General features: G+C 72.8%; 81 protein-coding genes and 4 pseudogenes. 29 read left to right on the forward strand and 56 right to left on the reverse strand.

All coding sequences use genetic code 11. The features are described 5' to 3' along the window. Positions 1-62: 62 nt before the first annotated feature. The 6 genes and pseudogenes from AB0L21_RS29530 to AB0L21_RS29555 all read right to left on the reverse strand — a co-directional run bounded on the left by AB0L21_RS29530 (position 63) and on the right by AB0L21_RS29555 (position 5,767). A complete protein-coding gene (locus AB0L21_RS29530; protein ID WP_365702793.1) occupies positions 63-557 on the reverse strand; it encodes a DUF6328 family protein in 495 nt (164 codons plus the stop codon). A gap of 53 nt (positions 558-610) precedes the next feature. Next, positions 611-1,594, reverse strand: a complete 984-nt coding sequence (locus AB0L21_RS29535; protein ID WP_365787491.1) for an aldo/keto reductase — start codon at positions 1,592-1,594, stop codon at positions 611-613. A gap of 151 nt (positions 1,595-1,745) precedes the next feature. Beyond that, on the reverse strand, positions 1,746-2,375 hold the full coding sequence (locus AB0L21_RS29540) for a TetR family transcriptional regulator (RefSeq protein WP_365787493.1): 630 nt from the start codon (positions 2,373-2,375) through the stop codon (positions 1,746-1,748). Beyond that, positions 2,372-3,844, reverse strand: coding sequence for an MDR family MFS transporter (locus AB0L21_RS29545; RefSeq protein ID WP_365787495.1), 1,473 nt, complete (start codon positions 3,842-3,844; stop codon positions 2,372-2,374). The genes AB0L21_RS29540 and AB0L21_RS29545 overlap by 4 nt, the downstream gene beginning before the upstream one ends. Before the next feature lie 147 nt (positions 3,845-3,991). Further along, positions 3,992-4,525: pseudogene (locus AB0L21_RS29550) on the reverse strand (lipase family protein); the annotation flags it as partial. Positions 4,526-4,564: 39 nt separating this feature from the next. Next, a complete protein-coding gene (locus AB0L21_RS29555; RefSeq protein ID WP_365702872.1) occupies positions 4,565-5,767 on the reverse strand; it encodes an FAD-dependent monooxygenase in 1,203 nt (400 codons plus the stop codon). 333 nt (positions 5,768-6,100) lie between these two features. On the opposite strand from AB0L21_RS29555, the gene AB0L21_RS29560 reads away from it, so the two are divergent. Then, positions 6,101-6,478, forward strand: a complete 378-nt coding sequence (locus tag AB0L21_RS29560; protein ID WP_365702785.1) for a tyrosinase cofactor — start codon at positions 6,101-6,103, stop codon at positions 6,476-6,478. Positions 6,479-6,513: 35 nt separating this feature from the next. Beyond that, positions 6,514-7,335 (forward strand): tyrosinase family protein, encoded by an 822-nt coding sequence (locus AB0L21_RS29565; protein ID WP_365702783.1) that lies wholly within the window; start codon positions 6,514-6,516, stop codon positions 7,333-7,335. On the opposite strand, the gene AB0L21_RS29570 is transcribed toward AB0L21_RS29565, so the two are convergent. Together AB0L21_RS29570 and AB0L21_RS29575 are read right to left on the reverse strand one after the other, a co-directional pair. Then, positions 7,336-8,058, reverse strand: a complete 723-nt coding sequence (locus tag AB0L21_RS29570) for a ribonuclease H (protein ID WP_365702781.1) — start codon at positions 8,056-8,058, stop codon at positions 7,336-7,338. A gap of 34 nt (positions 8,059-8,092) precedes the next feature. Continuing rightward, a complete protein-coding gene (locus AB0L21_RS29575; RefSeq protein WP_365702779.1) occupies positions 8,093-8,887 on the reverse strand; it encodes a VOC family protein in 795 nt (264 codons plus the stop codon). 118 nt (positions 8,888-9,005) lie between these two features. Here AB0L21_RS29575 and AB0L21_RS29580 point away from each other — a divergent pair, with 118 nt between their 5' ends. Then, positions 9,006-9,920 carry an aminoglycoside phosphotransferase family protein gene (locus AB0L21_RS29580; protein ID WP_365702777.1) on the forward strand — a complete coding sequence of 305 codons (915 nt, stop codon included), beginning with the start codon at positions 9,006-9,008 and terminating at the stop codon, positions 9,918-9,920. A gap of 22 nt (positions 9,921-9,942) precedes the next feature. On the opposite strand, the gene AB0L21_RS29585 is transcribed toward AB0L21_RS29580, so the two are convergent. Further along, on the reverse strand, positions 9,943-10,425 hold the full coding sequence (locus AB0L21_RS29585) for a VOC family protein (protein WP_365702775.1): 483 nt from the start codon (positions 10,423-10,425) through the stop codon (positions 9,943-9,945). 144 nt (positions 10,426-10,569) lie between these two features. Here AB0L21_RS29585 and AB0L21_RS29590 point away from each other — a divergent pair. Further along, positions 10,570-10,701, forward strand: a pseudogene (locus AB0L21_RS29590) (epoxide hydrolase); the annotation flags it as partial. Positions 10,702-10,739: 38 nt separating this feature from the next. Here AB0L21_RS29590 and AB0L21_RS29595 read toward each other — a convergent pair. Beyond that, the gene (locus AB0L21_RS29595; RefSeq protein WP_365702773.1) at positions 10,740-11,153 is read right to left on the reverse strand and encodes a helix-turn-helix transcriptional regulator; all 414 of its coding nucleotides are present in this window, start codon (positions 11,151-11,153) and stop codon (positions 10,740-10,742) included. Positions 11,154-11,417: 264 nt separating this feature from the next. Here AB0L21_RS29595 and AB0L21_RS29600 point away from each other — a divergent pair, with 264 nt between their 5' ends. Beyond that, positions 11,418-12,308 carry an RNA polymerase sigma factor SigF gene (locus AB0L21_RS29600; protein ID WP_365702870.1) on the forward strand — a complete coding sequence of 297 codons (891 nt, stop codon included), beginning with the start codon at positions 11,418-11,420 and terminating at the stop codon, positions 12,306-12,308. A 54-nt stretch (positions 12,309-12,362) separates the two neighbouring features. Here the strand turns inward: AB0L21_RS29600 and AB0L21_RS29605 are convergent, their stop codons facing one another. From AB0L21_RS29605 to AB0L21_RS29615, 3 genes and pseudogenes are all read right to left on the reverse strand, one after another. Next, the gene (locus AB0L21_RS29605) at positions 12,363-12,842 is read right to left on the reverse strand and encodes an ATP-binding protein (RefSeq protein ID WP_365702771.1); all 480 of its coding nucleotides are present in this window, start codon (positions 12,840-12,842) and stop codon (positions 12,363-12,365) included. Between the two features lie 670 nt (positions 12,843-13,512). Beyond that, positions 13,513-13,844 (reverse strand): annotated as a pseudogene (locus AB0L21_RS29610) (hypothetical protein); the annotation flags it as partial. Between the two features lie 135 nt (positions 13,845-13,979). Further along, positions 13,980-14,390 carry a hypothetical protein gene (locus AB0L21_RS29615; protein WP_365702769.1) on the reverse strand — a complete coding sequence of 137 codons (411 nt, stop codon included), beginning with the start codon at positions 14,388-14,390 and terminating at the stop codon, positions 13,980-13,982. A 347-nt stretch (positions 14,391-14,737) separates the two neighbouring features. On the opposite strand from AB0L21_RS29615, the gene AB0L21_RS29620 reads away from it, so the two are divergent. Beyond that, complete coding sequence (locus tag AB0L21_RS29620; RefSeq protein WP_365702767.1) at positions 14,738-15,121, forward strand: nuclear transport factor 2 family protein; 384 nt, start codon at positions 14,738-14,740, stop codon at positions 15,119-15,121. Positions 15,122-15,220: 99 nt separating this feature from the next. Here AB0L21_RS29620 and mgrA read toward each other — a convergent pair whose 3' ends face one another. Continuing rightward, a complete protein-coding gene (gene mgrA, locus AB0L21_RS29625; protein WP_365787497.1) occupies positions 15,221-16,213 on the reverse strand; it encodes an L-glyceraldehyde 3-phosphate reductase in 993 nt (330 codons plus the stop codon). Between the two features lie 111 nt (positions 16,214-16,324). On the opposite strand from mgrA, the gene AB0L21_RS29630 reads away from it, so the two are divergent. Both AB0L21_RS29630 and AB0L21_RS29635 read left to right on the forward strand, forming a co-directional pair. After that, positions 16,325-17,233, forward strand: a complete 909-nt coding sequence (locus AB0L21_RS29630) for a LysR substrate-binding domain-containing protein (RefSeq protein WP_365702765.1) — start codon at positions 16,325-16,327, stop codon at positions 17,231-17,233. A gap of 159 nt (positions 17,234-17,392) precedes the next feature. Further along, entirely contained in the window at positions 17,393-17,908 is a 516-nt protein-coding gene (locus AB0L21_RS29635; protein WP_365702763.1) for a DUF664 domain-containing protein, read from the forward strand. Here the strand turns inward: AB0L21_RS29635 and AB0L21_RS29640 are convergent. From AB0L21_RS29640 to AB0L21_RS29680, 9 genes are all read right to left on the reverse strand, one after another. After that, complete coding sequence (locus AB0L21_RS29640; RefSeq protein WP_365702761.1) at positions 17,890-18,969, reverse strand: adenosine deaminase; 1,080 nt, start codon at positions 18,967-18,969, stop codon at positions 17,890-17,892. The two genes, AB0L21_RS29635 and AB0L21_RS29640, sit on opposite strands and share 19 nt — an antisense overlap. 47 nt (positions 18,970-19,016) lie before the next feature. After that, complete coding sequence (locus tag AB0L21_RS29645) at positions 19,017-19,406, reverse strand: VOC family protein (RefSeq protein ID WP_365702759.1); 390 nt, start codon at positions 19,404-19,406, stop codon at positions 19,017-19,019. Between the two features lie 675 nt (positions 19,407-20,081). Beyond that, positions 20,082-21,005: a M48 family metalloprotease gene (locus AB0L21_RS29650; protein WP_365787499.1), complete on the reverse strand. Its 924-nt coding sequence runs from the start codon at positions 21,003-21,005 to the stop codon at positions 20,082-20,084. Then, a complete protein-coding gene (locus tag AB0L21_RS29655) occupies positions 21,002-21,382 on the reverse strand; it encodes a BlaI/MecI/CopY family transcriptional regulator (RefSeq protein ID WP_132790437.1) in 381 nt (126 codons plus the stop codon). Before AB0L21_RS29655 ends, AB0L21_RS29650 begins: the two co-directional genes overlap by 4 nt. 269 nt (positions 21,383-21,651) lie before the next feature. Further along, positions 21,652-22,557, reverse strand: a complete 906-nt coding sequence (locus AB0L21_RS29660; protein ID WP_365787501.1) for an aldo/keto reductase — start codon at positions 22,555-22,557, stop codon at positions 21,652-21,654. Between the two features lie 44 nt (positions 22,558-22,601). Next, the gene (locus AB0L21_RS29665; protein ID WP_365787503.1) at positions 22,602-23,312 is read right to left on the reverse strand and encodes a chitinase; all 711 of its coding nucleotides are present in this window, start codon (positions 23,310-23,312) and stop codon (positions 22,602-22,604) included. A 223-nt stretch (positions 23,313-23,535) separates the two neighbouring features. After that, a complete protein-coding gene (locus tag AB0L21_RS29670; RefSeq protein ID WP_365787505.1) occupies positions 23,536-24,858 on the reverse strand; it encodes an aldehyde dehydrogenase family protein in 1,323 nt (440 codons plus the stop codon). 160 nt (positions 24,859-25,018) lie between these two features. Continuing rightward, positions 25,019-26,236: an RNA polymerase sigma factor gene (locus tag AB0L21_RS29675; RefSeq protein ID WP_365787507.1), complete on the reverse strand. Its 1,218-nt coding sequence runs from the start codon at positions 26,234-26,236 to the stop codon at positions 25,019-25,021. A 16-nt stretch (positions 26,237-26,252) separates the two neighbouring features. After that, positions 26,253-26,603, reverse strand: a complete 351-nt coding sequence (locus tag AB0L21_RS29680; protein ID WP_365702747.1) for a YciI family protein — start codon at positions 26,601-26,603, stop codon at positions 26,253-26,255. Between the two features lie 202 nt (positions 26,604-26,805). On the opposite strand from AB0L21_RS29680, the gene AB0L21_RS29685 reads away from it, so the two are divergent. Further along, a complete protein-coding gene (locus AB0L21_RS29685) occupies positions 26,806-28,290 on the forward strand; it encodes an acyl-CoA dehydrogenase family protein (protein WP_365787509.1) in 1,485 nt (494 codons plus the stop codon). 366 nt (positions 28,291-28,656) lie between these two features. Here AB0L21_RS29685 and AB0L21_RS29690 read toward each other — a convergent pair whose 3' ends face one another. The 4 genes from AB0L21_RS29690 to AB0L21_RS29705 all read right to left on the reverse strand — a co-directional run bounded on the left by AB0L21_RS29690 (position 28,657) and on the right by AB0L21_RS29705 (position 31,235). Continuing rightward, positions 28,657-29,796: an LLM class flavin-dependent oxidoreductase gene (locus tag AB0L21_RS29690; protein ID WP_365787511.1), complete on the reverse strand. Its 1,140-nt coding sequence runs from the start codon at positions 29,794-29,796 to the stop codon at positions 28,657-28,659. Between the two features lie 116 nt (positions 29,797-29,912). After that, a complete protein-coding gene (gene ssuE, locus AB0L21_RS29695) occupies positions 29,913-30,467 on the reverse strand; it encodes an NADPH-dependent FMN reductase (RefSeq protein ID WP_365787513.1) in 555 nt (184 codons plus the stop codon). 378 nt (positions 30,468-30,845) lie between these two features. After that, positions 30,846-30,998 carry a putative leader peptide gene (locus AB0L21_RS29700; protein ID WP_365787515.1) on the reverse strand — a complete coding sequence of 51 codons (153 nt, stop codon included), beginning with the start codon at positions 30,996-30,998 and terminating at the stop codon, positions 30,846-30,848. 60 nt (positions 30,999-31,058) lie between these two features. Beyond that, positions 31,059-31,235, reverse strand: coding sequence for a hypothetical protein (locus tag AB0L21_RS29705; protein ID WP_365702739.1), 177 nt, complete (start codon positions 31,233-31,235; stop codon positions 31,059-31,061). 293 nt (positions 31,236-31,528) lie between these two features. On the opposite strand from AB0L21_RS29705, the pseudogene AB0L21_RS29710 reads away from it, so the two are divergent. Together AB0L21_RS29710 and AB0L21_RS29715 are read left to right on the forward strand one after the other, a co-directional pair. Further along, positions 31,529-32,110: pseudogene (locus AB0L21_RS29710) on the forward strand (hypothetical protein); the annotation flags it as partial. Between the two features lie 157 nt (positions 32,111-32,267). Beyond that, entirely contained in the window at positions 32,268-32,702 is a 435-nt protein-coding gene (locus tag AB0L21_RS29715; protein ID WP_365702737.1) for an SPW repeat protein, read from the forward strand. A 150-nt stretch (positions 32,703-32,852) separates the two neighbouring features. Here the strand turns inward: AB0L21_RS29715 and AB0L21_RS29720 are convergent, their stop codons facing one another. The 3 genes from AB0L21_RS29720 to AB0L21_RS29730 form a co-directional block, all read right to left on the reverse strand. Continuing rightward, on the reverse strand, positions 32,853-33,620 hold the full coding sequence (locus tag AB0L21_RS29720) for a metalloregulator ArsR/SmtB family transcription factor (RefSeq protein ID WP_365702864.1): 768 nt from the start codon (positions 33,618-33,620) through the stop codon (positions 32,853-32,855). Positions 33,621-33,703: 83 nt separating this feature from the next. Further along, positions 33,704-34,216, reverse strand: a complete 513-nt coding sequence (locus tag AB0L21_RS29725; protein ID WP_365702735.1) for a GNAT family N-acetyltransferase — start codon at positions 34,214-34,216, stop codon at positions 33,704-33,706. Positions 34,217-34,285: 69 nt separating this feature from the next. Then, entirely contained in the window at positions 34,286-35,743 is a 1,458-nt protein-coding gene (locus tag AB0L21_RS29730) for an APC family permease (RefSeq protein WP_365787517.1), read from the reverse strand. A 116-nt stretch (positions 35,744-35,859) separates the two neighbouring features. On the opposite strand from AB0L21_RS29730, the gene AB0L21_RS29735 reads away from it, so the two are divergent. Further along, on the forward strand, positions 35,860-37,044 hold the full coding sequence (locus AB0L21_RS29735) for an ROK family protein (protein ID WP_365787519.1): 1,185 nt from the start codon (positions 35,860-35,862) through the stop codon (positions 37,042-37,044). Positions 37,045-37,150: 106 nt separating this feature from the next. Beyond that, entirely contained in the window at positions 37,151-39,865 is a 2,715-nt protein-coding gene (locus AB0L21_RS29740; RefSeq protein ID WP_365787521.1) for a sugar-binding domain-containing protein, read from the forward strand. Between the two features lie 43 nt (positions 39,866-39,908). Here the strand turns inward: AB0L21_RS29740 and AB0L21_RS29745 are convergent, their stop codons facing one another. Further along, entirely contained in the window at positions 39,909-41,354 is a 1,446-nt protein-coding gene (locus AB0L21_RS29745) for a hydrolase (RefSeq protein WP_365787523.1), read from the reverse strand. A 228-nt stretch (positions 41,355-41,582) separates the two neighbouring features. Here AB0L21_RS29745 and AB0L21_RS29750 point away from each other — a divergent pair, with 228 nt between their 5' ends. Then, positions 41,583-41,849 (forward strand): GlsB/YeaQ/YmgE family stress response membrane protein, encoded by a 267-nt coding sequence (locus AB0L21_RS29750; RefSeq protein WP_365787525.1) that lies wholly within the window; start codon positions 41,583-41,585, stop codon positions 41,847-41,849. A 1-nt stretch (position 41,850) separates the two neighbouring features. Here AB0L21_RS29750 and AB0L21_RS29755 read toward each other — a convergent pair whose 3' ends face one another. Beyond that, positions 41,851-42,627: a GNAT family N-acetyltransferase gene (locus AB0L21_RS29755; protein ID WP_365702723.1), complete on the reverse strand. Its 777-nt coding sequence runs from the start codon at positions 42,625-42,627 to the stop codon at positions 41,851-41,853. A gap of 73 nt (positions 42,628-42,700) precedes the next feature. After that, positions 42,701-42,937: a hypothetical protein gene (locus AB0L21_RS29760; protein WP_365787527.1), complete on the reverse strand. Its 237-nt coding sequence runs from the start codon at positions 42,935-42,937 to the stop codon at positions 42,701-42,703. A 593-nt stretch (positions 42,938-43,530) separates the two neighbouring features. On the opposite strand from AB0L21_RS29760, the gene AB0L21_RS29765 reads away from it, so the two are divergent. Next, positions 43,531-44,022, forward strand: coding sequence for a nucleoside deaminase (locus tag AB0L21_RS29765; protein WP_365787529.1), 492 nt, complete (start codon positions 43,531-43,533; stop codon positions 44,020-44,022). 3 nt (positions 44,023-44,025) lie between these two features. Here AB0L21_RS29765 and AB0L21_RS29770 read toward each other — a convergent pair whose 3' ends face one another. Then, on the reverse strand, positions 44,026-44,880 hold the full coding sequence (locus AB0L21_RS29770; RefSeq protein WP_365787531.1) for a GNAT family N-acetyltransferase: 855 nt from the start codon (positions 44,878-44,880) through the stop codon (positions 44,026-44,028). 413 nt (positions 44,881-45,293) lie between these two features. Continuing rightward, positions 45,294-45,995: a chaplin gene (locus tag AB0L21_RS29775; RefSeq protein WP_365787533.1), complete on the reverse strand. Its 702-nt coding sequence runs from the start codon at positions 45,993-45,995 to the stop codon at positions 45,294-45,296. Positions 45,996-46,279: 284 nt separating this feature from the next. On the opposite strand from AB0L21_RS29775, the gene AB0L21_RS29780 reads away from it, so the two are divergent. Further along, a complete protein-coding gene (locus AB0L21_RS29780) occupies positions 46,280-47,884 on the forward strand; it encodes an alpha/beta hydrolase (RefSeq protein ID WP_365787535.1) in 1,605 nt (534 codons plus the stop codon). A gap of 178 nt (positions 47,885-48,062) precedes the next feature. Next, positions 48,063-48,620 (forward strand): DUF4232 domain-containing protein, encoded by a 558-nt coding sequence (locus AB0L21_RS29785; RefSeq protein WP_365702711.1) that lies wholly within the window; start codon positions 48,063-48,065, stop codon positions 48,618-48,620. Here the strand turns inward: AB0L21_RS29785 and asnB are convergent. Together asnB and AB0L21_RS29795 are read right to left on the reverse strand one after the other, a co-directional pair. Next, positions 48,593-50,434, reverse strand: a complete 1,842-nt coding sequence (gene asnB, locus AB0L21_RS29790; protein ID WP_365787537.1) for an asparagine synthase (glutamine-hydrolyzing) — start codon at positions 50,432-50,434, stop codon at positions 48,593-48,595. The genes AB0L21_RS29785 and asnB overlap by 28 nt on opposite strands. Before the next feature lie 287 nt (positions 50,435-50,721). Continuing rightward, positions 50,722-51,501 (reverse strand): alpha/beta fold hydrolase, encoded by a 780-nt coding sequence (locus tag AB0L21_RS29795; protein ID WP_365787539.1) that lies wholly within the window; start codon positions 51,499-51,501, stop codon positions 50,722-50,724. A gap of 165 nt (positions 51,502-51,666) precedes the next feature. Here AB0L21_RS29795 and AB0L21_RS29800 point away from each other — a divergent pair, with 165 nt between their 5' ends. Beyond that, positions 51,667-52,761: a chemotaxis protein gene (locus AB0L21_RS29800; protein ID WP_365702703.1), complete on the forward strand. Its 1,095-nt coding sequence runs from the start codon at positions 51,667-51,669 to the stop codon at positions 52,759-52,761. Between the two features lie 66 nt (positions 52,762-52,827). Continuing rightward, positions 52,828-53,853, forward strand: a complete 1,026-nt coding sequence (locus AB0L21_RS29805) for a Gfo/Idh/MocA family oxidoreductase (RefSeq protein WP_365787540.1) — start codon at positions 52,828-52,830, stop codon at positions 53,851-53,853. A 71-nt stretch (positions 53,854-53,924) separates the two neighbouring features. Here the strand turns inward: AB0L21_RS29805 and AB0L21_RS29810 are convergent, their stop codons facing one another. Next, the gene (locus tag AB0L21_RS29810; RefSeq protein WP_365702699.1) at positions 53,925-54,338 is read right to left on the reverse strand and encodes an SsgA family sporulation/cell division regulator; all 414 of its coding nucleotides are present in this window, start codon (positions 54,336-54,338) and stop codon (positions 53,925-53,927) included. Between the two features lie 347 nt (positions 54,339-54,685). On the opposite strand from AB0L21_RS29810, the gene AB0L21_RS29815 reads away from it, so the two are divergent. Continuing rightward, on the forward strand, positions 54,686-56,116 hold the full coding sequence (locus tag AB0L21_RS29815; RefSeq protein WP_365787542.1) for a SpoIIE family protein phosphatase: 1,431 nt from the start codon (positions 54,686-54,688) through the stop codon (positions 56,114-56,116). Positions 56,117-56,162: 46 nt separating this feature from the next. Here the strand turns inward: AB0L21_RS29815 and AB0L21_RS29820 are convergent, their stop codons facing one another. Beyond that, complete coding sequence (locus AB0L21_RS29820; RefSeq protein WP_365787544.1) at positions 56,163-57,659, reverse strand: hypothetical protein; 1,497 nt, start codon at positions 57,657-57,659, stop codon at positions 56,163-56,165. Between the two features lie 344 nt (positions 57,660-58,003). Between AB0L21_RS29820 and AB0L21_RS29825 the strand changes: the two genes are divergently transcribed. Together AB0L21_RS29825 and AB0L21_RS29830 are read left to right on the forward strand one after the other, a co-directional pair. Beyond that, on the forward strand, positions 58,004-59,149 hold the full coding sequence (locus tag AB0L21_RS29825) for an aminoglycoside phosphotransferase family protein (protein WP_365702692.1): 1,146 nt from the start codon (positions 58,004-58,006) through the stop codon (positions 59,147-59,149). A gap of 264 nt (positions 59,150-59,413) precedes the next feature. Further along, on the forward strand, positions 59,414-61,384 hold the full coding sequence (locus AB0L21_RS29830; RefSeq protein ID WP_365787546.1) for an N-acetylmuramoyl-L-alanine amidase: 1,971 nt from the start codon (positions 59,414-59,416) through the stop codon (positions 61,382-61,384). A 34-nt stretch (positions 61,385-61,418) separates the two neighbouring features. Here the strand turns inward: AB0L21_RS29830 and AB0L21_RS29835 are convergent, their stop codons facing one another. The 9 genes from AB0L21_RS29835 to AB0L21_RS29875 all read right to left on the reverse strand — a co-directional run bounded on the left by AB0L21_RS29835 (position 61,419) and on the right by AB0L21_RS29875 (position 70,596). Next, complete coding sequence (locus tag AB0L21_RS29835) at positions 61,419-61,916, reverse strand: hypothetical protein (RefSeq protein ID WP_365702687.1); 498 nt, start codon at positions 61,914-61,916, stop codon at positions 61,419-61,421. Between the two features lie 58 nt (positions 61,917-61,974). Beyond that, the gene (locus AB0L21_RS29840) at positions 61,975-63,441 is read right to left on the reverse strand and encodes a 3-hydroxybutyrate oligomer hydrolase family protein (protein ID WP_365702685.1); all 1,467 of its coding nucleotides are present in this window, start codon (positions 63,439-63,441) and stop codon (positions 61,975-61,977) included. A gap of 140 nt (positions 63,442-63,581) precedes the next feature. Further along, positions 63,582-64,838 carry a PHB depolymerase family esterase gene (locus AB0L21_RS29845; protein WP_365787548.1) on the reverse strand — a complete coding sequence of 419 codons (1,257 nt, stop codon included), beginning with the start codon at positions 64,836-64,838 and terminating at the stop codon, positions 63,582-63,584. A gap of 302 nt (positions 64,839-65,140) precedes the next feature. After that, complete coding sequence (locus AB0L21_RS29850; RefSeq protein WP_365787550.1) at positions 65,141-66,043, reverse strand: universal stress protein; 903 nt, start codon at positions 66,041-66,043, stop codon at positions 65,141-65,143. Between the two features lie 116 nt (positions 66,044-66,159). Continuing rightward, complete coding sequence (locus tag AB0L21_RS29855; RefSeq protein ID WP_365702678.1) at positions 66,160-66,402, reverse strand: DUF397 domain-containing protein; 243 nt, start codon at positions 66,400-66,402, stop codon at positions 66,160-66,162. Between the two features lie 116 nt (positions 66,403-66,518). After that, entirely contained in the window at positions 66,519-67,685 is a 1,167-nt protein-coding gene (locus tag AB0L21_RS29860) for a thiolase domain-containing protein (RefSeq protein ID WP_365702676.1), read from the reverse strand. Beyond that, the gene (locus AB0L21_RS29865; protein WP_365787552.1) at positions 67,682-68,752 is read right to left on the reverse strand and encodes a thiolase domain-containing protein; all 1,071 of its coding nucleotides are present in this window, start codon (positions 68,750-68,752) and stop codon (positions 67,682-67,684) included. The genes AB0L21_RS29860 and AB0L21_RS29865 overlap by 4 nt, the downstream gene beginning before the upstream one ends. After that, a complete protein-coding gene (locus AB0L21_RS29870) occupies positions 68,749-69,690 on the reverse strand; it encodes an OB-fold domain-containing protein (protein WP_365787554.1) in 942 nt (313 codons plus the stop codon). Before AB0L21_RS29870 ends, AB0L21_RS29865 begins: the two co-directional genes overlap by 4 nt. A gap of 105 nt (positions 69,691-69,795) precedes the next feature. After that, positions 69,796-70,596, reverse strand: a complete 801-nt coding sequence (locus tag AB0L21_RS29875) for a crotonase/enoyl-CoA hydratase family protein (RefSeq protein WP_365787555.1) — start codon at positions 70,594-70,596, stop codon at positions 69,796-69,798. Between the two features lie 189 nt (positions 70,597-70,785). Here AB0L21_RS29875 and AB0L21_RS29880 point away from each other — a divergent pair, with 189 nt between their 5' ends. Together AB0L21_RS29880 and AB0L21_RS29885 are read left to right on the forward strand one after the other, a co-directional pair. Further along, entirely contained in the window at positions 70,786-72,405 is a 1,620-nt protein-coding gene (locus tag AB0L21_RS29880; RefSeq protein WP_365787556.1) for an acyl-CoA synthetase, read from the forward strand. A 263-nt stretch (positions 72,406-72,668) separates the two neighbouring features. Next, positions 72,669-74,321: a sulfatase gene (locus AB0L21_RS29885; protein ID WP_365787558.1), complete on the forward strand. Its 1,653-nt coding sequence runs from the start codon at positions 72,669-72,671 to the stop codon at positions 74,319-74,321. Here the strand turns inward: AB0L21_RS29885 and AB0L21_RS29890 are convergent. Further along, positions 74,290-75,126 carry an alpha/beta hydrolase gene (locus tag AB0L21_RS29890; protein WP_365787560.1) on the reverse strand — a complete coding sequence of 279 codons (837 nt, stop codon included), beginning with the start codon at positions 75,124-75,126 and terminating at the stop codon, positions 74,290-74,292. The genes AB0L21_RS29885 and AB0L21_RS29890 overlap by 32 nt on opposite strands. A 174-nt stretch (positions 75,127-75,300) precedes the next feature. Between AB0L21_RS29890 and paaK the strand changes: the two genes are divergently transcribed. The 3 genes from paaK (at position 75,301) to AB0L21_RS29905 (ending at position 78,110) form a co-directional block, all read left to right on the forward strand. Further along, positions 75,301-76,605, forward strand: coding sequence for a phenylacetate--CoA ligase PaaK (gene paaK, locus AB0L21_RS29895; RefSeq protein WP_365787562.1), 1,305 nt, complete (start codon positions 75,301-75,303; stop codon positions 76,603-76,605). Between the two features lie 173 nt (positions 76,606-76,778). Continuing rightward, on the forward strand, positions 76,779-77,111 hold the full coding sequence (locus tag AB0L21_RS29900; RefSeq protein ID WP_365787564.1) for a metalloregulator ArsR/SmtB family transcription factor: 333 nt from the start codon (positions 76,779-76,781) through the stop codon (positions 77,109-77,111). 117 nt (positions 77,112-77,228) lie between these two features. Next, positions 77,229-78,110, forward strand: coding sequence for a TIGR03620 family F420-dependent LLM class oxidoreductase (locus AB0L21_RS29905; protein WP_365702660.1), 882 nt, complete (start codon positions 77,229-77,231; stop codon positions 78,108-78,110). Positions 78,111-78,196: 86 nt separating this feature from the next. Here the strand turns inward: AB0L21_RS29905 and AB0L21_RS29910 are convergent, their stop codons facing one another. The 3 genes from AB0L21_RS29910 to AB0L21_RS29920 form a co-directional block, all read right to left on the reverse strand. After that, on the reverse strand, positions 78,197-79,693 hold the full coding sequence (locus AB0L21_RS29910) for an acyl-CoA synthetase (RefSeq protein ID WP_365787566.1): 1,497 nt from the start codon (positions 79,691-79,693) through the stop codon (positions 78,197-78,199). A gap of 201 nt (positions 79,694-79,894) precedes the next feature. Next, positions 79,895-81,454: an acyl-CoA synthetase gene (locus tag AB0L21_RS29915; RefSeq protein ID WP_365702656.1), complete on the reverse strand. Its 1,560-nt coding sequence runs from the start codon at positions 81,452-81,454 to the stop codon at positions 79,895-79,897. Next, complete coding sequence (locus AB0L21_RS29920) at positions 81,451-82,563, reverse strand: nitronate monooxygenase family protein (RefSeq protein WP_365787568.1); 1,113 nt, start codon at positions 82,561-82,563, stop codon at positions 81,451-81,453. The genes AB0L21_RS29915 and AB0L21_RS29920 overlap by 4 nt, the downstream gene beginning before the upstream one ends. A 164-nt stretch (positions 82,564-82,727) precedes the next feature. Between AB0L21_RS29920 and AB0L21_RS29925 the strand changes: the two genes are divergently transcribed. Then, positions 82,728-84,515 (forward strand): serine hydrolase, encoded by a 1,788-nt coding sequence (locus AB0L21_RS29925; RefSeq protein WP_365787569.1) that lies wholly within the window; start codon positions 82,728-82,730, stop codon positions 84,513-84,515. 16 nt (positions 84,516-84,531) lie between these two features. On the opposite strand, the gene AB0L21_RS29930 is transcribed toward AB0L21_RS29925, so the two are convergent. The 4 genes from AB0L21_RS29930 to AB0L21_RS29945 all read right to left on the reverse strand — a co-directional run bounded on the left by AB0L21_RS29930 (position 84,532) and on the right by AB0L21_RS29945 (position 88,789). Further along, positions 84,532-86,094: an NAD(P)/FAD-dependent oxidoreductase gene (locus AB0L21_RS29930; RefSeq protein ID WP_365787571.1), complete on the reverse strand. Its 1,563-nt coding sequence runs from the start codon at positions 86,092-86,094 to the stop codon at positions 84,532-84,534. A gap of 52 nt (positions 86,095-86,146) precedes the next feature. Next, a complete protein-coding gene (locus AB0L21_RS29935; protein WP_365702862.1) occupies positions 86,147-86,944 on the reverse strand; it encodes an oxygenase MpaB family protein in 798 nt (265 codons plus the stop codon). A gap of 180 nt (positions 86,945-87,124) precedes the next feature. Further along, the gene (locus AB0L21_RS29940; protein ID WP_365787573.1) at positions 87,125-88,303 is read right to left on the reverse strand and encodes an acyl-CoA dehydrogenase family protein; all 1,179 of its coding nucleotides are present in this window, start codon (positions 88,301-88,303) and stop codon (positions 87,125-87,127) included. 114 nt (positions 88,304-88,417) lie between these two features. After that, a complete protein-coding gene (locus AB0L21_RS29945) occupies positions 88,418-88,789 on the reverse strand; it encodes a ferredoxin (protein ID WP_365787575.1) in 372 nt (123 codons plus the stop codon). 131 nt (positions 88,790-88,920) lie between these two features. Between AB0L21_RS29945 and AB0L21_RS29950 the strand changes: the two genes are divergently transcribed. After that, complete coding sequence (locus AB0L21_RS29950) at positions 88,921-89,286, forward strand: DUF6479 family protein (protein ID WP_365702642.1); 366 nt, start codon at positions 88,921-88,923, stop codon at positions 89,284-89,286. Positions 89,287-89,420 lie beyond the last annotated feature (134 nt).

Below are 89,420 nucleotides of genomic sequence, written 5' to 3' on the forward strand. Positions count from 1 at the left end.
GCGTGTCTAAAAACGCCCTTGCGCCGCGCTCCGGGCGGACGACGGGAGTTTGACGACAGGACCTAGCGGTCCCTCCGGGAGGTGTGCCGTCGGCGGGCCCACAGCGGCAGGCCGTACCAGCACAGCAGGTACCAGGCGACGACGGCCGCCACCAGGTAGGGCACATAGCTGTCGTGGGTGGCCACCCGGAGGATCAGCAGCAGGGACGACGTCATCGTGGCGAGCAGCAGCACCAGGCCGACGAAGGTCATCCGGGACGCGAGCCGGACCGCCTGCGGCTTGACCCGGCGGCCGGAGACCAGGCGGTGCAGGGACACCGGTCCGATGAGGGCGCCGGTCGCGCAGGCGCCCAGGACGACCGTCACGATGTAGATGGCCTGGTCGGTGGTGGTGAGCTGTACGTACTTCGGCTGGAAGACGACGGTCAGCAGGAAACCGAACAGGATCTGCACTCCCGTCTGGGCGACCCGGACCTCCTGGATGAGCTCGCCCCACATCCGGTCGGCCCGCTCCTCCTCGGTCTCGTTCCGGCCCCTGCGCTGTCCTGCCTCCGTCATGCGGTTGCGTGTAACCGCCCCGCCGTCGCTTCAAACGGTCCGCGTGCCCGCGGCTACCAGCGGTGCTCGACCTGGTCCTTGATCCGGCGTTCGTACAGCTCGCGGATCGCGGTGAACGTCTCCGGCGGCAGCGGCGGCAGCTTGGCCGCGGCGGCGTTGGCGCGGGCCTGCCCGGGGTTGCGGGCGCCCGGGATCACCGTGGTCACGCCGTCCTGCTCGATGATCCAGCGCAGCGCCAGCTGGGCCGGGGTGTACCCCTCCGGGGCGAGCGCGGCGAACTCGGCGGCGGCCTCGACGCCCGTCTCGTAGTCGACGCCGGAGAAGGTCTCGCCCTGGTCGAAGGCCTCGCCGTGCCGGTTGTAGGTGCGGTGGTCGTTGGCCGCGAACACCGTGTCCTTCGTGTACTTGCCCGACAGCAGCCCGGAGGCGAGCGGCACGCGCGCGATGATGCCGACGCCGGCCGCGCGGGCGGCGGGCAGCACCTCGTACAGGGGCTTCATCCGGAACGGGTTGAGGATGATCTGCACGCTCGCCACGTTCGGCCGGGCGATGGCGGTGAGCGCCTCCGCGCAGGTCTCCACGCTCACGCCGTAGGCGGCGATCCGCTCCTCCTCGACCAGGGTGTCCAGGGCGTCGAACACCGCGTCCGAGGAGTAGACCGGGGTGGGCGGGCAGTGCAGCTGCACCAGGTCGACGCGGTCGACGCCGAGGTTGCGGCGCGAGCGGTCGTTCCAGGCGCGGAAGTTGTCCAGGACGTAGTTCTCCGGGATCTGTTCGACCCGGCGGCCCATCTTGGTGGCCACCAGCACGTGCAGATCGGGCCGGCCGCGCAGGAACGAGGCGATGGTGGCCTCGCTGCGCCCGTCGCCGTACACGTCGGCCGTGTCGAAGAAGGTCACCCCGGCCTCGGCCGCCACCTCCAGGACGGACAGCGCCTCCTTGTCGTCCACGTCGCCCCAGTCGGCGCCCAGCTGCCACGTGCCGAGTCCGACCACCGATGCCCACTGACCCGACCTGCCGATTACGCGTTCGTCCATGGCGTCAGTCTGTCATCCGGTGCGGGGTCCCGCGTCGGCGGCCGTCCCGGTGCCGGCCGCCGCCGACCCAGCGGTGGCCTCGGCGGAACTCCCCGGGGCTTGCGACGAGATGAACCTCTGCCGCACGGCCTGCCGCGACCGCTCGGCGAGATCACCGTCGAGGGTCCGCCCCGGCCGGGTCCTGCCGGCCGGCACCGGGTGTCAGCTGCGTCTGCACGGCGGGCCCGTAGCGGTCGGCGAGGGCGTCGGCGTCGGTGTCGCACACGTGGGGGCCGCGGGCGATGCCGTACATGACGCCGAGGCCGACCAGGGCGGCGACGGCGAGTTCGGCGCGCAGGCCCGCGTCGGGGCCGGTGAGCCGGGCGGCGAGGCGTTCGGTGACCTGGGCGCGGAAGTTGGCGCGCAGGACGTCGCCGTGGTCGCCGTGCAGCGGGGCGAAGGCGATGCGCAGCAGCGGGTCGGCGCCGCGCTCGCGCTGGCTGGACACGACGTGCCGGACCATGTGCCGGCCGAGTGCGTCCAGTGGCGCGTCCAGCAGGGCGTCGGCGTCGGTGTCGAAGGACATCACGCGGGCGAACAGGGCGTCCTTGTTGCCGAAGTACTTCAGGATCAGCGGCGGGCTCACCCCGGCACGCTCGGCGACGGCCTTGAGGGTGATGTCGGCGTGCGCGTGCCGGGCCAGGAGGTGGCGGGCGGCCTTCAGGATGGCGGCCTTGGTGGCCTCGGCGTCCCGGCGTGCGGGGGCGGACGCCTGACCGGGTGGCGTGGTCATGGTCCTCATGCTCCCTCCATCGCCTCGTCGCGGGCGCCCGGGGTGCCGCTCGGAGCCCGCCGGGTGCCTGGCGTGGGGCCGTCGCCGGGGATGGACAGCGCCGCCGCGCAGGCCGCGAGGGCGACGGTACCCGCCAGGGCGAAGGCGAGCTGGTAGCCGTGGAGGCTGGGCACGGGGACGCCGCCGAGGGGGCTGCTGTGGTGGACGAGGACGGCGGCGACGGCCGCGCTGGAGACGGCCTGGCCGATGGTCCGCATGAGGACGTTGACGCCGTTGGCGGAGGCGGTCTGGGCGGCCGGTACGGTGCGCAGGATGAGGGTCGGCAGCGCGGAGTAGGCGAGCGTGGTGCCGGTCGCCACCACGGTGGCGCCCAGGACGATCATCCACAGGTCGCGGCTGTCGGCGATGCGCAGCGCGTACCCGCAGGCGATGAGGGCGGCGCCCAGCGCGAGCGTGATCCGGGGGCCGCGCGCGGCGGAGATGCGCGCCGACAGCGGGGAGAACAGCAGCATGGTGACGCCGCCGGGCAGCAGGCAGAGCCCGGTGGCGACGATGGACAGCCCGAGGCCGTACCCGGTGGCCTTCGGTGCCTGCACCAGCTGGGCGGTGACCAGGGAGTTGGCGTAGAAGGCGAACCCGGTCAGCAGGGCCGCGACATGGGACAGGCCCACCCGCGGCCGGGTGACCAGCCGCAGGTCGACCAGCGGCCGTGCGGTGCGCAGCTGCTGCCGGCACCACAGGGCGAGCACGACGACCGCCCCGAGGAACAGTCCGAGGACCCGTGCGCTCCCCCAGCCCCAGGTGCCGCCCTGGGAGACGCCGAGCAGCAGGCAGACCAGCCCGGCGGCGAGGCCGAGGGCGCCGGGGACGTCGAACCGGCCGGGTTCCCGCAGCGGTGACTCCTTCACCGCCCACCAGGTCGCCGTGACGCCCGCCGCGCCGAGGGCGCTGGTCAGCCAGAACATGGTGTGCCAGTCGGCGTACTGCACGACCAGCGCGGCGAGCGGCAGGCCGAGCGCGGCGCCGACGCCGACGGTGGCACTCATCAGCGCCACCGCCGAACCCCGCCGCTCCGGCGGGAGTTCGTCGCGCAGGATGCTGATGGACAGCGGGACCACGGAAGCGGCGGCGCCCTGGAGCGCGCGGGCGGCGATGAGCACGCCGATGTCGGAGGAGAGCGCGCACATCACGGAGCCGACGGTCATCAGGCCGAGCGCGGCGGTGAGCACCCGGCGCTTGCCGTACATGTCGCCGGCCCGGCCGAGGACGGGGGTGAGGACGGCGCCGGAGAGCAGGGTCGCGGTGACCGTCCAGGAGACGGTGGCGGCCGACGCGCCGGTGAGCCGGGGCAGGTCGGGCAGGAGCGGGACGACCACGGTCTGCATGACCGCCATGAGGATGCCACCGGACGCCAGGACCGGAATGGTCAGCCGGTCACGCAGCCGGGACGACGGGGATGTCGGTGCCGGCTGGTCCATCGGCGCTCCTGCGGGCGGCACGGTGACGAGGTGAATACTCATTCACCTTATCCAGTGAATGGGAATTCACCAACGTTTCCTGCTCCGAACGGGGAGGCCGCGACGACCGGATGCGGGAAGGCCGCGGCTCAGGCCAGGTTCTGCTCCCTGGGCGACGATGTCGTCGTTGTTGGCGAAGCGGTACATCCGGCCGCCGAATCCCTCGTGGAACGCCTCGGCCGGCAGCCGGTCGCAGGTGCGGGGCCGGCCGTAGGCGCAGACGCCGTCCGCGGCCAGGTGCGGCTCCTCCAGGTAGAGGCGGGCGCCGGCCGGCATCGCGAGCGCTCCGCCGAGGCTGTGCCCGGTGAAGTGGACGGCCTGGCCGTCGGTGCGCGGCTCGGTGAGGGTGTCGTGGACCGCCGGGTGGACCGATGCGAGGGCCTCGGCGAAGCCGTGGTGGACGTGGCCGTGGCCGCCGGGCCCGGGCCGGGGCGGGGTGGTGGCGTCGGAGAGCCAGTCCTTGATCCGGCCGGGCTCGGTGCCGCGGAACGCGGTGACGATCATCCGGTCACTCGCCAGGGTGCGGGCCTGGGCGTCCTGGAGCGGGAAGGGCGGGGTGAACCGGGTGTGGTGGTGCCGCACCTCCTCGAAGCCCCACTGGGCGGCCTGTTCCCGGTAGGCCAGGCCGGCCGCGCGGGCCAGCCGGTAGGCGCGCCTCCTCGGGAGGGCGGGAGGCAGTGGCTAGCCCCGGCGGGCCGTGGCCCGGGCGTGCAGGGCGCGGGCGGCGCGCGGGCCGAGCCAGCGCTTGAGCCGGCGCAGAGCCTCCAGCCGTCCGGCCGCCTTGTCCAGGCCGTAGTACAGCTGCGGCGGGACGTACGGCAGCAATGGCGAGTGGCGCTGGCCGAGCAGGGCGAACATCCGGTGCGGAGGGAGGTGGATGTAGCGGGGCAGGTTCTCGTACCACTGGGCGCTGTGGCGGGCCGCGCTCTGCACGGACAGCAGCTCGGCCTGGCGCCGGCGCTGATAGGCGGCGAGGGCGTCGGGCAGGGCGGTGTGTTCACGCAGGGCGCCGGCGAGACACATGGCGTCCTCCAGGGCGAGGGTGGTGCCGGCGCCGATGGAGTAGTGGGTGGTGTGGGCCGCGTCGCCGAGCAGGACCAGGTTGCCGTCGTGCCAGGTCTCGTTGGTGAGGGTGCGGAAGGTCAGCCAGGAGGCGCCGGAGCGGGCGGTCAGGGGGTGGCCGTCGAGGACACCGGCGAAGAGTTTCTCCAGCAGGGCGAGGCTCTCGCCCTCGTCGGCCCGGTCCAGGCCGAGGCCGGTGAAGGTCTCCGGGGAGCACTCGACGACACAGGTGCTGTGGTCGCCGCTGTAGCCGTAGCCGTAGGCCCAGATCCAGCCGTGCGCGGTCTCGGTGAAGGCGAAGGTGAAGGCGTCGAAGACCTTGCTGGTGCCGAGCCAGATGTAGGGGTTGCGGCCCACGGTGATCCGGGTGCCGAAGTGGCCGGCCCGGCGGGTGCGCAGGGCGCTGTGCACGCCGTCGGCCGCGACGACGAGGTCGGCGTCGGCGGGCGGGTCGGTGAGTTCGCTCTCGTACTCCAGGCGGACGCCCAGGGCGCCTGCCCGGCCGGCGAGCAGGTCGAGCAGGCGGTGGCGGCCGATGCCGAAGCCCTCGTCGCCGTGGTGCCGGGTCGTCAGGTCCCGTACGTGGGCGACGCCGTCGCTCCAGCGGACGGAGTGCTCCTCGATCGCCCGCGCCGAAGCGGGGTCGTGGGCCTGGAGCTTGTCGAGGAGGCCGCGCCAGTACGTCACGCCCCAGCCGTAGGTGGAGCCCTGCGGGCTGCGTTCGTGGACGGTGATGTCATGGGAGGGGTCCTGCCGTTTGAGCAGGATGGCGAGGTACAGACCTGCGGGCCCGCCTCCGACACAGACGACCTTCACGCGCACACCCCTGACAGTCACCGGACGTAGTCGATCGGAACCGGAGGGTAGCAGGGTGAGGGCATGCCCGATCGCGTCAGTCTGGCGTGGTGAGCCGCGCCACTCGGACGGACGGCAGCCGCAAAGGATCACCGGAGATCCGGTCGGCCCGGCAAGGAATTCCCCGTTCCGGGGCGGATCGGGACACCGCCACACCAAGATCATCCTAGTTCAACACTGTACGACATGTAACTGATTGTCCGGATCACAGCCAACCGGTTCCGACCGATTTCTTCCGCTCCCTGACGTCCCGATAGGCATGCGTCGTCACCCACCGGACCACTCCTCAGGAGGACCCGCATGCCCGACATCACCCGGCGCCGCGCCCTCACCGTGGCAGCCGCCGTCGCCGCGGCGGCCTCGGCCGCCACCCTCGCCGCACCCGCCGCGACGGCCGCCGGCCACCACGCGCCCGCCACGCCCGACTCCTTCGACGAGGTCTACAAGGGCCGCCGGATACAGGGCCGTCCGGCGAGCGGCGGCGGACACCACCACGAACACGGCGGCGACTACGCGGTGTTCGTCGACGGCGTGCGGCTGCACGTGATGCGCAACGCCGACGGCAGCTGGATCAGCGTCGTCAGCCACTACGCCCCGGTGGCCACCCCTCGTGCCGCCGCCCGTGCCGCGGTGGACGAGCTGCAAGGCGCGCCACTGCTGCCGTTCCCCGCCAACTGACCGCCCCCGCAAGGACCTCCGGAGCACCGCGCACCATGACCGTACGCAAGAACCAGGCCACCCTGACCGCCGACGAGAAGCGCCGGTTCGTCGCCGCCGTCCTCGAACTCAAGCACAGCGGGCGCTACGACGAGTTCGTCCGCACGCACAACGAGTTCATCATGGCGGACACCGACAGCGGCGAGCGGACCGGCCACCGCTCCCCCTCCTTCCTGCCATGGCACCGCAGATTCCTGCTCGACTTCGAGCAGGCGCTGCAGTCCGTGGACTCCTCGGTCGCCCTGCCCTACTGGGACTGGAGCAGCGACCGCACGGTGCGGGCCTCGCTGTGGGCGCCGGACTTCCTCGGCGGCACCGGGCGCGGCACCGACGGCCGGGTGATGGACGGCCCGTTCGCCGCGTCCACCGGCAACTGGCCGATCAACGTACGGGTCGACGGCCGTACGTTCCTGCGCCGTTCCCTCGGCACGAGCGTGCGGGAACTGCCGACGCGTGCCGAGGTGGAGTCGGTGCTGTCGATCGCGACGTACGACATGGCGCCGTACAACAGCGCCTCGGACGGCTTCCGCAACCACCTGGAGGGCTGGCGCGGGGTCAACCTGCACAACCGCGTCCACGTGTGGGTCGGCGGGCAGATGGCCACCGGGGTCTCCCCCAACGACCCGGTGTTCTGGCTGCACCACGCCTATGTCGACAAGCTGTGGTCCGAGTGGCAGCGGCGGCACCCGGGCGCCGCCTATGTGCCGACGGGCGGCACACCGGACGTGGTGGACCTGAACGACACGATGAAGCCGTGGAACACCGTGCGCCCGGCGGACCTGCTGGACCACACCCGGTACTACACGTTCGACGCCTGATCAGGCCTCGGCGGTGCGGCACTCCGGGTGGCCCCAGCCCTGCGCGTTCTTGGCGATCTTCTCGCCGGCCGCGTAGGACCGGCCGCACGGGCAGCGGCCGGGGAACTTCGCCTTGATGGTGCGGGCGGACGCGGCGCCGCCGGTGCGTGGGGACGCGGCGCCGCCGGTGCGGCGGGGCGCCTTCCCGCGCGCCGCCCCGGCCCCCGCCGGGGTGTCGGGCGACGGCGGGGGCTCCGGCGAGCCGAGCGCGCTGCCGGCCGCTTCCTGGACGGAGGCCGCCTGGCTGGCGGCGCGGTCGGCGAAGTCGTTCAGCGGGTCGCCGTCGACCTGGTGGGCGGGGACGTAGCGGAACTCGACGGACCGGCCGCCGAGCAGTTCGTCGATGCGGACCACCAGGTCCTGGTTGGCGACGGGCTTGCCGGCGGCGGTCTTCCAGCCGTTGCGCTTCCAGCCGGGCAGCCAGGTGGTGACGGCCTTCATCGCGTACTGGGAGTCCATCCGGATCTCCAGCGGCACGTCCGCGTCGACGGCCGTGAGCAGCCGCTCCAGGGCCGTCAGTTCGGCGACGTTGTTGGTGGCCCGGCCGAGCGGGCCCGCCGCCCAGCGGGCGGGGGTCCGCTCGTCGTCGTCCGAGACCACCCACGCCCATCCGGCCGGTCCGGGGTTTCCCTTCGAAGCCCCGTCGCACGCGGCCACCACACGTTCACGCATGTGCCCGATCATGCCATGGCCGTGCGGAGCGCTGTTCCGGGACCGGTCAGACGTCCTTGACCTTCGGCATCTCGCCCTCGGTGGTGGTGATGTCGATCACCGAGAAGTTCGCGCCCTGCGGGTCGCTGAGCGCCGCGAACCGGCCGAAGGGGCTGCTCATGGGCCCGAAGCGGAGGATCCCGCCGAGCTTGACGGCCCGGTCGACGGCCGCGTCGCAGTCGTCGACGGTGAAGTAGACGTTGATGTACGACGGCACCTCGGGCGGGAAGTCGTCGGTCATCCGCATCCGGCCGAGGACGGTGTCCTCGCCGACGTCGAACATCCGGAAGTCCACCGCGTCGTCCTCGATCTCCTTCATCCGGTACGGGAAGACCGCGGAGAGGAAGGCGTCCGCCTGCTCCGGCTCCCTGGTGAAGACCTCGGCCCAGCAGTAGGCGCCGGGCGTGGCCGTGGCCTCGAACCCCTCGTGGGTGCCCGCCTGCCACACGCCGAACACGGCTCCGCTGGGCTCCCGGGCCAGACACATCGTGCCGAACTCACCGACCTGCATCGGCTCCATCAGCACCTCGCCGCCGTTCTCGCGGATCTTCTCCGCGGTGGCCGCGGCGTCCGGCGAGGCGAAGTACAGGCACCACTGCGACTGCCCCTCCTGACCGGGCATGGGCGGGACGACCGCCGCGACGGCCTTGCCGTCCACGTAGGCCTGGGTGTAGTTGCCGTACTCCGACGACGACTCGCCGAAGGTCCAGCCGAGGACGTCGCCGTAGAACCGCTTGGCTCCCTCGACGTCACTGAACATCGCATCGGCCCAACAGGGCGTTCCTTCGGGTTGCACGGCCATGCTGGCGGCCCTCCTGAGGTGATGTGTCCGTTTGTTCACGCTAGCCATCCGGGGTCCGGCCCGCGCGCCGAGCCGGACCCCGGAATTCGGTCGACAGCGAGGCCCGCGCTCCGCTGTGATGAGCCCGGTGAACACGGTCAGGATGCGTGAGGGCGAGGTCGGCACCGACCCGCCGCTGGTCGGCCGGCTGATCGCCCGGCAGTTTCCCGGGTGGGCGGCGCTGCCCGTGCGGCGCCTGGACTCCTCCGGCACGGAGAACGCCATGTTCCGCCTGGGCACCGGCCTGGTGGTACGGCTCCCCCGGCACCCCGGCGCCGTCGCCGACGTGGCGCACGAGCAGCGCTGGCTGCCCCGTCTCGGCCCGCTGCTGCCGGTGGCCACGCCGGAGCCGGCCGGGCTCGGCACGCCCGACGAGGGCTTCCCGTGGCCGTGGTCGGTGTACCGCTGGCTGGACGGACGGAACCCGGTCGCCGGTGCCGTCGCGGAGCCGGAGCGCCTGGCCGAGCGGCTCGGGGCGTTCGTGGCGGCGCTGCGGCGGATCGACCCGCACGACGGGCCGCCCGGCTCCCGGGGTGTGCCGCTCGCCACCCGGGACGAGCCGACCCGGGCCGCGCTGGCGCGGCTCACCGGTCTCACCGACCGGATCGACACGGCGGCCGTGACGGCCCTGTGGGAGGAGGCGCTGCGGGCCCCGGCCCACTCCGGTCCGCCGGCCTGGGCGCACGGGGATCTCTCCCCGGGGAACGTGCTGGTCGACGGGGACCGGCTGAGCGCGGTCATCGACTTCGGCTGTGCCGGCGTCGGCGACCCGGCCGTGGACCTGATCGTGGCCTGGAACCTGCTGCCCGCGTCCGCCCGGGACACCTTCCGCGAGGCTGTCGGCGCCGACGACGCGGAGTGGGCGCGGGGGCGGGGCTGGGCGCTGTCGATCTCGCTGATCCAGCTGCCGTACTACTGGCGCACCAACCCGGCCCTGGCGGAGAACTCCCGGCATGTGATCGCCGAGATCCTCTCCGAGGCCGGGCGACGGTGACGGCGGTCGGCCGGACATCCCGCTACTCGCCCGCGTACGCCCTCTCCAGCGCGGCGGCGTCCAGCTTGCCCATGCCCATCATGGCCTGGGTGGCGCGCACCGCCTTCTCCGGGTCCGGGTCGGCGATCATGTCGAGCAGCGGGGCGTAGACGACCTGCCAGGAGACGCCGTACCTGTCCTTGAGCCAGCCGCAGGGTCCGCCCTCGCCGCCGTTCTCGGTGAGCTTCGTCCAGTAGTGGTCGATCTCCTCCTGGCCGGAGCAGAGGATCTGGAAGGAGATCGCCTCGTTGAAGGTGAACTCGGGGCCGCCGTTGAGAGCGACGAACTTCTGGCCGTTGGCCGTGAACTCCGCGGTCAGCACCGCGCCGGCCGGTCCGGGCCCGCCCTCCGGCCAGCGGACGACGCGCCCGATGGCGGCGTCCTTGAAGACGGACACGTAGTAGTGCGCGGCCTGCTCCGCGTGGCCGTCGAACCAGAGACACGTGGTGAATCCGGCGGTGGTCATGAGCGCCTCCTGGGCGTGAACGTGGCTGTGGAACCGGGCGTGGAACGCCGTCACGCAGGGGGACCGCTCCCCGGCGCGGAACTCATCGGTCCGCCCGCCTCATCATCCGGACGGGTGAGGGAACTCCCCTCCGGCATCCGCCGGCGGCACGAGGCGGAGCGCACCGAGGACCCGGTGCGCTGGACGGAGTTCGACCGGGGCGGCCACTGCGCGGCCATGGAGGAGCCGGACCTGCTGGTGGACGACGTCCGGGCGTCCTTCCGGCAGCTGCGGGAGAAGTGCCCCAGGGGCAGCGGGTCAGGCGGGCGAACCGGTCAGGCGGCCAGGCAGAGCCCCTGGTACGGCCGGCTCGGCGCGGCGACGGGCCGATGAAGTGCGGTGGCGGGCCGGTCGCGCTCGGCCGTGCGCCGGGCCAGCTCGCCGTGCGCCAGCGACAGCAGGTCGCCGAGGCCCAGGCCGAGGGCGTGGGCCGCGGCGGCCAGCACCTCGGACGAGGCCTCCTTGCGGCCCCGCTCGACCTCCGACAGATACGGCAGCGAGATCCGGGCCGCGTCGGCCACGTCCTTGAGCGTGCGCTCCTGCGCCTGCCGCTCCCGGCGCAGCACCTCCCCGACCAGATCCCGCCACAGGGGCTCCCGGGGGGCGGGCTCGCCGTCCGGCACGTCCGGGCGGACGGGCGCCGGCCGCAGGGGGACCACTCGGGCTTCCTCGCTCAGCGGGTTGCTCATCCCGTCAGCCTAGGAGCGGTACGGTGCGGGACAAGGGCGCGGCGTTCCGCCCTCAGGGAAACCCGGGCCGGAACGGCCGTTTCGCGCCACCGTGGCGCGACGGACGCATGCGCGCCGTCACCGGGGGTACCCGGGCCGTGAGCGGCTCCGCGGCAGGAATAACCCGCCGCACATCGGGTACCCGCAGGGCACGCGACCTGTGTCCGGGGCCGACCGAGCCGCCGTACAGGGAGACGTCGAACCGTGACTTTCGTGGGAGAGGTAATGAACACCGCCGCCGGGATCCGGTCGGAAGCAGAGGTCGTCGAGCAGACCGAGCAGGACAGGACGGGCGAGGGATCACTGCCTGGCATCGCGGACCCCGCGTCCGTCGCCCCGCGGGACGCACGGGAGCTGTCCCGCCAGTTCTTCCGCCGGCTGACCGAGCTGGAGGAGGGGACGCACGAGTACCAGTACGCGCGCAACACGCTCATCGAGATGAACATGTCGCTGGTGCGGTTCGCGGCCGGGCGGTTCCGGGGCCGCGGCGACGACATGGAGGACATCGTCCAGACCGGCATGATCGGCCTGATCAAGGCCATCGACCGGTTCGACCTGGCACGCGAGGTCGAGTTCACCTCCTTCGCGCTGCCGTACATCGTCGGCGAGATCAAGCGGTTCTTCCGGGACACCACCTGGGCCGTCCATGTGCCGCGCCGGCTCCAGGAGCTGCGGGTGGAGCTGGCCAAGGCGCGTGAGGAGCTGTCCAGCCGGCTGGACCGGGACCCGACGGTCGCCGAACTGGCCACGCTGATGAACATCTCCGAGGACGAGGTGGTCGAGGCCCAGATCGCCTCGAACGGCTACAACTCCGCCTCCCTGGACGCCGCGCTCACCGGCGACGGCCCCGAGGACGGCGAGGCCGTGCTCGCCGACTTCATCGGTGTGGAGGAGGAGGGGCTGCGGCTCGTCGAGGACTTCCACGCGCTGGCCCCGCTCATGGCGGAGCTGAGCGAGCGTGACCGGCAGATCATCCACCTGCGGTTCGTGGAGGAGGCCACCCAGGCGGAGATCGGGGAGCGGCTGGGATGCTCCCAGATGCACGTCTCCCGCCTGATCAAGCGGATCATCACCCGGCTGCGGCAGGGGATGCTCGGCGAACTCGGCTGCGCCTGACATCCCGGTCGGGCCGGCGTCCTGGCGTCGGCCCGACGTGGCAGTGCCGGTGTCTCAGTCGTTCCGGGGCGGGCCGTCCCCGTTCCGCCGGAGCGGGAAGACGGCCCGCACGCGTTTGCCCACGGGCACCCGCTCGACGGTGACCTCCGAGGCCAGGGCGTGCACGATCTCCAGCCCGTGCCGTCCGACGCGCTCGGGGTCCTTCGGGTACCGGCGGGGCAGGGCGGTGCTGCTGTCGTACACGGACACCGCGACCGAGGTGTCCGTGCCCTCCAGCTCCAGGATGTAGGGGCCGTTGCTGTGCCGGTCGGCGTTGGTGACCAGTTCGCTCACCATCAGCAGCAGCTCGCCGTCGGCCCGGCCGTCGGCGGTGGCGCACCATTCGGTGCGCAGTTGCTGGAGGAACTGGGCCGCGAAGGCGCGCGCGTCGGCGATGCATCCGGGTTCGCCGGTGTAGTGCGCCGCGCGCCGCAGCGGCTCCACGGGTACGTCGAAACCAGTCGGTATCACTGCCCCGCCCAGGTGATTGGTCATGCTGTCTCTCTCGGAAACCCGGTCCGGCCGGTCGCTGTTGCACCAGTCCTCGTACCCCGAGCCCGGCCCGCCAGTCCACCGGATGCGTTCGCCGACCGCGCACAGTGGCCAGGGTCACGGCGCACGCCGGCCACGGGAGGCCGGGAGGGGCCGGGGCGACGGCTCACGGCTCGCTCACGACTCGGCGGGTTGCCGACCTGTCTGCGCCGGCTGCCCGCCGGTCTCCTGCGGCTGCCGGCTGGTGGTCTCCCCCGGCTGCTGACCGGTCGTCTCCGGGGCCACCGGACCGGACGTGGGCGCCTCCTGGGAACCGGCCGAGGACGGCGGCGTGACGGGCGACCTCTCCGTCGCCGGGGAGCCGGGCGATCCGGGCGATCCGGGCGATCCGGGCTCCGGAGCCGACGGCTCGGAGGACGAGGGCTTGGTCGGCGGGGTCGCGGGCTCCGGAGTCTTCTCGGTCGACGGAGTCCGGGTCGCCGGGGTCTTCTCCGACGGGGTCTTCTCGGACGAGGTCTTCTCCGTCGACGGCGTCTTCTCCGACGGCGTCCTCTCGGACGACGGGGTCTTCTCCGACGACGGAGTCTTCTCGCTCGGCGGTGACGTGGTCTCCGGCGAGGTCGTCCCCGGCGACGAGGACGACTCCGAGGACGGCGACGGCTCCTTGCTGGACGTCCAGGCCGCCGGCCGCCAGGTCCTCCACGGCCGCCCGGTGGTCGGCCAGCGCCTGCTCGGCACGGGCCAGCAGGGGCCGAGGATCGGCGGCGCCGTCGGTCTGGTCGGCGGCGGGAGGGTCCTCGGGTACGGCGACGAGGAGGCGGCCGTCGACCCAGGCGGACCAGCCGTTGGCACAGCGGATGTACCCCCAGTCGCCGCGCCGCTCCACGAGCTGGACCGGCAGCAGCGGGTCCAGGGGCACCGTGGGCCGGGCCGGGTCCGGGGGGTCCCAGCGGGCATCCCGCGCGGCGGGACGAGGTGCGTGGGCCGGAATCCGGGAGCGGTCATCGCGTGCCCGCTTCCGTATCACGGCTGCCGGCTTCCCCCTCACGGACGGCACCACCAGCTAGGGCAGCGCGCATGCCTGAATTCTATCGATTCGTCCACTCGGCCGCCCCGCGCCGGGGGCGGGGCGGTGGCGGGTCAGGCGACGGGTACGACAAGGGCCGGGATGGTGCGCTGCATGCGCAGCGCGTCGACGGACTCCGCGAGCAGTTCGTACTCGGTCGTGTCGTCACCGGTCGCGATCCGTACCAGCCTCCCCGCGGCCAGCTCGTCGGCGACCAGCTCCTGCTGGGCCGGGTCGCCGCACCACGCGCGCAGGACGGCCGGCACGTCGGGCACGGTGTCCGCGACCGGGACGAGCGCGCCCGGCGGGAAGTGCCCGGCCTCGGGCCGCGGGTCGAGGCGGTCGGCGATCCAGTTGGCACGGTCGCGCAGCCACCACAGGGCGAGGGCCAGGGTGGGCGCGCGGTAGGTGCCCAGGGGCACGCCGACGCGCTGCCCCCCGCAGGTGCCGTACGCGGTGACATGGCACAGGAACTCGTCGTGCATGCGCACTCCCCCGTCGCGTCGTTCGCCTGCCGGCTGGCCTCTCTTTCGGTGCGGCTCGTCCGCGGTGCGGCCGTGTGCGGTGCGTGATCGGAACCTCGCTGGAAGTGAAGTCCTCACAGTCGAGTATGTTCACTACTGAACCACTGTCACCATGACTTTCCGGCCAGTCTCCTGGCATATTCAGCGCCTGTTCTGGCCGAAACGAGGCGGGCCGTCGCCCCTCCGCCATGACCCCGGAGGTAATCGACCCGGCGCACACTCCTCCCGCATGGTGGTCACACCGGATCGGCGAACCCCGGATCCGGGACCTGACCAGCAGAGACGACCTCGATGGAGGATGCTTCACCATGGCCGTGCACACCGACCGTCACGAGAACGCCGTCGCCCGTTACTTCGAGGCCTGGAACGCCACCCGGCCGGAGGACGTCGAGAAGGCCGTCGCCGCCGCCTGGACCGAGGACGGCGGCTACACCGACCCGCTCGTGGACGTCCGCGGGCACGAGCAGATCGCGGCCGTGATCGCGGCGGCCCACGAGCAGTTCCCGGGTTTCGTGTTCCGCCCGCTCGGCGCGGTCGACGGCCACCACGACACCGCGCGCTTCGGCTGGGAGCTGGTGAACCAGAAGGACGGCTCCGCGCCGGTGGCGGGGTTCGACGTGGTCACGCTGGACGACGAGGGCCGCATCCGGCAGGTGCTGGGATTCCTGGACCGGGTACCGGCGGGCGCCTGACGAGACCGGTTCCGTCACGTTCGGCGAGGGCGACGGGGGACGGTACGACTGAGGGAGCGGCCGCGGTCGTCGCAGCCGCTCCCCCTGGACCGTCCGGTGCTACGGCCGGACGATCCCGTCGATCCGCGCCAGCTCGTCGGCGTCGAAGTCGAGGTTGCCGATGGCCGCGACGCTGTCCTCGATCTGCCGCGGGCTGCTCGCGCCGACCAGGGCGGACGTCACCCGGCCGCCGCGCAGCACCCAGGCGAGGGCGAGCTGGGCCAGGGTCTGGCCGCGGGACTTGGCGATCTCGTCCAGCGCGCGCAGCCGGGCGACCAGGTCCTCGGTGACCGCGTCCGAGTTCAGGAACGGGCTGTCGCTCGCGGCCCGGGAGTCCTCGGGGATGCCGTCGAGGTAGCGGCCGGTGAGCAGGCCCTGCTCCAGCGGGGAGTACACGATGGAGCCGACCTGGAGCTCGTCCAGGGCGTCGAGCAGGCCCTGGTCCTCGGGGCGCCGGTCGAGCATCGAGTAGCGGGGCTGGTGGATGAGGAGCGGCGTGCCCAGCTCGCCGAGGATGCGGGCGGCCTCGCGGGTCTGCTCGGCGGAGTAGTTGGAGACCCCGACATAGAGGGCCTTGCCCTGCTGCACCGCCGTGTGCAGGGCGCCCATCGTCTCCTCCAGGGGAGTGTCCGGGTCGAAGCGGTGCGAGTAGAAGATGTCGACGTAGTCCAGGCCCATCCGGGTGAGGCTCTGGTCGAGCGAGGACAGCAGGTACTTGCGCGAGCCCCACTCGCCGTACGGGCCGGGCCACATCAGGTAGCCGGCCTTGGTGGAGATCACCAGTTCGTCGCGGTAACGGGCGAAGTCCGCCTTCAGCGCCTCGCCGAAGGCGGACTCGGCGGCGCCGGGCGGCGGGCCGTAGTTGTTCGCGAGGTCGAAGTGGGTGACGCCGAGGTCGAAGGCGCGGCGGAGGATGGCCCGCTGGGTCTCCACGGGCCGGTCGGGCCCGAAGTTGTGCCACAGGCCGAGCGACAGGGCGGGGAGCTTCAGGCCGCTGCGTCCGGTGCGCCGGTAGGGCATGTCGGCGTAGCGGTCGGGGTGTGCGGTGTACAACGCGACTCCAGAGGGGTTGGCACACGATCTACCGGTGCCACTCTTCCCCGGGCGGCGGGCAGCGGTCCAACAGAAGAATCCGATGGAATTCAGCGGATACGCTTCTCAATCATGGAACTGCGCCATCTCCAGCACTTCGTCGCGGTCGCCGAGGACCAGCATTTCACCCGGGCCGCCGAACGCCTGATGGTGTCCCAGTCGGGTCTGTCGGCGTCCATCCGGGCGCTGGAGCGGGAGCTGCGGGCGCCGCTGTTCGTGCGGACCACCCGCCGGGTGACGCTCACCGAGGCCGGGCGCGCGCTGCTGGTGGAGGCCGAACGGATCCTGGCGCAGGTGCGCTCCGCGCACGAGGCGGTGGCCGCGGTGCAGGGTGTGCTGCGGGGCACACTGGCCCTCGGCACCGAGCAGTGCATCGCCGGGGTGCACGTGGCCCGGCTGCTGGCGGCCTTCCGCGGCCGGCACCCGGATGTGGAGATCCGGCTGCGGCAGGCCGGCTCCGGCGCGCTGGCCGAGGAGGTCGCGGCCGGGCGGCTCGACCTCGCCTTCGCCTACCGCACCCAGGCCGACAGCGACCAGCTGCGCTCGGTCTCACTGACCAGCGAGCCCATGACCGTGCTGTGCCACCCGAGCCACCGCCTGGCCTCCGCCCCGGCCGTGCTCGGCCCGGCGGATCTCGCCGGGGAGGTCTTCGTCGACTTCCACCCCGACTGGGGTCCGCGCCGCACCACCGACGCCGCGTTCGCCGCGGCCGGCGTCCGGCGCACGGTCGCGCTGGAGGTCAACGACGTGCACAGCCTGCTGGACCTGGTGGACGAGAACCTGGGGATCGCCGTCGTACCCCGGCACTTCCGGCACAAGCGGCCGGTGCTCACGGCGCTCCCGCTGAAGGGCGCGGACGAGCCGGAGTACGAGACGGTCGCCCTGCTGCCGCCGGAACGGGCCACGAGCCCGGCCGCGCGAGCGCTGGTCACCCTGCTCGAAACGGGGGTCCTTGCCGCGCCCTCGGACGAGCTGCGGTGACGGCGGCCGGGAACCGTTCACGTCAGCCGACGAGGCGTCACCTCCCGGCGGCTCACGGCCGGTGGCGCGGAGACGGCCGCCGGGGCGGGTGCGGTCGGGGCCGTCGGGGAAGCCGGGTTCCGGGCGCGTGAGCGTCGGTGATTTGCGATGGTGGACGGTATGCATGCGAAGGACGTCCTCATCGACGGCTACGGCCGCATCCAGGAAGAAGTCCATGCCGCCCTCGACGGCCTCGGCCCGGACGAGCTGCACCAGCGCCCGGCCGCCGGCGCCAACTCCATCGCCTGGCTGGTCTGGCACCTCACGCGGGTGCAGGACGACCACATCGCCGACGCCTTCGACCTGGACCAGGTGTGGCTCGCGCAGGGCTGGCAGAAGCGTTTCGGCCTCGACCTGCCCCGGCACGACACGGGGTACGCGCACACCCCCGCCAAGGTCGCGAAGGTGCGGGTGACGTCGGTGGACCTGCTGACCGGGTACTACGACGCCGTCCACGAACAGACCCTCGGCTGCCTGCGCGCGCTGGCCGCCAAGGATCTGGAACGCATCGTGGACGAACGCTGGGACCCCCCGGTGTCGCTGGGGGTGCGCCTGGTGAGCGTCCTGTCCGACGACCTTCAGCACATCGGACAGGCCGCCTATCTCAGGGGGCTGCTTCAGAGCGCGGGCGCGTAACCCGGCAGGACCACGTCCTCGATGAGGGCCTTGCGCTCGTCGAACGGGATGAACGCGCTCTTGAGGGCGTTCACCGTGACGGTGCGCAGGTCCTCGACGGTCCAGCCCGCCTGCTCCACGAGCAGGGCCATCTCGCGGGTCATGGTCGTGCCGGACACCAGACGGTTGTCGGTGTTCAGGGTGACCCGGAAGCCCAGGTCCTTCAGGGCAGTGATCGGGTGCTCGGCGATCGACGTCGCGCAGCCCGTCTGGAGGTTGGAGGTGGGGCACATCTCCAGGGCGATACGGCGGTCGCGCACCCAGGAGGCGAGACGGCCGAGCTTGCCGGCCGCGAGGTCGGGGATGTCCTCGGTGATGCGGACACCGTGGCCGATGCGCTGGGCTCCGCAGACCTGGACCGCCTGGTGGATGCTGGGCAGGCCGTGCGCCTCGCCGGCGTGGATGGTGAACGGCACGCTCTCGCGGCGCAGGTGCTCGAAGGCGTCGAGGTGGTCGGCCGGCGGGAAGCCGTCCTCGGCGCCGGCGATGTCGAAGCCGACGACGCCCGCGTCGCGGTAGGCGACGGCCAGGTCGGCGGCCTCGCGGACGCGGTCGAACATGCGCATGCCGCACAGCAGGGTGCCGACGCGGACGGGGGTGCCGGCGGCGGCCGCCTTCGCCATACCGGCGGCGAGACCTTCCTGCACGGTCTCCACGACCTCGCTCATCGTGAGCCCGCCGCTCGTGTTCAGCTCGGGGGCGTAGCGGACCTCGGCGTAGACGACACCGTCGGCGGCGAGGTCGAGGACGTACTCCTCCGCCGTGCGCAGCAGGCCCTCGCGGGTCTGCATGACGGCGAGGGTGTGCTCGAACGTGGCTATGTACCGGACCAGGTCGCCCGAGTTGGCGGCCTCGACGTACCAGGCGGCCAGCTCGTCGGGGTCGGTGGTGGGCAGTGTGTGGCCGACCGCGGCCGCGAGCTCGACGACGGTGGCGGGGCGCAGGCCGCCGTCGAGGTGGTCGTGCAGGACGGCCTTGGGGAGCCGGCGGAGGGTCTCGGTGTCGATGCGGGACGCGGTCATGGGCGTTTCGTTTCCTCGGGTCCTCGGGCAGGTGGTGCGGTGGTGGATCAGTGGCCGGCGGGCTGGAGCAGGTCCCAGCGGTTGCCGTACAGGTCCTGGAAGACGGCGACCGTGCCGTACGGCTCGTGGCGCGGCTCCTCCAGGAAGGTCACGCCGGCGGCGGTCATCCGGGCGTGGTCGCGGGCGAAGTCGTCGGTGTGCAGGAAGAAGCCGACGCGCCCGCCGGTCTGGTCGCCGACGCGGGCCCGCTGCTCGTCGCCCTTCGCGCGGGCCAGCAGCAGCCCGGGGCCGTCGCCCCCGGGCTCCACGACGACCCAGCGCGAGCCGTCGGGGCGCGGGGCGTCCTCGACGAGACGGAACCCGAGGGCTTCGGTGTAGAAGCGGATGGCCTCGTCGTAGTCGTGCACGACGAGGGTGACCAGGGCGACGCGACGCATGGTGACCTTCCGGCAGGGGTGGTTAGCCGGTGAGGTTATACGTAAAACTTCCCGGACGCCAGTCTCGGTCTACGCGCGTTGCGAGGCGGGGTCGGCGAGGGCGCCGGGTGGGGGCACATGGGGGCGCCCATGCGGGTGGGTGCGGAGTTCGTGGGTGCGGTTCACCGTCGCCGAGCGGGACTCCCATGTGCCCCCGGCGGGTCCGCAGGGCGCAGCCGAGCGCTCCCCACGACTCGCCGGGCAGGGCCCCTGCCGGTCGCCAGGTGGATGCGCACGCGCGCCGCCGAGGGTCGGCACGCGCCCCGCCAGCGGTTTCCTCGCGGCCGGGTGAGCAGTCTGCTGGGCGCCGGACGGAGGGGCTCGCACGCCACGCAGCCAGACCTTTCCCTCCCGGCCAGGCGAGCAGACCACTCGGCGCCGGACGCAGGGGCTCGCACCCCACACAGCCACACCCTTCCCTCCCGGCCAGGCGAGCAGACCACTCGGCGCCGGACGGAAGGTCTCACACCCTCTCGGCCAGGTAAGCAGACCCCTGTGCGTCAGACGGAGGGTCCCGCACGCGCAGTCAGGCCTTTCCCTCCCGGGCCGTCGCGTGTCGGGCAGGGGCAGGCGCCGCGTGGCGGCCGTCGGTCTTGTGCCTGCTCTCCGTGTTCCCGCGGGGCGGAGGTGTGTCCTTCAGGGGCTTTCGTCGCCCTGTGCGATCTCCACACGGTGGTGGACGTCGGCCGTTGCGGTGGCCGAGGCCACGCAGGACAGGGCGGTGCAGGCGAGGAGGAGTGCGGAGATCGCGCGGGCGGTGCGGGCGCGGGGGGCGGTCAGCAGGGCCTGGACGCGGTGGGGGACGGGGCCCGTGGCCGCGCCGGGCGCGAAGCCGGGGCGTGCGGTCCGGGCGGCCTGCCCGGCGAGGGCGGCGCGCGCGATGGCGCGGGCGGTCAGGCGCCGGTCGCCGACCGAGACGGCGGCGGCCTCGTCTGCGGCGCGCTCGGCGGCCAGCCGGATCGTCGCGCGGACCGGGCGCAGCGCGGGGTGACACTGCGCCGCGAACTCGGCGGCGGCGAGGGCGTAGTGGTGGCGGCCCGCGGTGTGCGCCCGCTCGTGGGCGAGCAGCGCCTCCCGCTCGGGACCGTCCAGGCAGCGCAGCATCGCCGTGGTGACGACGACCCGGTGCGGGCGGCCCGGCAGGGCGTAGGCGTCCGGGTGGGGCGAGTCGACCACGCACAGGTCACCGGCGACGGCCCCGCGCGCGGCCTCCGCACGCGCCGCCCGCAAGGCACGGGCCTGGCCCAGGACCGAGCGGACGAGGCTCCCGCAGCACCCGGCCAGCGCGCCGACCGAGGCGATGGCGGCCGGGACGACGAAGACGTCGGAGGCGGTGCGCAGCGGATGGACCAGGTCGCCGAGCGCGGCGAAGAGCGGCAGCTTCAGCAGCCCGGTCAGGACGAATGTGCCGAGCGCCAGCGTCGAGCAGCCGGCGAGGAGCACCGCGCAGCCGGTGACGGACCACAGGGCGGCGACCGGGGTCACCCGGTCCAGGGTCCGGCGGGCCAGGGGCGGCAGGGCGCACGGCAACAGCAGCGGCAGCAGAAGCAGGGCGGTCATCGGCCGTCGGATTCGAGCAGGTCGCGCAGGATGCGTTCGTCGTCCGGGCTGAGCTGGGCAACGAAGCGGGCGAGGACCGTCTCGCGGTCGCTGTCCCGGTCCAGTTCGCTGTGCATCCGGCGGGCGGTGAGGCCGTGGGCGTCCTGGACGTCCTGGGCGGGGAAGTAGGCGTACCCGCGGCCCTGGCGCCGCCGGTGGACGACGCCCTTGTCGTGCAGGCGGGTGAGGATCGTCGTCACCGTCGTACGGGCGAGGTCCGCACCCAGGCTCAGCTGGACCTGGCCGGGGGTCTGGGGTGCGCCGGCGGCCCAGAGCGCGGCCAGGACGCTCGCTTCGAGCTCGCCGGCCGGCCGGCGTTCGTCCTTGGCATCGGTCATGGGGAGGTTCTTCACCCGTCTTCGTGTTGCGGTCGTCTTCGTGTTGCGGTCGTCTTCGTGTGCGGTCCAGCGGGGCGTCTACGCCATCGTAGTCAGCCGGCGCCGGCCCTGGTCGCCCGCCGTCATGATCATGCGGCCGGGTACGGCTCGCTCCCGGACGCACCCGGGACCTGGTCGTCCTCAGGGGGGCGCGCCTGCGGCTCCTCGGCGCCGATCACCCGCCCGAGGTCGCGCCACCGACCCGTTCACCGCGTGACGCCGACCGCCGGTCAGCCCGCCTGCGCGCGGGCATCGTCGAGCCGTGCCAGCTCCTCCTCGGTGAGCCGCAGCGCGCCGGCGGCGACGTTCTCGACCAGGTGGTCGGGGTTGCCGGTGCCAGGGATGGCGAGGACGTGCGGGCCCTGGTGCAGGGTCCAGGCGATCCGGACCTGTGCGGGGCTCACCCCGTGGGCCCGGGCGACGGAGAGCACCGCGTCGTCGTGGGCGGTCGTCGCACCGCGCTCTGCGGTCTCTCCGGCCACGGCGTAGAAGGGGACGAAGGCGATGCCGTGCTCGCCGCACAGCCGCAGCACCTCGTCGTCCACGGGACCGGGCCGGTCCACGGCGTACCGGTTCTGCACGGACACCACCGGCGCGATCTCCAGCGCCTCGGCGAGGTGCCGGGGTTCGACGCCGGAGATCCCGAGGTGCCGGATCAGACCGGCCTCGCGCAGTTCGGCGAGGGCGCCGAAGTGTTCGGCGATGGAGTCCTGGCGCATCCGGCGGAGATGGACCAGGTCGAGATGGTCCCGCCCGAGCTGGCGCAGGTTCTCCTCGACGTGCCCGCGCAGCTGGTCGGGCCGGGCGGAGGTGCCCCACTCGCCGTGGTGGTCGCGGTAGGGGCCGACCTTCGTGGCGATGACCAGGTCGTCGGGGTACGGGGACAGCGCGGTGTTGATGAGTTCGTTGGCGGACCGCAGCGACGAGAAGTAGAAGGCCGCCGTGTCGATGTGGTTGACACCCAGCTCGACCGCCTTGCGCAGGACGGCGAGGGACCGTTGCCGGTCGCTCGGGGTGCCGAGGTGGAAGGCGGCGCTGCCCGTCAGCCGCATCGCGCCGAAGCCGATGCGGTGGACGGGCAGGTCGCCGAGTTTCCAGGTGCCGGAGGCGTGTGCGGTGATCGTGTCTGCAGTCATCGGCGGAGTCTCGCACACGGCACCCGTCCGGTCCTCGCGGTCCGTCAGCAGTACAGGTTGGCGCCCGGCGAGACCCCGAGGATCTGGGCGAAGCGCTGGTAGGCGGAGACCCGGCTCTGCACCTGGGCGGGGTTCTTGCCGTCGCACTCCAGCGAGCCGTTGATGCTGCGTATGGTCTGCCCGAACCCGGCACCGTTCACCATGGCGTTGTGCGCGGTCATGCTGCCGGGCCCGGTCTGGGTGTTCCAGTACCACAGGCCGGTCTTCCAGGCCACGGACGCGTTGTTCTGCACGAGAGAGGGGTTGTTGAGCAGGTCGATGCCGAGCGCGTCGCCGGCGGCCTTGTAGTTGAAGTTCCAGGAGAGCTGGATGGGGCCGCGCCCGTAGTAGGCGGCCTGGCCGGCCGGACAGCCGTACGGCCGGCTCCAGTCGCAGTAGTGCGGATAGTTGGCGGTGTTCTGCTCGACCACGTACACCAGGCCGCCGGTCTCGTGGCTGACGTTGGCGAGGAAGGCGGCGGCCTCCTGCTTCTTCACGGTGTCGCTGCCGGTGTTCGCGAAGGGGGGGTAGGCGCCGAGGGCGGCGGTGAGACCGCTGTAGATGTAGAAGGGGTTCCGGTTCGGGAACATCTGGTTGAACTGCGCCTCGCTGACGACGAAGCCGGCGGCGGAGGCCGTGGGGGCCGCCTGGAGCACCAGGGCGGAGGTGCCCAGGGCGAGCGAGGTCAGGAGTGCGGCGATGCGGTGCCTCAACATGGACCAACTCCTTTGTGCGGCACGGCCGCACCCACGGAGGTGGGCACGGCCGTGGTGGGGGGTTGGGCACACTCAACCGCCTTGGTCTGTACCAGTCAAGGGTGTAGACCAGTCAATCGTTGATCGGTTGCGTCGGCGAATTCCAGCGACGCGTGGAGGAGTTGGGCACACGGAGATCGGCCCGACCGCGCACGCGCGGCCGCGCCCGGAACTCAGGAGGAGGTCAGCGCAGCGGCTTCGACAGCACCGCCTTGCGGTGACTGAACGTCTCGATGGAGTAGCGGCCGTGGTAGCTGCCCATGCCGCTCTCCCCCACCCCGCCGAACGGCAGGTCGGAGACGGTGAGATGGGCGAGGGGCAGGCCGTGGCCGAGGCCGCCCGAGGAGGTCTCGGCGGCGATGCGGTCACGGGTCTCGGCGGACTCGCTGAAGACGTACAGGGCGAGCGGCTTGTCGCGGTCGTTGATGAAGTCGATCGCCTCGTCCAGGCCGGGCACGGTGACGATCGGCAGGACCGGGCCGAAGATCTCCTCTTGCATGACGGGCGACTTCGGGTCGACGTCCGCGAGGACGGTGGGCGCGATGTACTTCGCCGCCCGGTCGCCGACGCCGCCGACGACGGCGCGGCCCGAGTCGAGCAGGGCGGAAAGCCGGTCGAAATGGCGCTCGTTGACGATCCGGCCGTACTCCTCGGAGCGCTGCGGGTCCGCGCCGAACAGACCCTCGATCGCGCGGACCAGCGCGGCCTCCAGGGCGGTCGCGGTCTCCGGGTCGGTCAGCACGTAGTCGGGGGCGACACAGGTCTGGCCCGCGTTGAGGAACTTGCCCCGGGCGAGCCGGTCGGCGACCGTGTCCAGGTCGGTGCCGCGGTCCACGAACACCGGTGACTTGCCGCCCAGTTCGAGCGTGACCGGGGTGAGGTGCTCCGCGGCGGCCCGCATGACGACGCGGCCGACGGCGCCGTTGCCGGTGTAGAAGATGTGGTCGAAGCGCTCGGCCAGCAGGGCCGTGGTCTCCGGGACGCCGCCCTCGACGACGGCGACCGCGTCCGTGTCCAGATAGGCCGGGATCAGCTCGGCCAGGGCGGCGGAAGTGGCCGGGGCCAGCTCGCTCGGCTTGGCGACGACCGCGTTGCCGGAGGCCAGCGCGCCCACCATGGGGGCGAGCAGCAGCTGCGCCGGGTAGTTCCAGGGGGCGATGACGAGGACGACGCCCAGGGGGTCGTACTGCGTCCAGGCCGTGGCGTCGGCACCGAGGTGCGCCGGGACGGGCGCGGGCTCGGGGCGCAGCCAGTCCGCGAGGTGCTCCAGGGTGTGGTCGATCTCCCGGACCGTGAAGTCGATCTCGGTGCGGTAGGCCTCCGCGCTGCTCTTGCCGAGGTCGGCGTCGAGGGCGGCGGCGAGGTCGGCGCCGCGTTCTGAGAGCATCGCGCGCAGCCGGCGCAGCTGGCCGGTGCGCCATTCGACGGGCTTGGTCCGGCCGGCGGCGAAGGTGGCGCGCAGCCGGGCCACGATGTCGGCGGGCCGCTCGGGCAGAGAGTCGTTCACGGGTGCCTCACTGGGTGCACAGGCCGGTTCGTGCCGGGCCTGGGTTTCCGGTCGGTCAGGTGGAGAGGTCAGGCGTAGAAATCAGGTGTTTGCACCAGGTGTAGATACCAACCTTTCACAGCCTGAAGTTCATCCCGAAGCCGCGTCGGGGTGAGGAGGGTCACGTCCCCGTACGGCCCGGCTCCCGCCGTTCCGTCTCCTGTCGTCGGCGCCCCAGGTACGCGCGTTCGGCCTCGCTCGGCGCCAGCTCGGCGGCGTGGCCGTACTCCGCCGCCGCCTCGGCGGTCCGGTCCAGTCGGCGCAGCAGGTCGGCGCGGACGGCGTGCAGCACGTGGTACCGGCCGAGGCCGAGCGCGTCGACCAGCTCCAGGGCCGCCGCCGGCCCCTCGGTCTCGGCGACCGCGACGGCCCGGTTCAGGGCGACGACCGGGGACGGCGCCACGGCCATCAGCTGGTCGTAAAGGGCGAGGATCTGGCGCCAGTCCGTGGCGGCGGCGGTGGGCGCGTCGCTGTGCACCGCGTTGACGGCGGCCTGGATCTGGTACGGCCCCGGCCGGTTGCGGCGCAGACAGCGCCGGACCAGTTCCTGACCCTCGGCGATCAGCGCCCGGTCCCACCGGGCGCGGTCCTGCTCGGGCAGCGGGACGAGAACGCCGTCCGCGTCCCTCCGGGCCGGCCGCCGGGCCTCCACCAGCAGCATCAGCGCGAGCAGACCGGTGACCTCGGGTTCGTCCGGCATCAGCTCGGCGAGCAGCCGGCCGAGGCGCAGCGCCTCCGCGCACAGGGCGGGATCGCCCGTGTAGCCCTCGTTGAAGATCAGGTAGACGACGGCGAGGACGGCGGAGAGCCGGTCGGGCAGGTCGGCGTCGCGGGGCACGCGGTACGGGATGCCCGCGTCCCGGATCTTGGCCTTGGCCCGCACCAGCCGCTGGGCAAGGGTGGCCTCGGGCACCAGGAAGGCGCGGGCGATCTGCGCGGTGCTCAGGCCGCCGAGCAGCCGCAGGGTGAGCGCGACCCGGGACCGCGGGGCGAGCGCGGGGTGACAGCAGGTGAAGATCAGTCGGAGCCGGTCGTCGCGCACGGGGCCCTCCTCGGGCGGTGCGTCGGGGGCGTACAGCCGGGCGGCCTCGGCGTGCCGCGCGTTCCGGGAGGACTCCCGGCGCAGCCGGTCGACGGCCCGGTTGCGCGCGGTGGTGATGATCCAGCCGGCCGGGCTGGGCGGCACACCGGTCTCGGGCCACCGGGTCAGGGCCGTGGCGAAGGCGTCCTGGACCGCTTCCTCGGCGAGGTCGATGTCGCCGAGGAAGCGGACGAGGACGGCGACCGCGCGCCCGTACTCGGTGCGGAAGACGGCCTCGATGCCGGGGGCCTCGGCCATCGGTGCCGCTCCGCCGTCAGTGCTGGTCCACGAAGGGCCGTACCTCGATGGGCAGCGTGGTCGCGAGGGCGGCCTTGCGGCCCCACTCCAGGGCCTCGTCCAGGTCGGCGGCACGGATGAGGCACAGGCCGCCCAGGTACTCCTTGCCCTCGGCGTACGGGCCGTCGGTGACCAGCACGTCACCGTCCTGCGGGCGCAGCATGGTCGCGGTCTCCGGGCCGTGCAGACCGCCGGCGAAGACCCAGGCGCCGGCGGCGCGCAGTTCGTCGTTGAAGGCCTCGACGTTGCGCATGATCTCCGCGAGGGCTTCGGGACCGGGCGGCGTGGCGCCGGCCGGCTGGACCACGCTGAGCAGGTAGTGCTTCATGACGTCCTCCAAGGCGTCGTGCCCGGGGCGGGCTCTGTGTCACCTCCTACACGAACGGCCGGGCCCCGGATCGACACCGCGCGCCACGGCCGCGGAAAAAATTTCCGGAGCGCCGGAATGCCGGAGCGTCGGAATGCCGGGGTGCAGGCGTGCCGGGGTGCCGGATGACCGAGCGGAGGGGAAGAACGGAAGAATCTCCCGCATGGACCTCACCTCGCATCCGCTCGTCGTCCGCGCCCGCCGGCTCGCCACGGACCTGCTGATCCCCGAGGCCGAGCGGGTCGACCAGGAGTGGGTGCCCGCGGGCCATGTCGAGGCGGTGAAGCGGTCGGGGCTGCTCGGGGTGGCCGCGCCGGCGGAATACGGCGGCGCTGGGGCGCCGCCGGCCGTGCTGCGGGAGACCGCGGAGATCCTGGCCGGCGCGTGCTGTGCGACCTGGTTCGTGCAGACCCAGCACCACACGCCCGTGCAGACGCTGGCGCACAGCGGACTCCCGGTGCGGGAACGGCTGTTGGGCCCGCTGTCCCGTGGCGAGCTGCTGTCCGGGGTGGCGTACGCGCACCTGCGGTCGTATCCGCGCCGCCCGGTGCGGGTCCGCCGGGAGGGCACCGGCTGGCGGTTCGACGGCACCGTCCCCTGGTACACCGGGTGGGGCCTGAACGACGTGATGCTGCTGGCCGGGGTGACCGACTCCGACGAGGTGCTGTTCGCCTTCACCGAGGCACGCGAACAGCCTGGGCTGCGGGCCTCGCCGCCGATGCGGCTGGCGGCCCTCACCGCCGCGCGCACGGTGTCGCTGGAACTGGACGGCCTGTGGCTGCCCGCGGAGGCAGTGGCTCTGCACACGCCGTACGTCCGGTGGGCCGCCGGCGACCGGGTCAAGACCCTGACCACCAGCCCCGCGGTCTTCGGCGTGGCGGAGGCGGCGCTGTCCCTCCTGGACGACGAAACGGCCACCCCGCTCCGCTCCCGCCTGGCCGGTCTCCGCGAACGGGCCTACGCCCTGGCCGACGCTCCGGTTCCGGAGGCGTGGGGCGAGGAGCGGGGGACGGTGCGGGCCGAGGAGGCTGGGCATGGTCCGACGGTGCGGGATGAGGGGGCCGGGGAAGGCGCGGCGGTGCGGGGAGAAGGGGCCGGGGAAGGACTGGCGGAGGGTGAGCGGGCCGGGGGTGGCCGGGCGGTGCGGGGCCTGAGGGGCGGGGAAGAGGTGGGCGGGCGAGGGGGCCGGACCGGGGAGCGGGCCGGGGAGCGGGCTGGAGTCGGCCGGCGGGGCGGTGAACAGGCACCCGAAGCCGACTACCGGGGCGGGGAGCCAGCAGCCACACCGGACCACCGAGCGGGGCCACGGCCGACCGTGACCGACCACCGGGCCGGGGCGCGACCGACCGAACCCGACCACCGGGCCGGGGCACGGCCGCCCGGGTGGGACGACTGGGCCGAGGAGCGGCTGGCCGTGCGCGCGGAGGCGTACGAGGTGCTGCGTGCGGCCACCACCGCGGCGGTGGTGGCCGGCGGCGGCCGTGCGATGGCTCTGACGAGCCGCGCCCAGCGCCTGGCCCGGGAAGGGCTGTTCCTGCTGGTGCAGGGCCAGACGGCGGAATCGCGCGCGGCGCATCTGCGGGCGCTGAGCGGGGCGCCGGCCGCCACCGGGGAACGGGACCGAGCCGACGAACGCGACCGGACCTGAGAGCGGGACCGAGCCGACGAACGCGACCGGACCTGAGAGCGGGACCGGACCGCAGAGCCAGACCGAACCACAGAGCGCGACCCGACCACAGAGCGGGACCCGACCACGGAGCCAGACCCAACCCCCAGAGCCAGACCCGACCACAGAGCGGGACCCAACCCCCAGAGCCAGACCCGACCACAGAGCGGGACCCAACCCCAGAGCCAGACCGACAGGAGCAGTCGCTGCCGGCCGCCGTTCTGCTGTGGCGTGCGTACACGTCACCCCCCGGGCGACGACCGGTGGTCCAGGCCCGCGTCCGCGCCTTCGTTTCTCAGGAACGCGCGTCCGGCCAGAGGCGGTGGGCCGGCCGGCCCGCCACTCGCTTCAGCCCGCGAACGGCACCCGGGCCGATGCGGCAGTCCTGCCGTCAGGGTGTGCCCACAGCCCCTGTGCGGCGAGTCGCGGCAGGACGCCCTCGCCGAACCAGTAGGCCTCCTCCAGGTGCGGATACCCGGAGAGGACGAACTCGTCGATGCCGAGGGCGTGGTACTCCTTGATGCGCTCGGCGACCTCCTCATGGCTGCCGACCAGCGCCGTGCCCGCACCGCCGCGCACCAGCCCGATGCCGGCCCACAGGTTGGGGTGGATCTCCAGGCTCTTCCGGCTGCCGCCGTGCAGCGCGAGCATCCGCTGCTGCCCTTCCGACTCGCTGCGCGCGAGGCCCGTCTGGACGGCCCGTACGGTCTCCGGGTCGAATCCGTCGAGCAGCCGGTCCGCCTCCGCCCAGGCCTGCGCCGAGGTGTCCCGGGTGATGACGTGCAGCCGGATCCCGAAACGCGGGGTACGGCCGTGCTCCGCGGCGAGCTTCCGGATCCAGGCGATCTTCCCGGCGACCTGCGCGGGCGGTTCGCCCCAGGTGAGGTACACGTCGGCGTACCGGGCCGCGACCTCCCCGGCGGCGGGCGAGGAGCCGCCGAAGTACACCTCGGGGACCGGGTCGGGCAGCCGGCTGAGCCTCGCCTCCTCGACCCGGAGGTGCTCGCCGTGCAGGTCGACGCTCTTGCCGTCCCACAACTGCCGCACGATGTGCAGGAATTCACCGGTACGGCGGTAGCGGGCGTCCTTGTCGAGGAAGTCGCCGTAGGCCCGTTGTTCGTGGCTCTCGCCGCCGGTGACGACGTTGAGCAGCAGCCGTCCGCCGGTCTGCCGCTGGAAGGTGGACGCCATCTGGGCCGCGAGGGTGGGTGAGACGAAGCCGGGCCGGAAGGCGACCAGGAACTTCAGCCTCTCGGTGTGCTGGCTGACCATCGCGGTGGTCAGCCACGCGTCCTCGCACCAGGCGCCGGTCGGGGTGAGCGCGCCGGCGAAGCCCAGGTCTTCGGCGGCGCGGGCGATCTGGCTCAGGTAGGCGACGGTCGGCGGCCGGTCCCGTCCGGAAGCGGTCGCCGGGGTGCCGTGGCCACCGCCGACGACATGGCGGCTGTCGCCGTTGGTGGGCAGGAACCAGTGGAAGGTGAGGGACACGTGGGTCTCCGATCAGAGCAGGCCGTGCCGGGGCGGCCGGGTCGAGCGGTACGGCGCGAAGCGCCTCGCCGAGGGGCGGGGTATGGGGCGGGTACGGGCATCGACGGCCGGGGCCGTCAGCTCGCCGCCGCCAGCAGCCGGGTGCCGTCCAGGGCGGCGGCGAACTGGTCCACCACGTGCCCCAGGGCTTCGGCGGTGGTGGGCGCGAGGGTCACCGAGCCGTCGTCCCGCACCGTGATGTCCTTGTCGAGGGTGAACCAGCCCTGGACTATGTGCGCGGCACCCATGGAGTTCAACACCGGGCGCAGCGCGTAATCGATGGCGAGGACATGGGCGGTGGAGCCGCCGGTGGCGAGGGGCAGCACGGTCTTGCCGGTGAGCGCGTACTGCGGGAGCAGGTCCAGGAGCGCCTTGAGAACGCCGGAGTACGACGCCTTGTAGACGGGGGTGCCGACCACGACGCCGTCGGCGCGGGCGAACAGTCCGGTGGCCTCGACGACCGCGGGGTGCCGGAAGTCCGCGCCGAGCAGCGCCTCGGCCGGGACGGTACGGACGTCGAGCGGGATCACCTCGTGGCCCTGGGCGATGAGCCGCTGGTCCAGGTGGCGCAGCAGACGGCCGGTGCGCGAGGAGGCGGAGGGGCTGCCGGAGACGGACAGGACGGTGGCCATGGATGCCTCGTTTCTGGGGTGCGCCGGGCACGCGCGCACGGGGACGGGCGCCCGGTGAAGTCGGAGGGGAGCGGATTCCGGCTCGGCGGTCAGGTGGCGTGGGCGGGGACGGATTCCACTCCGGAGCCGGCCCTGGCGGCGATGCCGGCGCCGGGGAACCGGCAGGCGGATTTCCCGGGCGCTCCGGGCATGCGAAACGCAACGAGCTTCACGAACGTGAGGAATCCAGGAACCCAGGAGTTCCCGGACTCCGGGAAGTCCTGTTGCGGAATTGCCGGGCGGGATTTCCGGGCACGCCGAATTTCCGGCCAGGGCAGGGCGGAAGGCAGGCGAGCCAGTGCATGGGGAGCCCGACGGGACCGGCGGGGAAAACGCCGATCAGAGCGCGGGGCGACAGGAGGCGCTGGAGACGCGCGCGAGGTCGACATGGCGTCGCCGCGTGAGGTCCAGTCGCATTGTCATGCCGTGATCGTGGCAGCAGTCGGCGACGGCCGTCAAGGAAATCCCGACCGGTCTCGCATAGCGGACCATGGAATTGCGCGAAGAGTGGCAGGAAAGCGCCCCGGAAAAACCCCTGCGGGACCGAACGGCTCAGGCTCGGCCGTCCTCCTCCTGTGCCTCGACCACGACGAGGAACGCGTCCGATTGCAGGTCCATGACCACGGTCGCCGGTTCGCCCTCGGCGCGTCGGGCGGCGGCGTACTCCTCCGCGGGCCACGATCCACGCGGAGCCCCGGCGGGGAATCGCTCCAGCACCTTGGCACTCATGGCGGCGGACACCTCCGGTAGGTCGAAGGGAACGTACATCCTGTACTGCTCCGCCTGCCCCGGACCGCTGCGGACATGTCACCCCACCGACGGCTCCGCCGCCGTTCGGGCCGGTCCCGCGCCTCACCCGGCCGGTCTCCGGCACCCCAGGCAGGCCCCACGCCCGCCCGCCGGTCCCACGGCGACCGCCACGGCCACGGGCACGGGCACGGGAGCCACCTCGACCGCAGGGCCACCCCCCACCACCGTACCCAGAGCGCCCACTGCCCCCGCCCCTCCCCCGGAGCCGCACCATGACTGTCCCGGTCGTCCTCTTCACCGCCGGCCTGCGCCTGCACGACCACCCGCCCCTGCGGGCCGCGCTGAACGGGCTGCGGGAGCGGCGGCTGCGGCGCGCTCCGGAGGCCCGCGGACGGCGGCTGGCGCGTCCACGAGTCCGTGACCCCGGCGGTGGCGCCCGGCGCGGTGACCCCGGCCGCCTCGGACCACTTCGCGGTGTCCACGCCGTACTTCCGGCACTGGTCGGGGCAGCGGTTGCGGGGCGTCCTCTACGCGCCCCGCTCGGTCCGTGTGCCGCCGGGCATCGGCTCCGGGGAACTGCCGTCGCGGCCCACGCTGTCGGGGATCTCGCCGGGTCTGGCCGAGGGCGGCGACGCGGCCGGCCGGACGCGGCCGGCGGCCTGGCTCCGCTGCCGTGTCGCAGCCTACGCGGAGCGGCACGACGACCTGGCCGGGGACGCGACCTCCCGGCTCTCGCCGCACCTGCGTTTTCGGCACGCTCTCCCCCGTCGAGCTGGTCCACCGGGGGCGCCAGGGCGGGCGATCCGGGAGCGGAGGCGTCCGTGCGGCAGATCGCCTGGCGGGACCTCCACCGCCATGCACGAACGGGCCCGCCTGCTCAGCGCGGGCACGTACCCAGGCCTCCGGCCAGCTCTACACATAAGGAAGAAATAAGGGCAAACTGGAGTATGCGGCGCTTACGGCACGCCGCACCAGACGCGGTCTGGGCTCCAAAGTCGAAGGAGACGACTCATGGCCAACTTGCACAGGGGTGACATATCGAGCCACCCCGATGTCTCCGAAATGCGGGACCGCTACGCCCGCATGCTCGGCGGTCGTGATGTGGCACTCGTGGACGGGCCGGTCTTCCTGCTCGGCCTGTACTGCGCCGCCTCCCCGTGGATCCTGCACTACACGGCCAGCCAGCCCGCCCTCATGACCCACAACCTGATCATGGGCATCGCGATAGGCCTGCTGGCACTGGGATTCACCCGGGCACCCGAGCGCATGTACGGCCTGAGCTGGGCCATGTGCGCCCTGGGCATCTGGATGATCATCGCTCCGTGGATCGTGGGCAGCCGCCCGGACGCGGGCGTCATCGTCAACAACATCGTCATCGGAGCCCTGGCCCTCGTCCTCGGACTGCTGTGCGCCGGTACGGCGGCGAAGAGCGCCCCCAGGCCGTAGAAGAGCCTTGAAAGAGGAGACCGAGGAAAGGAAGGAAAGAACGCGGGCCGGTCCGCCCCGGGCGGACCGGCCTCCGCGTGCCTCCGTCCGCACGGCGGGGCGAAACCAGCCACGACCGCCAGAGCCGGACGGCACCCGTCATGACGACCGTCAGCGGGACGGCACCAGCCACGGCTCCTGCGGCAGGGTCCGGCCGGTCTCCAGCAGCGACTTCAGGTTGGACAGCACGGCCGGCCAGCCGGACGCGACGTCCGCGCGCTCGCCCTCGTCGTTGAGATCCTCGTGGGTGACGGTCAGCCGGACGATGTCCTCGTGCGGCCGGATTTCGAAGGTGACCCGGGAGTGCCGGTCCTCCTGCCCCTCCTGGTCGGGGGCGGCCCAGGTGGTCACCAGCCGGTTCGGCGGCTCGCTCTCCACGACGCGGCCGACCACGTCGGCGATGCCGGATCCGTCGGTGCGCACGTGCTCCCAGCGGGAACCGGGCCGCCAGTCGGAGACGTTGCGGTGCCCCCAGTAGGCGGCCGTCAGGTCGGCGTCGGTGAGCGCCTCCCAGACCTTCTCGGGTGTGCTCGCGATGTAGGTGACGTACACGAAACGGGGCTTGTCGGTCATGGCTTCCTCGGCTCGTCGCTTCACGGCGCCGAGCGCGGCGAGGCGCGGGCGCTCGAACTTGTCGATCCACCGCTCCTGGATCTCGTGGAGCGGTACGGGGTTGAGGTAGTGCAGCTTCTCCCGCCCCCGCCGCACCGTGCTGATCAGGTTGGCGGCCTCCAGGACGGCCAGGTGCTGGGTCACCGACTGGCGCGTCATGGCGATGCGCTCGCACAGCTCACCCAGGGTCTGGCCGTTGTTCTCGTGGAGCCGGTCGAGCAGGCGCCGGCGCGTGTCGTCGGCCAGCGCCTTGAAGACCTTGTCCATCCCGGTGTCGTCCTCCGATCGCACACTCGACGTTATGCAGGTATCTACCTGCATGTCAAGGAAGCCCATCCGAACCGGAGCGGTCAGCCGGTCACCGTGAAGGAGATCCACACGTCCGCAGGCAGATCCGGCCGGCCCGGCACCGGCCGCGGCTCGCGGGTCCACGCGTCGCCGGCCAGATCCTCGGCGACCCGCGGCCAGAAGCTCACCGCGGCCGGGTTGTCCTGCTGGAAGGCGATCTCCCACGGCCCGGGGTGCCGGGTGAGCACCTCGCGCACGGCCCGCAGCCCGATGCCCCGGCGCCGGGCGCCACGCACCACGAAGAAGCCGCTCAGCACGCGGACCGGACCGTCCAGCCCACGGACGAAGGCGAACCCGGCAGGGCGTTCTTCGCAGGTCAGCAGATACGGCGCCCAGCCCGGCTCCGTGAAGGCGTACGCCACGCGTTCACCGCGGAAGGTGCCGTCGGCGGCGGGCAGGAGGCCTGAGAACTCGGACAGATCGTGGCGGAACATCAGCCACAGCCGCTCGACGGCGGGCCGGTCTTCGGGGGTCGCGAGGCGGACGGTGACGTCCGCGGTCATGATGTCGGTCATGAACCAAAACCTCCCCGGCGGACTGCGGTCCGGCCGGGGAGGTGCGCTTCGATGCGGGGTAACTCTAGCTCATGCCAAGGGCGTTGCGCTGACCGCCCCCACGGGCTCCGCGCCGGGCTCCGCGCTGATCTCCTTCGGGCCGAACGGCCACACCTTCTCCAGCCGCGCCCAGATCAGGAAGGCCACGCCGCCGAGGGCCAGCCAGGCCAGGGACCACTCGATGGGATGACGGCCCGGGGAGTTCTTGTCGGCGTAACCGTAGATCACGCACCAGCCGACGAAGGCGACGACGCTCGGCACGGGGTACAGCCACATCCGGTACGGACGGGGCAGGTCCGGCCGGCGTCGGCGCAGGACCGTCAGCGCGACGATCTGGGCCAGTGCCTGGACGATGACCATCACCGTGGTGAGCAGTTGGATCAGGGTCGCGAGGTCGGTGTGGCGGCCGATCAGGAAGCCGACGGCGGTGATCACGCCCATGGTGGCGAGGCCGAGCATCGGGAAGCGGTGCCTCGGGTGCAGCTTCGCGTACGGGCGGAAGAAGACCCGGTCGCGAGCGGCGTCGTAGGGCACCCGGGAACCGCCGAGCAGGCCGGCGAAGACGGAGGCGAACGCGGTGATCAGGATCAGCACGGTCACCGTGTCGGCCGCACCCTTGCCCCAGGCCTCCTCCAGCACGGCGGAGGCCACCGAGGAGGAGGCGATGTCGTGCGGGTCGGTCATCCGGTGCCAGTCGACGACACCGAGGGTGCCGATCTGCAGCAGCAGGTAGATCGCCATGATGCCGAGGATCGACAAGAGGATGGAGCGCGGCAGGGTACGGCCGGGCTCCTTGATCTCGGCGCCCATGTAGGCGGTGGTGTTGTAACCGAGGTAGTCGTAGATGCCGATGGTCAGGCCCGCGGCGAAGCCGAGCCAGAAGTGGTTGCTCATCACATTGAAAGCCCCCGCCGGGTAGGTGAAGGCCATGTGTGGGCTGAAGTGAGTGGCGGCGGCGACGATCACCAGCAGCACCGAGGCGATCATCACGGTCCACATCACGGCGGTGATCCGGGCGATGTGCTCGATGCCGCGCCAGAGCAGGATCACCACCAGCGCGATGACGCCGAGGCCGATCAGATCGCCGGCGGTCTGCCCGAGGCCGGGCGCGAGGTAGCCCAGGTACTGGACGAAGCCGACCACGCCCGTGGACATGATCAGCGGGATGAAGAGCATCGCCGTCCACACGAACAGGAACGGCATCAGGCGGCCGGTGCGGTACTGGAAGGCCTGGCGCAGATAGAGGTAACTGCCGCCGGAGCCGGGCAGGGCGGCGCCCAGCTCGGCCCAGACCAGGCCGTCGCACAGCGCCAGGACCGCGCCGGCGACAAAGCCGATGACCGCCTGGGGGCCGCCGAACGCGGCGACCATCAGCGGGATCGTCACGAACGGCCCGATGCCGCACATCTGGCTCATGTTGATGGCCGTGGCCTGGAACAGACCGACACGGCGGACGAAACCACCCGGGGGTGGCGGGCTACCGGACATGGGGGACTCCTGACGCGACGGGCGCGCGACGCCCGGCGGAGGGTGACTGGCGGATAAAGTTAAGGAGCCTTACTAGAGGCGTCAAGTGTGCGACAGAAATGCACGAGAATGGTGCGATGCCCGCCAGCGACGTCGTAGAGCAGCCGGAACAGCCCTGGAGCCGCCGGCGTCTGCGCAGTACCAACGAGCGGCTGCTGCTGGACCGGCTGCGCGCGCTCGGCGCCGCCTCGCGCGCCCAACTGGCCCGGGAGACGGGCCTGTCGAAGCCGACGGTCTCCAGTGCGCTGGCCTCGCTGGCGGCGGCCGGCCTGGTGCACGAGGTCGGCACGCAGGCCCCGGAGCGGGGGCGCACCGCCGTGCTCTACGCCCCCGATCCGGCCGCCGGGTACGCGCTCGGCGTCGACATCGGCCGGGGCTGGCTGCGCGTGGCGGTGGTCGACCTGGACGGCACGGTCGTGGCCCGGGCGGACATACGCAACCGGGCCCGCGCCTCGGCCGCCCTGACCGGCCTGGTCGTGAGCACCGCCCGCCAGGTGATCGCCAACTCGGGCGTGGACCCGGCGGAGGTGGTGCACGGGGTGGTGGGCACGCCCGGGGTGTACGACGAGAAGCAGCGGCGGGTGCGCTACGCGATGCATCTGCCGGGCTGGGGACGGGCCGGGCTCGTGGACGGCATACGCACGGAGCTGGGTGTGCCGCTGGAGGTGCACAACGACGCCAATCTGGCGGCGCTCGGCGAGTACACCTTCGGCGTGGGCGCGGGCAGCCGGCTCTTCGCGTACATCCTGATCGGCACCGGTCTGGGGATGGGCGTGGTCAGCGAGGGACGGCTGTTCACGGGCGCGCGCGGGCTGGCCGGGGAGATCGGCTTCCTGCCGTGGCACGGCCGGCAGAAGCCGGAGCGGCTGGAGGACGCGGTGTCGGGGGTGGCGGTGGTGGAGTCCGCCCGGCAGTTCGGGATGCGCGGGCAGCTCACGGCGAAGGCCGTGTTCGACGCGGCCCGGCAGGGACATCCGGCCGCCGTGCGGGCGGTGGAGCTGGAGGGCGAGCGGATAGCGCACACCGTGGCGGCGGCCGCCGCCGTGCTCGACCCGGATCTCGTGGTGCTCGGCGGCGGTGTCGGGCACAGCGTCGACCTGCTGCTGCGGCCCGTGCGGGAGCGGTTGCGGGCGCTGACCCCGTTGCGGCCCCGGATCGCGCCGAGCCGGCTCGGCGAGGACGCCGTCCTGCTCGGCGCGGTGGCCACGGCACTGGACACGGCCCGCGACCTGGTGTTCGAACGCCGCACGGCCGGAACCTGACCAGTTCAACGGCCACCGCGGCGAGGGTCGTTGACACGGCCCGTGGCGCCCCCTAGCGTGGCCCAGGTTAGTAAAGTTTCCTAACTTTACGAGGCTGGAGACCGCCGTGTTCCCTCGCCCCGCCCGCCGGCTGCCCATGACCGCCGCGCTCCTCGCCCTGGTCGGCTCCCTGACCACCGGCGCCTGGGCCGGCCCCCGGGACACGGCGGAGACCCACCGGCCCGCCCGGATCACCCATGTCCCCTCCGCCCCCGGCACCGGCACCCCGCTGTCCGGCTACGCCGTCCAGTCCACGGCGAAGGTGGGCGACTCGGCGGCGGCCGTGTCCTCCCCCGGCTACCCGGCGAAAGGCTGGTATCCGGCGGGCCCGCGCTCCACGGTGCTCGCCGCACTGCTGGCGAACGGCGTCTACTCCGACCCGTTCCACTCCACCGACCAGCAGAAGATCCCCCGGGCCGACTTCGAGGTGCCCTGGTGGTACCGCGCCGACTTCACCGTCCGGGACACCCGGCAGCGCACCTCTCTCGACTTCAGCGGGGTCGTCTCGGCGGCGGACGTCTACGTGAACGGCCGGCAGGTGGCGAAGGCCGCCGATGTGACCGGCGCCTACACCCACCACGAGCTGGACATCACCTCACTGGTCAGGTCCGGCACCAACACGGTCGCCTTCCGCGTCCGGCCCAACGACCCGCTCAAGGACCTGACCATGGGCTGGATCGACTGGATCCAGCCGCCGCCCGACCAGAACATGGGCCTCGTCCGGGACGTCCTGGTCCGCAGGGGCGGCCCGGTCGCGCTGCGCGACGCGCACGTGGTCACCGAGCTGGCGGTGCCGTCGCTCGCCACGGCCGACCTGACCGTCAAGGCGCAGGCCCGCAACGACACGGACGCGCCGGTCACGGCGGAGGTCGGCGGCAGCGTCGCCGGGACGGAGTTCCGCACGACGGTGTCGCTCGCCGCGCACGAGACGAAGACCGTCACCTTCTCCCCCGCCGACACCCCCGGCCTGCACCTGACCGACCCGAAGGTGTGGTGGCCGGCCGGCATGGGCGGGCAGCCGCTGTACGACCTCGACCTCACCGCCACCGTGGCCGGCACGACGTCGGACACCGCGCACGAGACCTTCGGCATCCGGGACGTGCAGGCCCCGCTGAACTCCGACGGCGCCCGGCAGTACCGGATCAACGGCCGCAAGCTGCTGATCAAGGGCGGCGGCTGGTCCCCGGACGAGTTCCTGCGCTGGGACCCCACCTATGTCGAGGACCGCTTGAAGTACGCCCTCGACCTGGGCCTGAACACCCTCCGCCTGGAAGGCCACCTGGAACCGGACGAGTTCTTCGACCTGGCCGACCGCTACGGCGTACTCACCCTGCCGGGCTGGGAGTGCTGCGACAAATGGGAGGGCGAGTTCAACGGCGACGAGAAGGGCGACCGGTGGACCGACGCCGACTACCCGGTCGCCAAGGCGTCCATGGCCGCCGAGGCCGCCCGGCTGCGTGACCACCCGAGCGTCATCTCCTTCCTGATCGGCAGCGACTTCGCCCCCGACGCGACGATCGAGAAGAACTACCTGGACGCCCTCAAGTCCGCCGACTGGCCCACCCCCGTCGTCTCCTCCGCCTCCGACCGGTCCTCCCCGCGGCTGGGCGGCTCGGGCATGAAGATGACCGGCCCCTACGACTGGGTGCCGCCCGGCTACTGGTACGCCAAGCGCGAGGGCGGGGCGACCGGGTTCAACTCCGAGACCAGCGCGGGCCCCAGCATCCCCACCCTCGACACGCTGCGCCGGATGATGACGCCCGCCGAACTCGACACCCTGTGGAAGGACCCGGACGCCAGGCAGTACCACCGCTCGCCGTCCCCCGTCTTCGGCACGCTCAAGATCTACGACGACGCCCTCGCCGGCCGCTACGGCGCACCGACCGGCCTCACCGACTACGTCCGCAAGGCGCAGCTGGCCCAGTACGAGAACGTCCGCGCTCAGTTCGAGGCGTACGGACGCAACGCGACCGATCGGGACCGGCCCTCCACCGGGGTGATCCACTGGATGTTCAACAGCGGCTGGACGTCCCTGCACTGGCAGCTGACCGACCGCTACCTCGACCAGAACGGCTCCTACTTCGGCGCGAAGAAGGCGAACGAGCCGCTGCACATCCAGTACTCCTACGACGACCGCTCGGTCGTGGTGGTGAACAACCGGCCCGCTCCCGCCAGGGGCCTCACCGCGCGGGCCACGCTGTACAACCCCGACGGCACGCAGAAGTACGACAGGACCGTCACCGGCGTGGCGGTGGACGGGGACGGGGCGCACGGCACACCGCTGACCCTGCCGTCCTCGGTGAGCGGGCTGTCGCGGACGTATCTGCTCCGGCTGGTGCTGACGGACGCGGACGGCACGGAGGTGAGCCGGAACGTGTACTGGCTCTCCACCCGGCCCGACACCCTCGACTGGAACGGCACCACCTGGTACCACACGCCGACGACGAGCTACGCCGACATGAAGGGGCTCGCCTCGATGGCGCAGGTGCCCGTGACGGCGACGGCGACCACGCGTGCGTCGGACGGCATGTCGACCACGACGGTGACCCTGCGCCACAGCGGGAGCGGGAAGACCCCGGCGCTGCTGACGGACGTGCACCTCGTGGACGAGCGGGGGAAGCCCGTGCTGCCGGTGCGCTGGTCGGACAACGAGGTGAGCCTGTGGCCGGGCGAGTCGGTGACGCTGACGGCCACCTACCGGACGGCCGACCTGCGCGGCTCGGCACCGAGCGTGCGGGTCTCCGGCTGGAACACGCCGGAGCGGACGGTGCCGGCGGCCTGACCGCACAGGGGGTGGACCTTTTGCGGCCCACCCCCGTCCCGGCTCAGCTCACGGTGAGCGCGGTGTCGTCGAGGACGAACGAGGTCTGGAGGGTGGAGCCCTCGGTGCCGGTGAACTTGACCGTCACCGTCTGGCCCGCGTAGCTCGCTAGGTTGAAGGCGCGCTGGGTGTAGCCGCTCGCCGCGTTCAGGTTCGAGTAGGTCGCGAGGGTGGACAGCACCGTTCCGCTGCTGCCCAGCACCTGCGCTTTGAGGGTGTCGTAGGCCGTCGAGGTGGTCGTCTCGGCGGTGTCGACGTGGAGGGAGAAGCTGAGGGTGGCGCTCGTGCAGCCGGCGGGGATGGTCACCGACTGCGCGAGGGTGTCGGTGTGGGCCGAGCCGTAGCCGTTCAGCCAGGCCTTGTAGGAGCCGGTGCGGGCGGCCTCGCCGGTGTCGTCGGTGATCACACCGCTGGAGGCGGTCCAGGAGGTGGCGCCGGACTCGAAGCCGGGGTTGGCCAGCAGCTGGGCCGCCGTGCAGGTGCCGCCACCGCCCCCGCCGCCGCTGCCGCTCGCGCCGGACAGCCACTCGGTGGCGTTGAGGGCGAGGGCCGCGTCGGTGGCGCCGGAGTCGTTCCAGCCGTCGTACAGGGTGTTGCCGGACTGGCCGGTGCCGTCGTCGACGGGTGAGCTGTCGCCCCAGAACGCCACCCGGCCGCTGCCGAAGGTGCTGGTGGCGAAGAAGGCGCCCGTGTTGCCGGAGTAACCGGTGCGGTGGAGCAGGCCCTTGACGGAGGCGTTGTCGGCGGGCTTGAGGGTGGCGGTCGTACCGCTGGCGATCAGGCTCTTGGTGACGGTGCCGAAGGAGCCGTGGAGCACCGGGTCGGTGCTGTCGCTGATCGCGGACGGGTGGTCGGAGCTGATGCTCAGCGAGTCGATGGAGAAGCCGAACGGGTCGGTGGAGTCGACGCTGTTGTTCGTCATCAGGTCGTTGAGGATCTCGACCGCGTCGTAGCCGTCGTTGTTGCGGTCGGCGCCGGTGTGGTCGGAGATCATGAACAGCCCGCCGCCGTTCTTCACGAAGTTCATGATCGCCGTCTTCTCGGCGCTGGTGAACAGCGTGTTGGGTTCCGGCAGGACCAGCGTGTCGAAGTTCGACAGGTCGGTCGCGGACGTGCCGCCGTAGCTGAGGCCGGCGCCCGGCGGCAGCGTCTTCAGGCTGTAGGTGCCGGTCTTCTGCAACGCCACGCCCCAGGAGGACAGGGCGCCGGTCCAGTCCGTCTCGGCGGACGGGGTGGAGTCCTGGCCGAGCGGGTCGGGCTGGCTGGTGGAGATGATCCAGTCGGCGTTGCCGGCCGTCTCGGCGTGGGCGTTGTCGAACAGGATGCGGTGCGTGGTCGCCGCGTGGGCGGGGGTGCCGGTGCCAACCTGGAGGGCGGCTCCGGCGACCAGCAGGCCCAGGCCGGCCAGGGCAGCGGTGAATCTGCGCGGGGATCTCCTGGATCCGGGCATCCGTCGAACCTCCGTGAAGGGGTGGGGAAGAGGGCGTGCGGGCGCCAAGTCTGCGCGTGGAGAACCCGCTTGAGGCTTCTACACGCGTCAATCGGTTGAAAGGTACATGGCATGAAGGGCCAATGAACAGAGGCTTCCGGGGGCAACCGGAACGGAGTGGCTCCGCTTACAGCGGGCACATGCCACCTCAGCGGGGACCGCCAACAAAACCGTCAAGGAGGGTCGGCCATGGAGATCTCAGGCATCATCAGCGCCATCGTCATCGGCCTCGTCATCGGTGTACTGGGGCGGCTGGTCGTCCCCGGACGGCAGCACATCGGGGTCCTGTGGACCATCGTCGTCGGCATCGTGGCCGCGCTGCTGGGATCGGCGATCGCCGCCGGGCTGGGGGTCGCCGACACGAAGGGGCCCGACTGGATCGAGTGGCTCATCCAGATAGCCCTGGCGGCCGTCGGGGTGGCCGCACTGGACCGGGGCGGCCGGGCCCGGCGCTGAGTCAGTTCTCGTAGACGTAGGGCGTCGTGGTGCTCAGCGCGTGGAAGCCGAGACGCGCCAGGATCGGTCGGCTCATGGACGAGGCGTCGACGTAGACGTAGCGGTAGCCCTGGGCGGCGGCGACGCGGACGCGGTGGGCGATCAGGGCGCGGTAGATGCCCCGGCCCCGCCAGGCCGCGACCGTGCCGCCGCCCCACAGCCCGGCGAACCGGGTGCCGGGCACCAGCTCCATGCGGGCGGCGGCGACAGGTTCGGCGCCGGCGAGGGCGGCCACGGCGACGACCGTGCCGGGGTCGGCGGCCAGGCGGGCCAGCAACTGGTGCCGCAGCCCGCTGCCGTCCGTCCCGAAGACCCGCTCATGCACGGCCACGACGAGGTCGACGCCGGCCGGATCGGCGGCCTCGACGAAGCGGACGCCGGCCGGCGGCGCGGCGTCCAGCGGGAGCCCGGCCACCTCGGCCACCATCAGCGTCTCCGCGGGCTCGGCCCGGAATCCGGCGGCGAGCAGCCGGTCACCGAGATCGGCCGGCTCGTCATGGGCGTAGAGCTTCCACTCGAAATCCAGGCCCAGACCGCTGAAGTAGGCGATCTGGTCGCGGACGGCCCGGTCCGCGTCCGCCGCGTCCAGGCCGGACCAGAGCACGCCGTTCCAGCCGTGGGCGTCCGCGACCTGACGCACCACCCCACCGGCCCGCTCGATCCGGGCCCCGGGTCCGTCGGGCCGGGCACCCTCGCGCAGGTCCCGGTCGTACACAGCGAGCACTGAGGCATGATCCATGGCCTCACTTCAGCACGCCGACCGGGCAGACACAAAGGATTTGACGGGCAGAGCCCGAGGATGCGACAGGCCGTCAGCCGCCGTCCGGCCGTACCGCCGCCAGGGAGGCGGCGAGGCGGTCGCGGTCGCGGGCCAGGCAGTCGGTGCGGGCCTGGACGCGGTCGATGTGCCCCCGGAGCAGGGCGGCCGTCTTCGCCGGCACGTCCTCGGGAGCCGGCACGAGACGACCCGGGCCGCAGAGGTACGGCAGGATCACACGGTTCATCTCGGTGGTCAGGCCGGAGTCCAGCAGGCCGCGGATCTGCCCCACCCGCGCGACCGCGGACTGCGGATCACGCCGGCCCTGGCGCTGGGCGTGCCCGCCGGTACCGCACTGGCCGCCGCGGTGGGCCGGCGAGCCGTGCTCGGTACGCTCGCCGTGCTCGCCGTGCCGCTCGTGGGCCGGGTACGGCTGCGGGTGCCGGCTTCCCGGGCGAGCCGCCGCACGGGCGCAACGTCGCCCCGTTCGCCGCACATGCGCGGTACGGCCGTACGGGCCTGGGGCTCGCGGTGGTCGGGTCCGCCACGGTGGCCGGTATCCGGCTCACCGGTGTGCTGGCCGACCGGAAGCCACGCCCCACGCTGCTCACGGCCCTCGGCCCGGTCGCGGCCGTGCTGCTGGTGCTGGGCCTCGGCCCGGGCCGGCCGACGCCGATGTGGCGGCCTCGTTGCAGACCACGGGGTACAACGCGGGCATCCGCCGGCAGGACCGGGCGGCAGCGCGGTCCAGGGCGGCGCCCCGGCGCCCGCCGCGTCCAGCGCCAGACCGCCGGTCAGCGAACCCGTGGCAAAACGCACTGGCCGGGTCGGCCGCGGTGGCCTTGGCCTGCCCCGCCGGAGATCATGCCGTGAGGAGGTGGGCCGATGCTACGGGACAGTGAGCTGCGGTATCTGCGCCGCTGTGTGGAGCTGGCGGCAGAGGCGCTGGAAGCCGGTGACGAGCCCTTCGGGTCGGTGCTCGTGGCCGGGGACGGGACCGTGCTGGCGGAGGACCGCAACCGGGTGGCGGACGGGGACCGCACCCGGCACCCCGAGTTCGAGCTGGCCCGCTGGTCGGCCGCGCACCTGACGCCCGAGGAGCGGGCGGCGGCGACCGTCTACACCTCCGGCGAGCACTGTCCGATGTGCGCGGCGGCGCACGCCTGGGTCGGGCTCGGCCGGATCGTGTACATCCTCTCCTCCGCCCAGCTCTCCGGCCTCCTTGCCGAGTTGGGCGTACCCGCGCCACCGGTGCGCACGCTGCCCGTGCGGGACATCGCGCCCGGTGTGTCCGTGGACGGGCCGGTGCCGGAACTGGTGGACGAGGTGCGGGAGCTGCACCGCCGCTGCCACACCGGGCACACCGACATCGCCTGAGGATCAGCCGAGTTCGAGCGTGGTGACGCCGAACACCCGCTCCCGGGCGTACGCGCGCACCGGACCCGTGTACATGCGGGCGGTCTCGAACGAGGGGCGCAGGCCCGCCTCTTCGGCGAGGGCGACGCCGGCCGCGTTGGGCTCGGGGACGTCGATCGCCACCTCGTTGCCGGCCGCCTCGGCGGTGAGGGCGGCGAACAGGGCGCGGGCGTCGTCGGCGGTGTCCGCGAAGAGGGGGCCGATGCGCAGGGTGTCGTGGCCGGGACGGAGCACGCCGTAGCCGGTGGGGCGACCGCCGTCCTCACGGACGACGGCACGGTGGCCGGGCGTGCTGAGCCACTCGGCGACGAAGCGGGGGCGGTCGGCGGGGTGGCAGGCGCTGTCGTAGGCGGTGAGCGCGGCCAGGTCGGCGGGCCCGGCGGGGCGGACGCCGGTGGGCGTGCCGCTCTCGGGGGCGGTGCCGGTGAAGCGGATGGTGCGGTAGGCGGAACGGAAGCCGGACTGACGGTAGTTGTGCTGCTGGGCGACGACTCCGTCCAGGCCGACGGTCCGGTTCCCGGCGTGGGCCAGCGCGGTCTTCCACGTGGTGAGCCCGTGTCCCTGGCCGCGCAGGTCGGGGCGGACCAGGTAGCAGCCGAGGAAGGCGTAGTCGGGGCCGTGGTTGACGACGGAGATGGCCGACACCGGCTCCCCCTCGATCCGGCCGAGGAAGAACCCTTCGGGATCCTGCGCGAAGAAGGCGGGCCCGTCGGACAGCCCGGGATTCCAGCCCTCCGCGGCCGCCCATCCGCTGATCACCGGCCAGTCGTCGAGGGTGGCCTGCGTGACGACGAGGTCGTGGGGGGTCGCAGAGGTCATCGATGCGCTCCGTTTCCGTCGAGGCGGGGCTGCCGCACGGCACGGCCGTCCGCCGGTCCGCCGACAGCATCCTTGCGGATCAACGGGGGCCGCGCCATGGGGAGTTCGGCCGATGCGGCTGGGCTCCGTCTGCGGGGCGAGGGAGTTGGGGGATGCTTGGCTACGGGGCGCCGGCGACCTGGTGGGAGGGGACCTGGGGACGCGGGGATCGGCCGGACCGGGGTCGCGGTGCCGTCGGCTGCTCGGCGGGGCGTGCGGCATCGGGTGATGGGCACACGTCATGGCCGGGTCGTGGTCACCGGCAGCGTTTGCGCCAGTCCCCGACACCGGCCCGCCGCGGCGGGCCGGTGTCCGATGACACCGCGCACGGCCCCGCCCGGGCCGGCGTCCGGTGGGGCCGTGCGAGGGGCGGGTCAGTGGGAGCGGCCCGGGCGGAAGCGGCGGTAGAGGATCGCGCCGGTGAGGAGGAGCGCGGCGCTGCTGGCGACGGCCGGGGTCGTCACGTCCGCTCCCGTGTGGGCCAGCGTGGAGGTCGCCGGGTGCGGGGCGGGGTGCGACCGGACGGGGGCCGGCGGCTTCGGGGCCCGGGGCGTCGGGGCCGGGGTCCGCGGGGGTCGGGTCGGCTCGTCGCCGGGTCCGTTGACCGACTGGTTGCCGTGGGCCGGGTTGCCGATGCCGACGACGTCGACGCTGTTCCCGCTGACGTTGACCGGCACGTCGACGGGGATCTGGATGCCGTTGCCCGAGAGGACCCCGGGCGAGTCCTCGGCGTCGCCGTGGGCGGAGGCCCCACCGGACGCGGCCGATGCCCCGTCCTCCCCCGTGCCGCCGTTGTTCCCGGTGTCGCCGCTCTGACCGCCGCCGGTGTTCGCGCACACGTTGCCCGCGGCCGGGTTGAGCAGTCCCACGACGTCCACCGTGTTGCCGCAGACGTTCACCGGCGCATGCACCGGCAGCTGGATGCCGTTGCCGGAGACCAGCCCGGGCGAGCCGGCCGCCGAACCGTGGGCGTCGGACCCGCCCGCCGCGAAGGCGGCGGACGCCGGCAGCGCCACGGCCAGCGCGCCGGACGCGGCGGCGACGGCGATCACACCGTTTCGGGTAGCCCGTCTCATAGGTTCCCTGCCTTCCAGACATCATCGCGAGCACTCACCCGCACCACCTAGAACGGAGTCGGACCAATCGGAGTTATGGCTAATCGGTCTTTCACCCCATCGAGCGGCACGGTTATCGAACTGCATGTAAAGCCGCTGAAAGATCAGCAACAGGGCGTGAAGGGCGCGCAGCGTACACCGGCGGGAGCCGCCCCGCTCGCCCGGAGGCGGGCCGTCCGGGGCCCGCTTAACCTGATCCGAGGGCGCCGTCCCCGGTCCGCGGCGGGCGCCCCGGGAGGCGAACGATGCTGGCCAAGCTGTCCACACGGCCCGCCGTCCGGCGCTGCGCGGGTGCCTCGGCCCTCGCTCTCGCGCTGCTCGGAGCCGGGCTGCCCGCGGCTGCCGCCGACCAGCCGCAGCCCGACCTGTCCCGGTTCTACCGGCAGAAGCTCACCTGGGCCGCCTGTCAGGGGACGGACATGCCGAAGGACCTCCAGTGCGCGAAGGTCACCGTCCCGCTCGACTACGCGCGGCCACGCGCCGGAACGCTCGACGTGGCGCTGGCCCGCTACCGCGCCAGCGGGACGTCCCGGGGCTCGGTGCTGCTGAACTTCGGCGGCCCGGGCGGCGCCGGCCTCCCCGCGCTGGCCACCGAGGGCAAGCAGTTCATGGACCTCACCAAGGGCTATGACGTGGTCACCTTCGACCCGCGTGGGGTCGGCCGGTCTTCCCCCGTCAGCTGCGGCGAGGGCAGCGACGTGGCCTCGGCCGTGACGGAGAAGGACACCGACATCAGCCGTCCGCAGATGCTGCTCAAGCGGTTGCGGCAGGCCGCCGACCAGTGCGCGCGGTTCTCCGGCCCGGTGCTGCCCCACATCGGTACCGTGAACGCCTCCCGCGACCTGGACGTCGTCCGCCAGGCGCTCGGCGACGACCGGCTCAACTACCTCGGCTTCTCCTACGGCACCCGGCTCGGCGCGGTGTACGCGGCGCAGTTCCCCGGCAAGGTCGGCCGGGTCGTCCTCGACGGCGTGGACACGCTGACCGAGTCGCTGGCCGAGCAGGGGGTGGCGGGGGCCGAGGGGCAGCAGACGGCGCTGGACGACTTCCTGGACTGGTGTACGACGGATCTCGGCTGTCCGTTCGGACAGGACCGGCGCACGGCAGGGGACGCAGTGGTCCGGCTGGTGCGCTCGCTCGACGAGAACCCGGTGCCCACGGGCTTCGGCGGCTCCTTCTCCGGCCAGGACCTGGTGGGCGCCATCGGACAGGCCCTGTACAGCAGGGAGCTGTGGCCCTCGCTGGAGCGGGCCCTGGCCTCGCTGGTCGAGGACGGCGACACCCGGCGCGTCCTGGCCTTCGCCACGGGCGGCATCGGCCTGCCCCGCGAGCGGCACCGGACGGACGGCGGGCTGGTCGACGCCCAGGACGTCCCGGCGGACAACCTGCCGGCGGCGCTGATGGCGATCAACTGCGCGGACGACCCCGACCGCCCCACCGCGGCACGGCTCACCAAGGACCTGAAGGACCTGCGGGCCGCCTACGACCAGGCCTCGCCGGTCTTCGGCCGCTACCGGCTCACCCAGCTGCTGCTGTGCTACGGCCGGCCCAAGGGCACCGACTTCATCCGCGACCGGGTGAAGAACGTCCGCTCGGAGAAGATGCTGCTCGTGGGCACGCGCGGCGATCCGGCGACGCCGTACCGGTGGACCATGGAGACGGCACACCGGCTCGGCCCGTCGGCAGTGGTGCTCGACAACAAGGGTGAGGGCCACACCGGGTACTCGTCCTCCATGTGTGTACACCGCAAGGTCAACGACTTCCTGCTGTACGGCTCGCTGCCCGCGAGCGGCAGCTCGTGCCCGGCCGACGCGACCCGCCAGAGTGTCACCTCGGACAGCACCGGCTAGGGGCGCACGCCGGGGCCGCCGGTCTCCCTTCGCGCCGGCGGTGCCGGATGTGGCGCATCCGGGTGAATGCCGCGCACCGGGGCAACCTCCCGGCCACGCCGGCCGTCCCACTCGACAAGGCGCGCCAGGCCGCCGTATCCCGCCGTATCCCGTACGTGACCCTGACAGGGAGCCCGTCATGCGCATTCGCGCCGCCATCGCCGTACCCGCCGCCTCGGCCGCCGTGGCGGCTCTGCTGGTGACCGCGCCGCAGAGCCAGGCCGCCACCGGCCAGGACCGGCCCGCCCGCTGCGCCGAGAAGGCGCTGACGATCCGGGCGAAGGCCGTGACCGGCCACCCGACCGTGCTGCGCACCAGCGTCACCAACCGCGGCACACGCGCGTGTGTCGTCGACCGGGTGCCCACGGTGACCTTCGGGGATCTGGACGGGGCCGCGCTGCCGGTACCGGAGGGCGGCACGGGCACCTACCGGCTCGCGGCGGGCGGCACGGCCTACGCCGACGTGCGGACCATCGCCGACCCGGCGGACCCGGAGGCCCGCCGGGTGGTGGGGGTCGGGGTGGCGGCGTCGGCCGCGCACTGGGGCCACTCCTTCACCGCGGGGCGGCTCGGCACCGGGCGCCGGGTGCTCGTCTGGGAGCCGGTGACCACGTGGTGGCAGCGCTCGGCGGCGGCCGCGGACCGCGCCATCGGGCTCGGCCGATCGGCTCAGTCGAGCACCAGCTCGGGCGAGTAGAGGTCCAGCCACCCCGCGAGGTCCAGGGTGCGTTCCAGGCCGCGCCGCGCCGCCTGGGTGCTGACCGGCGCTTCGCGTTCGGCGGCCTGCCGGACCCGGTCCCGGTCGACGAGGTCGAAGACGGGGTGGGAGGGCCGGGCGAGCAGGTCCTTGGTCTGCTCCTGGAGGGCGCGGGCGTAGCGGGGGTCCTGCGTGGACGGGTACGGGCTCTTGACGCGCTCGTACACCGAGTGCGGCAGGACGTCCGCCGCCGCCTCCCTCAGCAGGCTCTTCTCCCGGCCGTCGAAGGACTTCAGGGCCCAGGGCGCGTTGTAGACGTACTCGACCAGCCGGTGGTCGCAGAACGGCACCCGGACCTCCAGTCCGACGGCCATGCTCATGCGGTCCTTGCGGTCGAGCAGCATGCGCACGAAGCGGGTCAGGTGCAGGTGGCTGATCTGCCGCATCCGGTACTCGAAGTCGCTCTCGCCGTCCAGCCGGTCGATGCCGGCGACGGCGGTGCGGTAGCCGTCTGCGACATAGCTTTCCAGGTCCAGGGACTTGGCGAGGTCGGCGCGCAGCACGCCGGCGTCCTCGCCGAAGTGGCGGCCCATGGTCGTCAGCCACGGGAAGGTGTCGGCGCGGCGCGCCTGCTCGTCGAAGAACTGCAGGTAGCCGCCGAAGACCTCGTCGGCGGACTCGCCGGACAGGGCCACCGTGGACTTCTCCCGGATGGCGCGGAAGAGCAGCAGCAGCGAGCTGTCCATGTCGCCGAGGCCCGACGGCAGGTCACGGGCCCGGATGACCTGGGCGCGCACGGCGGGGTCGGCGAGGGCTTCGGAGTCGAGCACGATGTCCTGATGGTCGGTGCCGGCGAGCCTGGCCACGTCGTGCACGAAGGGCGTGTCGGGGGTGCCGCGCAGTTCGTCGGCGACGAAGTTGTCGGCCTGGCCGACGAAGTCGACGGCGAAGCTGCGCACCTTCTGGCCCTCGGCGGCGAGTTGGCGGGCGGCCAGCGCCGTCATGGCGGAGGAGTCGAGCCCGCCGGAGAGCAGGGTGCAGCGCGGCACGTCGGCGACCAGCTGGCGGCGCACGATGTCGTCGAGGAGCGAGCGCACGGTGGCGATGGTGGTGTCGCGGTCGTCGGTGTGCGGGCGGGTCTCCAGGCGCCAGTACACGCGGGTGGACAGGCCGGAGCGGTCGACGGTGACGACCGTGCTGGGCTCCACCTCGCGCATGCCGTCCCAGAAGGCGTGACCCGGCGTCTTGATCATGACGAACAGCTCGCGCAGGCCGTCCAGCGTGACGCGGGGCCGGATCAGGGGGTTGGCGAGGATCGCCTTGGGTTCGGAGCCGAACAGGACGCCGTCGGCGGTGGGCTGGTAGTAGAACGGCTTGATGCCCATGCGGTCGCGGATCATGACCAGCTTGTCCTGGCGGCCGTCCCACACGGCGAACGCGTACATGCCGTTGAGCCGTTCGGCGACGGCGTCGCCCCACTCCAGGTAGCCGCGCAGCACGACCTCGGTGTCGGAGTCGGTGGTGAACCGGTGGCCGCGGTCCGTGAGTTCCCGGCGCAGCTCGGTGAAGTTGTAGGTCTCCCCGGAGTAGACGAGGGCGACGGTGCCCTCGGGGGTCGGCAGGGACATCGGCTGACGGCCGCCGGGGAGGTCGATGATGGCGAGCCGGCGGTGTCCCAGAGCGGCGGGGCCCTCGGCCCAGGTGCCGCGGTCGTCCGGGCCCCGGCAGGCCATCGTCTCGGTCATCGCATGCAATGTGGTCGCCTCGGCCGTCAGGTCACGGTCGAAGGAGACCCATCCGGTGATGCCGCACATGCGCTACCTCCTGCCTCCGGCTGCCCGTCGGCCCCCGTTGACCTGCGCCTTCATGGTCACGGACGGTCGCCCCGGCAAACCAGTTGTACCGAGCATCTATATGACGAGCGTCCGTCAGGCGGTCCGCCGAGTCAACGCGGCTGTAACACCGCCCGGGCGTCCACCCCATGGTTTCGGCCGCGTTCTGCCTCAGCGAAATCGGCGGACAGGCCCGCCACCGGACGCGGGGCGAAACGAACCGGCCACAGGCAAAAACTTCCTCAAGCGGCCCGAGCGGGACGCCCCCGCTACGGCTTCGCGGTCAGAAACGAGTCCAGCGCCCCGGTCAGTTCGGCCGGCTTCTCCACCGGCAGTTCATGGCCCGCGTCCAGGACGCGGACGACCGCGTCGGGGCAGGCCTTGGCCAGCCGGAGCATCTGCCGCACCGGCAGCTGGACGTCGTGGTAGCCGTGCACCATCAGGGTCGGCACGGCGATCTGGCCGGCCCGGTCCAGGACGTCGAAGGCCCGCATCGCGCCGTAGAGCGTCATGACGACCTCGCGCGGGGTGGCGGCGGAGGCGCGGATGTGCGCCCGGATCTCCTCACGCGGATGGCCCGGCGCGAAGGCGCGCCGGATGTTGGCGGCCACGAACAGCCGGAACGGCACCAGGGTGGAGGCCGCCATCAGCAGGCCCCGGCCGCGGCTGTAGGTCATCCGGCCGATGGAGTTGACCAGCACCATCCGCTCCAGCCGCGCGGGGTGCGCGAGGGCGACGGTCTGCGCGATCATCCCGCCCATCGAGTGGCCGACCAGCGCGCACCGCTGCACGCCGAGGTGGTCGAGGAGCGCGACGACGTCCCGGGCCAGCTCGGCGATGGTCCGCACCCCGGCGCCCGTGCTCTCGCCGTGCCCGCGCAGATCCAGCCGGATCGCCCGGCGCCGCGCGGAGAAGTGCGCCATCTGGTGGTCCCAGCGGTGCCGGTTCGCGGTCCAGCCGTGCACGAACACCACGGGCACCTCCGCCGCGTCGCGCGGACCCTCGTCGTCGTACGTCAGCGTCGCTCCGTCGACGTCGAGCTGCGGCATGAAGGCCTCCTGGGTGTGGCACGGTCCGGTTACTGACGAGTACGGTAATCGGCCTCGGGGACCGCGTCACCGCCGTCCGCCGGGAATTCCAGCGGCGGTCAGCCGAGGCACGAGGCCCGGATTACCCCGAATGCCGTAAAGGTGAATCCGCCCTATCGTCGTGTCATGGAGCACGCACTGAGTCCCGCGACCCTCGCCGAACTGCGGCGCCCGCGCCCCTATCCGGCAGTCTCCGTGCTGACCCCGACGCACCGTCGGGAACGCGGAAGCGGCCAGGATCCGGTCCGGCTGCGCAACGCGCTGACCGAGGCGCGCAGACGCCTGGAGTCCGACCCCGCCGTCACCCGCGAACGGCGCGCCGACGTCGTGGCACAGCTCGACCGCGCCCTAGCGGAAGTCGACCTGACGCATGCCGAGGACGGCCTGGTGATCTTCGCCGCGCCGGGTGAGCACCAGGTCTGGTCCCTGGCCCGGCCCGTCCCCGAGCGGGTGGTGCTGTCCGACACCTTCCTCACCCGCAACCTGGTCGCCGCGCACACCGCCGAGCGGCCCTACTGGGTGCTGTCCGTCTCCGCGGACCGCGTCACTCTGTGGAGCGGCGGCCCGGACCGGGTCGTGGAGGACCATCTGGGCGGCTTCCCGCTGGAACGCCGACGGGAGAACTTCGACGCCGAGCGCCAGATGCGGATCGGCGATCTGCCGAGCACCTTCCGCGACGAGGGCACCCGCCAGTTCCTGCGCGAGGCGGACACCGCCATGGGCACGGTCCTGCGCGAAGAGCCCCGGCCGCTCTACGTCATGGGCGAGCAGGCGGCACTCTCTCTGCTGGACGAGGTCGGCAGCGTCGCCAAGTCCGCGGTCCACGTCCCGCACGGCGGCCTCGGGCACGCCGGCCCCGACGCGGTCTGGCAGGCGCTGCGCCCGGTGCTGGCGGAGGAGTCCCGCAAGGACACCACGGCCGTGGTCAAGGAGCTGACCTCGGCGCGCGGTCACCGGACGTACGCGGCCGGGCTGGACGAGCTGTGGCAGAGCGCCCGCGAGGGCCGGGTCCGGCTGCTGGCCGTGGAGGAGAACTTCCGGGCCACCGTCCGCGATCTCGGCGAGCATCTGATGCCGGCCGAACCCGGCGACCTGGACGCCCGCGACGACATCGTGGACGAGATCGTCGAGCAGTGCCTGGAGACGGGTGCCGAGGTGCGCTTCGTGCCCGACGGCACGCTGGGCGACGCCCACGGCATCGCGGGAGTGCTGCGGTACTGACCCTGAGGGCCCGCCCTTGCGTCGGCGTACGCTACGGCGTGATCGTCGGCGTAAGGGAGCGCACACATGGGTGACCCGCTGGGTGTGGCGGTACTGGGTGCCGGACACATGGGGGCCGATCACATACGACGGCTCGACCAGGTGGTCAGCGGAGCCAGGGTCGCAGCGGTGGCCGACCCCGATGCCGAGCGGGCCGCGTCAGCGGTGGCCGGGCTCGCCGGGGTCAGCGTGCACACGGACCCGGTGGCCGCGCTCGACGCGCCCGGTGTGGCGGCCGTCCTGATCGCCTCCCCCGGCCCCGCGCACGAGGAGGCGCTGCTCGCCGCCTTCGCCCACCGGCTGCCGGTGCTGTGCGAGAAGCCCATGGTGCCGGACTCCGCCGGTGCCCTGCGGGTCGTGGAGGCCGAGGCGGCGCTCGGCCGCCGGCTGGCGCAGATCGGCTTCATGCGCCGCTACGACGCCGAGTACCGGCGGCTGAAGGCGCTGCTGGACGGGGGCAGCCTGGGCCGGCCCCTGATGCTGCACTGCACGCACCGCAACGTCTCCTCCCCCGCCGGCTTCACCAGCGCCATGCTGATCAACAGTTCTGTCTCGCACGAGATCGACGCGGCCCGCTGGCTGCTCGGGCAGGAGCTGACCGCGGTCACCGTGCTGCGGCCCACGCCGTCCTCGGGTGCGCCCGAGGGCCTGCTCGACCCGCAGTTCGTGCTGTTCGAGACCGAGCGGGGCGCCCTGGTGGACGTGGAGGTCTTCGTGAACAGCGGCTTCGGCTACCAGGTGCGCTGCGAGGCCGTGTGCGAGGCGGGCAGCGCCCAGATCGGCGACGAGCACACCATGGTGGTGACCACCCGGGGCGGCGCCCGGAAAGAGGTGGCGCAGGACTATCTCGTCCGCTTCGCCGACGCCTACGACCGTGAGCTGCAGGCGTGGGTCGACGCGACCCGGCGCGGCGAGGTCACCGGGCCGGACGTGTGGGACGGCTACGCGGCGTCCGTCGTCGCCGAGGCGGGGGTCCGGGCGCTGGAGACGGGAGGCCGGGTGGCCGTCGACCTGGCCCCGCGTCCGGACTTGTACGTCACCGCGAGCCGCTGACGCCGGCGGCGCGGGCCGGCGCCGTCCGGCTGGTTGACGACCGAACGGCCGCCGCTCAGGGTGTCACCGCCTCACACCCCGCCGAACAGCGCGCTCAGCCCCCGCTCCACCACGCCGGCCACGTCCTCCTGCCCGCTCGGCACCACCTCGTACGTGCGCACCAGGAAACGCCGCAGCGACGACGCCGGGAACAGCAGCAGGGCCATGCCGTGCGGTGAGTGGAACTCCACGACCGTCCGGGTACGGCCGTACGGCCATATCTGCACGTCCCCGTGGCCGGCGGGGGCCCGCAGCCCCTGGTCGAGAAGGGTGCGCGCGAAGGTCCAGGTGACCTCCTCGCCGTGCAGCGCGGCCTCGGCCGGGAAGTCCACGAACACGGCGAGGGGGTCGGCGGCGGTGTACCGAAGAGTGGCGGACACCGGGACCTCCTGGTCCTGGGCGGTGATGAGCCGGGCCTCGGCGAGCTGTTCGACGGTGATGTCCATGCTCTTAAGGAGTCAGCGCAGCCCTGTCGCATGCCGCCAATTCCGGTCAGAGTTCGGCAGGTACCGGCCGCTCCGCGCCGCCATGGAACAGAGAAACGTCGAACACGCGCTTGAACGCCGCGTCCGGACGGCGCCGACTCGCTCAACTCGCGTACCGGCGCTACGACTTGATCACCCTGGCACGTACGTCATTCGTACCCGCGGGTCGCTCCGGGAAGACTCTGGCATATGCCGGAAGCACCACCGTATCGTGTGTTGCCAAATCCCTTACAGGGCGTCGCGGGCTGTGCGACAGTCGTAGCGGTCCCCCGTCGTCCCCGTCGTACCGTCCCGCATCGGAGTGCGTCATGCCGTCCCCAGTCTCCGCGGACCGCCCAGCCGCCCAGCCACCCGGGCGCGGCTCGGTCGAGGCGCTGATCACGCAGGCGCGGCGACTCAAGGGCGACGTGAACGCCGTACGGCGGGACACCCGGAGCGACGGTGCGGACCCCGAGGAACGCTGGCAGCGCGCCCTGTACGACCTCGCCCTGCACCAACTGGACGACCTGGACGCCCACTTGGCCCAGCTGCGGGACGGTCCGCCGCCCGCCCCGGCCGAGCCCGCGGCGCCGCCCGCCGGACGGCCGGCGCCGACCGCCGCCCCGAGCGGCTCGCTGCTCTGCCGCGTCGGCAGCGCCGAGTGGAATCTGCTGACGGACGAGGCCACCTGGTCCGGCGAGCTGTACCAGATCCTCGGCCTCGACGCGGCCCGTCCCGCCCTCACCCTGGACGAGCTGCCCAGCCTGGTCCTGGACGAGGACCGGCCGAAACTCACCGCGATGGTCACGGACTGCCTGGTCGACGCCAAGCCGATCGACGGCGAGTTCCGTGTCGTACGGCCCGACGGCTCCGTGCGGACCGTGCACATGATGGGCGAGCCGGTGCTCGGCGCCGACGGCGGCACGACCTCCATGTGGGCCGTGCTGCGCGACGTCAGCGAACTGCGCCGCAGCCAGCGGACGGTACACGAGACCCGTGACTCGCTGCACCGCCACCGCCGGCAGGAGCAGACCGAGCACCGGATCGCGGCAGAGCTGCAGGAAGCCGTGCTGCCGCCATGGCGCGGCTCCCTGCGGCTCCCGCGCCAGGGGCCGGGCACGCTGGACCTGGCGGCCCACCGCCTCCCGGCCGCGACGGCCACGCTGCTCGGCGGCGACTGGTACGACGCCCTGGAACTGACCGACGGCCGGACCCTGCTCAGCGTCGGCGACCTCACCGGACAGGGCGTCGCCGTCGCCTCCGGCATGGCCACGCTGCTCGGCGCCGTACGCGGGATGGCGATGGCCGGCACGGAGCCCGGTCAACTGCTCACCCTGCTCAACCAGTTACTCGACACCACGGTGCAACCCGCCCTCGGCAGCGCCGTCTGCTGCCGCTACCAGCCCGAGACCCGCACGCTGGTCTGGGCGCAGGCAGGACACCCCGCCCCGCTGCTGTACCGCGACGGGACGGGGCGCGTGCTGAACACACCGGACGGCGTCCTCCTCGGCGCCTCCTCGGGCGCCGTCTACGGACAGTCCGTCGTCACCCTGCGACCGGGCGACCTGCTCCTCCTGCACACCGACGGGCTGATGTCGGGCCACAGCAGGACGGCGGCTGTGGACCGGCTTCTCGGCCTCGCCCCACGGTTCGGCGCGGCGCGCACCGCGCAGGACTGTGTGCGAACGGTCGTCGAGGAGTTCGGGGGAGCCGGGCGCGAGGACGACGCGTGCGTGCTCGTCGCCAGGGTCACGACCTGACGGTCACCACATGAGCGACCCTCCGGGTCGGGCAGGCACAGGCCCCCTATGCCTGTGCGCTGTTGCCGTTCCCCTTGGCCCTCGGCTTGGGCAGGGCGAGCCTGATCTCCTCCCGCAGCTCATGGATCTTCGGATATCCGGCGTACTCCGCGGTCAGCCGGTACATCTGTCGCAGCCGGTCCCAGGTACGCCGGGAGGAGTTCGAGCCCATCGACATCAGGGCCAGCCGGGCGTAGCGGTCGGCCTGTTCGGGATCGTCGGCGATGAAGCAGGCCGACGCCATGGACAGATGGTCGAAGATCTTCGACCGCTCCCGCCCGTCGACGCGCAGGGCGAGGGCCTTCTCCGCGTAGTACTGGGCGGGCGCGGCCGCGCCCGGGTCGAACTCCGCCAGCGTGCGGTACGCGAGCGCCTGCATGCCGTACAGATCCTCGTCCTTGAAGGTCTGCATCCAGTCCGGCGGTTCCACGTCCTGCCGGTCGGAGACGAAGAGGTCCTCCGCCTGCCCGAGCGTGCGGCGCATCGCCTGGCCCTTGCCCATCGACGCCTGCGCCCAGGCCTCGATCGTGTGGAACATCGCCTTCGTCCGTGGCTGCAGGCGGTCCCCGGCGCCCGACTGGGCGAGCTTCATCAGGTCCAGGGCGTCGTCCGGCCGGCCGAGGTGCACCATCTGCCGGGCCGCCCGGGACAGCGCCTCACCCGCGCGCGGCCGGTCACCGCCCTCTCTGGCGGCGTGGGCGGCGATGACGAAGTACTTCTGCGCCGTGGGCTCCAGGCCGACGTCGTGCGACATCCAGCCCGCGAGGACGGCGAGGTTGGCCGCGACGCCCCACAGGCGCCGCTGGAGATGGGGTGGATGGTGGTAGGCGAGCATGCCGCCCACCTCGTTGAGCTGGCCCACGACCGCCTTGCGCTGCAGCCCGCCGCCACGGGCCGCGTCCCAGGCGCGGAACACCTCGACCGAGCGCTCCAGCTCCTCGATCTCCTGGGACCCGATGGGGGCGGCCTCGTAGCGGTCGAACCCGGCGGGGTCGGCGTGCAGGGGGTCGTCGAGGACAGGGGCATCGGCCTTCAGGGCCGGGTCGGTGTGCAGCCAGTCGCGCATGGAGCTGCTGAGTGTGGATCCCGCGGCGAGCGCTGCACCCGCGCCCACCAAGCCGCGTCGGTTGAGCATGAGGTCCATTCCCGTGAATTCGGTGAGGACCGCGGCGGTCCGTTCGGGCGCCCACGGCACACCGTCGGGATGTTCCTCGATCCCGTCGCTCTGCCGTTTCCCCGTACGCCCGTGCCGCACCAGACCTAGGTCCTCGATGGTCACGACACGGCCGAGACGCTCGGTGAACAGGGCCGCCAGCACCCGCGGCACCGGATCGCGCGGGATCTCTCCCATGTCGATCCACCGCCGCACCCGGGAGGTGTCGGTCGCCAGCTGGGGGTGGCCCATGGCCGCCGCCTGCCGGTTGACCAGCCTCGCGAGTTCGCCCTTCGACCAGCCGGCCAGGCCGAACAGGTCCGCAAGGCGGGTGTTGGGTTGTCCGCTCACGTCAAGCCCCCAGGTTCTCGGCTGAGTTGACAGTAGCCCGGTGGAGGTTGCCGGGCGACTATTCGCCACGGTTCGCCAGGGTCCGCCAGATGGTGTGCCACCGGCCATCGGGTGTCAGGTAGGAACGCGCCACCCCGACCCGGTCGCCACCCGCATATGACGGCCGTATACGGCCGAGCACGGCGGGCAACGACGGGCACATTCCCCAGGGTGTACCCGGACGGCCGGGCCGGGTGGGCGCACGCTCCCGGAACCACGCTCACGGGGCACGGAACCTGAGCATGAGTTCGGGACGCGGATGTACAGGCAGGCACCGCAGGCACACGAAGGGATCTGTTTCTCCCATGTACGCAGCATCGTCCTCCGTGTCCGCCCCGCCCCGGCCGCTGCGCCCCCGCCCGGCGGGCGGCGGGCCCTACCTCGACCCGGCGCCGCGTGCGGCCGGTCCCGTACCGGTCGCGGGCCGGACCCGGCGGCTCCCGGGCCAGCCCGGGACCCAACCGCTCAGCGGAAGGCTGGACTTGTCCGGTCCCCAGGGCGCGCAGCTACGCACCGCGCTCGCCTCGGTGCACCGGATCTGCCCGGAGTTCGCCCCGGTGCAGATCCTGCGGCGCAGCGGACGGTCCGTCCTCCTCGTCGGGACGACAGGGCGCAGCACCGCCGTCGCCAAGTGCCTCCTGGACCACTCGCCGGCCTGGGCGGAGCGGAGCCGCCAGGAAATAGCCGCATACCGCTCGTTCGTCCGGCACCGGCCACCGGTCCGGGTGCCGAGGCTGATCGCGGCGGACCCGGACAACTGCACGCTGGTGATCGAGCGGACGCCGGGCCGGACGGCGGCGTTCCAGCGGCATCCGATGGAGGCCCCGCCGCGCGCGGACATCCGGGCCGCGCTCGGCGCGATCTGCCGGGTGAACGCCTGGCGGCCCGCGGCGGGCACCTTCGACATGCCGCTGGACTACGCGGCCCGGATCTCCCGGTACCACGAGCTGGGTCTGCTCACCGACCGGGACCTCGGCGACCTGCAGAAGCTGCTGCACGGCATCGCCCATGAGGTGGGCCGGCACGGCATGCTCCAGTTCTGCCACGGCGACGCCCTGCTGTCGAACATCCTGCTGTCACCGGCCGGTCCAGTGCTGGTGGACTGGGAGCACGCGGGCTGGTATCTGCCGGGGTACGACCTGGCGACGCTGTGGCTGGTCCTCGGGGAAGCGCCGGTGGCCCGGCGGCAGATCAGCCAGATCGCCCAGTCGGCGGGCCCGGCCTCCCGGGACGCCTTCCTGGTGAACCTGATGCTCCTGCTGACCCGGGAGATCCGTACGTACGAGACGGCCGTGCAGCGTTCGATGCACGACACGGCCCCGGCGGCACCGGTCACGGCCCACCCGGGTGCCACGCCGTCCGGCGAGGAACAGCGGCTGCTGCTCAGGCGGTTGCACGACGACTGCCAGATGGCCCGCAAGGCCGTCCGCGCGGCTGTGGGTACGCGCTGACGTGTAGGAAGGTCCGCGGTGCGCCCTGAGCGGCGGCGTACCGCGGACCTTGGTACACGTGCCCGGACTTCGAGATCCACTGGTGTATGCCAGTGACGCCCCGCAGGCCCGCGCGCCGCCGCCGCGAAACTCGCCGGAAACCCTCTGTGACATGGGAAATCGCCATCCCGAAGGCATCATTGACGGATCGTCGGCAAGCCGGTACCACTGACCCAGCTCTGCGCCGTACGCCCCACCACGCCCCGCCCGTCACAGGAGGCCGCATTGCGACGATCCGCCACCGACCCCACGTCCACACCCGGCCACAGACGTCTGCGGCGGACCGCCGTCCCGCTCGCCTCCGCGGCCCTGCTGCTGCCCCTGCTCGGCGCCGCGCCGGCCCCCACCGCCGCGGACACCGCCACGCACCGGCTGCAGGACGCGTTCGCCACCGCGGCGGCCGACTACCACGTGCCGCAGAGCGTTCTGCTGGCCGTGTCCTATCTCCAGTCCCGCTGGGACGCGCACGGCGGCGCGCCGAGCGTGACCGGCGGCTACGGCCCGATGCACCTCACCGACGCCCGGACGGCACTCGCCACCGCGGAGCACTTCGCCGAGGGGACGGAGGACGCCCGGGGCGACAGCGCCCGTGCCGCGTTCCACCCCGCCGTCGAGGTGCCTGCGGAGCCGGCGGTCCCGGCCCGCCTGAAGACGCTGCCGAGGGCCGCGGAGCTGACCGGCATCCCCGCCGAGGAACTGCGTACCGACCCGGCGGCGAACGTCGCGGGCGGCGCCGCCCTGCTCGCCGCCGCGCAGAAGGAGCTGGGCGAGCCGCTGAGCGCCGACCCGGCCGACTGGTACGGCGCGGTGGCGCGGTTCTCCGGCGCCGACGACCGGGCGACCGCCGCCGCGTACGCCGACGACGTGTACGACGTGCTGCGCACCGGCGAGGAGCGCGTCACGGACGACGGCCAGCTGGTGGCCCTGACCGCCCGGCCGGGGCTGACCGCCGACACCGGTCAGCTGGAGCGGACCGGACTGCGCACGCTGTCCACGGACGGCACCGAGTGCCCGAAGTCGGTGTCCTGTGTGTCGGTCCCAGCACCGTACGAGGAGTTCGGGGACAACGACTACGGCAACCACGACCTCGGCGACCGCCCGGCGTCACAGAGCGTCAGGTACATCGTCATCCATGACACGGAGGGTGCCTGGGAGGGGGTCATGAACCTCATCCAGGACCCCACCTATGTGTCCTGGAACTACACGATCCGCTCCACCGACGGTCTGATCGCCCAGCATGTCAAGGGCAAGGACGTGGCCTGGCACGCCGGCAACTGGTACGTCAACGCCAAGTCGATCGGCATCGAGCACGAGGGCTTCCTCGCCTCGCCGGACGCCTGGTACACGGAGGCGATGTACCGGTCCTCGGCGCGGCTGGTGCGGTACCTGGCCCGGACGTACGACGTCCCGCTGGACCGGCAGCACATCCTGGGCCACGACAACGTACCCGGTCCGACCGCGTCCACCGTCCCGGGGATGCACACGGACCCCGGCCCGTACTGGGACTGGCGGCACTACTTCCAGCTGCTCGGCCACCCGTTCCGGCCCACGGCCGGCCGGCACGCCGCAGTGGTGACGATCCTGCCGGACTACACCTCGAACCGGCCCGTGTACACCGGCTGCACCACCAAGGGCGAGCCGTGCGCGGCGCACGGCTCCAGCGAGGTGCGGCTGTACACCGACCATGACGCGACCGCCCCGCTGGTCAGGGACATCGGCCTGAAGACGGACCCGACCGACGGGGTGAACGATCTGTCCTCGCGGGTCTCCACCGGGCAGCAGTACGCGGTGGCCGACCGCTGGGGCGACTGGACGGCCATCTGGTACCTGGGGCAGAAGGCCTGGTTCCGGAACCCGGTCGAGGACCCGACGGCCGTACCGGCGAAGGGCCTCGTGGTGAGGCCGAGGGACGGCCTGGCGAGCATCCCGGTGTACGGCCGCGCCTACCCGGAGAAGGAGGCCTACCCGGCGGGCGTCCCCGCCCAGTCGGTGGTGCCGCTGCCCTACACGATCCCGGCCGGGCAGACGTACGTGGTCGGTGACGAGGTGCCGGGCGAGTACTACTACGCGGTCACCTTCACCCCCGGCTCGCACCGGGTCGTGGCGGGCAAGGACCTGTACTACGAGATCCAGTACGGCCACCGGGTCGGGTTCGTCCGTGCGGCGGACGTGACGCTCGAAGGGGCGGCGCACTAGCCGGGGTGTCTCACCCCGGCGCCCGTCCCTGCTCTCAGCCCTGCTGGAAAAGCTCCGCCGGGAGCGGCTTCAGCAGGGCGTACAGGTCGTCGGTGATCGGGCGGTCCCAGGCGGCGATGGTGACGAGGACGCCGTCGCTGCGATCGAACTGGACGCAGGAGATCCGGCTCTCGGAGAGCTTCAGCCGCCGCACGATGAGGAGGTTGTCTCCCTGGAGCACCGGGGTGTCCTCCACACCGACGACGGTGACCTCCTCGTCGTTCTCCAGCGCCAGCAGCAGCTGCCCCACCTCGAAGGGGATCTCCCCCTCGGTGACGTCGCGGGCCGGGGAGCCCTCGGGGAGGTTGCCGATGATCATGGCGGGGCCGCGTCCGCCGAACAGGTCGTAACGCAGGAAGACGCCCTGGCAGGTGCCGTCGGGGGCGGGCAGCAGGCCCGCGCCGAGGTTGCCCGGCCAGTCGCCCGGGTCCATGGCCAGCACGTCGAAGTCGGGTCCGGCGGGGGTCGCGCTGCGGCGGCGGAGGAACGACATGCGGCCATGGTACGTGTCCGGGCTCCGGTGGGTGACCTGTGGGCGCCCGGGAGATCGGCTAGCGCAGGGGGCAGCTGGTGAGCAGGGTCGCCGGGTCCGCGCCGGCCGGGCGGGCGACGGTGCGGTCGGCGGGCGGGCGGCCGGCTCCGGCGAGCCAGCGTTCCAGGGCCGTGAAGGCGGAGCGGTGGCAGGGCACCATCGGGCGGAGCCGGCCGGGGAAGGCGTCGGCGAGCGAGTCGGTGTGGGTGCCGTCCTCGATGCGGTAGTAGCGCAGCAGGGAGCCGCGGCCGGCCTGGTGGACCATGCGCGCGTAGACGTCGGAGTCCTGGCTGATCGGCAGCAGCACGTCGAGGGTGCCCTGGAGGGTGATCAAGGGCTTGCCGATGCGTCCGGTCAGAGCGATGCGGTCGACCGCCCGGTGGACGGCGGCGGGCCGGTCGGCGTAGGCGTAGTCGGCGTCGCAGGCGGGGGTGCCGGAGGCGCAGTACGGGGTGCCCGCCTCGGTGTCGCCGTCGTAGCCGGGGTCGAGTTCCTCCCGGTAGATCCGCTGGGTGAGGTCCCAGTAGACCTGGTGGTGGTACGGCCACAGGAACTCGGAGCCGGCCGGGAAGCCGGCCCGGTGCAGTGCCGCCTCGGCCTCGGCGGCGCCGGGGCCGCCCGCGGCGTAGTCGGGGTAGTGGCGCAGCGCGGCCGGCAGGAACGTGAGCAGGTTGGGGCCGTCGGTGCGCCAGAGGGTGCCCTCCCAGTCGACTCCGCCGTCGTACAGCTCGGGGTGGTGCTCCAGCTGCCAGCGCACCAGGTAGCCGCCGTTGGACATGCCGGTGGCGAGGGTGCGGGCCGGGAGCCGGTGGTAGCGCTGGGTGACGACCGTGCGGGCGGCGCGGGTGAGCTGGGTGAGGCGGGTGTTCCATTCGGCGATGGCGTCGCCGGGGCGGCGGCCGTCGCGGTGGAAGGCCGTGCCGGTGTTGCCCTTGTCGGTGGCGGCGTAGGCGTAGCCACGGGTGAGCACCCAGTCGGCGATGGCCCGGTCGTTCGCGTACTGCTCGCGGTTGCCCGGGGTGCCGGCGACCACCAGGCCGCCGTTCCAGTGGTCGGGCAGCCGGATGACGAACTGGGAGTCGTGGTGCCAGCCGTGGTTGGTGTTGGTGGTGGAGGTGTCCGGGAAGTAGCCGTCGATCTGGATGCCGGGGACGCCGCTGGGCGTGGGCAGGTCCTTGGGGGTGAGGCCCGCGTAGTCGGCCGGGTCGGTGTGGCCGGTGGCGACGGTCCCGGCGGTGGTCAGCTCGTCCAGGCAGGCGGCCTGCTGGCGGGCGGCGCCGGGGACGTGCAGCCGGGCCTGGCCCGCGCAGTGGGCGTCCGCCGGCCCCGGGCCGACGGGTGCCGCGGTGGCGGGGGTGACCAGGAGGGAGCAGGCGGCGGCGAGCGAGAGCGCGCCCAGCGCGGTGCGCCGGGCTGCCCGGGTGTGCCGTCCGGGGCGGGCGGACCGACCGGGCCGGTCGAGCGGTGGTGTGGGGTGGGGACACATGTGGTTCCTCCGGCGGGTTGGGGACGCGCTGGAGGTTAGGGGCGGTGTGGGGGTTCCGGACATGTGTGGGGCCGCCATGATGACGGCGCGTTCGGCGGCGCCGGGCACCATGGCGGCCCTTCTTGGTCGCTGACTGGCTGTCAGGGGCAGCCGCTGTCGGCGAGGGTGAAGTAGCCCGCGGGCGACTCCTTCAGGGTGTGGGTGACGAACGTGTTGTACAGACCCATGTTCTGCTGGGATCCCTTGGCGTAGGTGTAGCCGCCGCTGGTGGTGGCCCGTCCCGCCTGTACATGGGCGTAGTTGCTCGCCGTCCAGCAGGCGGCGGTGCCGCCGCCCGGGTCAGGGTCCGGGCCGCCCGGGTCGCTGGTGTCCAGGCCGAAGAACCGGGCGATCCAGCGGCTGGAACAGATCGAGTCGAGGAAGTACGGGGCTCCGGTGCTTCCGCACTGTTCGCTGCCGGTGCCCGGGTCGACCGGGGTGCCGTGTCCGATGCCCGGGACCCGGTCGACCTCGACGGCGACCGTGCCGTCGGCGGCCAGGTACTGGTCCTGCCGGGTGGCGTCCGGCCCGATCGTCGTCGTGCGCGTGGGCGTCTGGGACAGGCCGTGCAGGGCCGTCCACTGGTCGCGCAGCTCGGTGGCGTTGCGCGGTACGACGGTGGTGTCCTGGTCGCCGTACCAGATGGCCGTGCGCGGCCATGGCCCGCCGTAGGACGGATAGGCGTCCCGCACGCGCTGGGCCCACGCGGCCGGGCTCAGGTCGACGCCGGGGTTCATGCAGGTGTACGGGCTGTTGTCCCTGGTGCAGTCGTAGGGCAGGCCGGCGACGACCGCGCCCGCCGAGAACACGTCGGGGTAGGCGGCGAGCATGACCGCGGTCATCGCGCCGCCGGCGGACAGGCCGGTGACATAGACGCGCTGCGGGTCGGCGCCGTAGGCGGTGACGGCGTGGCCGGCCATCTGCCGGACGGACAGGGCCTCGCCCTGGCCGCGCCGGTTGTCGCCGGCCTGGAACCAGTTGAAGCACTTGCTCGCGTTGTTGGCGGTGCCGGTCTCGGCGAGCACCAGCAGGAAGCCGTCGCGGTCGGCGAGTTGCGGCAGCCCGGAGTTGTCGGCGTAGACCTGGGCGCTCTGGGTGCAGCCGTGCAGGGCCACGACCACCGGCGGGTGGGCCGGCAGGGTGGCGGGCCGGTACACGTACATGGTGAGGGCGCCCGGGTTGGAGCCGAAGTCGCTCACCCGGGCGAGCGTGACGGCGGCGCGGGCCTGGGGTGCGGGGCCGGCGAGCGCGGTGCCGAGGACGACGGCGAGGACGGCGAGAAGGCGGGGCAGGAGACGAGGCAGCAGGCGGGCCCGTGGTGGGGCTCCGGGTGCCCTGCTGAACGGGGGCAGTGGCATGGCGGCTCCTTCGGTGGACACACGGGTCCCGGCCGCTCCCGCGGGGGCGGCGCCTGGCGCGCCGGGCGCGGCGGAACCAGCCGGGAGTGCCGGAACCATAGGTTCGGGTGTGTCCGGGCACCATGGCGCGGCGCACCACAGCGGTCGGAGCGTCCGTCGGCATCGGACGGATTGCGGAGCGCGGTGCGGTCTGCTACGCCTACGTCACCCTGGCATCACTCCGCCGGCATCACTGAGCCGACCGCACTCTGCCGGCCTCGCTCCCCGGCCGCACTCCCCTGTCGGCGCTCCTCGGCCAGCAGTCACTCCTGTGGTGGAGCCGGCGGCACCACCGCGACCGGGCTCGCCGCGTGCAGAAGCACGGCCTGGGTGACCGAGCCCATCATGCGGGCCGGGGCGAGCAGCCGCCGCCGGTGGCGGCCGACGACGACCAGCTCGGCGTCCTTCGAGGCCGCGACGAGGTGGCCGGCCGCGTCGCCGGGCAGTGCCTCGGCGTCGGCGCGTACCTCGGGATGCCGCTCGCGGTGCGGAGCGAGGAAGCCCTCGGCGAGGGTGCGGGTCTCGTTCTGCACGGCGTCCTGGTCGATCAGGGGTGGCACCAGTTGGCCGGGCGCCGACCAGGTCTGCACCGGCCACGGGTAGGCGGCGATCACCTGGAGCCGGGCGTCGCGCAGGGCGGCCTCGGCGAACGCGAAGGCGAGGACGGACTCGTCGGGGCTGTCGACGTGCAGGCCGACGACGACCCGCGGCCCGGGCTCGGCCGGTCCCTCCCCGTGCACCTCCCGGCCCGGCCGGGGTACGACGACCACCGGGCACTCGGCGTCCCGGGCGGCGGCGAGGCCGTTGGAGCCGAGCAGCAGGCTGGCGAAGCCGCCGCGCCCGCGGGAGCCGAGCACCAACAGCTGGGCGTCGCTGCCCAGTTCGGGCAGGACGGCACCCGGTACGCCCTCCAGGGCGAGGTATTCCACGGCCGGTGGTCCGGCGTGTTCCGCGAGCCGGCCGCGCACCTCGTCGAGCACCGGATCGCCCTCAGCCTCGGGCGGCCCGGCGACCAGCACGTCGGCCTGACCCCAGGCGGCGTACTGCCGTACGTGCACCACGCGCAGCGGTGCCGCGCGGCGGCGGGCGGCGTCCAGGGCCCAGTCCAGGGCGCGCAGGCTGTCCGCGGAACCGTCGACCGCGGCGATGACCGGCGCAGCGTTCATCCTTACCTCACCTCCGGAACACGACCTTCCCTTGCTGGGGCCAGCCTGGCTCAGGTCCGGCCCCGGCAGGGCGCTGCCGGTCGCGTGTCCGGAAATCCGGGCGGAACACCCCCGGTTCAGGTGAGGTCGAACTCGCCCTCCCGCGCGCCGGAGACGAAGGCGCCCCATTCCGCGGGGGTGAAGATCAGGGAAGGGCTCTCCGGCCGGCCGCTGTTGCGCATCGCGACGAAGCCCTCGACAAAGGCGATCTGGACATCGCCCAGACCGCGGCTGCTGGACTGCCACTCGGCCTTGCTGAGGTCCAGCTCCGGCTTGTCCCAGCCCGCGAGCGGCTGCTGCTGGATGGTGCTCTCGGCCACGTCCCTGCTCCTCCCGGTTCGTCGTCCGCGGGTCAGCCTAGCGACCGGTCGCTACGGCGGACAGGGCACGCGGGGAGAACCCTCCGGCAGGCCGGCCGGTCGCTCCGTCGGGAGTGTCAGGAGTCGGGGGGCTCGGCGCCCACGAGCCACATCGAGAAGAACTGGGAGCCGCCGCCGTACGCGTGCCCGAGCACCCTGCGGGCGCCGTCCACCTGGTGTTCTCCGGCCTGGCCGCGCACCTGGAGTGCGGCCTCGGCGAAGCGGATCATGCCGGAGGCGCCGATGGGGTTGGTGGACAGCACGCCGCCCGACATGTTGACGGGCAGGTCCCCGTCGAGCTCGGTCGCGCCGGACTCGGTGAGCTTCCAGCCCTCGCCCTCCGCGGCGAAGCCCAGGTTCTCCAGCCACATGGGCTCGTACCACGAGAACGGCACGTACAGTTCGGCGGCGTCGATGTCCCGGCGCGGGTCGGCGATGCCGGCCTGCCGGTAGACGTCGGCGGCGCACTCCTGGCCGGCCCGCGGGGAGACGAAGTCCTTCCCGGCGAACAGGGTGGGCTCGCTGCGCATGGCGCCGCCGAGCAGCCAGGCGGCCGGCCCGGGGGCGCGGGCCGCCCCGGCGCGGTCGGTCAGGACCATGGCGCAGGCGCCGTCGGAGGACGGGCAGGTCTCGGAGTAGCGAATGGGGTCCCACAACATGGGTGACGCCACCACCTTTTCCAGGGTGATGTCGTGTTCGTGGAGGTGGGCGTAGGGGTTCTTCAGGGCGTTGCGCCGGTCCTTGTAGGCCACGAGGGCGCCGATGGTGCCGGGCGCGCCGCTGCGCCGCATGTAGGCGCGCACATGGGGGGCGAAGAAGCCGCCGGCTCCGGCGAGCAGGGGCTGCTGGAAGGGGATGGGCAGGGACAGGCCCCACATGGCGTTGGACTCGGACTGTTTTTCGAAGGCGAGGGTGAGGACCGTTCCGTGGACGCGGGCGGCGACCAGATTCGCGGCGACGAGCGCGGTGGAGCCGCCGACGGAGCCCGCCGTGTGCACCCGCAGCAGGGGTTTGCCGACCGCGCCGAGCGCGTCGGCGAGGTACAGCTCGGGCATCATCACGCCCTCGAAGAAGTCGGGTGCCTTGCCGATGACGACGGCGTCGATGTCGGCCCACGTCAACTCGGCGTCTTGCAGGGCGCGCCGGGCGGCCTCGCGGACGAGGCCGGCGATCGACACGTCCCGGCGTGCGGCGACGTGCCTGGTCTGGCCGATCCCGACGACGGCCACGGGTTCCTTGCTCATCGTGGATCCCCTTCGAGTACGGCGACCAGGTTCTGCTGGAGGCAGGGTCCGGAGGTGGCGTGGGCGAGGGCGCGGTCACAGGCGCCGCGGTGGATGCGGGCGGCGGCCTCGCCGATGCGGATGAGTCCGGCGGCCATGACGGGGTTGGCGGCGAGGGCGCCGCCGGAGGGGTTGACGCGCACGCTGTCGTCGAGGCGGAGGGCCCGGCGCAGGATCACCTCCTGCGAGCTGAACGGCGCGTGCAGTTCGGCGGTGTCGACGGGCCGTTCGAAGGCTCCCGCGTTCTCGGCGGCGAGCCGGGTGGAGGTCGAGTCGGTGAGGTCGCGCACGCCCAGGCCGTGGGCCTCGACGCGGTGGTCGATGCCCCGGATCCAGGCGGGCCGCTCGCACAGCTGACGGGCCCGCTCCCCCGCCGCGAGGATCACGGCGGCGGCGCCGTCACCGATGGGCGGGCAGTCGCCGGTGCGCAGCGGCCGCACCACGTAGTCGCCTTGCGGTACGGGGCCGGTGAGCTGGGCGTGGGGGTTGGCGGTGGCGTCGGAGCGGCTGCGGGCGCCGACGGCTGCGAGCGCGGGTTCGTCGGTGTGTCCGGCGTCTATGAGTGCCTGCGCCTGGAGGGCGGCGAGGGCTATGGCGTCGGGCCACAGGGGGGCGACGTAGTAGGGGTCGAGCTGGCGGGTGAGGACGTCGCGGACGGAGCCGGGCGAGCACTTGCCGTAGGAGTAGACGAGCGCGGTGTCGGCGTCTCCGGTGAGCAGTTTGGTCCAGGCCTCGTACAGGGCCCAGGCGCCGTCCATCTCGACGTGCGACTCGGAGATCGGCGGCCAGGCGCCGACGCCGTCGAGGGCGAGGGTGAAGGAGAAGGCGCGGCCGGCGAGGTAGTCGCTGGAGCCGGAGCAGGTGAAACCGATGTCGGCGGTCCTCAGGCCGGTCTGTGCCAGGACGTCGTGCAGGACCGGCATGAGCATCTCGACCTCGGAGGACTCCTGGGTGGAGCGCCGGTGGTCGGTCTGCGCGAAGGCGACGACGGCGATGTCCCGGGGGCCGGGGGCTTGCTCGCTGGTCACAGCAGCTCCTTGTACGTCTCGTAGGCCGCGTCGGGTTCGCCGGTGGGCCGGTAGTGGTCGGGGTAGCGGGCGCCCTCGGTCCACACCGGTTCCACGCGCAGGCCCATGCGGACCTGGTCGTAGGGGATGCCGCCGATGCGGGCGTGCAGGGCGAGGTCGGCGCCGTCCAGGGCGATGTGGGCGTAGACGTACGGGACCTCGATGTCGAGGTTCTTGGCCTTGATGTTGACGATGCAGAAGGTGGTGACTGTGCCGCGGGGACCCACTTCGACCTGTTCGGCTGTGGCGACCCCGCATGTGGGGCAGGCACCCCTCGGCGGGACGTACACCTTGCGGCAGGACGGGCAGCGCTCGCCGACGGTGCGCCGCGCGGAGAGGGCGTCGATGTAGGCGGACTGGGCGCGGCCGGGTGAGTAGGTGTAGTCCAGGCGGGCGGGGGCGACGATGCCGGTGAGCGGGTTCTCGAACACGCCGCTGTGACCGCCGGGTTCGGCGGGCTTTCCGTCGTACGGCTCGAAGCAGGCGATGTCGGTGATGGCGCCGGTGCGTTCCCCGGCCCAGCGGACGCGGACCCGCATGCCGGTGCGGACCGCGTCGGGACCGGGGGCGTCGAGCGCGTGCAGCAGGGCGGTGTCGGCGCCGTCGAGCCGGACCAGGACCCAGGCGAAGGGTGTGGCGAGGGGCTGGCCGCGGCGGGGGGCGTGGTTCCAGGCCCAGGTGGTGACCGTGCCGGTGGGGGCGACCTCCACCAGATCGTGGATCTCCTCGGCGGTGACGGGGTCGTACTCGACGGGCGGGACCAGGGTGCGGCCGTCGGTGGTGCGCACGCCCAGGACGACGCGTTCGCGTAGGCCGGTGAGGAAGGCGCTCTGGACGGGGCCGAGGGAGCGGGTGAAGGGGAACTCGACGACGAGTGGGGCGGAGAGGACTTCTGGCATCGGTGCTTGCCTCCTTCGGGGACCGGCGCGCGTGGACGGTGCGGGAGCCGACTGAGCAGGGTCGGGCAGGGGTGCGAACGGCGTCCGCCAACCCCCGGCGGGGCGTCACGCGCGCTTGTAGACGGGGGGCCGTTTCTCCGCGAAGGCGCGGGCGCCCTCCTTGGCGTCGGCGGTGTCGAAGACCGGCCGGCCACGGGCGAGTTCGGCTGCGAGGCCGTCGGTCTCGGTCATCTCGGCGGTCTCGTACACGGACGCCTTGACGGCTTCGACGGCGAGCGGGCCGCAGGCGTTGACCTGTTCGGCGATCTCCAGGGCCTTGGCGAGGGCGGTGCCGTCGGGGACGACATGTCCGATCAGGCCGATGCCGGCGGCTTCCCGGGCGCTGTAGGGGCGCCCGGTGAGCAGCATCTCCAGGGCGTGGGTGCGCGGGATCTGCCGCTGGAGGCGGACGGTGGAGCCGCCGATCGGGAAGAGGCCGCGTCTCACCTCGTACAGGCCGAAGGTCGCGGACTCGCCCGCGACCCTGATGTCGGTGCCCTGGAGGATCTCGGTACCGCCCGCGACACAGTGGCCCTCGACGGCGGCGATCACGGGTTTGCGGGGGCGGTGGTGGCGCAGCATCGCCTTCCAGTGCAGGTCGGGATCGGCCTTGAGCCGGTCGCGGTGCTCCTCTCCCCGCATGCGGTCGCCGGCGAGCGCCTTGAGGTCCATGCCGGCGCAGAAGGAGCCGCCGGCGCCGGTGAGCACGATCGAGCGGACGGAGTCGTCCGCGTCGGCCTCGATCCAGCCGTCGTACAGGCCGACGAGCATCGCCAGTGAGAGCGCGTTCCTGGCGTCGGGCCGGTTGAGCGTGAGCACCAGTGTGGCGCCCTCGCGCTGCACGGTGAGGTGTTCCGTCCCATCCATGGGCCATCTCCCCTCGGTCAGAACGAGAACAGGTTGCAGGAGGCGAGGGGCCACTTCAAGGGTTTTCTGACAGACAGTCAGATTTCTTCGGCGCGGGCCCTTCACAGTTGCCGCGCCCTTTGCTCTGATGACCGGCGAACCGACGGATGCGCCTCTCTTCGCCAGCGCTGCCGGGGTCAGGAGGAAGCGGTGGAGTACAACCTTGCCGACCTGTTCGAGTCGGTCGTCGACGTGGTCCCGGACCGCGAGGCGCTCGTGTACCTCGACCATCCCGGCACGGGCGCGGAGCGCCGGCTGACCTACGCGGAGCTGGACGCCGCCGCCAACCGCGTCGCGCACCACCTGGTCGACCACGGCATACAGCCCGGCGAACACCTCGGCCTGCACCTGTACAACGGTGTCGAGTACCTCCAGACGGTGCTGGGCTGCCTGAAGGCCAGGATCGTCCCGGTCAACGTCAACTACCGCTACGTGGAAGAGGAGTTGGTGTACCTCTACCGGGACGCCGACCTCGTGGCGCTGGTCTTCGACGCGGAGTTCGAGGACCGGGTGGCGGGGGCACTGCCGCGGGCGCCGAAGCTGCGGCATCTGCTGCGGGTGGGCGCACCGGCCGCGGAGGCGGCGCCCGGGGCGGTGCCGTTCGCCGACGCGGAGACCGCCGGGTCGCCCGGCCGGGGCTTCCCCGCGCGCTCCGGGGACGACCAGTTCATCATCTACACCGGCGGCACGACGGGCATGCCCAAGGGTGTGATGTGGCGTCAGGAGGACCTTTTCTTCGCCGGATTGGGCGGCGGCGCGCCGACCGGGGAGCCGGTCGAGGCCCCGGAGGAGCTGGCCCGGCGGGTGGCCGCGGGCGGCGCCGGGATCACCTTCTTCCCCACTCCCCCGCTGATGCACGGCACCTCGACGCTCACCGCGTTCATCGGTTTCAACTTCGGCCAACGCGTGGTGCTGCACCGCAAGTTCGTACCGGAGGAGGTGCTGCGGACCGTCGAGCGGGAGAAGGTAACCAGCATGTCCCTGGTCGGGGACGCGATGCTCCGGCCGCTGATCGACGCGCTCGGCGGTCCCCTGAAGGGAACCGACTGCTCGGCCCTGTTCAGCGTCTCCTCGTCGGGCGCGATCATGTCGGAGACGGTGCGCCGGCAGTTCCACGAGCTGGTCCCGCACGCGATGCTGCTGAACAACTTCGGCTCCTCCGAGTCGGGCTTCAACGGCACCGCGACCGAGGACGCGGGGCCCGAGCGCGGATTCCGCATCCGGGTCAACTCCCGTACCCGGGTCGTGGATCCGGCGACGTTCGAGCCGGTCGCGCCGGGCGAGGTGGGCCGGGTGGCGCAGTGCGGTCACGTACCGCTCGGCTACTACAACGACCCGGCGAAGACCGCCGAGACGTTCTTCGAGAAGGACGGGCGGCGCTGGGTGCTGCTCGGAGACATGGCGACGGTCGACACGGACGGCGTGGTCACCGTCCTGGGCCGGGGCTCCCAGTGCATCAACACCGGGGGCGAGAAGGTGTACCCGGAGGAGGTCGAGCAGGCGCTCAAGGCGCATCCGGATGTGTACGACGCGCTGGTCGCCGGCGTGCCGGACGCCAGGTGGGGCAACCATGTGGCGGCCGTGGTGCAGCTGCGCGCGGGGGCGCCGCGCCCCTCGCTGGCCGACATCCAGAGCCACTGCCGTACCCGTCTGGCCGGTTACAAGGTCCCCCGCCAGCTGGTCATCACGGACGCCATCCAGCGGTCGCCGAGCGGCAAGGCGGACTACCGGTGGGCGCGACAGGTGGCGGTGGCGGCGGAGCACCCGTAGCCCGGGGTGTCCCGCGCCGCCGGGACCGCACCCGAGGATTACTCTGGGTGCCCGGCCCAGCTGTCCACTGACAGACAGTGACGACTTCGGGGCCCGCACGGAAGGACCTTCGGGTGTCTCACCTCACGCCTGGCCGGCTGCCGGACGGTACGGCGGTGACGGAAACCGGCCACGCGACGGCCGGGGGTTCCGACCCGCGCAAGGCGACGGATTCCGGGCAGCCCGGCCGGTTCCGCCGTCGGCATCCCCGCGTGGCGCGGTGCGTGACCGTAGGCGTGAGCGTTCTCGCCGCCGCCCTCCTCCTGGGCGCGCTGCTGCTGCCGGACCAGCTGGACCGCCTCACCCCGGGCGCGTTCCTGCGCCTGCCCGTGGAGGGCGTTCTCCTCGCCGCCCCGCTCCTCGCGCTGCCGCCCCGGGCGAAGCGGGCCGCCGCCGTGGCCGGCGGCTTCCTCACCGGGCTGCTCGCCCTGCTCAAGGGTGTCGACATGGGCTTCCGCACGGTGCTGCTCCGCCCGTTCGACCCGGTGCTGGACTGGGGTCTGCTGGGCAACGCGGCGGACTACCTGCGGGCGACGTCCGGGCGGACCAGCGAGCTGCTCGCCATCACCGGGGCCCTCGTCCTCGCACTCGCCGTCCTCACCCTGACGACGCTCGCGGCGCTCCGGCTCACGGCCGTGATGACCCGTCACCGGCCGCGCGCGGTCCGCGTCACCCTGGCGCTGGCCGCCGCCTGGCTCCTCTGCGTCACGCTCGGCCTGCGCACCGGCGGGGTCCCCGTGGCCGCCGCCATCGACGCGGACCTGGTCGGCGAGCGCGTCCAGCAGTCGCGTACGTCCCTCGCGGACGCGGGGGCCTTCCGGCGCCAGGCCGCCCACGACGCCTTCGCGCACACTCCGCCCGGCCGGCTGCTCACCGGGCTGCGCGGCAAGGACGTGTTGTTCACCTTCGTCGAGAGCTACGGCCGTACGGCGATCGAGGACCCGGCGATGGGCCCGCGGATCGGCGCGGTGCTGAAGGAGAACACCGCCGCTCTCCGGGCGTCCGGCTTCGCGGCGCGCAGCGGCTGGCTGCGCTCGCCGGTCACGGGCGGCGGCAGCTGGCTGGCCCACGCGACCTTCCTGTCCGGGCTGTGGATCAGCAACGAGCAGCGGTTCCGCACCCTGACCTCCAGCGACCGGACCACCCTCACCGGTGCCTTCCGCGCGGCCGGCGCCTGGCGGACGGTGGGCATCGCGCCCGGGGTGGACCGGGCCTGGCCGGAGGGCCGGTTCTTCGGCCTGGACCACGTCTACGACCGCGCCCGTCTCGGCTACCGCGGCCCCGGCTTCGGCTGGTCGCAGGTGCCGGACCAGTTCGCCCTGGAGGCGTTCCGGCGGCTGGAGTCCGGGCGGCGCGGCCGGGGTCCGCTGATGGCGGAGATCATCCTCACCTCCAGCCATCACCCGTGGGCGCCCGTGCCCCGCATGACCGACTGGCGCAGCCTGGGCGACGGCTCGGTCTTCCACCGCGTCCGGAAGTACGGCACGGATGCCGAGGAGGTCTGGCGGCACCCGGAGAGCGTGCGCGCCGGATACCGGGACGCCATCGCCTACTCGCTGCGCAGCCTGTTCGGATTCCTCCGGCGCTACGGCGACGAGGACACCGTCCTGGTCTTCCTCGGTGACCACCAGCCCGTGCCGGCGGTCACCGAGGGCAGCCCCGGCAAGGACGTGCCGGTCACGATCGTCGCCCACGACCCCGAGGTGCTGGCGCGGATCTCCGGCTGGGGCTGGACCGAGGGCCTGAAGCCGGCCGCGGACGCCCCCGTCTGGCGGATGGACGCGTTCCGGGACCGGTTCCTGAGGGCGTACGGCCCCCAGCCGGGCCGACCTCCCCGCCCACCCGTCACCGGTCGAGGAAGGCGAGCGTCCGGCTGACGAACCGCTCCGGGTCGTCCAGCCAGGGGTAGTGCGCGGCGCCGGGCTGGACGGCGCACTCGGCGTGCGGGAAGGCCTCGGCGGTGCGGCGGGCGACGGCGGGGCTCGGCCAGCCGTCGAGTGCGCCCGCGTACACGAGGACCGGCGCGGTCAGTGCGGCGAGGGCCTTCCGGGTCGCGTCCGGGGTGAAGGCGCCTTCGGCGAAGTAGCGCTCGCCGGCCTCCTCGTTGGTCTGTCGCAGCTCGGCGTCCGTGTGGGCCCGGGCGGCGTCGTCCCAGCGGCCGTAGAAGAACGGCAGGAACGCGTCGTGGAAGTCCGCCTCGCCCGTGAGCCAGGCACGGAAGGCGGGGAACGCCCGCCCGAACCACGGCTCGCCCTCACGCAGCCGGGCCGCGGCCAGCCGGTCCTCGGGCACGGCCCGCAGTCCCAGGGCGGACGGGTTGGGGGTGATCAGCACCAGCCGTCGTATCCGCTGCGGGTGGCGGGCCGCGTAGAGCATCGCCAGGGCGGCACCCGCCGAGTGGGCGAGGAGATCCATGTGTTCCAGACCCATGTGGTCCCGCCATACCTCCAGGTCCTCGACCATCCGGTCGCAGCGGTACGTCGCCGGGTCCGCGGGCGCCGCCGAGTCACCGGTCCCCCGCAGGTCGAGCAGGGCCAGCCGGCGGTGCGCGGTCAGCCCGCCCAGCTGCCCGAGATACTCGGAGGCCCGCATGGGCCCGCCGGGCACCACGGCGAGCGGCTCCCCTTCCCCCCGCAGGTGGTAGGCGATCCGGGTTCCGTCGGACGCGGTGAAGGTCGGCATGCCGCTGATCATGGTGGGGCACACCGCTCGACCGCAACGCATGGGGGGCGCCCCGCGCGGAAAATCTTCACCGCCCTCTTGCCTCGGGGTTCGTGACCTGCATTTACTGACCCGGAACACATCGACCGAATGATCGGTCGGTGAGATGACGCTGCTGGTGAGGGAGACGTCGCGATGGCGGATGTGACGGACCTGCTCGACGCGGGCGAACGGCTCGGGCCCGAGGAGCTGCGGGCGCTCCAGCTGGAGCGGCTGCGCGCGTCGCTGCGGCACGCGTACGAGAACGTGCCGTTCTACCGCGAGTCCTTCGACAAGGCCGGCGTCCGCCCGGAGAACTGCCGCACGCTCGCCGACCTCGCGCGCTTCCCCTTCACGACCAAGGCGGACCTCCGGGAGAACTACCCGTACGGCATGTTCGCCGTGCCCCGGGAGAAGATCCGCCGGCTGCACGCCTCCAGCGGCACCACGGGACGCCCCACGGTCGTCGGCTACACGGACAACGACCTTTCCATGTGGGCCGACATGGTGGCGCGTTCGATCAGGGCGGCCGGCGGCCGGCCGGGCGATGTCGTCCATGTGGCGTACGGCTATGGGCTGTTCACCGGGGGTCTCGGCGCCCACTACGGCGCCGAGCGCCTGGGCTGTACGGTCGTCCCCGCGTCCGGCGGCATGACGGCCCGGCAGGTGCAGCTGATCCAGGACCTGGAACCGTCCGTCATCATGGTGACCCCTTCCTACATGCTCACCCTGCTGGACGAGTTCGAACGGCAGGGCGTGGACCCGCGCACCACCTCACTGCGGGTGGGCGTCTTCGGGGCCGAGCCCTGGACCGAACAGATGCGGCGGGAGATCGAGGAGCGGTTCGCGATCGACGCCGTCGACATCTACGGACTCTCCGAGGTGATCGGCCCCGGCGTCGCCCAGGAGTGCGCGGAGACCAAGGACGGCCTCCATGTGTGGGAGGACCACTTCTACCCGGAAGTCGTGGATCCGATCACGGGTGAGGTGCTGCCGGAGGGCGAGCGGGGCGAGCTGGTGTTCACCTCGCTGACCAAGGAGGCCATGCCGATCGTCCGGTACCGGACGCGGGACCTGACACGGCTGCTGCCCGGCACGGCCCGGGCGTTCCGGCGGATGGAGAAGATCACCGGGCGCAGTGACGACATGGTGATCCTGCGCGGGGTCAATCTGTTCCCGACCCAGATCGAGGAGATCGTGCTGCGCACGCCCGGTGTGGCGCCGCACTTCCAGTTGCGTCTCACCCGCGAGGGCCGCATGGACGCGCTGACCGTGCGGGCCGAGGCCCGCCCGGACGCACCGCCGCAGGTGCGGGAGGCGGCGGCCCGGGCCATCGTCGCGGCGGTCAAGGACGGCATCGGGGTGTCGGTCGGCGTGGAGATCGTGGAGCCCGAGTCACTGGAGCGCTCGGTGGGCAAGATCCGCCGGATCGTGGACCTGCGTCCGCGCGACGCCGGATAGGGAACCGGCGCACGGGACGGCCCGGAGCACGCGCAACGGCGCCGGCCGGCGCGGGACAGCGTCGACTGCGGGGCCCCGGCCGCAGGGGAAGCCCCGACCGCGCGGGGCAGCCGCTCCGCGCGGTCGTATCGACGTACCTCGAAACGTCGCCGGGCGGCCTATACTCCGGAGCCATGACGGACACCGCCCCCACCCCGGACCCGGACCTGGTCAACGCGCTGCGGGCACTGTCCAACCCGATGCGCCTCCAGATGCTGCGATGGCTGCGCGAACCCGAGCGGCACTTTCCGATGGAGGCGGCCATCGCCGATCCCGCCGAGATGGGTGTGTGCGTGAGCCACATCCAGGCGAAGGCGGGGCTGGCCCAGTCCACCGTGTCGGCCTACATGGCGGAACTCCAGCGCGCGGGTCTGGTCCGGGCGACCCGGGTCGGCAAGTGGACCCACTACAAGCGGGACGAGCGGCGTATCGCCGACCTCGTCGCGGAGCTGGGACAGACCCTCTAGCCGCCACCGGCCCACCGCCGGCGTTCCACCGCCGGCGCTCCCCCTTGCGCGTCATATCGAAAATCTGCGATATTCCGAATCGACGAAACGACGTCTGTCCTGCGAGGGAGCGCACCCATGGACCTCGGCACGTTCGGGATCTACACCTTCGACTTCGAGCACCAGCCGGCCGCGCGGATCCGGGACTCCGTCCAGCAGCTGGAGGACATGGGCTGGCGGGCACTGTGGATCCCCGAGGCGCTCGGCCGGGACGCGTTCACACACGCCGGCCTGCTGCTCTCCGCCACCCGGCGGCTGACCGTCGTCAACGGCATCGCCCGGATCTGGTCCCGCGAGGCCCGCTGGACGCACGGCGCCGCCCTGCTGCTGGCGGACGCCTACCCGGGCCGGCACGTACTCGGCCTGGGCTTCGGCGGTGAACCCCGGCCGGGGGTCAGGCCGCTGGCCGCCATGTCCGCGTACCTGGACGAGCTGGACACCCTGGAGACGCCGAACCCCCGCCCGGAGACCCCGGCCCGGCGGCTGCTGGCCGCGTACGGTCCGAAGATGCTCCAGCTGGCCCGCGACCGTGCCGCCGGCGCCCACACCTACCACGTGAACACGGCCCACACCGCACAGGCCCGGGAGATCCTCGGCCCGGACGCGTTCCTCGCCGTCGAGCACGCCGTGCTGTTCGAGACCGACCCGGTCCGGGCCCGCGGCCTCGCGCGCGAGCACCTGCGCGGTTACCTGCGGACGCCGTACAACCTCGCCAAGTTCCGCCGGCTCGGCTACACCGAGGACGACCTCTCCGGCGGCGGCAGCGACCGCTTCGTGGACGACCTGGTGTTCTGGGGCGACCCGGACACCGTCGTGGGGAAGCTGCGCGGCCACGTCGACGCGGGCGCCGACCATGTGGCCGTACAGGTGATCGGCGTACGGCCGGGCGAGTCGGCGCTTGCGCACTGGCGGTCGCTGGCCGACGCGCTGCCGCCGGCGAAGGACCCGGCCGGCCGATGAGCGACCAGCTCGGTCGCGGTACACCCCGGCGGAGCGCCGTGCGCCCAGGCCCGAGCGCCGTACACCCGGGCCGCCGTACGCCCCGGCTAGCCGCCGAAGCGGTCGCGCAGCTCCCGCTTGAGGATCTTGCCGCTCGCGTTGCGCGGCAACTCCGCCACGAACAGCACCCGTTTGGGCGCCTTGAACGGCGCGAGCCTCGCCTTCACATGCGCGATCAGCTCCTCCTCCGTCACCTCGCCGCGCGGGACGACGACCGCCGTGACGGCCTCGATCCACCGCTCGTCGGGCAGGCCGATCACGGCGGCCTCGGCGACCGCCTCGTGGGTGTACAGGGCGTCCTCGACCTGGCGCGAAGCCACCAGTACGCCACCGGAGTTGATGACGTCCTTCACCCGGTCCACGATGGTGAAGTAGCCCTCGGCGTCCCGCACCGCGAGGTCCCCGGAGTGGAACCAGCCGTCGCGGAAGGCCTCGGCGGTCTCCTCGGGCTTGTCCCAGTAGCCCTCGCACAACTGCGGTGAGCGGTAGACGATTTCGCCGGGCGTGCCGGCGGGGACGTCCTTGCCGTCCTCGTCGACCACGCGGGCGTCGACGAACAGGACGGGACGGCCGCAGGAGTCCATCCGGCCCTGGTGTTCGTCGGGCGCGAGGACGGTGGCCAGCGGGCCGATCTCGCTCTGGCCGAAGCAGTTGTAGAAGCCGAGCTCCGGCAGCCGCTCGCGCAGACGCTCCAGGACCGGCACCGGCATGACCGACGCGCCGTAGTACGCCTTGCGCAGTCCGGACAGGTCCCGGGTCGTGAAGTCCGGGCGGCCCGCCAGGCCGATCCAGACCGTCGGCGGGGCGAACAGGCTGTCCACGCGCCCCGCTTCGATCAGGTCGAACAGCCGGTCCCCGTCGGGCGCGTCGAGGATCAGGTTGGTCGCGCCGACCGCCAGGTAGGGCAGCAGGAAGACGTGCAGCTGCGCGGAGTGGTACAGCGGCAGGGAGTGCGCGGGGCGGTCCCCGGCGCTGAGGTCGAGGGCGGTGATCGCGCTCAGGTACTCGTGGACCAGGGCGCGGTGCGTCATCATCGCGCCCTTGGGCAGGGCGGTGGTGCCCGAGGTGTACAGGAGCTGCACCAGGTCCTCGCTGCGCGGCTCCGGGCCGTCGTACGGGGGTGTGGTCGCCAGGCGCGCCAGGAGCGAGTCGTCGGTGTCGCGCAGGGGCAGCGTGCGGACGTCGCCGGGGAGCCGGTCCGCGAGGTGGGGGTCGGTGAGGATGAGGGAGCTGCCGGACTGGCGGACGATGTACGCGAGGTCGTCGCCGGTGAGGCTGTGGTTGACCGGCACGTGCACGAGACCGGCGCGGGCGCAGGCCAGGAAGCCGATCAGGTAGGCGTCCGAGTTGTGGCCGTAGGAGCCGACCCGGTCGCCGCGGGTGAGGCCCTGGCCGAGCAGCACGCCCGCCGCTCGGGAGACGGCCTCGTCCAGTTGCTCGTACGTCCAGGCACGGTCGGCGTACTCGACCGCGGCCCGTGCCGGGGTGCGTCGGGCGCTGCGCCGCAGCACCCCGTCGACCGTGCTGCCCTGTCCCTGCGTCATGACTCATGATCCTGGGTCCGTCGCCGGAGCGGGTCAAGCACCCGGGCGGCCCGGACACATACCGGTGGGGAGTCCAACCGCTCCTTTCCTCCGCGACGTTGGGAGGGCGGCCACGCTCCGGCCGCAGCGGCCGAGCGGACCGGTCCCGTCCCGCGGTCCCGTCTCTGGTCCCGTCCCCCATGGGGCGGGACCACACTGGTCTCATACGGGGCGTGTGCGTCCCTCCCAGTAGGGGTCCCGCAGCCGCCGCTTGTACAGCTTGCCGTTGGGGTCGCGGGGCATCTCGGCGATGAAGTCGACGCTCCGGGGCCGTTTGTAGCCGGCGAGTCGCCCGGCGCAGTGGTCGAGGAGCGCGGCGGCCAGTTCCGGGCCCGGTTCATGGCCCGGGGCCGGTTCGACCACGGCCTTGACCTGCTCGCCCCAGTCGTCGTGCGGGATGCCGAAGACGGCGGCGTCGGCGACGGCGGGATGGGCGAGCAGGGCGGACTCGATCTCGGCCGGGTAGATGTTCACCCCGCCGGAGATGATCATGTCGATCTTGCGGTCGCGGAGGAAGAGGTAGCCGTCCTCGTCCAGGTAGCCGAGGTCGCCGACGGTGAAGAAGTCGCCGATGCGGTTCTTCCGCGTCTTGGCCTCGTCCTTGTGGTACGAGAAGCCGCCCGTGTTCATCTTCAGGTAGACGGTGCCGAGTTCGCCGGGCGGCAGCCGCTCGCCGTCCTCGTCGAAGACCGCGAGTTCGCTGATGGGCCAGGCCTTGCCGACGGTGCCGGGTTTCTTCAGCCAGTCCTCGGCGGTGGCGAAGGCACCGCCGCCCTCGCTGGCGGCGTAGTACTCCTCCACACAGTTCCCCCACCAGTCGATCATCGCCCGCTTCACATGGTCGGGGCAGGGGGCTGCCCCGTGGATGGCGTGCCGCATGGACGAGACGTCGTAGCGGGCCTTGACGTCGTCCGGGAGGGCCAGCAGCCGGTGGAACTGGGTCGGGACCATATGGGTGTGCGTGCACTTGTGCGCGTCGATGAGGCGGAGCATCTCCTCGGGTGTCCACTTGTCCATCAGCACCAGGCGGTGGCCGATGTGCAGGGAGGCGCCCGCGAACTGGAGGACGGCGGTGTGGTACAGCGGCGAGCAGACGAGGTGGACGTTGTCGTCGTACGGCTGGATGCCGAAGATGCCGAGGAAGCCGCCGAGGTAGGCCTCCTCGGGGCGCTTGCCGGGCAGCGGGCGGCGGATGCCGCGCGGGCGGCCGGTGGTGCCCGAGGTGTAGTTCATGACCCAGCCCAGCTCGCGGTCCTCGGGCGCCGACTCGGGCTGTCCGTCGAGGAGTTCGGCGTACGGCCGGAAGCCCTCGACCGTGCCGACGGAGTACCGGTGGCTCGGCGGGAGCCCGGCCTCGTCGGCCGCCCGGCGGGCCGGGCCGGCGAACCGCTCGTGGGCGAGGAGCACCTTGGCTCCGGAGTCGGCGGCGATCCAGGCGATTTCCGGGCCCACGAAGTGGTGGTTGACGGGGACGAGGTAGAGACCGGCCTGGCTGGCGGCGAGGTACGCGGTGAAGAACTCGGGGCCGTTGGGCAGGACGACCGCGAAGGCGTCCCCGCGCCGCAGGCCGGCGGCGCGCAGGCCGTGGACGAGACGGTTCGCGGCGGCGTGCAGCCGTCCGGCCGTCCACTCCTCGCCGTCCGGCGCGATCATGACCGTACGGCCGGGGTCCTGGGCGGCCTGGGCCCAGAAACCGGGGGGTGTGCTGGCAGGTGCGCTCACGACTGGCCGCTCCTTCCGGCGATGCGGTTGATGCGGTCCACGGCCTTCTCGAAGCCTCGGGTGAGGTCGTCGAAGACGGCCTGGACGCTGCGTCCGGCGGTCATCCGGCCGACGATCTGGCCGACCGGGGTGCCGAGCAGGGGCTCGACCTCGTACTTCTGGATGCGGGAGACGGCCTCGGCGACCAGCAGACCCTGCAGGGGCATGGGCAGGGTGCCGGGTCCGGCCGGGTCGTCCCAGGCGTCGGTCCACTCGGTGCGGAGCTGGCGTGCGGGTTTCCCGGTCAGGGCGCGGGAGCGGACGGTGTCCCCGGACCCGGCGGCGAGCAGTTTGCGGGTCAGGGCGGGCGAGTGGAGGTCGGCTTCTGTGGTGGTCAGCCATAGGGAGCCCAGCCATACACCTTGGGCGCCGAGGGTGAGCGCGGCGGCCACCTGTGGTCCGCTGCCGATGCCGCCCGCGGCCAGGACGGGCAGCGGGTCGACGGCCTCCACGATCTCAGGGGTGAGCACCATGGTGGCGATCTCCCCGGTGTGGCCGCCGGCCTCGTAGCCCTGGGCCACGACGATGTCGATGCCGGCTTCCCGGTGCTTGCGGGCGTGCCGGGCGCTCCCGGCGAGCGCGGCGACCAGGACGTCGCGGTCGTGGGCACGCGCGACGACGTCGGCGGGCGGGGAGCCGAGGGCGTTGGCCAGCAGCCCGATCGGGTAGTCGAAGGCGACGTCGAGCTGGGTGCGGGCGACCTGCTCCATCCAGCCGGTGATGCGCCAGCCGGACACCTCGCCCTCGGCGAGTTCGGGGACGCCGTGCGCGGCGAGGGTGTCCCGCACGAACCGCCGGTGTTCCTCGGGGATCATCGCCTCGACGTCTGCTTCCGTGACGCCCTCGACCTTCTTCGCGGGCATGACCACGTCCAGCCCGTAGGGCCGGCCCCCGGCGTGGGCGTCGAGCCAGTCGAGGTCGCGTTTGAGGTCGTCGGGGGCGGTGTAGCGGACCGCGCCGAGCACGCCGAAGCCGCCGGCCCGGCTGATGGCCGCGGCGACGGCGGGGAACGGTGTGAAGCCGAAGACGGCGTGCTCGATTCCCAGTTTCCTGCTCAGCTCCGTCTGCATGGGCGCAGGATGCCGCAGCCGACCGGACGAAGGAAGAGCTTTTCTGATACACCGTCAGATTTATCGGAAGGTCACGCGCCCCGTTGACACACTCCCTTCCTGACAGGAAAGTTTCACGGTGCAAGGCAGGCGCCGAAAGATACTTTCACGCGGGAGGCCGCAGCATGACGGACGACGTGGCAGGAAGACGAGCGAGCGGACCGACCCGCCGCCGGCTCGTCGCGGGCACCCTCGCGGCGGGCGGCGCACTCGCCCTCGGCGCGCTCCCGGCGGGCCCGGCCGCCGCCGCACCCGCCTTCGGCCGCCACCCCACCCTGCGCCACGGCTCCCCCGAACGCGCCGGGCTGCTCGCCGCGCACCTGCGGCGACTCGTCACGGACGCCGAGGCGTTCCTCACCCCCTCCCCCCGGCACCCCTGGTACGCGGGCGCCGTGCTGCTCGCCGGGCGCGGCGGTACCGTGGCGCTGCACGAGCCGATCGGCATGGCGGTGCGCTACGCCCGCTACGACGAGAAGAGCGACACCGGCGTCGAACTGCCGCCCGGACAGCAGCTCCCGACGACCCGGGACACCGTGTTCGACCTGGCCTCCGTCTCCAAGCTGTTCACCTCGCTCCTCGCCGTGCAGCAGATCGAGCGGGGCACGCTGGCCCTGGAGGGGACGGTCGCCTCGTACCTCCCGGAGTTCGGACGCGCCGGGAAGCAGGTGGTGACGATCCGTCAGCTCCTCACCCACACCTCGGGCTTCCGCGCGTGGCTGCCGCTGTACAACGCGCCGACGTACGAGGAGAAACTCCAGCTCATCTGGGACGAGGCACCCCTCAATCCGCCGGGCACCGCCTACCTGTACTCGGACCTGAACTTGATCTCCCTCCAGCTCGTCCTGGAGAAGATCACCGGCCGCACGCTCGACGTACTGCTGCGCGACGAGATCACCGGACCGCTCGGCCTCGACAGCACCCGCTACAACCCGCCCGCCTCCTGGAAGCCGCGGATCGCGGCGACCGAGGACGCGCGCAAGCCCTGGTCCGGGCTGGACCGCGGGCTGGTGTGGGGCGAGGTGCACGACGAGAACGCGTACAGCCTGGGCGGCGTGGCCGGTCACGCGGGCGTGTTCGCGAGCGCGTGGGACCTCGCGGTCCTCGGCCGCACGCTGCTCAACGGCGGCTGCTACGGCCGGGCCCGCATCCTGCGGCCCGAGTCGGTGGACCTGATGTTCACCGACTTCAACACCGCCTTCCCCGGCGACGAGCACGGCCTCGGCTTCGAGCTGTACCAGCACTGGTACATGGGGGCGATGGCCACCCCGCGCACCGCGGGGCACACCGGCTTCACCGGCACCTCGCTCGTGCTCGACCCCACGACCGACTCCTTCCTGGTCGTCCTCGGCAACTCCGTGCACCCGGTGCGCACCTGGCGGTCCGGTTCTGCGCCCCGGGTCGCCGCCGGCAACCACCTCGCCCGCGCGGTGCCGGTCCGCCCGGCGAGCGGCCGTACGGCCTGGTTCTCCGGCATGGCGAACGCCACGGCCGCGACGCTCACCCTGCCGGCGCTGGACACCTCCTGCGGCGCGGCCCGGCTGCGCTGCACCCTGTGGTGGGACACCGAACCCCGCTCCGACCTGGTCGCCCTGGAATCCACCACGGACGGCGGCGCCACCTGGCACCCGGTTCCCTTCACCACCACCCGCCACGGCAGCGACCCCGAGGAGCACCCGGCGGGCACGGTCACCGGCTGGTCGGGCCGCGTCTGGCACCGGGTGACCGCGGTCCTGCCGGCCGACCCCCGGCTGGCCCTGCGCTGGCGGTACACCACGGACGCCCGGTACGTCGGCCGCGGCGCCTACGTCGACGCGCTGCGCGTCGAAGCGGGCGGGACGGTGCTGTTCGACGGGGCACGCCCGGCGGACGCGGCACGGATCGCGGCGGTGGGATGGCAGGGCTCGGCCGACTGAGCCCGCGCCCGCGTGGTCAGTGCCGCTCCAGCACCGCCATGGCCGCGTTGTGCCCCGGCACCCCGCTGACCCCGCCCCCGCGCACCGCGCCCGCCCCGCACAGCAGCACGTTGGGGTGCCGCGTCTCCACACCCCAACGGCCGCTGTCCTGCTGGGCGTACGGCCAGGACAGGGCCCGGTGGAAGATGTTGCCGCCGGGCAGCCGCAGGTCCCGTTCGAGGTCGAGCGGGGTCTTCGCCTCGATGCAGGGGCGGCCGTCGGCGTCGGTGGCCAGGCAGTCCGCGAGGGGTTCGGCGAGGTGGGCGTCGAGCTGGGCGAGGGTGGACTTCAGCAGTTCCTCGCGTACGGCGTCGTTGTCCCGGTCGAAGAGCCGGGCCGGGGCGTGCAGGCCGAACAGGGTGAGGGTCTGGTAGCCGCGCTCGGCGAGGCCGGCGCCGAGGATGGTGGGGTCGGTCAGGGAGTGGCAGTAGATCTCCGAGGGCGGGGCGGCGGGGAGTTCGCCGGCGGCGGCCTGGGCGTGGGCGGTGGCCAGTTGTGCGTAGCCCTCGGCGATGTGGAAGGTGCCGGCGAACGCCTCCCGCGGGTCGGCGTCGGGGTCACGCAGCCGGGGCAGCCGGGTGAGCAGCATGTTGACCTTGAGCTGGGCCCCCTCGACGGGTTCGGGCGCCGGGCCGCCGGTGAGGACGGCCAGTTCGTGCGGGGAGGCGTTCACCAGGACGTGCCGGGCGGCGGCGGTGCCCTCGCCGTCGGCGGTGCGGTAGACGACCTCGGCGGTCTTCCCGTCCGTGTCGATCCGGACCGCCTCGTGCCCGGTGGCGATGCGCGCGCCCGCCGCGCGCGCCGCGGCGGCCAGCGCGTCGGTCAGCGCGCCCATGCCGCCGACGGGCACGTCCCAGGCGCCGGTTCCGCCGCCGATGACGTGGTAGAGGAGACAGCGGTTCTGGACGAGGGTGGGGTCGTGGGCGTCGGCGAAGGTGCCGATGAGCGCGTCGGTGAGGACGACGCCCCGGACCAGGTCGTCGGTGAAGGTCTGCTCGATGGCGACGCCGACCGGCTCCTCGAACAGGGCGCGCCAGGCTGCCTCGTCGTCGATGCGGCGGCGCAGGTCGTCGCGGGTGGGCAGCGGTTCGGTGAGCGTCGGGAAGACGCGCTGGGCGACGTGGCCCGTCATGCCGTAGAAGCGCTGCCAGGCCTCGTACTCGCGGTCGCCGCCGGTCAGCCGGGCGAACGCCTCCCGGGTGCGCTGCTCGCCGCCTCCGACGAGGAGGCCGGTGGGCCGTCCCGCGCGCTCCGCCGGGGTGTACGACGAGATGGTTCGGGAGCGGACGCGGAAGTCCAGCCCGAGGTCGCGCACGATCTTCTCCGGCAGCAGGCTGACCAGGTAGGAGTAGCGCGACAGGCGGGCGTCGACCCCTGCGAACGGGCGGGTGGAGACGGCCGCGCCGCCGGTGTGGTCCAGGCGTTCCAGCACCAGCACCGAGCGGCCGGCCCGGGCCAGGTAGGCGGCGGCGACCAGGCCGTTGTGGCCTGCGCCGACGATGACGGCGTCGTACGCGCGGGTTCCCTCGTTCGCGGACATGGTTCTTCGTAGCACGCGGTGATCCACGACGGCCAGAGGGGCCGGGGCCGGATCAGCCCCTCACTTTGTGCGGTGCCGGACGCGCCTGCGGGCCGAGCCGCGCCATGGCGCGCAGGATGTGCTTCGGCGGGAGCTGCCAGCGCAGCCGGGCGGGGATCCGGCGGAGCAGGGCGCCCGTGACGCGCAGCCGGCGGGTGACGGCGGCGGGCGCGGGGGCGGGCCTGCCGTACAGCTCATGGGCGTACGGCGGCAGGGCCGCGTACGCCAGCAGTGCCACCCGCCGCCACAGCAGCTCGCGCGCCGGGACGAGGAGGGGGTGCGCCGGCGGCCGGAGCAGGAAGTCGTCCACGTCGTGTGCGTCGGGTCCGGCGGTCAGCTCGGGACGGACCGCTTCGAAGTACGCGGCCAGCTCCGCCCGGCTCGCCGGCACGGTCTGCGGGTCGAGCCCCACCAGGCGGGCGCTGACGCGGTGTTCGGCTATGTACCGGTCGGCCTGGGCGTCGGTGAGCGGGAAGCCGGAGCGGCGCAGGACGTGCAGGTAGGAGTCGATCTCCGCGCAGTGCACCCACAGCAGCAGCTCCGGTTCGTCGACGCCGTACCGCTCGCCGGTATCGGGGTCGGTCGCGGTGAGCATGCTGTGGATCTTCCGCACCCGCGCCCCGGCCCGCTCGGCGGCCTCGCTCGTGCCGTAGGTCGTGGTCCCGACGAAGTGCGCGGTCCGCATCAGCCGCCCCCAGGCGTCCCGCCGGAAGTCGGAGTTCTGCATGACGCCCCGGACCGCACGCGGATGCAGCGCCTGGAGGTAGAGCGCACGGATCCCGGCGACCCACATCATGGGGTCACCGTGCATCTGCCAGGTCACGGAGGCGGGGGTGAACAGTCCGGGGTCGCCCACGCCCGCAGATGTGCCCACAGCCACTGGACGTCACCCCTTGCCGCCGCTGACCCGCACGTGTGCCGACGCGCGGGGCGTCACACCGTGCTTCCTCCGTGCAGCCTAATCGCCCGGGTCCCGCGCCGGGCAGACAGGCTAACGCCGTACGCGGGGCATCCCCAGGCCGATCCAGGAGATGATTTCGCGCTGGATCTCGTTGTTGCCGCCGCCGAAGGTGAAGATCACCGCCGAGCGGTAGCCGCGTTCCAGTTCGCCGTGCAGGACCGTGCTCGCCGAGCCCTCCTTCAGGGGTCCGGCCGCGGCGACGATCTCCATGAGCCAGGCGTAGGCGTCCCGGCGGGCCTCGGAGCCGTAGACCTTGACGGCGGAGGCGTCCTGCGGGGTGAGCGTGCCGTCCTGGACGGCGGTGACCATCTGCCAGTTGAGGAGTCTGAGCGCGTCGAGGCGGGTGTGGGTGCGGGCGAGGAGGCGGCGTACCCAGGGCAGGTCGGCGACCCGGCGGCCGTCGGCGAGCTTCGTCTCCATCGCCCAGCGCTGTACGTCGTGCAGGGCGCGGATCGCCATGGTGCCGTGGGCGGCGAGGGTGACGCGTTCGTGGTTGAGCTGGTTGGTGATCAGCCGCCAGCCCTCGTTCTCGGCGCCGACGCGGCGGGAGACGGGGACGCGGACGTTCTCGTAGTAGCTCGCGGTGGTGTCGTGGGAGGCGAGGGTGCGGATGAGGGTGCAGGAGTAACCGGGGTCGGAGGTCGGCACCAGCAGCATGGTGATGCCCTTGTGCGGCGGGGCCTCGGGGTCGGTGCGCACGGCCAGCCACACCCAGTCGGCGCTGTCGCCGTTGGTCGTCCAGATCTTCTGGCCGTTGACGACGTACTGGTCGCCGTCCCGGACCGCGCGGGTCTTCAGGGACGCGAGATCCGTGCCCGCGCCGGGCTCGCTGTAGCCGATCGCGAAGTCGATCTCTCCGGAGAGGATGCGCGGCAGGAAGTACGCCTTCTGCTCGTCGGTGCCGTACCGCATGATCGTCGGTCCGACCGTGTTCAGCGCCATCAGCGGCAGGGGTACGCCGGCCTGCGCGGCCTCGTCGAAGAAGATGAACTGCTCCGTCGCCGTCATCCCGCGCCCGCCGTACTCCTCCGGCCAGCCGACGCCGAGCCAGCCGTCCGCGCCGAGCCGGCGGATGGTGTCGCGGTAGAACCGCTTCTGCGCGGCCGGGTCGGCGTACCGGGCGTAGGCGTGGTCCGGAACCAGCTCGGCGAAGTAGGCCCGCAGTTCGGTGCGCAGCCGCTGCTGCTCGGGCGTGTGGTCGAGGTGCACGGCGCCTCCAGGCTCCCCAAGGGCGGTCCTGACGGCGCACACCGTAGAACGTGTTTCAGAAATTGGGAATGCCGGTACCCGCGCGGTTTCGGAGGCACACACGGCCGGAGGCACTCACCTGAGCGTTTCCAGGAAGTCCGCGCAGGCGTCGGCGCACGCCCGGCAGGCAGCCGCGGCGGACTCGGCACCGGGGTGCTCGTCGAACGCGCGGGCGCACTCCAGGCAGACCGAGCGGCACCAGTCCACCCGGACCCGGATCGCCTCCTCGTCCTGCCGGTTCTCCTCGCACAGCACGCGGCAGGTGGCGTCGCACACCTCGGCGCACATGATGCCCAGCCGGCGCGCCCGCTCCTGGCGCTCGCTCCCGTCCGGGTCGACCAGGCTCGCGCGCACGGCACAGGCCCGGGCGCACTCGGTGCACGCCTGGGCGCAGGTGAAACGGTCCTCCAGGAACCGGTAGAGCTGCTGCGAAGTCGGCGATGTCACACCGTGCGGGTAGCCGGGGCGGGCGGCCACAAACCACTGTCCCCGCGGATGGGCAGGCGGGCACCGCCCGGCCATCCGCTGTAACCCATAATGTCCGGGTTCGTACGATTCTGACCGGGTATCCCTGTTCTATGAACACCGCATCGATGCAGCTGGCCGCGGCGAGCGGCCTGATGAGCCTCTTCCTGTTCATCGTGGCCGTGGGCGTACTCGCGCTGCTCGCCGGCGGCTTCTGGATGACCTCGCGCGTCAGATACCGCGAGTCCCCGCGCCCCCGCCCCGAGGAACAGCCCAAGCTGCCGCCGGAGGGACCGGTGCACGAGGTCCGGGAGAACCGGGAGTCCGCGGAGATACCGCGGATCCCCAAGGGCGACCGCCCCCTCACCCCGTACGAGCTGACCAACATGGACACCCGGACCAGCGCGTCGAAGCAGCGTCCCCGCTGGAGCAAGGGCTCCAGCGGCTCGTTCGGCGGCGGCGGACTCGGCGCCCACTGAACCCCGGCACCCCGGCCCGCGCCGGACCGCCGTACGCCCCTAGGCCCTGTCGTCGAACTCCCGTCTGCCGCGCGACGCCATGCACGCACTCTCGCCGCACCGGGCCCCGACCCAAGTACATCCAGTACGAGGGC

It is taken from the genome of Streptomyces sp. NPDC052721 (assembly GCF_040678315.1).
Taxonomy (GTDB): domain Bacteria; phylum Actinomycetota; class Actinomycetes; order Streptomycetales; family Streptomycetaceae; genus Streptomyces.

What these genes read in the sequence shown, in the direction of transcription:
- AB0L21_RS29805 (WP_365787540.1), top strand. Translation starts at nt 52,828, where the DNA reads ATGGGTGACCCGCTGGGTGTGGCGGTACTGGGTGCCGGACACATGGGG.
- AB0L21_RS29655 (WP_132790437.1), bottom strand. Translation starts at nt 21,382, where the DNA reads ATGACCGATGCCAAGGACGAACGCCGGCCGGCCGGCGAGCTCGAAGCG.
- AB0L21_RS29860 (WP_365702676.1), bottom strand. Translation starts at nt 67,685, where the DNA reads ATGAGCAAGGAACCCGTGGCCGTCGTCGGGATCGGCCAGACCAGGCAC.
- AB0L21_RS29605 (WP_365702771.1), bottom strand. Translation starts at nt 12,842, where the DNA reads ATGACCAATCACCTGGGCGGGGCAGTGATACCGACTGGTTTCGACGTA.
- AB0L21_RS29785 (WP_365702711.1), top strand. Translation starts at nt 48,063, where the DNA reads ATGCGCATTCGCGCCGCCATCGCCGTACCCGCCGCCTCGGCCGCCGTG.
- AB0L21_RS29795 (WP_365787539.1), bottom strand. Translation starts at nt 51,501, where the DNA reads ATGCCGCAGCTCGACGTCGACGGAGCGACGCTGACGTACGACGACGAG.
- paaK (WP_365787562.1), top strand. Translation starts at nt 75,301, where the DNA reads ATGGCGGATGTGACGGACCTGCTCGACGCGGGCGAACGGCTCGGGCCC.
- AB0L21_RS29715 (WP_365702737.1), top strand. Translation starts at nt 32,268, where the DNA reads ATGGCCAACTTGCACAGGGGTGACATATCGAGCCACCCCGATGTCTCC.
- AB0L21_RS29705 (WP_365702739.1), bottom strand. Translation starts at nt 31,235, where the DNA reads ATGAGTGCCAAGGTGCTGGAGCGATTCCCCGCCGGGGCTCCGCGTGGA.
- AB0L21_RS29910 (WP_365787566.1), bottom strand. Translation starts at nt 79,693, where the DNA reads ATGACGCAGGGACAGGGCAGCACGGTCGACGGGGTGCTGCGGCGCAGC.
- AB0L21_RS29950 (WP_365702642.1), top strand. Translation starts at nt 88,921, where the DNA reads ATGAACACCGCATCGATGCAGCTGGCCGCGGCGAGCGGCCTGATGAGC.
- AB0L21_RS29735 (WP_365787519.1), top strand. Translation starts at nt 35,860, where the DNA reads ATGCCCGCCAGCGACGTCGTAGAGCAGCCGGAACAGCCCTGGAGCCGC.
- AB0L21_RS29580 (WP_365702777.1), top strand. Translation starts at nt 9,006, where the DNA reads ATGAGCCCGGTGAACACGGTCAGGATGCGTGAGGGCGAGGTCGGCACC.
- AB0L21_RS29825 (WP_365702692.1), top strand. Translation starts at nt 58,004, where the DNA reads ATGTACGCAGCATCGTCCTCCGTGTCCGCCCCGCCCCGGCCGCTGCGC.
- AB0L21_RS29700 (WP_365787515.1), bottom strand. Translation starts at nt 30,998, where the DNA reads ATGGTCCGCTATGCGAGACCGGTCGGGATTTCCTTGACGGCCGTCGCC.
- AB0L21_RS29730 (WP_365787517.1), bottom strand. Translation starts at nt 35,743, where the DNA reads ATGTCCGGTAGCCCGCCACCCCCGGGTGGTTTCGTCCGCCGTGTCGGT.
- AB0L21_RS29535 (WP_365787491.1), bottom strand. Translation starts at nt 1,594, where the DNA reads ATGGACGAACGCGTAATCGGCAGGTCGGGTCAGTGGGCATCGGTGGTC.
- AB0L21_RS29545 (WP_365787495.1), bottom strand. Translation starts at nt 3,844, where the DNA reads ATGGACCAGCCGGCACCGACATCCCCGTCGTCCCGGCTGCGTGACCGG.
- AB0L21_RS29680 (WP_365702747.1), bottom strand. Translation starts at nt 26,603, where the DNA reads ATGAAGCACTACCTGCTCAGCGTGGTCCAGCCGGCCGGCGCCACGCCG.
- AB0L21_RS29925 (WP_365787569.1), top strand. Translation starts at nt 82,728, where the DNA reads ATGACGGACGACGTGGCAGGAAGACGAGCGAGCGGACCGACCCGCCGC.
- AB0L21_RS29665 (WP_365787503.1), bottom strand. Translation starts at nt 23,312, where the DNA reads ATGTTGAGGCACCGCATCGCCGCACTCCTGACCTCGCTCGCCCTGGGC.
- AB0L21_RS29800 (WP_365702703.1), top strand. Translation starts at nt 51,667, where the DNA reads ATGGAGCACGCACTGAGTCCCGCGACCCTCGCCGAACTGCGGCGCCCG.
- AB0L21_RS29905 (WP_365702660.1), top strand. Translation starts at nt 77,229, where the DNA reads ATGGACCTCGGCACGTTCGGGATCTACACCTTCGACTTCGAGCACCAG.
- AB0L21_RS29725 (WP_365702735.1), bottom strand. Translation starts at nt 34,216, where the DNA reads ATGACCGACATCATGACCGCGGACGTCACCGTCCGCCTCGCGACCCCC.
- AB0L21_RS29685 (WP_365787509.1), top strand. Translation starts at nt 26,806, where the DNA reads ATGGACCTCACCTCGCATCCGCTCGTCGTCCGCGCCCGCCGGCTCGCC.
- AB0L21_RS29845 (WP_365787548.1), bottom strand. Translation starts at nt 64,838, where the DNA reads ATGCCACTGCCCCCGTTCAGCAGGGCACCCGGAGCCCCACCACGGGCC.
- AB0L21_RS29755 (WP_365702723.1), bottom strand. Translation starts at nt 42,627, where the DNA reads ATGGATCATGCCTCAGTGCTCGCTGTGTACGACCGGGACCTGCGCGAG.
- AB0L21_RS29720 (WP_365702864.1), bottom strand. Translation starts at nt 33,620, where the DNA reads ATGGACAAGGTCTTCAAGGCGCTGGCCGACGACACGCGCCGGCGCCTG.
- AB0L21_RS29615 (WP_365702769.1), bottom strand. Translation starts at nt 14,390, where the DNA reads ATGCACGACGAGTTCCTGTGCCATGTCACCGCGTACGGCACCTGCGGG.
- AB0L21_RS29930 (WP_365787571.1), bottom strand. Translation starts at nt 86,094, where the DNA reads ATGTCCGCGAACGAGGGAACCCGCGCGTACGACGCCGTCATCGTCGGC.
- AB0L21_RS29750 (WP_365787525.1), top strand. Translation starts at nt 41,583, where the DNA reads ATGGAGATCTCAGGCATCATCAGCGCCATCGTCATCGGCCTCGTCATC.
- AB0L21_RS29890 (WP_365787560.1), bottom strand. Translation starts at nt 75,126, where the DNA reads ATGCCGACCTTCACCGCGTCCGACGGAACCCGGATCGCCTACCACCTG.
- AB0L21_RS29575 (WP_365702779.1), bottom strand. Translation starts at nt 8,887, where the DNA reads ATGGCCGTGCAACCCGAAGGAACGCCCTGTTGGGCCGATGCGATGTTC.
- AB0L21_RS29765 (WP_365787529.1), top strand. Translation starts at nt 43,531, where the DNA reads ATGCTACGGGACAGTGAGCTGCGGTATCTGCGCCGCTGTGTGGAGCTG.
- AB0L21_RS29620 (WP_365702767.1), top strand. Translation starts at nt 14,738, where the DNA reads ATGGCCGTGCACACCGACCGTCACGAGAACGCCGTCGCCCGTTACTTC.
- AB0L21_RS29595 (WP_365702773.1), bottom strand. Translation starts at nt 11,153, where the DNA reads ATGAGCAACCCGCTGAGCGAGGAAGCCCGAGTGGTCCCCCTGCGGCCG.
- AB0L21_RS29565 (WP_365702783.1), top strand. Translation starts at nt 6,514, where the DNA reads ATGACCGTACGCAAGAACCAGGCCACCCTGACCGCCGACGAGAAGCGC.
- AB0L21_RS29560 (WP_365702785.1), top strand. Translation starts at nt 6,101, where the DNA reads ATGCCCGACATCACCCGGCGCCGCGCCCTCACCGTGGCAGCCGCCGTC.
- AB0L21_RS29745 (WP_365787523.1), bottom strand. Translation starts at nt 41,354, where the DNA reads ATGCCCGGATCCAGGAGATCCCCGCGCAGATTCACCGCTGCCCTGGCC.
- AB0L21_RS29650 (WP_365787499.1), bottom strand. Translation starts at nt 21,005, where the DNA reads ATGACCGCCCTGCTTCTGCTGCCGCTGCTGTTGCCGTGCGCCCTGCCG.
- AB0L21_RS29835 (WP_365702687.1), bottom strand. Translation starts at nt 61,916, where the DNA reads ATGTCGTTCCTCCGCCGCCGCAGCGCGACCCCCGCCGGACCCGACTTC.
- AB0L21_RS29875 (WP_365787555.1), bottom strand. Translation starts at nt 70,596, where the DNA reads ATGGATGGGACGGAACACCTCACCGTGCAGCGCGAGGGCGCCACACTG.
- AB0L21_RS29920 (WP_365787568.1), bottom strand. Translation starts at nt 82,563, where the DNA reads ATGCAGACGGAGCTGAGCAGGAAACTGGGAATCGAGCACGCCGTCTTC.
- AB0L21_RS29815 (WP_365787542.1), top strand. Translation starts at nt 54,686, where the DNA reads ATGCCGTCCCCAGTCTCCGCGGACCGCCCAGCCGCCCAGCCACCCGGG.
- AB0L21_RS29840 (WP_365702685.1), bottom strand. Translation starts at nt 63,441, where the DNA reads ATGTGTCCCCACCCCACACCACCGCTCGACCGGCCCGGTCGGTCCGCC.
- AB0L21_RS29850 (WP_365787550.1), bottom strand. Translation starts at nt 66,043, where the DNA reads ATGAACGCTGCGCCGGTCATCGCCGCGGTCGACGGTTCCGCGGACAGC.
- AB0L21_RS29570 (WP_365702781.1), bottom strand. Translation starts at nt 8,058, where the DNA reads ATGATCGGGCACATGCGTGAACGTGTGGTGGCCGCGTGCGACGGGGCT.
- ssuE (WP_365787513.1), bottom strand. Translation starts at nt 30,467, where the DNA reads ATGGCCACCGTCCTGTCCGTCTCCGGCAGCCCCTCCGCCTCCTCGCGC.
- AB0L21_RS29900 (WP_365787564.1), top strand. Translation starts at nt 76,779, where the DNA reads ATGACGGACACCGCCCCCACCCCGGACCCGGACCTGGTCAACGCGCTG.
- AB0L21_RS29935 (WP_365702862.1), bottom strand. Translation starts at nt 86,944, where the DNA reads ATGCACGGTGACCCCATGATGTGGGTCGCCGGGATCCGTGCGCTCTAC.
- AB0L21_RS29810 (WP_365702699.1), bottom strand. Translation starts at nt 54,338, where the DNA reads ATGGACATCACCGTCGAACAGCTCGCCGAGGCCCGGCTCATCACCGCC.
- asnB (WP_365787537.1), bottom strand. Translation starts at nt 50,434, where the DNA reads ATGTGCGGCATCACCGGATGGGTCTCCTTCGACCGTGACCTGACGGCC.
- AB0L21_RS29660 (WP_365787501.1), bottom strand. Translation starts at nt 22,557, where the DNA reads ATGACTGCAGACACGATCACCGCACACGCCTCCGGCACCTGGAAACTC.
- AB0L21_RS29630 (WP_365702765.1), top strand. Translation starts at nt 16,325, where the DNA reads ATGGAACTGCGCCATCTCCAGCACTTCGTCGCGGTCGCCGAGGACCAG.
- AB0L21_RS29780 (WP_365787535.1), top strand. Translation starts at nt 46,280, where the DNA reads ATGCTGGCCAAGCTGTCCACACGGCCCGCCGTCCGGCGCTGCGCGGGT.
- AB0L21_RS29775 (WP_365787533.1), bottom strand. Translation starts at nt 45,995, where the DNA reads ATGAGACGGGCTACCCGAAACGGTGTGATCGCCGTCGCCGCCGCGTCC.
- AB0L21_RS29635 (WP_365702763.1), top strand. Translation starts at nt 17,393, where the DNA reads ATGCATGCGAAGGACGTCCTCATCGACGGCTACGGCCGCATCCAGGAA.
- AB0L21_RS29675 (WP_365787507.1), bottom strand. Translation starts at nt 26,236, where the DNA reads ATGGCCGAGGCCCCCGGCATCGAGGCCGTCTTCCGCACCGAGTACGGG.
- AB0L21_RS29640 (WP_365702761.1), bottom strand. Translation starts at nt 18,969, where the DNA reads ATGACCGCGTCCCGCATCGACACCGAGACCCTCCGCCGGCTCCCCAAG.
- AB0L21_RS29540 (WP_365787493.1), bottom strand. Translation starts at nt 2,375, where the DNA reads ATGAGGACCATGACCACGCCACCCGGTCAGGCGTCCGCCCCCGCACGC.
- AB0L21_RS29770 (WP_365787531.1), bottom strand. Translation starts at nt 44,880, where the DNA reads ATGACCTCTGCGACCCCCCACGACCTCGTCGTCACGCAGGCCACCCTC.
- AB0L21_RS29585 (WP_365702775.1), bottom strand. Translation starts at nt 10,425, where the DNA reads ATGACCACCGCCGGATTCACCACGTGTCTCTGGTTCGACGGCCACGCG.
- AB0L21_RS29600 (WP_365702870.1), top strand. Translation starts at nt 11,418, where the DNA reads ATGAACACCGCCGCCGGGATCCGGTCGGAAGCAGAGGTCGTCGAGCAG.
- AB0L21_RS29870 (WP_365787554.1), bottom strand. Translation starts at nt 69,690, where the DNA reads ATGCCAGAAGTCCTCTCCGCCCCACTCGTCGTCGAGTTCCCCTTCACC.
- AB0L21_RS29645 (WP_365702759.1), bottom strand. Translation starts at nt 19,406, where the DNA reads ATGCGTCGCGTCGCCCTGGTCACCCTCGTCGTGCACGACTACGACGAG.
- AB0L21_RS29530 (WP_365702793.1), bottom strand. Translation starts at nt 557, where the DNA reads ATGACGGAGGCAGGACAGCGCAGGGGCCGGAACGAGACCGAGGAGGAG.